Genomic DNA, 113,714 nt, shown 5'->3' on the forward strand with positions numbered 1-113,714 from the left:
AACTATTCCAACCAAATTCACGTGCTGTTAGCTCAATGGACAGTAATATTTCAACTGAAAAAGGGGTGGTGGCGGTATCCCACGCGAGCACGGCCAGAGTCGATGTTTGGGCCGTATTACCCCTCATTTTTCGTGCAGAAAAATCAGGCACATAATTAAGGGCCTCAATAGCCTGCATCACTCGCTGATAAGTTTCTGGGCGCAGTTGTTCTGGGTTATTGATGGCCCGAGAAACTGTCATTAATGAAACTGACGCCAGATTTGCCACTTCTTTCAGCGAAGCCATTACTTTCCTCAATGGATTATGTTGCCGTTCTCAGCGGTTGATTATCGTTTTCTTGCCATTATTGATCAACCGGTGCGGTGGTGTTGACTCTCGCGACCAATAAAAAGCCCTCATGAGTGAGGGCTGGAAACTAGCGGTTGGCTTTATCATCAGCCTCATCAATCAAGCCATTGGCTATTTTGCTTGCATCAAGGTAACGGGAAGAGCTTAAAATTCCATTCAGTGTTTCTCGGATGCTGAACAGAAATTGATCATTATCTGACTCATTAGCACATTCAACCATTAACGCGACAAGCAAAGCTTCATGGGCGATCAAGTGATCTTCACCAGGTAAGTTTGCATCAGTTTCACCTTGTTGGGCGCGAACAGATGTTTGATTAAGTGATGACATAAAACTCCTTATTTAATAATTGAATAACCAGCTACCCACTATAGCGGGGTTTCTGTTTATTGCTATGACAGATGAATAGTCAGTTATAGCATCCATAACAGATAATGCGCGGATTGTGCTTGTTCTCTTGATTTATTCACGCCATTTCAACGAGATATTATTTGAGTCCATCTTAATTTTGCGGACGATAAATCCGAACCGCGGCGGTTAGGCGCAGGGTACGATGCGCTAACTCTTCTGCTGCACCGGCATATTGCTCCACCATGGCCGCATTCTGATGCGTCATTTGATCCAACTGACCAATTGATTGACTAATCTGCCCCAGAGCTTGCGTCTGTTCATGAGTTGAGGTGCTGATTTCACTGATTAAGGTCGAAACTTGGCCCGCTTGTTTGACGATATTATCCATGGTAGCGCCGGCATTTTGGACTAATGCGCTACCATCGCGCACTCGCTCCACACTGGTTTCGATTAAGTGTTTAATCTCTTTCGCCGCAGTGGAAGATCGCTGGGCCAAATGGCGGACTTCACTGGCAACGACGGCAAAACCCCGGCCTTGTTCACCCGCACGTGCGGCTTCAACCGCTGCATTGAGTGCCAAAATATTGGTTTGGAAAGCAATACCCTCAATCACACTGATAATATCGACAATACGATGGCTGGAATCATTAATCGTGCCCATGGTTTTAATCACCTGATGCATTAATTCGCTGCCTTTCTCCGCGGCATGGCTGCTCATGGCTGCGAGTGATGTGGTTTCATTGGCACTATTGGCGCTGTTTTGTACGGTTGCCACTAACTGTTCAGTAGCACTGACGATATGCTGTAAATTGGCAGTGGCTTGTTCAGTTCGTACTTTTAGCTCACGATTACCTGCGGCAATTTCACTGCTGGCGGTGTTAATGCCATCTACTTGGCCGCTGACATCATCGGTTAGTGAGCGAAGATTCAACCCCAACTGATTGACACTCCGCATTAAATAGCCAATTTCATCCACACGATTGAGTTGCACATAATCACCCGCTTGCCCGGAAGAGACATCTTGGGCTTGCTGTAAAATCGCGGCAATTGGGCGGGCGACCTGGCGCTCGAGCCAAAGTGATGTTATCAGGCTACTGACAAGGGTGGTTACCCCTAGCCCGAGTAAGGGTAAGCCGCTAATGCCCATCCCCTTCGCCGCGACAGTCGGTAGCAGTGCAGCCATCAATAATGCACCGCGTAAACGCCAGCGTAATGGCAAAGTTTGCAATAATGACAAGAAAGAGAGCCAGCCGGTGCGGACAATCAAACCTCGGTACAAGGCAATGCGACGATGTTTGGCTTTACCCGAGTTAAAATCACTATATAGCGCTTCGGCCTGCTTAACTTCTTCACGAGTGGGGGCAATGCGCACAGAAATATAGCCGGTTAAACGGCCATTATGACGTAATGGAGTGGCATTGGCGCGAACCCAATAATAGTCGCCATTTTTCCGGCGATTTTTGACCAATGACGACCAGGAGAGGCCGGCATTCAAGGTTTGCCACATATCGGCAAACGCCGCAGGGGGCATATCCGGGTGCCGCACCACATTGTGAGGTTGACCCAGTAAATTTTGATATTCAAAGCCACTGGCACGAACAAAGGCGGCATTGGCATAGGTGATATTACCTTGAGTATCGGTGGTCGATTGCAAGGTGGTATCGGGGCCAATGGGAAACTCCTGCCGACTGACAGGTTTGTTCACTCGCATAATAACCTCAGTAAATGGGGGTTGTTTATCATCGCGGAAGACAATAATTACTGAGGGTAATCGGCAGTCATCAATAAAACTTTATGCTTTTATTTATTAAATTATTAATTCCCCATAAAGGTGCTATTTATTGCTCTTATTGCACTTATTTGGGGCGCTTAAATCATTAATTAATAGATGGTGTCAGCTGAATTCATTATTTATATTTAACTTTTTATTTATTTTTTAAATAATTGAGTTGGCAATAAAATACTTAAAAAACATGCTGTTGTGCTTTTGTTTGTTATTTTCTTTAGTGATTAACTAGTGAGTCTTGCAAAATAGTATTAATTTATTTTCCTATTGGCCTTTTATTGGCTTTAAATATGTGTATTTTTTACTTAAAAGTTACAAAGCGTGATGTTTATTGGGTGATTCATTCATTATATTTGTTAATTATGAATATCATGTTGATTATTTGTTACAGTTGCCTGGTATATCAATGTGAGAAATATTCATTAGCAATAACCAATCCCTGCAAAGACTGGGAGCGCAAAGTTAACAAGGATGCTGAATACTGGATTAGAATCCATTTAACACTAAATGACTTTTCTTCAATCCTTCTATTTTCATCAGGAAGTCATAGATAGGAGAAAGTCGCCTAAAGTCTTTGCTTAAAATATCAACTAGTTGCTCGGAAAACAGGATATCCATGTCATTATGATGGCTGATTAATGCCCACGATTTTTTGTTGTACCATGCTGCCAATTGCGGTGATTGGTCTTTAATCAGTGGCCGCTTATAACTTTCTCCTTCAATTGTGAAATTGGGATGAATGCACTCCGCTATCTTAAGAAAATCTGCTGGAGCACAGGTTAATTGTTGGCGAAAAAGCGCCATCGTGGTGCGGGATGCGCTGTAATAGCCCAGCCCATATCGCCACCAATCTGGGCCAAACTCAAAAAAGTATGTTGGTGCGTCTGTCCAGTTTTTACGCGATCTTTTAAAGGTCAGCCAAATATTGTTGCGATACAGTGACTTGTCATGAGAAAAACGTGTATCCCGGTTCATTCGGGAAATCGTTTTACCAATGGCTGGGCGAACTTCAAACAATTCATCAATAGTTAGCATATCTGAACTTAAGTCACTCACCAGTTTTCGCATGGGTTGCAGTAGATGCTTGTCATAGATATCACGATGTTCCTCAAACCATTCTTTATTGTTGTTTTGACTGATAAGTTGCAAGAAGGTCAGGCCGTCCTGAATAAAGCCGGTAAATTCACTCATAATATTCCTTTCTTTAATACAGTTCAGACTGAGCTTTTGTTGATCCGCCATCAATGCTTCTAATACTTTTTTTTGATAAAACGGCACTCCAGAGTGCATGTCAAGTGATGTTATCTGATGATGGCGATCGGGATATCCGTAACACGGGTAGTATATGCTGGTGATAACATTTCGCGTTTCATCTGCCATTCTGGGTTGATTCCTTGTCCGATGAAGGCAATTTTGCTTTTTCCAGATTGATTAATGCTGTCGATAGTCGCCATTAATTGCTCACTGTTGATACGCGGTTTGCACTCATCAAATAGCCCCAATTGGGCGATCCCGTGACTTGAAAATTCCCCTAATACAATCCCTGCTTTCAGGTAACGATGACCGGGCCGCCAAATTGCCGCTAGGCATTTAAGTGCGGCACTAATAATATCTCGCGAATCCAGCGTCGGCAAAGTGAGGCGGGTGCTGGCAACATTACTGTAGTAGGTCTCGTTGGTCGCAAAGGGGCTGGTTTTGATAAATGTTGATATATAGCGACAGTATTGATGTTCTTTCCGCAGCTTTTCTGCGGCTTTCTCGGCATAACTGCAAACTGCCTCATGCATGCTTTGATATTCAGTGATTCGTTCGCTAAATGAACGTGAGCAGATTATTTGTTGTTTTGTCGGGGCGAATTCAGTAACGGCTAAACACGCTTCACCACATAACTCTCTTACCGTCCGCTCCAACACCACACTAAAATTTTTGCGAATCAAAGAAGGGTTGGCTTCTGCGAGTTGCAGTGCTGTGGTGATCCCCATCATCTCAAGCTTTTTCGCCGTACGGCGGCCCACGCCCCATACCTCCGCGACAGGCATGAGTGCCAGTAACTTACGTTGGCGCTCGGGATTGGATAAATCGACTACCCCCCTGGTTTTATGCCATAACTTGGCGGCGTGGTTTGCCAACTTAGCTAATGTTTTGCTAGGGGCTATGCCTACACCAACATTTAGGCCAGTTAATTTTCGTATATGATCTCGCACAAATTGACCAAATTCTTCCAGCGCAATGGAAGGTTGGACATCTTTTAGGCTGAGAAAGGCTTCATCAATTGAGTAAATTTCAATTCCTGGAGCCAATTGCTCAAGAATAGTCATCACGCGCGCGGACATATCACTGTAGAGCGCATAATTGCTACTGAATGCAATTACACCATGCTGGCGTATAACTTGTTGAATTTTAAAATAGGGCGCGCCCATAGTGATCCCCACGGCTTTAGCCTCGCGGCTGCGGGCTATTACGCAGCCATCATTATTAGAGAGCACCACTACTGGCCGGCCATACAAGTCTGGTCGAAACACGGTTTCGCAACTGGCATAAAAAGAATTGACATCAACTAAAGCAAACATCATTTTAACTTATTGATACTAAATGTAATAACGCCAAAAATGGCCCACTCCTCATCCCCCTCGCACAGTTTTAGTGGCGGGGAGTTGGCATTAAGCGCTTCTAGGCGGAGGGTGGGGCGTAAGTAAAGGCGCTTAATGCTGAATTCCCCCCCAACGGTGACGATGACAATATCCCCATGTCGCGCTTGTAAACTGCGATCTATCACTAACAGCGCACCATGGTGGATACCCGCATTGACCAAAGATTCACCTTCAGCCGTCATAAAAAAAGTGGCGGCCGGATGAGCAATACAGTGCTCATTTAGGTCGATTCTTTTTTCAATATAGTCTTGTGCCGCATGACCAAATGCAACCATAGAGCCTCCAAATGATTGATACAAGGGAGAGCGCGATAACCCAAAGCTGTCAACTGACCGATACTGTTTATTTATACAGTATACATGACAAATAGAAGAGGAGAAAAGCGCTAATGAGGTATTTTTTATAGCGCGTTGATTTGTAAAAATATAAAGCCAGTAAATGGAGTGTGTAGCTCGCCGCTAGTTGTCGCTCTCATCTATCGTGTATAGCGGTCGAGTTAAAATTCAAGTTGCTGAACATGAAATTTTATTTTTTATCTATTTACTCTGCAATTACAGCATGACTTATTATTAATATAATAAATTCGTATATATAATTTATTGTTTATCAATTGGGATTAAGTTTCAAATAGATAGTTATTTAATATATAGATTTTTATCAATGACTTATAACTGTTTTGGTGTGATTTTAGTATCTAATTTTAAATTTGGAGTGATATATTTCAAAGATACTGATTAGCTAATCAATAATAAATTTCATTGACGTCATCATTAATATGAGTGGCCTCTAACATTATCGGCTAATAGATCACGGCCACAGGCGGGCTGAATCTGTGATTGATATCATTTAATTATAATTAATAGCTAAATAATTACTTTGGGAGGTATGTGTCACTCACTAATTCCTCTATTGTAAGTTTCTACGTTGTGTTCGCTGCTCATCAACACAGGCTAGTGTAGCTCGGCTACCTGTACGCTGTGTACTTGCAGCGGGTTGGGTATCGTCATTTTAGAAGGGAAAAAAATGAAGTTAGAAACATTATCTATTCATGCAGGCTATTCTCCGGACCCAACCACCAAGGCCGTTGCAGTACCCATTTATCAGACTTCCTCCTTTGCTTTTGATGATACCCAGCATGGTGCGGATCTGTTTGACTTAAAAGTCGCAGGCAATATTTACTCGCGCATCATGAACCCGACTAATGATGTATTAGAACAACGAGTTGCGGCATTGGAGGGCGGGATCGCGGCACTGGCGGTTGCATCCGGAATGGCAGCGATTACTTATGCAATTCAAACTATTGCAGAAGCCGGAGATAACATTGTGTCGGTGGCTAAGCTGTATGGCGGGACTTACAATCTGCTGGCCCACACGTTACCGCGCTATGGGATTGAAACCCGATTTGCTGATCATGATGATATTGAAACATTAGAGGCCTTGATTGATGAGCGGACAAAAGCTGTTTTTTGTGAATCAATTGGTAACCCTGCGGGCAATATTGTTGATTTGAAAAAGTTGGCTGATGCCGCCCATCGTCATGGCGTACCGCTAATTGTCGATAATACTGTCGCCACACCGATTCTTTGTCGCCCCTTTGAATATGGTGCGGATATTGTGGTGCATTCATTGACTAAATATATCGGCGGTCATGGTTCCAGCATTGGCGGCATTGTGGTGGATTCAGGCAAGTTTCCTTGGGCGCAATATCCTGAGCGCTTTATTCAATTAAATACGCCGGATGCGTCTTATCACGGCGTAACCTACACCGAGCAGTTTGGTGCGGCTGCCTATATTGGCCGTTGTCGGGTAGTACCGCTGAGAAATACCGGTGCGGCGTTGTCGCCATTCAATGCATTTTTGATATTACAGGGGTTAGAGACCCTAGCGTTGCGCATGGAACGCCATACAGAAAATGCATTGAAAGTTGCTTATTATTTACAAAAACATCCACAAGTCAGTTGGGTGAAATATGCCGGTTTACCAGACCATCCTGAGCATGAATTAGCCCTGCGCTATTTCGGTGGCAAACCTGCCGCGATATTATCATTCGGTATTTATGGTGGTCAGGCTGCGGGGGCGAAATTTATTGATGCACTGAATTTGATCGTGCGGTTGGTGAATATTGGTGATGCCAAATCATTAGCGTGCCATCCAGCTTCCACCACCCACCGTCAACTCAATGATGAAGAACTTGTGAAGGCGGGGGTTCCACGGGATATGGTGCGGTTGTCGATTGGCATTGAGCATATTGACGATATCCTCAATGACCTAGCCCAGGCATTGGACGCGGCGAAAGTTTAGATAAGTATGGGGGTTGGCCAGTAACACAAGGGTTACTGGTCAACAAGTCATGACAAAAAAGTTAAAGTGAAGCCAGTGTTGCAGCAATGACTTTGGCATAAGGGGTGGTTGGGCGGCCAATAAGTTTGCTCAAGGTATGGCTATCATCAAATAACCCGCCTTTAGCTGCCCCAGCATCAGAGTCTGCTAGGAGGGCTGCGAAACCATCAGGTAAACCGGCACTGATTAGTGCTTGTCTGAAATCAGCTTCAGACAAGTTTTTATAGACCACGGGCTTGCCTGATTGGCGGGCAATTTCTGCTGAGAACTCAGCCAGGGTATAACTGTCATCACCGGCTAATTCGTACACTTTGCCCGCTTGATTTTCTTGAGTCAGCACGATGGCGGCAGCTTGGGCATAATCTTCTCGGCTGGCAGAGGCTATCTGCCCGTCACCCACAGCCCCAATGAATGCGCCATGAGCTAAAGACGGCGCGATACTTGCTGCATAGTTTTCGGTGTACCAACCATTGCGTAATAGCACCACCGGCAGGCCCGATTCGCGTAAAAGTGCTTCTGTGGCGCGGTGTTCTTCACCTAACCCCAGTGGGCTTTCATCGGCATGTAGCAAGCTGGTATAGGCCAATAATTTGATGTTCGCATGTTTGGCGGCATTGATGACAGCAGCATGTTGAGCAAGGCGCTGTCCTACTTCACTTGATGAGATTAACAGCAGTTTATCAACCCCTTGGAAAGCGGTTGCCAATGTAGCGGGGTGACTATAATCCGCTTTGCGTACCTGAACCCCGAGTGCCGCCAAATCACTGGCTTTTTCAGGGCTGCGAACGGCGGCAATAATTTCACTGGCAGGTACTTTTTTAAGTAATGCGTTAATAACAAGGCGGCCGAGTTGGCCGGTGGCACCGGTTACTGCGATCATTATGACGCTCCAAATATTGTGTTATTCCCATCGAACTTAAAGTCGCAGGAGGCGGTATGCACATGCTTCCGGCCTGCCACGCCAATGATTTTGGGTCTATTGGGAGGGTGACGAACTGTGTTTAAGGCAAAATACATGGAAGTTCACTAAAAACTCACCCTTAAGACAATCATATGCAATATACTAACTTAAAGTAAGTACGTACAAAAAGGTTAGTATGGAAATAATGAAATCGCAAAATTTAGCTGGCACTATCTCATTTCCGGAGCAAGTTCGGCGGGGGGAATTGCTCAATGCAAACTGCCCATCCCGAGAAGTCCTCAAGCGCGTCACCAGCCGCTGGGGAGTCTTGGTGCTCATCGCGTTGAGCAATGAAACGTTGCGCTTTAGTGCATTGAGAAGAAAAATTGGCGGTGTAAGTGAGAAAATGTTGGCGCAAACCCTACAAAATCTTGAAGAAGATGGATTTGTTGACCGTATTGCCTATCCAGTTGTGCCACCGCATGTGGAATACAAATTAACCCCATTGGGAAGAGAGGTTCAGGAGCAGGTTGAGGGATTAGCTCTCTGGCTGGAGGAAAATTTACCTCGCATTATGGAAAAACGGCAGCAACGGGGCGCGTCATAATCTGCCCATTTTGGGAAGCAGCCATGGTATTAATCATGGCTGTCGCTATGACTTATTGCATCTGATAACTATAGGGTTTTTAGTGCTTCGACTGATTCGATAGCCATTGAGGGAATAAACTCAGTCACACTGTAATTAGCCACTGCATTAAATGGGTCCTCTGCCAATATGTTATCTAGCATGGCTCGCTCAATACTTTTTGCCAAAATAATGCCACCGGTGCGCGGTACTTTTCGGCCAGAGGCGATGAACACGCCCTGAGCATAATATTTTTTCAACCACTCTTTATGGCTTTCAGTCAGTGGTTCAACGATGTCGAGAGGCTGGTGGTAAGTCAGGCTGACAACAAACATGCAAAACTCCTTTAGGTGTTATCTATTAAAGATAAATGTGTAATCAATATAACGCCTTGGTGTATGAGTGGCATCTGTAAAATGCAAAATTCGCGAAGTCAGTTGTTTAATTGCGAAACGTCACAGGATATTTTGGTCACTCCGCGCCATGCCTGTGCCCGGTAGTTCCTCAATCTATTAAATGTTCGCTGAGTCCGCATATTAAAGGCTGATAACTATTGGCAATACTTATGAATGAGCGTAATTTACTGTTTATTCAGAATATTGAGAGCAAAGAAGGGCAATGAATCTAGGAAAAAGTTATCTCAATGGTTGGCGTGGTTACGTCGATTTTGATGGACGATCATCGAGAACCGATTTTTGGAGTTTTATCATTATCAATATCGTCGCCAAGATCTTGATAGTTTTGATGTTGGCTTTTATGGGGTATGTCGGCAGTTTATATCTGCTGGATATCTTTTGGCTTGGGATCCTGCTGTTGCCCACCTTAGCTGTGGGGATTCGTAGAATGCATGATATCAATATGTCCGGCTGGTGGTTTGGGATTATTTTTCTATTACCGGGATTAAACCGACTGCTGCAGACTATTTTGCTGGGGATGGCGTCGCCACAAACCTATGCTGTCATGTCATTGATTACCTCAATAATTTTATTCTGGATCCCGCTGGCGATTGTTATCACTTTATGCTGTTTCAAAAGTAAGTTGGCCCTGGACCGTGAAGAAACATCAGTTGCCTGATGGGTTTCAGATAAGATAACGGGCAGAGCGAAACCCTGCCCGTGCGGTGATTGCTACAAAGTAACACCGGTTTTGAAAATAGCGAGTTCGCGGAAATCATTGACTTCATTGCGCGCCGGTTGGCCACTGGCGATGGCCACAATCAGCTCGATAAACTCGCTCAGTAACTCCTCCATATTGGCCCCGTGAATCAGTTTGCCAGCATCAAAATCAATCCAATGGGGCTTCTGCGCCGCCAGTTCACTGTTGGTCGCCAGTTTAACCGTGGGGACAAATCCGCCATAGGGGGTGCCCCGCCCAGTACTGAACAGCACCATATGGCAACCCGCAGCCGCTAAGGCGCTGGTGGCCACTGCATCATTGCCGGGGGCACTGAGCAGATTTAAGCCCGGAGTTTTCAGCCTTTCAGCATATTTCAGTACATCAACAACCTGACTTTGGCCTGCCTTTTGGGTGCATCCCAGAGATTTCTCTTCCAATGTTGTGATTCCACCCGCTTTATTGCCCGGAGAGGGGTTTTCATAAATGGGCTGGTGATGGTCAATAAAATATTGCTTAAATTCATTGACCATACTGACCGTCTTATCAAAGGTGGTGATATCACGGCAACGACTCATCAGTATACGTTCTGCTCCGAACATCTCCGGCACTTCCGTCAGTACCGATGTGCCGCCATGCGCAATAATATAATCAGAGAAACGGCCTAATAATGGGTTGGCAGTAATCCCCGATAGCCCGTCAGAACCACCGCATTCGAGCCCAAATTTCAACTCGCTGATATGCCCATTAACACGTTTATCATGGCGCATGACCTCATATAACTGCTGAAGTTGCGCCAGACCGGCCGCTACCTCATCCCCTTGTTGCTGGCAAATCATAAACTTCACCCGCTGCTCATCAACCGGGCCAAGGGTGTCACGAAAAGCATCGACCTGATTATTTTCACATCCCAAGCCAATCACCAAGACTGCCCCTGCATTTGGGTGTCGCACCATATTTTGCAGCATAGTGCGCGTGTTCTGATGGTCGTCACCCAGTTGCGAACAACCAAATGGATGGCTAAAAAGATAAACACCGTCAATATCTGATGCCCCATTATTTGCCTGCAAGAAACGTTGTTGGATCTGTCGGGCAATACCATTGACGCAACCAACTGTCGGGATAATCCATAATTCATTGCGGATCCCCACTTCATTCTCAGCTCGTCGGTAAATCTGTACTTCGCGTTCGGCCATTTGCGGCGGCAATATGCCCACCTCTGGTTGGTAGCTGTAATGGTCCAAATCGCTCAAATTGGTTTTGGCATTCTGTGAATGTATATGTTCGCCCACCGCGATATCACTGAGCGCATGGCCAATGGGTAGACCATACTTGATGATATTTTGTCCATGAGTCAGAGGCTGTAAGGCAAACTTATGCCCACGACTCACGGCCTGTGGTAGGGTGACGAAATACCCATTTATATCAAGCTGCTCACCGGCTTGCAGTGCATATAGCGCGACGGCGACATTATCCAGTGGATGTATTTTTATTGTTTTTTGCATATGTATTCGCTTCTGTCCGGCAAGCTTTAACAGCATGCGGTTAAGGCTGCCCGCATTCCTGCCCGAAAAATTATCTGCAATTGTTCGGTAATGTGGTCTGTTAGATGAGGGACTTGGTTGAGGTCTTGCCCCCAGTGCGCGCGCTCGGCTAACACCGATTGTACTAGCCCCCGCATTGGCAAAGTGCCAGCATCGACCTCCTGCCAAAGAGTGGCAAAGCGAGTTAGCCAGTGGGCATCATCTTGTAATGGATAGTCTTCAGCGGCACGTTTCCCACGATAAAACATCAGTAGCGCCGCAAAGGCGAAGGTCAGACGGGCAGGTAGCACCTCGTGTTGGCGTTGGCTGGCGAGCAATTGTGGCAAAATTCGTGTGCGGAATTTTGTCATGCCATTGAGGGCGATAGACAGCAACTGGTGCTGAATAAAAGGGTTACGAAACCGGCCTAGTACGGCTTGGGCAAAGCCCTGTAGCTCGTCGGCGGGTAAATCTAAGACCGGGATAATCTCTTCACTGATGAGTTGCGCCACAAATTGGCTGATTTGTGGGTCAGCCATGGCTTCACCGACGGTATTTAACCCCGCCAGATAGGCCACCGGCACCAAAGCGGTGTGCGCACCATTCAAAATGGCCACTTTGCGCTCTTTGTAAGGTTTAATATCATCGACGAGACGAATATTTAGCGGGTATTTATCCAGACGTAATTCCTGCGCCAGAGATTGTGGCCCTTGAATAACAAACAGGTAAAAGTATTCTGCAGTATCGAGAAATGCATCGTAATAACCCAACTCGGCTTCAAGGGTTTGTGCTTCATCACGGGGATAGCCGGTCACGATGCGGTCTACTAATGTTGAGCAAAAAGTATTGTGCTGCACGAGCCATTGGCTGAAATCTTCACCTAATTGCCACTGCTGCGCATAGCGTAAAACCAACTCTTGCAATGCTATGCCATTGTAATCAATCAGTTCGCAGGGTAGCAGCACCCAGCCCTTATCCGCCGCGCCAGAAAAATGTTGGAAGCGCTCATACATTAAGCGGGTCAATTTCGCAGGGTAACTGCTAGGCGGGGTGTCACTGAATGTGTCCTGCGCCACGTAACTGATACCCGCTTCAGTCGTGTTAGAGAAAACCCATCGAATGTTTTCATCACGCGCGAGGGCCAAATAACCCGCGAAATCTTGATAGATATTAATTTCACGATTAATCGTGCGAATGATTCGTGCGTCACTGACTTCTTCACCTTGTTCATTCAGGCCGCGAATAACTGTGGTGTACAAGCCATCCTGAGTATTCAATGATGGGGGGAAGTCACTGTTAATTGGGCGAATTACCACGACTCCGGCATCAAGGTCGGTGTATTCATTTAGCAAGTCCAATTGCCAATCAACAAAAGCCCGTAAAAAATTACCTTCGCCAAATTGAATAACTTTATCCGGGTGTTGGCGAGCGGGAAAATCACGGCGATTTAACGTTAACATAGAGCTACATCCTTTCATTGAGTGATATCAGAACTGAATAACGCCTTTAATTAGGTTCTTATTGTTCACGACCTGTTGCGCATAAATTTCTGCTAATGTGTTGAATTCAAAACGATGAGTAAGGATCATCTCCGCTGATAATTTTCCCGCCGCCATTAATTTTCCGACTTTGGCAAAATCCTCAAAGGTGGCGTTTCGGCTGCCCATCATGGTGGTTTCTTTCTTATGGAAGTCAGGATCTGGGAAACTGAGGTCCCCCTTGAATAAGCCGACAAACACAATGCTGCCACCGTGGCGGATAAAGTTGACGGTGTTATTCATGGCGCGCTGGTTTCCGGTGGCATCAATCACTTTTAATGGCAACATGCCGGAAAACTGCTGGCGCAAATGCTGCTCAAACTGTGCAGCGCTCGGGTCTAATGCACTGATATTCAATGTATTTTTAACATGCTCACGGCGCTGTTCACTGGTGTCCGCCATCACGACATGCGCACCATCAGCTTGTGCAATCGCAGCAACCCCTAAACCAATTGGGCCGGCCCCCACAACCAACACATGTTCATCAGGGTGGACAGCGGCCCGGCGTACCGCGTGGGCACTGATAGCGAAAGGCTCAATGAGGGCTGCAGAAATCGGGTCAACATCGTCAACGACCAATAAATTGCTCACCGGAACAGATAAATACTCACTAAAACCGCCATCTTGATGGACACCAATAACGGAAATATTCTCACAGCAATTTGTTTTGCCGCTCAAACAAGAATTACAGTGATGGCAAGCAACATAGGGAATAACAGCAACTCGTTGTCCGGCATGCATATTATTAACGTCATCTCCCAAACCTATTATTTCTCCACAAATCTCATGACCTAATACCCGGGGGTAACTAAAAAAGGGTTGGTGACCCGCCCATGCATGTATATCTGTACCGCAAATACCAACATTTAAAACCTTTATTAATGCTTCATCAGCTTTAGGTACGGGTAATGCACGTTGTTGATAAACTAACTTGGTTGGCTCTTCACAAAGTAATATTTTCATCGTATTTATATTTTTCATAACGGGGCCTCTTGATAGATGGACTCTTTTATTAAATAAAAAAGCACGGCCCGGATAAATCAATGCTGTTATTTGTGAACTAGTGCTGACTATTCAGCTTTAAATTAGTTTTAAATGAATAAAAAACCATAGGAGTTATGATGAGTAGAACCCAAAATCTCCGCCATAATGTGATCAATCAGGTCATCGATGGGATAAGTAAGGGGCATATTTTGTCACCATTACCCTCCCAAGCTGCACTGGCGGAAATGTATAATATTAGCCGCACGACCGTGAATCACACCCTGAGTTATTTGCATGAACGTGGGGTGCTGGAAAAAGTGAATGGAAATTATCTTATTGTGCGTGACCCGAATGAAATGGATGGCTTTGACAGTGTTAGCCAGCCTATTGAGGAGCAAACTAGAATTTTCGAGCGTGCATTCTTCCATATGATTAATCAGAGAAAATTACGTGCTGGCGATAATTTTTCAGAGCTACAACTGGCGCGTGAAGCTATGGTCAGCCCGATTGTAGTACGCGAATTCTTGTTGCGTTTTTGCCGGTATAATCTGATTGAGAGTATTCGCCGGGGGCAGTGGCGAATGAAAAAATTTGATAAAAACTATGCGGAGAAGCTATTTGAATTGCGAGAAATGTTGGAGACTCATGCACTCAATCGTTTTATGAATCTCCCGGCGGATGATGAGCGTTGGTTAAAAGCTAAAGAGTTATTGGGACGTCATCGCCAATTGCGCGAAACAATAGGTGATAACTACCGAACCTTTTCACAACTCGATCAAGCATTTCATACGCTCATTTTATCTGCGGCGGAAAACCCTTTTTTCAATCAGTCTCTTGAGATTATATCAGTTATATTTCACTTTCATTATCAATGGGATGAGGTGGATTTAAAACAAAGAAATATCATTGCTACTGAGGAGCATATGGCTATTTTAAGTGCTTTGATTTGCCGCAATGATCTCAATGCAATGCGCGAATTACGCCAGCATCTGGATACTGCAAAACAGTCCATGATGCATTCTATCAGCCAATATACAGATTGATTTTACTTTCAAAAGCAGCAAAGGAAGTGAATGCTGACAACTGAAAATTTATAGCAGTTAATTGAAATTAAAGGTTAAATTTTTATTTGTCTTGATTTTTAGTCTACTTTTTAAGAATTAAAAACCAATAAAAAGCAGGTTAAAAGCAGATTAAAAACAGCAAAATAGTAGATACCGCACGAATCTGTCATAAAAAACATGAAGTAGATATTTATCCCACTATCCTCAAAATCAGTTGATGGACATATATATTAGCAAAAGTGAAAAGGGGAATTAATGGCAGCTCAAATTTAGTGACGCACAGGTATTATTAAAAATAAATTTCCACATTGGCTGATGATTAATAACATTAATGTTGCAATGGCCTTTTCCGCGCCACTAGAAAAGTACAGTACAGAATTTATTATGGATTTATCATCAGTTAATTCTAATTAAGCAGTATAGAAGTCCGGTATTCATATCGATAATTTAGCCTGCCAGGGAATGTTTTCGATACAAGTACATCTTTAATGTATTGACAGTATGTAATGACTATTTTTAAACCGAGGAATAAGATGAAAAGCAAAATAATTAATATTGAAGTCAAAGATATTCGCTTTCCTACTTCTAAAAATCTGGATGGCTCAGATGCTATGAATGCCATATCGGATTATTCTGCGACCTATGTCACGCTAAGAACAGATGCCAATGATGATTTAGTGGGGAACGGCCTAACTTTTACTATTGGTCGTGGTAATGAACTCTGCGTACAAGCAGTAAAATCATTATCTGCGTTGTTTGTTCAAGACCGTTATCTGGAAGATATTACCGCCAATTTCGGCAGCTATTGGCATGAATTGGTCGCGGGTGATTGTCAATTACGTTGGGTTGGTCCGGAAAAGGGGGTTATTCACCTGGCGACTGCCGCGATAATTAATGCTATTTGGGATCTGTGGGCGAAAAAAGAAGGTAAACCGGTCTGGAAATTACTGGCAGATATGTCGCCAGAACAATTGGTTAATTGTGTTGATTTCACCTACCTGACAGATGTTCTGACGCCGGAGGAAGCTATTACAATGCTGCGAAAAGTGTCTACCACCAAAGCCGAGCGCGAAGAAGAAATGTTGCGTGATGGCTTCCCCGGTTATACCACCGCAGCCGGTTGGCTCGGCTACTCTGAAGAAAAAATGCGGACATTAGCGCGGCAGGCGGTGGCGGATGGTTGGACGCATTTGAAACAAAAAGTGGGGGCCGATATAGAGCAGGATATTCGCCGAGCTACTATTTTGCGTGAAGAGCTGGGTTGGGATTATAAACTGATGATGGATGCCAACCAAATTTGGGATGTTGATCAGGCGGTTGAAAATATGCGCCGATTAGCGGCATTTGATCCCTGGTGGATTGAAGAACCTACTAGCCCAGATGATATTTTAGGCCATGCAGCCATTCGCCAACGTATTGCACCTATTGGTGTTGCCACCGGAGAACATGCGCATAATCGAGTCATGTTCAAACAGATGTTCCAGGCCGGCAGTCTTGATTTTTGCCAATTAGATCCTGCGCGACTGGGGGGGCTGAATGAAGTTTTGGCGGTATTATTATTGGCTGCCAAATTTAATATTCCTGTTTGTCCTCATGGGGGCGGAGTGGGGTTATGCCAATATTCGCAGAATATTGTGTTATTTGATTATATCGCGGTGTCAGCATCATTAGATAAAAGGGTGCTGGAATATGTTGACCACTTGCATGAGAACTTTGTCGAGCCCATTACGATTAATCGTGGTCGCTATATGCCACCCAAATTACCGGGTTATAGCGTCACAATGAGAGAAGAATCACTGGCCCGATTTGAATACCCCCATGGCGAAGAATGGCATGGCTAAGTCAGTTTCCCTTTTATAACAATATATTATTTTCTATGGAAGGCTGCTTTGCCATCATAAAAATGATTGAGGAGTGGGCAAATGTCACCAAACGATAAAAGCGAATTGCTATCGTTAGCGATAAAAAAATCAGTCAGGAGATTATTACCCTTTCTGGCAATGATGTATATCATGGCCTATCTTGACCGGGCGAATATAGGTTTTGCGAAAGATACTTTTCAGTTGGATACAGGGTTAAGTAATGCAGCATATGCCTTTGGTGCTGGTATATTCTTTATTGGCTATGCCATATTCGAAGTGCCCAGTAATATATTTATGTTTAAATATGGTGCACGTATTTGGCTGGCGCGAATTATGGTTACATGGGGGGCTATTTCATCCCTCATGATGTTTGTTAACTCAGAAATCACCTTCTATGTACTCCGTTTTTTATTAGGTGCATGTGAGGCAGGCTTTATGCCCGGTGTCATGCTGTATCTGACATTTTGGTTCCCAATTAATATACGCGCTAAGGTAGCAGGGTTCTTCTGGTTTGGGCCGCCGCTGGCATTTATTCTTGGCGGGCCTTTATCAGGCGGTTTGTTATCAATGCATGGGGCGTTTGGCCTGCACGGTTGGCAAATTATGTTTCTGATAACCGGTTTGCTGACAATATTGGTTGGGGTTTGGGCTTATTTTTATCTTGATGACCGTCCTTCAGATAAACGCTGTACTTGGCTAACTCCACAGGAGCGGGATGTATTATGTGAAACCATGGCTGCGGAAGAACACGAGAAGTTGAATCATGGGCCTAAAAGTATTTTACAGGCTTTGTTGGACCCGAAAGTTATCTTCCTGTGTCTGATTGCCTTTACCATTCAAGTTGGTTCTTATGGGATTGCATTCTTCCTGCCAACACAAGTGGCGAATATTTTAGGGACAAAAGTGGGATTCTTAGTTGGCGTCGTGACCGGTATTCCATGGTTATGTGCGTTAATTGCCGCTTACTATATTCCACATTTTTCAACAGTTATTCGTGAGCGCCGTTGGGTCGCATCTTTAACCTTATTTGCTGGGGCTGCGGGGGTAGCCGGTTCAGCAGTGTTAGCAGGAACACCATTGCTGGCCTTTATTGCGCTGTGTATTGGATGTGCGGGCTTACTGGCAGTGCAACCGATATTCTGGACTTTCCCAACCGGATATTTAGGAGGTGCCGCCGCCGCATCCGGTATTGCCTTAATTAACTCGCTAGCAAACCTAGGTGGGTTTGTTGCGCCGAATATTCGGGTGTGGGCAGAGAATACATTTAACTCTTCGGTTGCGGGCTTGTATTTATTAGGTGCTATTGCCTTGGTCGGTTCAGTGATGATCTTGGCAGTTTACCGGCTAGGGATTGGTAAGCAGGAAGATCGGCATAATGTGAACTCTTTGAGTCATCGCCAGAAAGCATCACAGTTATAAGCTGATTGTGTAATAAGATAAAATGCACCTCACAATTGGGGTGCATTTTTGCCTATTGATTCAGCGCACACTCAGCGGTCATGGGGATTATTCCAGTGATGGTCGTTTAAACCAGGACCGCACCATGCCAAGTTTGGCGAACATAACCAAATTACCCAGTAAGATAAGTAGTAAACCGATAATAGCATTCAGGTGCCAGTGATAGTCTTCATAGAAAGTTGATATGGTTAGCGCAACCAAAGGAAATAACAAGGTGCTATAAGCTGCACCACTGGCACCAATACGACCAATCAAACTGAAATAAGCGGCAAAGGCAATAACAGAACCGAAAATAGCCAGATACAGTAATGAGCCAAAATAACTGGCTGTCAGTTCAACAGTAAAAGAGTGCTGCTGAATTAAGCTGAATACCCCCATTAGTACCGCGCCATAGGTCATGGCATAAGCATTGGTTGACAGAATATCCAGCCCACGGCGCTGGTGGCGGCTACTTATCATATTACCCAGCGAGAAGCCGTAGGTCCCAAGTAGACTCAGGCCGACCCCTTTCAGTAGTTCGGGCGCTATTTGAGTTGCGGTAAGGTCCTGCCAGAATAAGGCCACAATACCTACCATCCCCAAAATACTGGCGGGCACGAGGTTAGGACTAAGACGTTGGCGAAAGAAAATCATGCCATTGATAGCATTGAATAAAACTGCCATGGAGAAAATAACGGACTCCAGGCCACTGCTGATGTAAGCCGCCGCATGATAAAAACAGTAAAAATTGAAGGCGAAGACGCAGAATCCTTGGATGACACAAAACAGATGGTCACCTAGCGCGAGAGGGCGCAAGCGACGTACTAGCAGCAAAAAAATCATCATGATGCCGGCTGCCAGTGCAAATCGGTAAAGTATAGACACCGTGATAGCCACATCTCCTTGTTGTTGCAGGGTAATCGCAATCCATGTCGTCCCCCAAATCAATACAACCAACAAATAAAGCAGTGTACTCATAGTTATATCTCATCACGTCTAAAAGTATCAGTATCTACCTGATTGGCTGGGACAGATTTCAGTGAGTTGCTATAAATTGCAAAATCTTGCGCATTTTTAAGATAAACAGTGGGAAAATATGGTTTGCTGCATGGCAAGTCATTAAACTGACGACATCAGCTTTATAACAGGAAGTCAGTGTGATGTTGGAACGGTACCAAGCCTTTGAAACCCTTAGAGAACATAAAGCGCGTTTGCATGATTGCGTGCAACTTGGCTCGGGTATTCAACTAGCGGCCTGGTCAAATCGCGATGACTGCATTACGCAAGAAAGCCCGGATCACCACACTCTGAGTTTGTATGTTGCAGATGGCTATGAGTGCTATCACAAAACGCGGGCTGGTTGGAAGAATGGTGGTGGACCTGACCGTTTTTGCATTATGCCAAAGGGCAGTTTATCGAGCTGGGATGTGCGAGATGATTTGTCATTCGTGCATTTGTATTGTACCGATAAACATTTGCGCTTATTGGCAGAGCAAATCTGGGAACGTAGCCCTCAATCTATTCAGGTTGATGAGCGCATTTTTGCTGATGATCCGCAAATAACCCTGTTATATCGCCAGTTTTTATTGAACTGTGACTGGCAAGAGCGTGCAAATCATTTAGCACTCAGCAGTGCGGCAACACTGCTGATGGCCCATTTACTCAAGAATTACACTCAGTTACAGTGGGCAATGCCAACTTTTCGTGGTGGTTTGGCTCCGGTGGTATTAAAGCGGGTAAAGGAGTTTATCGATGCTCATCTTGCACAACCGCTGTTATTGTCAGACCTTGCAGAACAGGCCGGGCTGAGTGAATTCCATTTCGCACGTATGTTCAAACAAAGTACCGGGTTGGCACCTCACCAATTTGTATTGAAAGTTCGCTTGTCGCGTGCGGAACAATTATTAAAACACAGCTTGATGCCACTTATCCATATTGCTTTAGAGTGTGGTTTTAGCTCTGCCAGCCACTTTAGTCATTGTTTTAAAGCAGCGTATGGAGTAACACCCTCGGTGATGCGACAACGTTAATCATCGCGAGCGCATATGATTGAGTGAAATTATAGCGGGCAACTTAAATCCCCCTCAGGGCAGTTTAAGAATGATTTCAACTGTGTTGTGCGCTCTTCGGTTTTATGGGTCAGGCAAGCGGAAATAATCATGGGGTGTACTGAACCGCCCTCGGTGGCTGATGTTTGGAATGTACAATCGGCATCACGATATTTTATCCAGGTCAATTGTGCGCTCTTTAATAATGGCCTTTGGGCGCTAGATGTTTTGTCGAGAACTTCTTTATAAATACGATTGAGTTCGGCATCGGCTTTTTTATAATCAGAATTTGCACATTGATTCATATCCTGCTGTGTTACCGCTTTTTGGCAATCAAGAGCGAATGCTTGGCCGAGCGGTAATGTCAGTAATGATAGCAACAAAATTTTTTGCTTGAGCATGATGACCTCCAATAATAATCAAAAAAATAACAATAGCCCCTCCTAACTGTGGCGGGGCTATGAATAATATTACATTTATTTATTAGCTGGCGTGGAAATATCTTTCTTCACATCAGATACTTTTTTCTCTGGTGACTTTTTACAGATATCAATTATTTTAGGGGTGTATATAGTATCGACCTCCTGAAAATCGACATTGTCGCCTTTTTTATATTGAGTATCTTGATTCAATATCCAGAAGGCGACAGGTGTCATGCTTTTTGGGTTAAGGTCAAGAAATTCCTTGCAGGTCATCTCTGCCGGGGTGGTTGAGGAGGCGAATAATGGGGGGATAGTTGTAAACAATAAGACTGCAATGGAGATATGACCTAATGATTTAGAAAGCATAATTTATTCCTTATCAATCTGTTTTGTTTCATCCAATAAAGCAAGTAAGAAATGAAAATTTCTACCCGATATTTAGCATGAACCATAAGCTTATATTTTTCCAGAATAGAGATAAGTTAAATTACTTTAAAAAATATATTTGCATGTTAAATAAATAGTAATGTCGCAGATGAAATGTCATTTTTTTATCTGCGACAATGTAAATATTCTCAATACTGAAAAAGTGGTTTCTCAGTATTATGGTTTTTTATTATCGTGTGGTGGTGGGCATAGCGGTTCGCCATCATGAGGAGGCTGGCCTTTAGTCGCATGGTTATTATTGTTCTCTTTAGGTGGCGGCAACGGGCGGCCATTTTTATCTTTAGGGGGCTCAGGTGGGCGTTTACAGGTTTCACCTGACGGTTTCTGCATCTCTTTCTCAGCATTTTGTGCTGCATAGCCAGCGGTAGCATTGCAAAGTAATATTGCGGAGATGCATATCATAAATAACGTCTTCATTTTCGCTCCGGTTGTTCAACATAAATCATGATGACTATAACGGATTGATGACTCAGTTTTCTTGGTGAATTTTGTAATGATATTATCAAGTTGAATGTCTGATTTTATCGAGTCCAGTGATGCTGTCAGTGCAAGTCTACACTGACCCCTTGTCATATGTTATAATTCACAATGTGATTGTTGATAATCTAAAATAGGTTGGTTGTATTTTTTTGCTATTGAATAATGGGTGATTTATCTTTATGTCTTTACTTTCTTTTTATCATAATTGCTTGGGTTTTTTCTCCAAGAAAATATTTGGTAAAAGTCAAAAGGGTGGGCCAGTGAAGAGAGAGAACAAGAAAAATAAATTATCTAATCTTCAATTGGATGCACTGTTGAATGCAGAGAAGCAGATTGCAATTATTACAACAGACTTAGATAACTGCATTACAATATATAATGCCGGTGCCGAAAGGATGTTCGGCTATTCTAAGGATGAAGTTCTAGGGAAGCCTATTTCAGAGATATTACATATTCCTGAAAACGGTAATTCCCAAGCCACACTGAATTCTTTATTGCTTAATCGGCGTGAGGTCAGTGAGTGGTGCTACCAACGTAAAGATGGCCAACGTTTTTGGGGTACACTGAGTATCCATGAAATAACATCTGAGGATGCTAATGTTGTGGGTTACATCAGTGTTATCGCTGATGTTTCGGAAAGAAAATACTTACTGATGGAACTGGAAAAAAATCAGCAGATGATGGACAAGTTGACTAAAAACTTGCCAGCGATGATTTATGCTTACTATTTGAATCCTGAAGGGGATTCTTATTTTAGTTATTGCAGTGAGGGAATAAGACCCATATTTGGCCTTTCGCCCGCCGATGTTTTGCAGGTACCGAAAGTGCAGAATCCGCTATTTAACCGTATTCATGCTGACGATATGGAAATGCTGGAACAGGCCGTTGCTACCTCTAAGGAGAATTTATCGGTCTGGAGCTGTAATTTTCGGGTTGTGCTGCCGGGCAAAGGGACACATTGGCTCCATGGCGAATCTTTCCCGACCCGACAAGATGATGGTTCGGTTATCTGGTATGGATCGTTTTTTGATATTACAGAACTTAAGCAGTCAGAATCTATCTTAAAAGCCTTGTCACAAACTGATGTGTTGACGGGAGTGGCGAATCGCCGCCATTTTGATGAGATCTACCAACGCATTTGGCAGAAAAGTTATGCCGAGGGCGGCACCCTATCAGTGTTGATGATTGATTTTGATAACTTTAAAAGTTTTAACGATCTTTATGGGCATGCCATGGGGGACGTCTGCTTGAAATCCATTGTTGAGACATTATCAAAATCTATCCGGGGTGGTTCAGATATTCTGGCTCGCTATGGTGGGGAGGAGTTTATTGTCTTGCTTGCACCAAGCACGTTATCAGATGCCAAAGCTGTTGCCGAGCGCATGCGCAGCTCGATCGAGGAGCTGGATATCCCTCATGGAATGTCACCTCATGGGCGAGTGACCATCAGTATTGGTGTGGCGTCAGTCTCTTATCCGGGTGAACTCCTGTTGGCGACAGATTTGTCAAATGCGGCGGATAAAGCACTATATCGGGCAAAAACCGCAGGGAAAAACCGGGTTGAGGTGGAGTTGCTGAGCTAGTCGGTGGTAAATTGCTGAGGCATTCGCCTGACAAATCACAGTTCATCAATGATGGAACCGCTTGCCGCAGCTTTAATGGCTCGGATAAATAATATGGCCGTACGCTATATGTTGAGATAGCTAACAGTATATTTGGTGGCGCTGAGGGTGAACCAAACCCGGTCGGGTGAAATAACCCCAACCGGTATTTCACCCACCTGCTATTTTTGATGATTTAGCTCTGATCAGTAAGGGTCTTGCGCCTCGCGTAGACGCTCCTGCTCTTCAGCAATGACCGCCTGAATTTCCTCCAGTACACCTTCAACATCAATGGCTTGCGTGCTTTCTGCAAACTCGCCTGTCAATGGGGTCTCAGGATACAACTTGCCATCTTCATAGAGCGCCCACATCTCTTTGGCATATTGACTGCCAAGTAACTCAGGGGCGTATTGACCATAATAATGTGTCATATTTGCCACATCTCTCTCTAGCATGGCTTTAGCATTATTATTCGCCGCAGCATTGACTGCTTGCGGTAGGTCGATAATCACCGGGCCATCTTGGTCAATTAAGACATTGAACTCCGACAAGTCGCCATGAACCAAGCCAGCGCACAGCATCCGAACCACATAGCGGATCATAATGCCATGGTCAATCAGGGCCTGTTCTTTGCTAAAGGGAACATCGCTGAGCCGGGGGGCAGCAAGCCCGTCAGCATCGGTGACCAGCTCCATTAGCAACACACCGTCGAGGCATGCATAAGGTTGTGGCACACGAACATCAGCATTAGCAAGCAAGTACAGGGCATCCACCTCGGCGGTTTGCCAGGTTTCTTCTTGCTGCTTGCGGCCAAATTTAGACCCCTTGGCCATGGCACGCGCATCGCGGCTATTACGTACCTTACGGCCTTCTTGATACTGAACTGCCTGTTTAAAATTGCGGTTCTCGGCTTCTTTATAAACTTTCGCGCAGCGAATGTCCTGCCCACAACGGACAACGTAGACATCAGCTTCTTTGCCACTTTTTAAACGACGGATGACTTCGTCAACCAAGCCGTCATCAACCAGCGGTTGGATTCGTTTTGGAATTTTCATGGCGTCCTTGTACCCTATTTAAGCCCGCGATGGAATGGCTTTGGCGGAATTTTCCTCCAGTTTACCATTCGCGCCCATCTGCGGGTGGGTTTTTACTGTATATCAGGCGGCACTGAACTGAGCATTATGCAATTTGGCATAGGCCCCTTGGCGGGCAAGTAACTCGTGATGGTCACCCTGTTCAACAATGCCCTCTTTATCAACCACAATGATGCGATCAGCATTTTGAATGGTGGCTAAACGGTGAGCAATGACCAGAGTGGTTCGCCCTTGTGATAATTCAGTCAGCGCGAGTTGGATAGCTTGTTCTGTGGCCGTATCCAGCGCCGAGGTTGCTTCATCAAGAATCAAGATTGGCGGATTTTTCAAGAAAATTCGCGCAATGGAAAGGCGCTGTTTCTGGCCACCGGATAATTTCACCCCGCGCTCGCCGACCACGGTATCAAGGCCATCTGGCAAGCTGTCAATGAGCTCGTCTAAACGGGCTTGGCGCGCGGCAGCCATAATTTCGTCATCGCTGGCATCTAACTTGCCATAGGCAATGTTTTCACGGATAGAGCCGCCGAATAGGAAAACATCTTGCTGAACGATACCGATATTATTGCGCAATGATTGTTGCGTCATATCACGGATATTAATCCCATCAATGGTAATTACACCATCATCAAGCTCATAGAAGCGGGGGAGTAATGAGCACAAGGTGGTCTTACCGGCCCCCGATGGCCCGACGAAAGCCACGGTTTCACCGGCACGGATTTGCAAGTTTAAGTCAGTAAAGATTTTGTTTTGTGGTGAATAGCCGAAACTGACATTCTGGTAACAAATATCGCCGCGCAGATGACCCACCGGGCGCGCTTGAGGTTGGTCAACAATATCGGGCAATGTATCAATCAGTTGAGTAAATCGTTTAAATCCCGCGATTCCTTTCGGATAACTTTCCAGTACGGAAGTTATTTTTGCAACTGGGCGGAAAAAAACCTCGACTAACAATAGGAAACCGACAAAACCCCCATAGCTAAGTTGGTCATGAACCACATACCAAGTGCCGACTACCATCACAATCAACTGTACCAGGCGGGTGCTGAGGTAGCTCATGGTCATGCTGGTGGTCATAATGCGGTAGGCCCGCAATTTAGTGGTGCGGTAGTTTTCGTTATCTTTGGCAAATAATTTCTTTTCATGGGATTCGTTGGCGAAGGCTTTTACCACGCGAATGCCACCAATACTTTCTTCAATACGGGCATTAAAATTCCCCACCTGACCAAATAGCCGCCGCCAGGTGTCGGTCATTTGGGCGCCATAGCGACTGACCAAATAGGTCATAAATGGCACAATAATAATAGTGAGCATGGCTAATGGCAGGTGAACGGATGCCATCAGAATAAAAGCACCAATAAATGTCATTACCGCAATGAAAAGGTCTTCAGGCCCGTGATGGGCAATTTCCCCGACTTCCTCCAGATCTTTTGTGACGTGGGTAATAATATGGCCGGTTTTCATATTGTCGTAATAGCTAAATGATAACTTTTGCAGATGACTAAATGCCTGGCGGCGCATATCAGTTTCGATACCAACCCCGAGAGCATGCCCCCAATAGTTCACTATCGCCATGAGCGCGGTATTGAGGAGATAAATCAGTAGCAGGCCCGTCGCCGCCCAGACTATCAACACCCAATCTTGGTTAGGGAGCAGCTTATCAATAAACAATTTTACCGCCATCGGGAAGCTCAGCTCCAGCAGCCCGGCTAAAATAGCACAGCCGAAATCCAGATAGAAAAGCCCTTTGTACGGGGTGTAATAAGAAAAGAAACGGCGGAGCATCAGACATCCTTACAATTACCGAGGGAAATTACGACACAAAATAAGAAAAGCGCTTTGCAGCATCATAAATCTAAATAATTCTTAATAGCGTTTATTTTGCCAGTTATTGACCGATAATAGAATTCTTATCTGTGAGAAAATGCCGGAAGTAAAGGTAAGGCCGAGTGGTGTTAGTGCTTTCATAACGAGGAATAATGGCAATGAAGTTGACGATGACAGATACCCCCGCGGCTGAAGATGTGGCAGAAATTATGGCCGGGTTGAAGGCTTTTAACCGCAATTTTGTTGGAGATAAGGGCCGTAAACCATTAGCCGTGTTTATAACCGGTGAGCATGGTGAAAAGTTAGGGGGAATTACCGCCTATACCTTAGGCAATTATCTGAGTATTGAATTATTGTGGGTATCAGATTCATTACGCCATTCTGGGGCTGGCAGTAAATTGATGCAGGCTGTGGAGCAAGAAGCAATACAACGTGGCTGTAAGTTCGCCCAAGTCGATACATTCAGTTTTCAAGCCCGCCCTTTTTATGAAAAACACGGATACCAATTGAAAATGGCGCTAGAAAATGTCGTAGATGAATATCATCGCTATTATTTGACTAAAGAGTTGGTGAGCTAAACTTTACTGAAAATAAGCTTAGATAGATAAAATCTGGTGGTATCAGCCAGTTATTAATAGCTAGGCGCACCATTGAGTTCAATCACTCAAAAATGCACGGCGCTATTTACGCAATGTGACGTAATGGCTACGTGCATTATTTTATTTGGCTATACTCAGCCATGAGTACTCATCTTTTCATGGAAGCTCACATTTTCACTCAATAGCATCTATAGGACTTAATCTTTTCTTAGGTTAATCTGGTTTACAGGGGATTAACTCATGTAAAAGGATATGAATATGGCGGCCTCATCAAATAAAAAACTGTCATTGTGGTCATTAACTTCGTTGGTTGTCGGTTCAATGATAGGGGCTGGTATTTTTTCTTTACCTGCTACATTTGGCCGGGCAACTGGGGGCTTTGGCGCGCTGATTGCTTGGGGGATTGCAGGTGGCGGGATGCTGACTCTAGCCTTTGTTTTCCAAACTTTGGCACAACGCAAACCCGATCTCGACTCTGGTGTTTATATTTATGCTAAAACCGGATTTGGCGACTATGCCGGTTTTGCATCGGCGATTGGTTTTTGGGCTGGCGCCTGCATCGGCAGTGTCTCTTATTTTGTGTTGATTAAATCCACTTTGGGTGCATTTTTTCCGCTATTTGGCGACGGTAATACTTTATCCGCAGTGTTAATTGCATCATTCATTTTGTGGAGTTTCCACTTTATGGTGTTACGCGGCATTAAAGAGGCGGCGACGATTAATACCATTGCCACTTTTGCCAAGGTGATTCCGATATTTATTTTTATTATTGTTTTGGCCTTTGCCTTTCACGGCGATACTTTCGCGTTAAATTTTTGGGGTACTCAGTCTTTGGGGTCTGTCGGTGACCTCTCCCATCTGGATGATTATGGTTATACCGGCCATGCCGCATTAGAAATAGGCGCGGGCTCTGAGACTTTATTTTCCCAAATTCGTAGCACGATGCTGGTCACGGTATTTGTTTTTGTTGGCATTGAAGGCGCGAGTGTTTATTCCCGCTATGCCAAAGAAAGAAAACACGTTGGTATTGCAACTGTTTTAGGTTTTATTGGCGTTTTATGCCTGCTGGTGTTGGTGACGATGCTCTCTTATGGTGTGCTGCTGCGCCCTGACCTGGCGGCATTACGTCAGCCGTCGATGGCAGGGGTATTGGAGCAGGTAGTGGGCCGCTGGGGAGCCATATTTATCAGTGTCGGGTTGATTATTTCGGTGATGGGGGCCTACCTGTCATGGACTTTACTGGCTGCTGAAGCACTTTATTGCGCAGCCAAAAGCAATATCATGCCCAGCATATTGGCAACGGAGAATAAACACGGGGTACCCTGCGCAGCAGTTTGGATGTCGAATATTTTTATCCAATTATTCTTAATTGTTACGCTTTTCACCGAATATGCTTTCCAGCTTGCACTTGAGTTAACCAGCTCATTGGTTCTGATTCCCTATCTCTTAGTTGCGGCATATGGTTTGAAATTGGCTTGGACTCGAGAGACTTATACTGCAGAGTCGAAAGATCGTAAGAAAGATTTTATTATTGCATTGATAGCCACGTTCTATGCCGTATTGATGGTGTATGCCGGCGGTTTGAAATATATATTACTATCAGCCGTGATATATGGCCCAGGAACCTTGCTGTTTATTGTCGCTAAACGCGAGCAGAAGAAATTAATCTTTTCAGCAATTGAAAAATGTCTTTTTGCTGTGGCACTCATTGCGGCGGTTGCGGCGCTATACAGCCTTTCGACGGGTATCATCACCGTGTGACAAACACTGTATATTGAGTGAGAATAGTCTGAGTCAGGTTCTGGCCTGGCTATGGCGTGCAATACATTATCTATCTTAATGTGTATAGAATATTCCCCTATTTTTACAAGGGATGGGCTTGATCTATAACACAGACTACGACAGGATCGCGTTGGAAAAGCCGGCTATCTGGCGAGTGTTCGTATGGTTTTCGATAAAATACGCCCAAAAAAACGCGGTTTTTCTTATGTGGGATCATGGCTGGCGTGTTTCTGCCAGTAGGTATGATTGTGAAAAAAAGACAAAATATTACCCAGAATAGCGACTATTCAACGGGAATTGGCGATGTGCAATTTGCACTCGTAGTTTTACTGACAACATCATTTTTGCTGATTGCAATAACGTTGATTGTCATTCTATGGTTAATTTGATACGCCGTAGACATTAGGGAGATTATATGGACAAGAGTTTGTTTGATGACAATAAAGTTATCGCATTGATTGGTTTACTATTGGCTGCACTTATTGTGGTTAGCACCATGTTCGTGATGACTTACATGGCAGACCGGCAACGCAACGAAATACCAACCATTGATGTGCAGAATTGCTACAAGAAAGACTGAGATTATATTCGCCGAATAGCGCTGATAGGCATCCAGGCGAATAGTGATATTGCGGGGATTATGCCAATTTCTGGTGAATAGCATGCAGGGGCAAGGCGATATTGAGGTCAATATCGGTATTTTGCCGAAAGTCATACGGGGTTATCCCGTAACGTTTTCTGAACATGTAAGTAAAGTGCGACTGTGAACCAAAGCCAAAATCCAAAGCAATATCAAAAATAGTGCTATCACTGCTTCTCAGTTGGTAGACAGCACCCGCTAAACGTCTTTCACGAATGTATTTACCTAACGATACCCCGGTCACTTCTTTAAATATTTTCTGCATATGCCAAAGCGAATAGCCTGAGTACGCGGCGAGCTCTTCGAGGTAGATGACCCGCCCCAGGTGGGTTTCGACCCATTTACTGAGGGCGCAGACTAACGCGAGATGATTTTCTTGTGACATTATTTAGTCTGTTTTTTCTGGTTAGGAGTAGTGCAGTATACACAAGTTGAATCTAACAACACAAAACACCAAATTACCCGCGATTGGCGGAAATGAATCGTGAAGACTTTTCAGCGCATATTTGCAAAAGAACTTTCTGGTGCCATAGTAAGAGAGTAGTGTCATCTGAGAGGGGAGTGTACCCCGAGGATAAAGGGCTGAGTTTGGAAAAATAGAAAGTGAAAATGATGAGGTGATCGCATGTTGATAACAGTGATTATGACTCTAATAGCGGTTGTGGGTGTAACCGTTTTTCTAAAAATGCCAGTAATGGTTCTGCACAAAGGTAAAGGCGCAGGAGGTGATGAACTGTGAGACTAGGAATATTGTGACCAGTATAGACTCAATAACTTCTTCTCTGAACCAGGTGATTGATAACCATCATACCTGGTTTTTTTATGTCCAATTTTTGCCTCTGAAGTCATTGTACGGAACTCCTCCGGCACCGGTCTTTTCCGGTGATAAACTCTTTGGATGTTGATTCAATGAGCTGAGTTATCTCTGTAAATCATTCATTAATCACAGATAACGTTAATTGATGAAATTGTGAACATGACACTGTCGGCTAAAGAAATATATCAGTTGGCGTGATATCCTTGACAGATATTATTGTGAAGGAATTATTTATGTCTGAAATGTTCACTAATGACCAAGAACTGGTCTCTGATCTGGTCGCCTGCCAATTGGTTATCAAACAAATTCTCGATGTGATTGACATCATTGCGCCAGCAGAAGTGCGGGATAAAATGTCTCACCAACTTAAATCCATTGATTTTTCCTCGCATCCTGCGGGGGCAGACCCAGTGACTAAACGCGCAATTGAGAAAGCCATTGCTTTGATTGATATGAAGTTTACGCAAAAATAACCGAGCAGCGGTTGAGTTTGGGTCTGTACATTTACCACAGACCCAGCGCAGGGGGAACAACGCCGATGCCGGCGAGTTCATTCTCACTGTGGGTTAGTCAAATACATTATTACCCATTTTTTTGACTAACGGGCAGTTGCTGACGCCGATAATGCCATTTTCTCCGTTTATAAATTGAGCGGTTGATATGCTTCTGGCTGTTAAATATTTGCATTGCAAACCGAGGCCCGCGGCGTTCTTTCCACTGCCAATCAGGACACCATAGCCTGAAAAAAGCAGGGCTAAGTATATAATTGCTGCTACCAAGAAAAGTCTAAATAAGCTCATATGGTTACTCCTTGTAATTAGTTTTACTTATTATATGGTGGGTATATTTAACAGTTTAGCTTGTAATAATGAGTGAGTTAATAGTAAAAATCCCAAACCCTACTGGTTTATAGAGTTAAATCGTAAAATAACCTATAAAGTGGCGTACTAATGCGATAACAAACATTAGTAATGCTATCTTGGCTATAACTGGTTGATGTTTAGTAAAGTATAATTTAAAAAAATGTTGAATAAGGTGCCTGATTTGAACATTAAGAAACTTGTTGCAGCGGTAGTGATCATCGCCGTTTGTTGCTTGTTTTATCTGTTAGCCCTTGATAGTTATTGTGACCAAGGGGGAACTTTTTCTATGGGTATCTGTACCATCACGTCAATTATTCCATGGTAACAATAAGCTATTATTCGCATTTATAATAACCAATGAAAACTATTACTCAATGTTATTGTTATTGAGTGTTAATTATCTGCGCCGATTGACCTTTGTCATGATGAGAGTGATAAGATAGTGTCTTCGCCACGAAGGTAATAGTAGGGTAGTCAATGTTAGAGACAAATATGGGCGCAATGGGTATTTTCCCCATTGCTTTATCGCTGTTTACCGTCATTTTTTTCTTGATAGTTTGGTTCTTTTTGAGCCGTGCCAGCGTACGAGCAAATGAACAAGTCCGCTTGTTGCAAGACCTGCTTGAGCAGCAGAAACAGCAAACAGAATTACTGAAAGCATTACTGGCAAATGCAACGGGTGTCAGTGATTTTGAAAGTGACAGTGATAGTGTTTCTCCCCTCGATTTCAAAGGTGTTATTCCGGAGAGATAAACTCATTCGGCTCTGGCGCTGCTACTTAGCAGTGTCAGAGTGATACTCACCTCGACAGATATAATCCCTTCTTTCTCTTTCCTTTTATATTCCTGTATATGCTTGCTTTTCTTCTGATGCTATAGGGTAGCGCGGGATATCGGGCTAAATATAAGCCGGATTGGTTGTCATAAATTTGTCTTAATTTCGCCGTAATGTAGCCTGAACTTTTCAGAACAACGGTGATTCGGATGATTAAATGGTATGAAGAAAGTGACAGCGAAGTGAATAGAAGTATTGCATTACTGGCCGGTGAAGATCCCGATAAATGGTATCCGTATGGTGGTATTAAAGGTAAGGATTATTGCAAAAACCCTTCCGATGCTTGGCCTATCATTTATGCCAATAAAATTGGCCTCTACTCACCCGAAGTTAATGATGACAATCAGTGGAATGCCAGAATAATTAACTCTCGAGGAGAGTGGCAAGCTTATAGCCAAAGCCCGCTGCGAGCGGCGATGATCTGTTATTTACTCAGTCGAGAAGTTTGATAACTCATCACGAGAATTTTCAGCAAAAGTGGATATCCCGCTTTATTTAACGAGCGGGAATGGCAAACGGCAAAAGTTTTTTGACTGTTTTCGTGGGGCTGATGATGAAACGTATTATTAAAGGTGACTCAAATTTATCCCACCTGGTTATTGCCCATGCAGCAATTGACCACCATCAAAAATCTTATGGCGAGCGGCGTCAGGGTTGGCCTTCAACTTATCTTATTCGTTACAAAAATAATCGTGTCGCGGTTGAAGTCGTCACCCGGCGTCAGTCTTATGTGGCGACATTAATGATTGGTGCCCGAAATTTAAGTAAGTTATGTGGTATTTCAGCGTTACATCTCTGAGCTTTATTGATGGGGCAGATCAATAAAAAAGTTAGGCATATATAATGTGGGGTGATTGATTTCTGTCCAGTGGCTCACTAATGGCCTTAATCCTTGCTGCAATCAGGTTTAAGTGTTAAAAAACCGCCGTAGATTCATTTACCAGGGGCGCTTTTTACCTCGTCAGTGTATAAGAGTGCGGCAGAGGATAGGATGGAACAGCAGTTACAGGATTCAACACTAAAACGTGGTTTAAAAAACCGACATATTCAGTTGATTGCTCTGGGGGGAGCTATCGGCACTGGGCTATTTCTGGGGATAGCACAGACCATCAAGATGGCTGGCCCATCGGTGATATTGGGCTATGCCATTGGCGGATTTATTGCATTCCTGATTATGCGCCAGTTAGGTGAAATGGTGGTCGAGGAGCCTGTAGCTGGCTCATTCAGTCATTTTGCCTACAAATATTGGGGCGATTTCGCGGGGTTCTTGTCGGGTTGGAACTACTGGGCGATGTTTATCTTGGTCGGGATGGCCGAATTAACTGCGGTAGGTATTTATATTCAATATTGGTGGCCAGAAATTCCAACATGGGTTTCAGCCGCAATATTCTTTGTTCTAATCAATGCCATCAATCTTGTTAACGTCCGTATGTATGGTGAAACTGAGTTTTGGTTCGCTATCATCAAGGTTGCCGCCATCATTGGTATGATAGTGTTTGGCGCATATCTGTTGGCATCAGGTTCGGGTGGGCCAAATGCTTCCGTCACCAATCTCTGGGCGCAGGGGGGCTTTATGCCTCATGGCTTTAGTGGGCTGGTGATGGCTATGGCTGTGATTATGTTTTCTTTCGGTGGCTTGGAAATGGTCGGTATCACTGCCGCAGAAGCTGAAGATCCACATCATAGTATTCCTAAAGCGACTAATCAGGTTGTCTACCGTATTCTTATCTTTTATATCGGCTCATTAGCGGTGCTTTTATCCCTTTATCCATGGGGCAAAGTCGTGGAGGGCGGTAGCCCTTTTGTGATGATTTTCCATGCGCTGGACAGTAATTTGGTGGCGACAATTCTCAACGTGGTGGTGTTGACCGCAGCATTATCAGTCTACAACAGTGGGGTTTATTGCAATAGCCGCATGTTGTTTGGCCTGGCATCACAGGGAAATGCGCCCAAGTTATTGACCAAAGTTAATAAGCGCGGGGTACCCATTCTGTCAATTGCGCTTTCTGCTTTGGCGACTTCTGCTGGCGTAGTCATTAACTATATTATGCCCGGTAAGGCATTTGAATTACTGATGGCGCTGGTGGTATCAACATTAGTCATCAATTGGGTCATGATTTGCCTAGCCCACCTGAAATTCCGTGCAGCAAAAGAACGAGAGGGGGTGGTACCGCGTTTCAAAGCATTATGGTACCCCTATGGTAATTATCTGTGTTTGCTCTTCCTAATGCTGATTCTGGTCATTATGTATCTTACTGATGGAATTCAGATTTCGGTGCTGATGATTCCAGCATGGATTGCACTATTATGGTGCGGATTTATATTGACTCGGCGCAAAGGTAAAAATAGCCAATCGAAAGTGGAAGGTTCAAGCACAGTCTAATTAGCTGGTGATACAGCAATAAAAATAGCCGGACTATCGCAGTGAAGTCCGGCTATTTTTTTCTATTGTATTACTCATAAAGAGTTATATATTGTTTACATTATCGGCAATAAATAAGACAGACAATAGCAGTATTATAATAGGTGAAGGCTATCACCTATTTTGGCATGAGTGCGGTTAATTGAGATTGATTCTTAATAACGCAATATAACCACTTTGATTGCATGGTTAAATGAATTGAATAGTATATTCAATTAGAATTGCCAGCGCATCCAAGTAAACAATACATTACCATTATTATAAGTACCGGGAATATAGGTAGTTTGTAGAGCAAACTTATTATACTCAATAGACAGCAGCGGCAAAGGTAATGGAATTGGAATGTAATGATATTCATGGCGAGCGGTAATACTGGCGGTAAAACCGACCCCAAAACGCCAGCCATCCATTTCCCCCGGAATCCACATTTTTTGATAGCCATAACCTATAATTGGTTCGACTTTATTATGTGAGTCCATAAATGCCATCGCATAGACCGCATGCCAGTTGTTATCCTCATCATAGCGATACTTACCGTAACCGATACCCCAAGGGCGCTCATTGTATGACTCTATCTTGTCATCATCATAGGTCCAGCGGTTGTGCCACGTATTCAGCGGGATATACAGTTCTTGATTGGGGGAATCCCACGCGAGTGAGATATTGTGCATCAGGCGGTGCCACAGATTGCCATTATCTGCTGATGGCGCATCTGTTTGATCGGGTGAAGTATTGGCGGGGGGGGATTTACCCTCGGCCAGAACCGCGTCAGTCTGGCCGAGCCAAAGGCTACAGAACAGACACGCGGTAACAATATGTTTATAATTCATGGTATAGCTCTCTGATGCTGATAAGGTGAAATAAGATTTCCTTGCACCAGATAATCTTTATACCTATCAAAAGTAATGACTAATAATACATTATTTAAATGAGCTAAAGGTTATAGCCTCAAACCTAAACGATTCTATAACGAGGAGGTAATATAGAATTTTAAACTGCGCGCCAGAGTAGTGAAAATTCAATTTTTGAGCATCAAGAAATATCTTAATTTATTTTTTATAGCACAATTTGCCAGCAGATTTAGAAGCATTTTATTGAGGAAAACTGACTAAGATGATGCGATTTTCAGTATATTTATACACACTAAATTAAAGAATGACCGCACCTCAACGGTGCATTTGATTGTCGATTGATAATTTATTGCCCCTATATGACGCTATGCACTCCGGTTAATATGATTACTTTTTAATCCTTAAGTACGATATTCTGAATTGGCCTCTTTACAAAAAAAATGGTTTTTTCGGCTTGCCCAGCGTCGCTTATGTTCGCACTTGATTAGAGCGCAAAATAAACTATTTATGTATTTCTCTCTGGAGTAATTCTCTGAACATAATCTGATATTAAGTAAGGAGTTAGTTTCACCGCAGGGTAGGTGTACACACCACGGCGAAGGGGAAAACGGCAGAAAACCATAGGATGTTATATATTCAATTATTATATATTTAATGCTAATAAATTTTATACTAATACTGCGGCTGCCCCCCAGTTAAAGATGGAAACCAAGCAGAATTGACGTAAGAAATTTTATAAAAAGAGTTGGCTTAAATGTTAAAAACCAGTAAAAAAACGGGATAAGACAGTATAAAAAATAAAGCAGAAAATACGTAGACCTTCAACAAATTTTAGCATAATTACGCATTCTTTATGAACAACCGTTTCAAATATGTGCGACAGGTTCACCCTTCATTAAAAATGGCTTGCCATCGAATACAGAGTATGTGATAACGCATATGGGTAAAACGAGGTACAGTTCTGTATATGTGTGGCATTTTCAGTAAAGAAGTTCTGAGTAAAGACGTTAGCGTTGAATACCGCTTCTCTGCCGATCCTTATCTTAGTGCCTCAAGCAGTAACGACTCTAGTTTGTCTATGTAAACGCCTACGGGCGAGTTAAACAATCCAAAGGAAATACTCAAGATGGCAAAGATCAAAGGTCAAGTTAAGTGGTTCAACGAGTCTAAAGGTTTCGGTTTCATCACTCCAGCTGACGGCAGCAAAGATGTGTTCGTACACTTCTCTGCAATCCAGGGTAATGGCTTCAAAACCCTGGCTGAAGGCCAGAACGTAGAGTTCGAAATCCAAGACGGTCAGAAAGGTCCGTCTGCAGTAAACGTTACTGCAATCTAATCAGCTCTTTTGCTGTTAAAAACCCGCCTTTGTGCGGGTTTTTTCGTTTCAGGGGCGGAGCCAACGCCCGCCGCAAGCTAAGGTAAAATAATTAATCCCGAATATTGATTGCGGCCTTTAATGCCAGGGTGGCTAGGGTCAATGACCTGCTGCTGGCTGGTTCTGCGAAAACTGGTGTATTTGAAATGCGGTTTACCATCGCGCCCATCATGCGCGGCTTTGGTACATATTGTACAACTGCCGACTCTATCAATTTGATGAATTCCCGCGCCGCGCAACTGGTGCTCAGCAATGGCCGCTAAGTTTAGATGGCGAAAACGGGGCGAAATGATATTCCCGGCCAACGGTAATTCGTTAATAAACCGCTCCACCAGTTCTTCATTGACTTCATAACAGCAGGAGCGGGCAGCTGGGCCAATGGCGGCGACCCAATTGGCGGGATCATCATCGCGACCAATGCGCTCAACCATCTTTAAAATAATGCCGTCTAATAGGCCGCGCCAGCCAGCATGAACCACCGCAATGCCTTTTCCTTGCCGTTGACTGAAAATCACCGGTAGGCAATCCGCCGTCAGGACAGTTAACAGGATGCCAGATTGCTTGGTATAGAGGCCATCAGCATCCCCGCACTCTTGCCCAGGCTGTGTCACATCAATAATTGTGGTGCCATGAACCTGTTTTTTATTGGCTTGTAAGGCTTGATAAGGTTGGAGGCAGTCAGGTAAGAGCGCAGATTTATTGCCAAAACCATGACAGATAGAGGTGATTCGGCTGAGTTGCGGTGAAAAATCAGTCATTGAGCTTACCTAATAAAGAAAAAGAATGCCGTCCAGTGTAAGCCGTTTTTTAACTTATTGACCAGTCACCTTTTCTTTTAAATTTCCGTTAGTGAATTGTTGCAAAATAACGCATCTTGTATCACTGTTTTGGCCCCTTAGAGGCAGGGGATAAGGTTTAATGGCTGCTATAAATCAAGTGACCATTCAGGATTGATTTCCGTGATATCTAAATCAAAGAATGATTCTGCCAGCTTTATTCGTTGGCGCTTTAGCTTGCTATGTGGCTGCATTTTACTGTCATTTTTTGGTCTGATAGCCAGGGTGGCATGGCTGCAAATTGTTGAGCCTGACCCGTTGGTAAAAGAAGAAGACATGCGCTCAGTGCGGGTGGTGGCAACACCCAATACGCGCGGTATGATTACCGATAGAAATGGCCACCCTTTGGCAGTCAGTGTGCCGGTTGAAGCTATCTGGGCTGATCCCACAACCGTGTTGGCGAAAGGTGGCGTCAGTGTATCTGAACGTTGGCAGGCATTAGCGCAGGAACTCCATATGCCAATCGACCAACTCAGCCATCGTATCCAACAAAATCCACAGGCCCGTTTTATCTATCTTGCCCGGCAAGTAGAGCCGGATGTTGCTGAATATATTCAACGGCTGAAATTGCCCGGTATCGCGATAAAAGAGGAATCACGGCGTTTTTATCCCTCAGGTGATGTTGCTGCGAATCTGGTGGGGTTTACGAATATCGATGACCAAGGTATTGAAGGGGTTGAAAAAAGCTTTAATTCCTTACTCAGTGGCACGGCGGGTAGTCGAGTGGTCCGAAAAGACCGATTTGGTCGCGTGGTTGAGGATATCTCTTCGACCGACAGTCATCCGGGGCAGAATGTTCAACTCAGTATTGATGAGCGGCTTCAGGCGGAGGCCTCGCATGCATTGAGCAATGCTGTGGTGTTCAACAAAGCGGATTCCGGCTCAGCGGTAGTTATTGATGTTAACACCGGCGAGGTGTTGGCAATGGCCAACTATCCGACCTTTAATCCTAATAATCGGGCTGATACCCCGGAGGAGAATTTTCGTAATCGGGCCATCAGCGATATTTTTGAACCGGGCTCTACGGTTAAACCGATGGTTGTTATGACGGCCCTACAACGTCAGTTGGTGAAGCCGGATGCGGTGCTGGACACTCATCCCTACATATTAAGTGGCCACCTAATTAAAGACGTGGCACTTTACTCGGCACTGTCATTGACCGGTGTGTTGCAGAAGTCCAGTGATGTGGGGGTGTCGCGATTAGCACTGGCGATGCCGGCCTCTGCGCTGATACAGACCTACACAGCATTTGGCTTGGGCCAGCCGACTCAGCTAGCACTGACCGGTGAAAGCCGCGGGCTGATGCCGCATCGGCAGCGCTGGAGTGACCTAGACCGCGCGACTTTCTCGTTCGGCTATGGTTTGATGGTGACGCCGCTACAATTGGCCCGCGTGTATGCCACTATTGGCAGCTTCGGTATTTATCGCCCATTGTCAATTACCAAGGTTGACCCTCCGGTGCTGGGCCAGCGGGTATTCCCCGAAGGATTGGTGCGCCAGGTTGAGCATATGATGGAAAGTGTGGCATTACCCGGTGGTGGTGGGGTGAAAGCCGCGGTACGGGGTTATCGGGTGGCGGTTAAAACCGGAACCGCCAAGAAAATTGGGCCCAATGGCCAATATATTGATAAATATGTGGCTTATACCGCCGGTGTTGCTCCGGCCAGCCAACCCCGCTTTGCTTTAGTGGTGGTCATTAACAACCCACAGGGCGGGAAATATTATGGTGGCGCAGTATCAGCACCGGTATTTAGCGATATTATGGGGCAAATATTGCGCACCATGAATGTGGAGCCAGATGCTATTCCTGGCAATGGGATTCGGCATAGCTAACCCCTGGTTGATTCAGCGCTAAACCGCGGCTTGCAACCGCACATGGCCTTCTTTAGACTAATGCCGCGTCTGCCGGCATTTCTGGCGGTTATTAATCAGTTATCTGGGATTCAACCATGTCTTATCAGTGCCCCCTTTGCCATCAGGCCATGCAGCAAAGCCGACAACAGTGGCGTTGTAGCAATAACCACCAGTTTGATTGCGCCAAAGAGGGTTACGTCAATTTAATGCCGGTGCAGCATAAAGGTTCGAAACAACCCGGTGATAGCCCGGAAATGATGCAGGCGCGGCGCGCATTTCTGGATGCCGGCTATTATCAACCTTTGCAGCAGCGGATTGCTGAGATGCTGGATAAAGCACTCCCCCAAGATGCCGCTATGTTGCTGGATATCGGCTGCGGGGAGGGCTATTACACTGCGGCGGTAGCTGACCGGTTAAATCGGCAGCGCCAGATGTCTATTTTCGGATTAGATGTTGCCAAAGTGGCGGTAAGATACGGCGCAAAACGCTACCCCCAAGTGAGTTTTTGTGTGGCATCCAGCCACCGATTACCTTTCGCCAATCAGTCTCTGGACGCGGTATTACGCATTTATGCCCCCTGCAAGGCAACAGAGTTGGCGCGAACAGTGAAACCCGGTGGGATTGTTGTCACCGTGGCACCTGGCCCCCGCCATCTTTATCAATTAAAAGCGCTCATTTATGCCCAGGTACAACTGCACGACGATACGCCAGAGCATTTGGCCGGGTTTGAGCTGCTCAGCAGTGAAAAATTGGCTTACGAAATGAAGTTAACGGGCAAACAGAGCTTTAATTTATTGCAAATGACGCCTTTTGCGTGGCGCGCATCGATTGACGTCGGGCAAGAACTGGCCGCTCGGTCATCTTTTACCTGTGAGACAGATTTTGTTATTGCAGTACATCGCCGTAAAGAAAGTCTCGAGGATGATGCTGAGCTAAAGAGTGCTGCACCAGAAATATAAGAGGCTGCTCGTGATTTAATAATGTTTAAATAAATGACGAGCGGATAATTCCCTTTAGAGGGAATATTATTATTTTAATTGGGGTGTATTAATCCCTGGTGCAAGATTGATAATCAACTTAAGTTAAATTTTTGCAATATTATATTTATAATAAACTGAATTAGTTTAGATCTAAGTTGCGCCAAGTTCGCCCACCAGATTCAGTCACCAAAATAGAGGGGATAAACCGTATCTGCTCAGCAACTTTTAGTGCTAAATCAGCAACTTCTTGTTTGTTTAATGTGCCACTGCCGTAATTAAATTCTCCTTCGGGTAATTTATAAACTTTCTCCCTGCCGATAAGACGAGTAAATCCAGCATCGACCATTTTTTTATTCAGGGTTTGGTAGTCGCCATCCACCGCATTATGCAAAACGACACTGACCGTAAAGTATGGCATAGCTCTTTTCCAATCAATTAGATGATAATATTTATATATCATACTGCCGGAATCGATATTTTGACCGGAGTCTAATTGCTGCACATGTCGTCAAAATAACCTTGCGAAAAATATGTGATTAAAGGGCAGGTGACAGCAATTGCCACCTGCAACATGGGAAAAGACGATTATAGGGCGAGGGATAAGCGGTTGCGGCCAGCATGTTTTGCGGCATAACAGGCAATATCGGCCTGGCGCATGGCTTGTGCCGCGTTTTCAGTTTGCTGGGTCAATGATACTGCCCCGAGGCTGGCGGTAAATGAATAGGATTGACCGTGCCAATGGAATTGAATTGCCGCTATGTCGGTGACCACTCTTTCCAACACTTCAGCGGCCGGTTTGTTCTGGCAATTAAACAGCACAATAGCAAATTCATCGCCGCCTAAACGGGCCACAATATCATTGTCACGGACGGCTTGCTGCATGGTTTGAGCCACCATTCTGAGCACCATATCGCCCGCTTCGTGACCGGCACTGTCATTGACATCCTTGAAGTAATCTAAATCGACATAGCAGAGAATATGCTGTTCATCTTTACCCAATTGGCTGATTGACTGATTGAGCCGCTCCTCCAATCTCCGTCGATTAATTAAACCGGTCAACATATCGTGATTGGCTTGATATTGCAGCTCTCGCTGTTCATGACGAGCTCGAGTCACGTCTTGGAATACCACCACTGCCCCCGTGAGCTGATTATCACGATCGCGAATAGGTGAGGCGGAGCAGCGAATTTCCTGGCGCTCCCCTTGGCTCGATAACAGTTGGCTGCCTTCTGGCAATAGAGTATGACGCCCTTCGGATAGGCACTGATTGATAGCAACTAATTGATTTTTATCCTGTAGTGGCGACCATAAAATAAATATTTCCTCTATGGGCAGGCCACAGGCTTCATTCTGGCTGCGTCCGGTCATTTCTTCAGCTTTGGGATTCATTAATACCACGCGGCCTTCAGTATCAAGCGAGATAATTCCTTCCTGAATGGATGACAATACCCGATGCAGTTGCTCCCGCTCCTCATAGCGCGTAATTTCGCTGGCACGCAGTGCATCTTCGCGCTGTTTTCGCTCGCTCATATCCCGGATTATTTTGGCATATCCCAGCAGTTTGCCACTGTTATCATGAACTACGCTGATAATGGTGACGGCCCAATAGCGAGTCATGTCTTTGCGCACCAGCCAACCCTCACGTTCTACCCGGCTGGCGGACGCTGAGGTTTTCAGTAATTTCTCCGGTAAGCCGGCGGCGATATCCTCAGGCAGAAAGAAACAACCGAAATGCTGGCCGATGATTTCATTGCTGGCATAACCAATATTACGTTCTGCCCCGTGGTTCCAAGTCGTGACCCGGCCCCATGGGTCAAGCATCAAAATGGCATAATCTTCAACGGTATCAACCATCAGGCGAAAGCGCTCTTCACTGATGCGTAATGCTTCTTCGCGCTGGCGTCGCTCCGTCAGGTCACGGACAATTTTGGTAAACCCCAAGAGCTTGCCACTGTCATCATGCATCGGATTAATTGCAACACTGGCCCAATAGCGAATGCCATTTTTACGGACATGCCAGCCTTCAGTTTGGAAATTACCCTCGGCAACCGCTTTTGCCAGTGATTTCTCTGGCAGGCCAGCAGAGATATCCTCTGGTGTGAATAGCAGGGCAAAATGTTCGCCAATGATTTCATCACTGGTATAGCCCTCATTGCGCTCGCCGCCTTTGTTCCAAGTTAAAATGCGGCCGTGAGTGTCTATCATGTAGATGGCGTAATCTTCGACTTCACTGATCAGATGACGAAATTGTTCTTCACTTTTGCGCAATGCATTTTCGCGCTGCCATTTATCCGTCAGATCACGGGTAACATGCACAAAACCTTGCAAATTACTGTCTGAGTCGTGCAATGCGCTGAGAGTGAGGTTGCCCCAAAAACGTTTGCCATTCTTACGAACTCGCCAGCCTTGATTCTCATAATGACCGAACTGATTCGCGTGGCGTAGACCTTTGGCTGGTAACTCGGTGGCCAAGTCTTCTGGGGTATAAAACAGCTCGAAAGATTGGCCAATCACCTCTTCGGCGCTATACCCCGTGTTGCGTTCGGCACCATTATTCCAGGTAAGAATATGTCCTTGGGCATCAATGATATATATGGCGTAGTCATCAACGGCATCAATTAATAGCCGAAAGATGTGGTCGTCAAATGATGCCGGATGCAAAGCCATTCCTGTATTCCTTGAATTTTTATTCAGTAATCTGTCGCGGATAGATTTAAATCCCGAGGATTTAATTGTTATCGCGATATAGGTGATGTTCAGTTTATCGCTAACCGGTAAAACTAGGTAATAAGATTTTTCTTGGTGACAATAGAGAATAAAGAAAAGATAAGCCAACAACATCTTATTGCCGGTGTTTATATTCTGACAGGCCCCTGTTTACAGGGGAATGGCGCTTTTTGATTGCGTTGTTGTGGGAAGGATAGATAATAATTTACCTTATTCATAATAAGGGTAAACTCACATGGAAATGTAGAAAAATAATGACTTAAGTTGGGAGAATTAATTAGTTTTAGTTCAGACAAAATCAATTTACAGAATAATGCCCCGTTAAATTTATTTTTCTCAGACCAGCAAGCCATGTCACCAGCAGAGATCAGGTTTATTACATAACCTAGCTAATTCTTTTACGACTGCAAAAATAATCCCCCAGAAGTGCAGAAATGCTTGCATCAATAGGTGTTATCCGGATAATCCTGAATCCTTATAATAAGCATTCTCATTAGTGGTAGACTTGCAAAATTCAGGGGCATCAACACGATGAATAAAAATATCTCTATCCGGGCGGATCACAAACGGCTGGCACCGCGTCTTTTGTGCGTGATGATCGGCGCTGCGCTCGGTACTTTATCCGCATCTTCATGGGCGGCCACAGCACCCAATGCCGCGGTGGATAGCGCGAAAGCGGATGAAGCCAAAAAAACTGACACCATCACCGTGGTCGGGACACAAGATACTTTCCGTGCCGGTGGCAATGATTTAATTCCAACTTATTTGGATGGTCAGGTGGCTAATGGCGGGCGTATCGGCTTCCTTGGTCAGCAAGATGCGCGTAACGTACCATTTAACGTGATTGGCTATACCTCTAAGCTGGTTGAAGATAAGCAAGCGCGGACACTGGCCGATGTGGTCAGAAATGATGCCTCAGTGCAGAATGTGCGCGGCTATGGTAATGCTTCACAGAACTTCCGCATCCGAGGTTTTAACCTTGATGGCGATGATATTTCATTCGGCGGTTTGTTCGGTGTCCTGCCGCGCCAAGTTATTGATACCAGTATGGTTGAGCGGGTTGAAGTATTTAAAGGCCCGAACGTATTTGTGAACGGTATCTCACCAAGCGGCAGCGGTGTCGGCGGGATGATTAACCTGGAGCCCAAACGCGCGGGCGATACTCCGTTGACCCGAGTCAGTCTGGATTACACTTCAGCTGCTAAAGTGGGGGGCGCGCTGGATGTTGGCCGCCGCTTTGGCGACAATGACCAATTTGGTGTGCGGGTGAACGCACTGCATCGGGAGGGTGAAACTGCCATTCATGACCAGAAAGAGCGCACAACCGCATTCTCTACGGGGTTAGATTATCGTGGCGAACGTGCCCGTACCTCTTTAGATGTCGGTTACCAAAAACAAACTGTGCATGGTATGCGGACTGATGTTGGTATTGGTAGCGCGACAATAATTCCAGAACCGCCAGCTGCGACCTTAAATTATGGTCAGCAGTGGGTGTATACCGATATGGCAACCACCTACGGTATGTTACGCAGCGAGTATGATTTAAGCCAGAACTGGACCGTCTACGGCACAATTGGTGCTAGCCACAATGATGAAACCGGACAATATGGATCGCCGATCCTGACCAGCGCTAATAATGGGGATGCCAAAATAGATCGTCTTTATGTGCCTTATGTTTCTGACTCTATTGCCGGTTTAGGCGGTGTTCGTGGTCATTTCGAAACCGGCCCAGTCACACATAAGATGAATATCGGCTATGCCGCTAACTATCGCACAGCTAAATCGGCTTTCAATATGTCTGAACGGGTAGATACCAATATCTATAATCCGGGTGTTATTCCTTTCCCACCCACATCGACTCTACCTGGCTATACCAGCCCTAGCCAAGATCCTCAGCTCAACAGTCAAGTCCGCGCCAGCAGTATTTCTGTCTCTGATACCTTATCGGCAATGGATGATAAGGTGCAGCTGATGTTGGGGCTACGCCGTCAGGAAGTGGTTATCCGCAACTTTGACAGTGGTGTACCGGACAGTAAAAATGTACAAGATGCAATGAAAGTGACCCCGGTCTATGGCGTGTTGGTTAAGCCATGGGAAAATGTGTCTCTGTATGCTAACCACATTGAAGCGCTGTCTCCGGGTAAAGTTGCCCCTTGGTATACTGCTAATGCCGGGAATGTTACTGGCATTATTCATGCCAAACAGAATGAAGTGGGGGTGAAATTTGATAATAAACGCTATGGTGGCACATTAGCGCTATTTGAAATCACCCGACCTGCCGGGGCGATTGATGCCAAAACCAATATTTATAGTTTGAGCGGCGAACAGCGTAACCGTGGGGTTGAATTAAACGTATTTGGTGAGCCGGTGTTTGGTACGCGCCTGTTAGGGAGTGCCGTGTGGTTAGACCCGATACTGACCGAAGCGCAAAATAGCCAAAATAATGGTAACTATGCCGTCGGGGTTGCCCGCTATCAGTTAGTGTTTGGCGGTGAGTATGATATTAAGGCGGTCGAGGGGTTAACTGCGACCGGAACCGTCACTCGTTCTGGCTCTCAGTATGCTAACCAAGAAAATACCTTAAAACTTAAACCGTGGACGCGTCTGGATCTGGGGATGCGCTATACCATGCCGCTGAAAGAAACCAACCTTATCTGGCGCGCTAACCTGGAGAACGTGACCAACGAACGTTACTGGGAATCAGTTGAAGATACCGGAACTTATATGTACCAAGGTAATCCGCGTGAGCTAAAACTGTCGGTCTCAATGGACTTCTAATACAGTCGCAGTAACATGTGAGTCATAAAAAACCCCGCGATTCTTCTCGAATGCGGGGTTTATTTTTGGATTCGGATAATAGTAATGATTAGCGCGAGCTTTATTTCACGACGAGAATAAAAGGGTTAATATTAGGCTGCAACACGATAAATATGCTCATAGAGAATATTAAAGCCTATAGCTATCAATACGATACCGCCGATAATCTCAGCCCGTTTACCGAGCAACGGGCCAATATAACGGCCAATCAACATACCCAGCGTCGCCATTATCATGGTGGCCATCCCAATGGCCATGGCGGTATGCACTATATTCACTTGCAAGAACGCCAAGCCAACGCCAATGGCCATGGCATCAAGGCTGGTGGCGATGGCTGTCATCACTAAAACCCAAAAACTGTGGCTGCGCATTCTTTCTGTTTCTTCGACGTGCTGTTTTGCACCTTCAAAAATCATCCGGCAACCCAGAATAAACAGTAGGCTAAAGGCAATCCAGTGGTCCCATTCCAAGACATATTGACTAGCAAATAGGCCAATGCACCATCCAATCAACGGGGTAATAGCTTCTATCACACCAAAGATAAGACCGGTGCGCAGAGCTTCTTTAAAATGGGGCTTATGTAGACTGGCGCCTTTACCAATAGATGCTGCAAAGGCATCCATAGACATCGCAAAAGCAAGAACGAGTGTTGCAGATAGATTCATAGAAATAGTCTCGGCCGGGCGGCTCCATATACACGTAACCCACCCCCAACCTAACGACGGAGCTACGTGTCTATGGTCTCGCCAACCTTACCTGGCTGCCCGCACCACGTTTCTAACAGCGAAACGAGTATGTTGATACGAGCGTTTCTATATATCGATATATCAATTCAATATAACGAATAGAAACCGGCTACTCCCCATGAACGGCGCAACCTTAACATATAAATTCCAACACAGACAACCCCAAAAATAATATGGCGAACCAATGATGTTGATAATGATTTTCATTATCGAAATTTTGATAAGAAATAGCTGTTATAAGCATCAGTAATGGTGTGGAAATAAGCAGGATAGGGGCTTGATAAAGTGTCGGGAAATTAATCAGTCGACTGATTAATCAATAGATTTATTTCCCTAAATTATTTATTTATGCTTGATTTTCAATGAAAAAATTATAAATTTTTTCTAAATCATCTAATTGTCTGACCTGGATAAGTAATCGGCGCTGCTCTAACTCAATCACCAGAATTCCATCTTCAGATAAATTCATAGTTTTTATTCGGCGATACTCAATAAAAGCATTAGCGTAGAAGAAACCGGTATTTTTAAACAATAATTTCGGCCAGCGAATATAAGAGATATAAAACGCAATTAAGGCTAAACCCACCAATAAATAAGTGGTTAAAGGATTACCATTCGCCATCACATTATTGTAAACAAGAATGGCGATCAGCCCGACAAAAATGGCGCAGTCGATTTTGTTTTTACGTTTTAGCTGAATTTGTAGCCGGGTTTTGCCTTTCATCATATTCATGATGAATTCATCATAAATGGCATAAGCGAGTAGTAGGGCAATAAAAACAATCAAAACGAGATCAGTAACCGACATGCAAACTCTCCTGAAATACCTTTCATTTTTCAAATGGTAGGAGCTGCTCGAACCACCGACCGATATTGGTCCTTCGGGATGCACGGGTTCGCCGCTGGCCTACACATCGAAATTTATTGGTTATTGGTCTATATCCGAAATAAAAAACCGGAGGTGCTTCCCCCGGTTTTACTCAACTCAATAGTAGAATTATGGTGCCAGGAAGCCAACCCAGTAGCCGAAGATACCGATAGCGAAGAAGCCCATAATAATCCACAGCGCGTTAACTTTGCGACGTAACAGCCACATACAGCCGAAAGTTAGCAACAGTGGCACCAAGCCTGGCATCAACTGATCCAGAATGGTTTGCACTGTCGTTACCGTGGTTTGACCATTCTGGTTGGTTATTTTGGACACCACCACCGGGATGTTGACGTGCGTCCATTTGTTAACCAAGGCCCCCATCACAAACAGGCCGAGGATAGACGCCCCTTCCGTCAGTTTTTGCAGCAGGCCACCGTCCATATCGCTAACGATATTGACGCCTTTTGAATAGCCGTAAGCCACACCGTAGTAACGGGTCAACAAACGCACCAGGTTAAACAGCACAAAGAACAGCAATGGGCCGAGCAAGCTACCGCTCATCGCGATACCCGCACCGAGTGCAGCCAATACCGGGCGCACCGTACCCCAGAATATCGGGTCACCTACCCCAGCCAGTGGCCCCATCAGGCCGACTTTGATGCCGTTAATTGCCGCATCGTCAATCTCAGCACCATTGGCTTTCTGCTCTTCCATCGCCAGCGTTACACCCAGAATCGGGGCGGCCACGAAGGGTTGAGTGTTGAAGAATTCCAAATGGCGTTTGATTGCCTGCTTACGCTCTTCCGAGTTCTCTGGATAAAGGCGACGAATTGCCGGTACCATCGAGAAGCAGAAACCCAGCGCCTGCATACGTTCGAAGTTCCATGACCCTTGGAAGAGGTTAGAGCGGATAAACACCCCGCGGATATCGGCGGGCGTGAGTTTCTTTTCACCAGTAGTTGTTTTATCAACAGTCGTTGTATCAACCATTTCTCTCACCTTTTCCTAGTCTAATTCGTTATCAAGATCGTTATTGGACGGGCCAGACTGTACAACCTGAGATTTGTTGTATTTCGGGCTGAGCTGGATATACAGCAGAGCCATAACTACGCCAATAACACCCAAGGCCACCAGGTTGAAGTTGGTGAATGCGGCGGTCACGAAACCTAAATAGAAGAATGGCATCAGGTAGCCAGCACGCATCATGTTGATAACCATGGCGTAACCAACTACGACTATCATACCACCGGCGATATTCAAGCCACTGGTAACCACATCAGGAATCGAGTTGAGCAGCATCTGAACTTCAGAAGTCCCAACAGACAGGGCAACGATCAGGGCAGGGATAGCAATACGCATCGCCTGCAAGAACAGGGCAGAAATGTGGATCCAGGTAATCGCTCGTAGGCTGCCACGTTCGGCAGCACCATCAGCGGCGTGCTGGAAGGCCACGGTAATGGTACGCACAATAATGGTTAATACCTGACCGGCTGCTGCCAACGGGATAGCCAGTGCGATACCGGCACCGATATCCTGACCGCCAGCAATGACCAGAATGGTCGAAATAATTGACGCCAGCGCGGCATCAGGTGCGACTGCCGCGCCGATGTTCATCCAGCCGAGCGCGATCATTTCTAAAGTACCACCGATAATAATACCGGTTTTCATATCACCTAAAACCAGACCTACCAGGGTACAGGCGACGAGAGGGCGGTGAAATTGGAACTCATCCAGAATGGAACCCATCCCGGCGATACATGCAACTATGAAAATCAGCACAATCTGAAGAGTTGTGATCTCCATTGTACTTCTCCTATGACCAAAAAAGCTGAGTAAAAATAACCGAGTCCCGAAACAGAACAGGGCATAACCTTTCTACGTAGTTTTCAGTAAAGCTATTTATTAAGTTTGCTAATTAAGTCCATCATTTTGAGCCGGCTATCCGAAGATACTTTCCGGACTTCCAATTCAATACCGCGAGCATTTAATTTATTAAAGGCTTCAATATCTTTTTCATCAACGGAGACGGCATTATTCACCTGGGTTTTCCCCTGACGGAATGCCATACCACCGATATTGACTGACTTAATATCGACGCCACCCTCAACCAGACGCACAACGTCAGTGGGGTTAGTAAATAGCAGCATAACCCTGTCTTTGGCATATTTTGGGTTGTTGTAAACGCGGATAGCTTTCTCAACATCAACTACGTGCGCGGTGACACCCGGAGGTGCAACTTGTTTGAGCAAGGTGCTACGCATTTTGTCAGCAGCGACTTCATCACTGACAACAATAATGCGGCTTACGTTAGTTTCTTTGGTCCAGCGAGTTGCGACCTGACCATGAATTAAGCGGTCATCGATACGCGCCAGTCCTATCTTCATGTGATCATTCGGGCCTAAAGCGACGGCCGGGGCCTTGGCTTTGGGTGCTGGAGTTGCTTGTTGCGTCTCGGGCTTATCACTCTTAACTTCAGGCGCTTTCAGTGCTTTTACGCCCTCACGACCAGTTTCTACCGCGACTGCAACCAGTTCAGCAAATGATGGGTTATCATCACGGGCCATAAAGGTTTCAGCCAGCATCGGAATGTTAACCCCGGTGACGACCTCATAGTTCTCTTTATCAATAGCAATTCGACTGGCGGCGTTAAACGGGCTACCACCCCAGGTATCAACCAGGAATAAAACACCTTTGCTGGTATCTAGACCGGTCAATTTACCGTTGTATTTCTCAATCAACGTTTCGGCATTCTCACCTGGGACGAAATCAATATAAGCGACATTACCTTGCTCGCCTAAAATCATTTCAGCTGTTTTCAGCAGTTGTTCCGCCGCAGCCCCATGTGTGCCGATGATAATAGCTATACTCACTCGCTACCCCCTCTGTTAACTCAGAATTGAGTTCTCGCACGTAACAGAAAAACCAGTAATCACCAACAACACTTCAGTACACATTGAATCTATTATGATAGTCACAATATCAGCGTACTGCTGATGATTTATTGGTAACCACAATGAATCGATTCAGGTACATATCGAAATGTGCTGGATGTGATTTATTTTAGTCAGTGAAAAAATAAATTATGTGACATTGCTCATTTATTGGGACATGTTATGAATGATTTCGCTTACTTGGATAATAAATCATCACTTATATGAGTAATATTGATGAATTTATCCCCTAATTCACTCATTACAGTATGATTCCTGTGTTTAATATTTGTGCGATTGATGTGAAGGTGGCGAAAATCCCATTCTGGCGTGGCAAGAAATTTTAGTCATGAAAAAAAGTGCTATCTGCTGGCCCCGGCAAATTTCACGATATTGGGGTTTATAGCGGCTCAGGTTATAAATCTGACTATGCGGGTAAAAAAATTCCTGATAAAGTTAACGTCTCTATTAATTGTCAGGAGTTAAGGGCCTCAGCTCTCCCTATGGACTGTCACCGAAGTTACTGTTTCTCTAGTGTTAATGCCCAACCAGCGGGCTTAAATCTGGTTATCCAATCGCGCACATTTACTGCGCATAATTTCACCCGATCTTTCTGCGTATCTATACTAACAACCGCACCGCGGCGTTTTGTTGCATCTGTTGTAGGTCGCACCTCATTTGAATCGTGTTCTTATTATCGGAGTCTGACATGGAATTGCTAATGGACCCCTCAATCTGGGCAGGGTTACTTACGCTGGTGGTACTGGAAATTATTCTGGGTATCGATAACTTGGTATTTATTGCCATTCTGGCCGATAAACTGCCGCCTAAACAAAGAGATAAAGCACGAATTATCGGATTGTCTCTAGCATTAATTATGCGTTTGGGCTTGCTATCGGTTATTTCCTGGATGGTCACGCTGACAACGCCGCTATTTAGTGTTGGCAGCTTTAATTTCTCTGGACGAGACCTGATTTTGCTGGTGGGGGGGCTGTTCTTGCTATTTAAAGCCACCACCGAGCTACATGAACGGCTTGAGGGAAACCAGCACGATGACAGTGCTGGCCGAGGTTATGCCAGTTTCTGGGCGGTAGTGGCACAGATTGTGGTGTTGGATGCCGTATTCTCCCTCGATGCCGTTATTACCGCCGTGGGGATGGTCAATGACCTGACCATCATGATGACGGCGGTTGTGATAGCCATGGGCGTGATGCTGCTGGCATCGAAAACATTAACTAATTTCGTGAACGCACATCCGACGGTGGTGGTGCTGTGTCTCAGCTTCTTGTTAATGATTGGTTTGAGCTTAATTGCGGAAGGTTTCGGTTTCCATATTCCGAAAGGTTACCTGTACGCCGCTATCGGATTCTCTATCCTGATTGAGCTGTTTAACCAGATTGCGCGCCGCAACTTTATGAAGCAGGAATCTCGCTTGCCACGACGCCAGCGTACTGCGGAAGCTATCATCCGCTTAATGGGCGGTCGCCAGCAGCAGGAGCCACAAAATGGTTCACCGCAGTTGGCAGTACCGGCCGAGGCTTTTGCTGAAGAAGAGCGCTATATGATAAGCGGCGTGCTGACATTAGCCTCCCGCTCATTGCGCAGCGTGATGACTCCACGCACAGAAATCTCTTGGGTAGATTGTCATCGCTCACTAGAGGAAATCCGTGAACAACTGTTGGATACACCGCACAGCCTGTTCCCGGTTTGTCGTGACTCACTGGATCAGATTATCGGTGTGGTTCGCGCGAAAGATCTGCTGGTCGCGATTGAACGTGGCGAGCCAATCTGTGAATTTGCTGCGGCGACACCACCCATAGTCGTGCCGGATACCATGGACGTGATTAATTTGCTGGGCGTATTACGTAAAGCGAAAGGCCGTTTAGTGGTGGTTAATGACGAATTTGGTGTGGTGCAAGGCCTGGTAACGCCGCTGGACGTGCTGGAAGCTATTGCTGGTGAATTCCCGGATGAAGATGAGACACCCGATATTATTGCCGATGGTGATGGTTGGTTAGTGAAGGGTGGGGCTGACTTGCATTCTTTGGAGCAAGCACTGGATTGCCAAGAATTAGTGAGCCCAACGGCTGATTATGCTTCACTCGCCGGGATGCTGCTGTCTCATTCAGGCCATATGCCAACGGCAGGTGATGTGATTGAACTGCATAATTTGCGCTTTGAAGTCATCGAAGCTTCAGATTATCGTATTGAGTTAGTGCGCATTACCAAATTGAGTCACCAATTGGCAGAGTAACAATCTGGCAATTAAATGTGCTTAGACTAATGCGGGTCATCATTAAAATGACCCGCATTTTTTTATGGCTATTGCTGAACTTTTTAATCTGTTGAGTTTTACTCACAATAATCACTGTTAAATTATCAGGCTGACAAATGAAATGAGCATAATAATTATTATATTTACTGATAGGCAGATAATTATACTTAACTATGCGGGCTATTATTGAATGTCTGACTCTGATTGTTTCATGGGCAAAATTCGCGATTTAATTAATTTACAATATATAATCGTAAAAATAATAACTTTAATAAGTAGCCAGGTTTCATAGAGTGAGGTTATTTATAAAACACAATAAAATCAATTAATTAAAAATATTCATGATATCAATAAAAATAAAAGATAATTATTTAAAATAATATCACTGAATGGATAGATATAAGCTATGCTTAAATTCACTTGAACAACGGAATGTCTAATACAGTTCTGGGGTATTTAAACGGAATTGAGCAGCGCTTAAACACAGTTTTAAATATTATCTTTTCTATTTTGCAACACCAAAGTGTTTTTTACTTTGGGGGCACTGTGCAGCCTATATTCTTATATCACTCTACCCGCTCATGCTGGAGTTTCTATGAAAAAGATAGTTTTTGGTCTGGTATTCATGTTGTATTCATTGAGTACATTCGGCCAGGAGGCGGCTTCAAAGCTGCCTGGCGATGTATTACCGGCAGCTCTCGCCATTGAGGTAAACAAACAAGTGTACGATATACCATTCCCGCCATATCGAGGAGGTTGTTATGATTGGTGCTGTGAGGTGTGCTGCAATCCGGCGTGCGCTGGTTGCTAGCCACAAAAGACATTATTAATCTGACTCTGCATCAAGGGGAGCACCAACTCCCCTTGATGAATATGATTTTTAATACAATAAATTAATTACACTGAACTTTAATGGCCAACCCACCACGGGAGGTTTCGCGGTACTTGGCATTCATATCTTTACCGGTTTCAAACATGGTTTCGATAACTTTATCCAGAGAAACGCGGGGTTCACTGGTGCGGCGCATGGCCATACGTGCTGAGTTAATCGCTTTCACCGAGGCAATCGCATTGCGCTCAATGCAAGGAACTTGAACTTGACCTGCCACCGGGTCACAAGTCAGCCCCAGATTATGTTCCATACCAATTTCTGCGGCGATACACACTTGAACCGGGCTGGCGCCCAGTAACTCTGCCAGACCAGCCGCGGCCATTGAGCAGGCAACACCAACTTCACCCTGACAACCCACTTCAGCACCTGAAATAGATGCATTCATCTTATACAGAATCCCGATAGCGCCTGATGCCAAGAAATAGCGGATAAAGATTTCAGGGGTAACCGGTTCAATAAAGTGGTCGTAATAAGCCAGTACCGCCGGAACAATACCACAGGCCCCGTTAGTTGGCGCGGTAACCACACGGCCACCGGCCGCATTTTCTTCGTTAACCGCCAGCGCGAACATATTGACCCAGTCAATAACATTCATGGGGTCACTGGAGAGTTTATCTGATGAAACCAGTAAGCGGCGTAAAGCCGCGGCACGGCGCGGGACACGTAATGGCCCGGGCAGCACACCTTCGGTGTTTAGGCCGCGATCAATACAGGCGCGCATGGTCTGCCAAATTGCCGTAAAGTAGGCGTCAATCTCTTCTTTACTGTGCATTGCCAGCTCATTTTGCATCACCATACCGGAGATAGACAGGCCGGTTTGTTCGCAGTTTGCCAGGATTTCCGCAGCAGAATTAAATGGATAAGGCACACTAACGGCATTGACCGCCGCTTTGCCGAAATGCTCCTCATCGACGATAAAACCCCCGCCGATGGAATAATAGGTTTTGCTCAATACCTTTTCATCACCCGCAAAGGCGTGAATTTGCATACCGTTTTCATGCAGTGGCAGGTTATCGCTGCGAAATACCATTCCGCCTTCACGTGGGAAGTCCACTTCATGTAACCCATTGGCCAGCATCAGTTTCTGCCGTAATTCGACATCACGAATAAACGCGGGGATGCTGTCGATATCCACGGTGTCGGGCATATTGCCAGCCAACCCCATAATAATCGCGATGTCGGTGTGGTGGCCTTTGCCGGTCAGGGACAGGGAGCCATAAACATCGACGGCCACCCGTGTAACCGATGGCATTAATCCTTGTGTGACCAACAAGTCAGCAAATTCTTTGCCTGCTTTCATCGGCCCAACAGTGTGGGAGCTGGACGGGCCAATACCAATTTTGAACATATCAAAAACGCTAATCACGCTGAAACTCCTTAACAAAACCTTTTGTTATTCCCAGTGCATATAAATTCTGATGAGAATATCTGTATTAAGTATATAAGAGCTCTGTGGATAACAGCAGGTAACTGTTATTCAGTATTGCTATCACAGGGCCCTGCTAAGTCGGGTGCTACTGGTGCTCGCGGTATCAAAGTGATACCGCAACTATGATTTCTCGCAACTAATTAGTCATTATCACTATCACTCATCGTTATCACCATCCGTTTTTAACCCTACATTTTTAGTGGTTTATAGTGATGAAAGATATTTTACAGATATTTCATAACGCTGACAGGCTAGTTTACAGTTTTTTTAAAATGGTTGTGCAGAGAAAATAGAGTAAAAGTCGATGTGATGAGGTGATGGGGATCGCTTTATGCTGTAATTCAGTTTTTTTCGCCGTCATGCTGTGAAGTTTGTCACTCATTACCCGCACTGTTCGCCAGCTTATTAAGTCAAACACTGACCTGCTGCGCCAGGCGGCGAATAATCGCTGCGGTCAGGCCCCAGATAAATTGGCTTTCATACCATGACAAATAGACCCGGTGATTGACTCCTCCACGATGAATATCGAGTGGATAGTAGCGCGACAGTCTGAGGGCTTCATATAAGGGGATTTCAAATAGCCCGGCGACCTCCTCTTCATTACCCTGAAAAGCAATATTCGCGGGAACCAAGCCGACAATAGGGGTGACCTGATAACCACTGACGCTATCAAGAGGTGCCAGTTGCCCCAATACATGCACAGCAGACATGGGGATAGCCACTTCCTCTTCAGCTTCCCGTAGCGCGGTGTCAATCAGTGAACCATCTTGTGGGTCGGCTTTGCCGCCGGGGAAGGCGACCTGACCGGCATGTTTGCGTAAATGATCAGCGCGCCGGGTCAACAGCAAGGTGGGGTCGGGCCGACAAATAATAGGAATTAAGACGGCGGCATGGTGGCTATTGGCCGAAAAATTGCCCGGTTGGGGCTGTTGTAGCTGGAATCGGCTAATAAATTCAGACAAAGCCCGGCTAGATTGATGCACAAACTCAGGGCTCACAGCATCCACTCGCTCATTAATTAACTCTTCTCCAGTAGCGGTAATATTCGGGCAATTTTATCCAATGTTTCCTGATATTCCGCCTGTTCCTGACTGTCAGCCACAATGCCGCCGCCGGCAGAGCAGTATATTTTACCGTTTTCCGTCAGCAGGGTGCGGATGGTGATGTTGCTGTCCATCGTGCCACAGCAACTAATATAGCCAATGTTACCGCAATAGGCATTGCGCCGTTGTGGCTCTAATTGCTCAATTATCTCCATGGCGCGAATTTTCGGCGCTCCGGTTATCGACCCCCCAGGGAAACAGGCGCGCAACAATGCGGTAGGTGGCGATGTTTCAGGCAGCATTGCGCTAATGGTGCTGACCAAGTGATGCACGGCCGGGAAGGGCTCGACGACAAATAACTCGGGTACCCGCACGGTTCCGGGCTGTGCTACCCGGCCAATATCATTGCGCAGCAGGTCAACAATCATCAGATTTTCGGCACGATCTTTAGCCGAATGGGCTAGCCGCTCCGCTTGCTGGCGGTCCAGCTCAGGATCATCAAGCCGTGGCAACGTACCTTTAATCGGGCGCGTTTGTATTTGGTGGTTGACTAACCCTAAAAAGCGCTCCGGCGAGACACTCAGGATAGTGTTTTGCGCTAAGCGAATAAAAGCGGAAAAGGGTGCTCGATTACTGCGGCTGAGTGACAGAAAAGCTTGCCATTCATCGCCCTGATATTCAGCACTGAATCTCTGGGCTAAATTAATTTGATAACAGTCACCGCTGTGCAGATATTGCTGAATTTGACGGAATTTTTCACCATATTGCGCGCGTGACATATTAGCTTGCCACGGGCTGGTCAATTTGAATGGTGCGACGGGGGCAGGGTTTTTCTGCTGTTGTAACCACAGCAGACGTTGCTCAGCATCACCGTGACAGACCAAGGTCAGTTTCTGCAAGTGATGGTCGGCAATTAGCGCCCAGTCATACAAGCCGACCGCCATATCCGGCAAGGCGATATCTTGCTCGGCCAGTTGTGGTAATTTCTCAACTCGGCGCCCCAAATCGTAGCCAAATAACCCTAATGCGCCGCCGAGAAATGGCAGGTCGGGCTGAGGGGGGATTGACGGGGCGAATTTATCCAACTGTTGCTGTAACAAACCGAAGGGATCGTCACATGATAGTGACTCTCCTTGCGCACTGATAATCTCCGTTTGCTCGCCGCACGTGGTGAGTGTGACCTGCGGGTCGGCAACCAGAATATCAAAACGGCTATGGCTGTGTTCAGCAAATCCGGAATGCAACAGCATGGCCCAAGCTTGATGAGCGAGTGGAGCAAAGTGCTGGAGCAGGGCATCGGGTTGATAAGGTAAGGTTTTGAAAGTCAGGGATTTCACACTCATGAGTCACGATTCTTTTCTTTCGGCTGGCCATAGTAGACGGCGTAATGGTATTTTCGCCAACAACGGGGGGAGATTAGCACAAATTACCGCGATTGGGGGGCATTGGTGCCGAGCAGTCATTTATCGTAGACAGCAATTTACTTTAAATAATAAGAAACAGGTATACTGAATCAATTATATGTAGGAGATAAATTAATGTTAGCGGGTATGCCCTCACTCTCTCATGAAGAACAGCAACAAGCTGTGGAACGTATTCATCAATTCATGTCGGAAGGCATGAGCAGTGGCGAGGCGATTGCTTTGGTGGCGGCGGAGATTCGCGAGCGCCATCAAAATGATCCACAAGCTATGGCTATCTTTGAAGAGACTGATTTTGATGAACATGACGAATCTGATTATCGGCGCGATAATGAACCGGACGCGGACGAAATAGAAGACCCCTATGAGGGGTAAGTTTCCCAGTGTTGCTGATTAATGCCAATAAACCCGCGGTGATGGCGGGTTTATTATCGGCGGCGGGTTTACTGACCGGTCACGACAACCGCACTCGCGGCACGTTTTGCCACTTCAATGGCGGTGTCAATATCATCAGCTACTGCCAGTGCCACACCTAAACGCCGTTTACCGGCAATCTCGGGTTTACCAAATAAACGAATCTGTGTGTCACCCTGCAACGCGGCTTCCAATCCATGGTAAGCAATGTTGTGGCTAGTTAATTCGGGCAGGATAACCGCCGATGCGGCCGCACCATATTGACGGATAGTGCCAATCGGCAAAGCCAAAAATGCCCGCACATGCAACGCGAACTCAGACATATTCTGCGAAATTAATGTCACCATCCCGGTATCGTGTGGGCGCGGTGACACTTCGCTAAAAATAACTTCGTCACCGCACACAAACAATTCCACGCCAAACAATCCATAGCCGCCCAGTGCTGTTACCACTTGGGAAGCCATCTGTTTAGCGCGCGCCAGCGCAATATCACTCATCATTTGTGGTTGCCAGGATTCTCGGTAATCGCCATCTTCCTGACGATGACCAATCGGGGCACAGAAGTGAACGCCATCGACGGCACTGATGGTCAGCAAAGTAATTTCAAAATCAAAGCGCACCAGCCCCTCGACAATCACTTTACCGCCGCCAGCACGGCCACCTTGCTGCGCGTAATCCCACGCGGCCTGCAGTTGTTCTTCATGGCGGATCAGGCTCTGGCCTTTACCGGAAGAGCTCATCACCGGTTTGACAATACACGGGTAGCCAATTTCACTCACCGCCTGGCGAAATTCGTGCTCGGTGTGGGCAAAACGATAGCTGGAAGTCGGTAATTGCAGGGTTTCGGCCGCCAAACGGCGGATACCTTCGCGGTTCATGGTCAAGCGAGTGGCTTGTGCGCAGGGCACCACTTTCTGGCCTATATTCTCTAACTCAACCAGCATATCAGTGGCGATAGCTTCAATTTCTGGCACGATATAATGCGGTTTTTCCTGTTCGACTAACTGCTTAAGTGCTGTGCCATCCAGCATGTTAATAACATGGCTACGATGAGCAACATGCATCGCGGGTGCATCGGCGTAGCGGTCAACGGCAATCACTTCCAGCCCCAGCCTCTGGCATTCAATCGCCACTTCTTTACCCAGCTCTCCAGAGCCAAGCAACATGACACGGGTGGCATTGGGGCGCAGGGCGGTTCCAATAGTCAGCATAGTTAGGTACCTACATCAGTGGAAAAGTTACACAGTCATTTGACGCGAGATGAATTTTACGGGCCTGAGTATACGGCAAAATGGCGACGAAAACGATTGCGTGGCGACACCAAAGCCGAGAATCACGCCATTTTCGCGGTATTGATGCGGTATAGTTCCGGGAATGGCGCTATCTCTGGTATTATCGCGCCAAAATCTTGCGCTCGCCGTCAGGCCATCGCTGTCATTCCATCCAGTTATAAGAGTTACTGCCGTGAGCACAACGTCCTTTTCTTCCCTGACACTGCCTGCTGAGCAGCTGTCCAATCTTAATGAACTTGGCTATACCGAGATGACTCCGGTACAGGCCGCAGCACTGCCGGCCATCCTCAACGGGCAGGATGTCCGGGCAAAAGCTAAAACCGGCAGTGGCAAAACAGCGGCATTCGGCATTGGCTTGCTGGACAAAATTGCGGTGGGTGAGTTTGTGACCCAAGCTTTGGTGCTGTGCCCCACCCGAGAGTTGGCCGATCAGGTCAGCAAAGAGTTGCGCCGATTGGCGCGTTTTACTCAAAACATTAAAATCCTGACCTTGTGCGGCGGCCAACCTATGGGCCACCAGTTGGACTCTCTGGTGCATGCGCCCCACATTGTCGTTGGCACGCCGGGGCGTATTCAGGAGCATTTACGTAAGAAAACGTTGGCGCTGGATGAACTCAAAATTCTGGTGCTGGACGAAGCCGATCGCATGTTGGACATGGGCTTTACCGATGCTATTGATGATGTGATTGCCTACACCCCGCCACAACGCCAGACATTGCTGTTCTCCGCCACCTATCCGGCCGGTATTGAGCAAATTAGTGCGCGGGTTCAGCGCCAGCCAATAAATGTTGAAGTTGATGATGGTGATGAAGCCCCGGCGATTGAACAAGTCTTTATCGAAACCACCCGCGAAAAACGGTTACCCCTGTTGACCTCGGTGCTCAGTCACTATCAGCCCGCATCTTGTGTGGTGTTCTGTAACACTAAGAAAGATTGTCAGAGTGTTTATGAAACACTGGAATCCCGTGGCATTAGCGTGTTGGCCTTGCACGGGGACTTAGAGCAGCGTGACCGTGATCAGGTGCTGGTTCGTTTTGCCAATCGCAGCTGCCGGGTATTAGTCGCCACTGATGTTGCCGCCCGTGGTTTGGATATTAAAGATCTGGAATTGGTGGTCAATTTCGAATTGGCTTTTGACCCCGAAGTTCATGTGCACCGCATTGGCCGCACTGGGCGGGCAGGGATGAGCGGCCTTGCCGTGAGCCTGTGTACCCCGCAGGAAATGACCCGCGCTCATGCTATTGAAGATTATCTGCAAATCAAACTGAAATGGACGCCAGCCGAGCAGGTAAGCCGCAGTGCCAATGCATTGCTAGAACCCGAAATGGTGACGTTGTGCATTGATGGTGGGCGTAAAGCTAAAATCCGTCCCGGCGATATACTTGGCGCTTTAACCGGGGATGCCGGCCTGACTGCCGCGGATGTGGGTAAGATAGATATGTTTCCGGTCCATGCTTATGTCGCTATCCGCAAAGCGAGTGCAAAACGAGCACTGCAACAGTTACAGCAAGGCAAGCTCAAAGGCAAAAACTGCAAAGCCCGTTTATTAAAATAATCACAGTGAAGGGCGATGGCGGTTGCATCGCCCCAACACATCACATTATACTGTGTTTATGTACAGTTATCGGTAAGTGAAGAGGACGCGTAGCAATGGCCGTTGAAATAAAATTCGTCGTGGTAAGACAGGGTGAGGAAAAAATGACTTTCACAACCAAAAAAGAAGCCGATGCCTACGATAAAATGCTGGATTTGGCGGACAACTTGTCGGAGTGGTTGTCACAGTCACCTTTAACACTTGAAGAAGATCAACGCGAGGCCCTGAGTTTCTTCCTGGCAGAGAACAAAGATGCATTAGGGCAAATTTTGCGTGGCGCTAACCCGGCGGCATCCGCCGATGGGCAGCCCAAAGCAAAAGTAGAAAAAATTGCGCCAGAGAAAAAAGCCAAACTTGAAGAGAATCAAGCTGCTTAATCGGTCTGATTGCGGCAGAAAGTGAAAAAGGATCTAAAATGAATCGTGAAATCACCTTCTTTCGCCGGTTTGAGGCGGATATTCTGGCCTATCGTAAGACGATAACCATCCGCGATAGCCGCGAATCCGACTTTCGCCCAGGGGAAATCCTGCGCGTATGCCGTTATGAAGATGGCGTATTTTTCTGCAATATTTTGGTCAAATCCGTCACCCCAGTCACATTGCCTACACTGACGGAGCGCCACGCTGAGCAAGAAAATATGTCGTTGGATGAACTGAAAAAAGTGATTAAGGACATCTATCCGGGGCTGGAACAGTTCTACGTGATTGAATTTACTCGGTGTTAATTAAGTAGCATTAACACTTTAATGCTATGGCGCGACTCACTCTGTAACCTACCTTTCAATCATTGTTCCGGCCTAAGATAGAAATAATAATATCTGGAGGAATGATGAGAAAAACTGGACTCGCCTTGATAGTATTCACCGCATTGGCTGGTGTCATCAGTAGTGTACAGGCTGAGGAGCCGCGGGTCGCAAAAGTCCCGACTTGTACTGGGCTAAATCAATCTCAAGTCGCGACTCAAGTTAAACGGGATTTTCTACAAAACCGTATAACGCGGTGGGAAACGGATAAAAAACTGTTGGGCACAGACAGCCCAGTGGTGTGGATTAGTGCGGCAGACATTACCGGCAAGGATGATGTCTGGCAGGTTCCTTTGACCGCTCGTGGCGGTAAAGGCGATAAAACGTATCAGGTTGTACTCGACTGCAAAGCTGGCACTATCACCTACACGCTGCGCACCTAAAGCTGGCCGCTGGAATTAACGTCGTCATGCCCAAACAGGTGCTGGTGCGAACATAGCCCGCATCTGTTTATTATCTTTTTTATCATTGAATTAGCCCCCACAGACTAAATTACAGATATGTGCTGCTGCTTGGCATCTAGCGGTAATCGTGTCACTCTCGCGGTAACGAACATAGATGGATACTTCAACTAATGACCATACCTCCCAAGGCAGCTAAACGCCCTTATCCGATGACGATGCACGGCGATGTTCGTACCGATGATTATTATTGGCTACGTGATGATGAGCGTACTGACGCTGATGTGCTGAACTACTTGCAAGCTGAGAATGATTTCACCGAAACGGTATTGAAACCACAGCAGTCACTACGTGAAACTTTGTATCAGGAGATGGTTTCCCGCATTCCGCCGCAAGAAGAATCGGTTCCCTATACCCGCAATGGCTACCGCTATCAAACACGTTTTGAGCCGGGCAATGAGTATGCCATTTATGTGCGCCAGCCAGTTTGGGCGGATAGCAGTTGGGAAACATTATTGGATGGTAATCAACGTGCGGTGGACAGTGAGTTTTATACTTTGGGGGACTTGGATGTTAGCCCTGATAATCAATTGTTGGCGGTGGCTGAAGATTTTTTATCACGGCGTCAATATGACATTCGCATCAAGCAGTTACACAATGATACTTGGCACCAGGAAGTCATCAGCAACACGTCGGGTAGCTTTGAGTGGTCTAATGATTCAAAAACGCTATATTATGTGCGTAAGCATGAAAAAACCTTATTGCCATATCAGGTTTATCGCCATGTAGTGGGCACTGACCCGGCATCAGACCAACTGATTTATCAGGAAACCGATGACACTTTCTATGTCGGTTTGGAAAAAACCACGTCTGAGCACTTTATTGTTATCCATTTGAGCAGCACCACAACATCTGAAATTTTACTGTTGGATGCTGACCAACTCGAACCGGCCCCACAAAGGTTTGCGCCGCGCCGCAAAGACCATGAATACGGTTTGGATCACTATAAACAGCATTTTTATTTACGTTCAAATAAAGATGGGAAGAATTTTGGTCTGTACAAAATCGCTGAATTAGGTAAAGCGCCAACTGATTTCGCTGATGAATCGCAGTGGCAATCATTAATAGCGCCAAGAACGGATGTGATGTTGGAAGGGTTCAGCTTATTCCGTGACTGGTTGGTGGTGGAAGAACGCAGTGAAGGACTGACGCATTTACGGCAGATTCACTGGGCAAATGGTGAAGAGAAATCGATTACTTTTGATGACCCTACCTATGTCACTTGGCTGGCATACAATCCGGAGCCGGAAACTGAATTACTGCGTTATGGTTATTCATCAATGACCACGCCAAGTTCTATGTATGAACTGAATATGGATACCGGGGTTCGTCAGTTGCTCAAGCAGCAGGAAGTGAAGAATTTCACGCCAGAAAATTATCGCAGTGAGCGGATTTGGGTTACAGCATCGGACGGTGTCAAAGTACCGGTTTCATTGGTTTATCACCGCGAGCATTTTGTCTCTGGCAGCAACCCGCTGTTGGTCTACGGCTACGGCTCTTATGGCAGCAGTATGGACCCGGCATTCAGTGGTAGCCGCTTAAGTCTGCTGGATCGTGGCTTTGTTTTTGCCCTGGCGCACATTCGTGGTGGTGGGGAGTTAGGGCAACAATGGTATGAAGATGGCAAGTTGCTCAATAAGTTAAATACATTTAATGACTTTATTGATGTTACCAAAGCATTAATCACCAAGGGTTATGGTGATGCTAATCGCGTTTTTGCTATGGGTGGGAGTGCCGGCGGCTTGCTGGTGGGGGCCGTGATCAATCAAGCTCCTGAATTATACAAAGGCGTTGTGGCGCAGGTGCCATTTGTTGATGTGGTCACTACTATGCTGGATGAGTCCATCCCTCTGACGACGGGCGAGTATGATGAATGGGGCAATCCGAATGATAAAACCTATTATGATTACATCAAGCAATACAGCCCATACGATCAGGTCAAAGCTCAGGATTACCCGCATATGCTGGTGACCACCGGTTTACACGACTCTCAGGTTCAATATTGGGAACCGGCAAAGTGGGTCGCCAAACTGCGGGAGATGAAAACTGATGACCACCAACTATTGCTTTATACCGATATGGATTCGGGCCATGGCGGCAAATCAGGGCGCTTTAAAGCTTATGAAGATATCGCCTTAGAATATGCTTTTATTCTCTCTTTGGCGTGATTCAACAAAACAAATTACGCCAGATAATAAGTCAGGGTATGGCGCATGTCTGGCGTAAGGTCAGTGATTGAGGATAGCATCCAACGCAGGTAGTCTGGGTCTTGTCGGGCTATCTGTTCAATACTTTTCCCCCGATATTTTCCGAACTTAAATGTCTGCAATAGCAATGGTTGCTGCGTTATTTCCACCATTTGTTCAGCACTCCAACCTGAGTCGCCTATGATGCGTTGCAACAGCGCTGCGGTGACATAGCAATCATATAAAGCACGATGTGGATAAAGCCCCGCTGGCACTGAAACATTCAGGCGTAAAGCGTAACGCAGATATTGATTACTGTGCTTTATATCGGGATACAGCAGGCGGGCGAGTTTTAATGTACAAATCCATTGGCCGCCCATCTCGGGTAATACGCCGCGGTCAAAGGGGGCATTATGGGCCACATAATAAGGGCTATCCTGATATTTTCTTACTGCGACGGCAATTCGCGGTTTACCTTCCACCATTTCTTCAGTGATATGGTGAATCACCATCGCATCAATACTGATAGGCCGGTCCGGGCTAACCAGGTCACTCATAGGGTTGCTCAATACTCCGTCAACTATATCGACGGAGGCTATCTCGACTATGCCACCCTCTAAGCCACAAGTTTCAGTATCGATGACACGAAAATACATTCTCTCCCCCTGTAATGCTTAAATATTAGCCACAAAAAACCCGCCTATCGTGGCGGGTTGGCTGACGAGACGAAAAAACCGTTATTCTGCGCTAGAAGAAGATGACTTTTTAGCGCGTTTCTCAGCTTTTTTCTCAGCTGGTGTTTTTAGTGGCTTTTTCTTCGCGTTCTTTTTGCTGTCCATTCCCTTACTCATGGCTTGCCTCTCTTTACCTTCGGTTAGGTTGGTACGCCCACCTATTAACCACCTAATCAAGGTGAGTTGCAAGAGAAGAAAGCAGCGATATAATTAATCCATTGTTTAGTAAGAATATTATTAAATATCTGTTTCTCTTGTTACTGTCTGTCGTTAGTTATATTGTGCTATAACACCTGAAATATAATTAAGTTATGCTGTATTTATCACCTATTGGTGGAATTAATGGGCTGATTGGCGTAAATGTAATGTTTTATCGTTGACCCTGCGGGCGGTATAGGCTTTGATAACTCAAGTGTCTTAACAAACATGGAAAAATAATGGAACAATTACGTGGGCTTTATCCAGCGTATGAACCTTACGACAGTGGTTTATTAGACACGGGTGATGGTCATCAAATTTACTGGGAACTCTGTGGTAATCCTGAGGGTAAACCCGCGGTATTTATCCATGGTGGCCCTGGGGGCGGGATCGCGCCTTATCACCGGCAGCTTTTCAATCCAACGAAATACAAAGTATTACTGTTTGATCAACGTGGGTGCGGGCGCTCAAAGCCCCATGCCAGCCTAGATAATAATACCACCTGGCATTTAGTCGAGGATATCGAACGGCTGCGTAAGATGGCAGGGATCGATAAGTGGTTGATATTTGGTGGCTCATGGGGCTCGACACTGGCACTGGCTTATGGCGAAACCCATCCCGAACGGGTTAGTGAGATGGTTTTGCGCGGCATATTCACGCTGCGCAAAAAAGAGTTGGATTGGTATTATCAGGACGGTGCTTCGCGTTTCTTCCCGGATAAATGGCAGCGCGTGTTATCCATTTTGTCGCCAGAGGAGCAAAGTGATGTCACCGCGGCATACCGCAAGCGGCTGACCTCACCTGATAAGGCCGTTCAATTGGCTGCCGCTAAAATTTGGAGCCTGTGGGAGGGTGAAACTGTCACTCTGTTACCCACCAAGAGTGCGGCCTCTTTTGGTGAAGATGACTTCGCTCTGGCATTCGCCCGCATTGAAAATCACTATTTTACCCACTTAGGTTTTTTGGATAGTGATAACCAACTGCTCGATAACGTCACACGAATCCGCCATATTCCGGCGGTAATTATTCATGGCCGATATGACATGGCTTGTCAGCCACAGAATGCTTGGGATTTGGCCAAAGCATGGCCGAAAGCCGAGTTACATATTGTCGAAGGTGCTGGGCATTCATTTGATGAGCCCGGAATTTTGCACCAGTTGATTCTTGCGACTGATAAATTTGCCCGCAAGGCCTAGTCGTTGTCGCGGATAAACTCCCGCAGATCTGTTGCGGGAGTCTTTTGTTTAAGACTTCATTTTGGGCTCATACGGCAAGCGTGAGAATTTATTCGATTCACTACGATAGTGTGCCAGCCGCTGTAAAAAGTACTCACGTAGCTCATCCGGTTGTTCTCGTGCAACCATTTCAGGGATCACCGGCATATTGTAGCGCTCCTTAAATGCCACACCTGAGGCGGCCAGATCAACATTCATTTTTGCTGTTTCTTCGTCAGAAAGCTCAGTCAGGTTATATCCCACAGTCTTCTCCTTCGTGGCGTGTGGCGGTTATGGCGCAAAAGGTAATGTAGACGGCTGCGATTGGCAAGCAGTAGGCAGGGATTGTCAACCATGGCTATGTCTAAATTATGACACAGAAATAATATTCATCTTCAGGTGAAGTATGTATTTTAATTAAATTAATCCTCAAATAAGAATCATTCTTTTTAGTATTTGCTCGGTAATGATAATGATTATTATAATAATTAAAAAATAAGATAAAATTTATTTTATCGTTTAATATCAATGCATTAAATTATTTATCTTCTTTTGTGGAATATTAATGTGAATAGGGTGTTCTTATTTTGTTTTTATCTTGGCATAATACAAAAAGTTAATTGTTGCTTACCTGCATTATAAAAATTAGGGAGTTATTATGTTGAAAACAGAAATGGCACAGAAGCTCAATGAGCAGCTGAATTTGGAATTTTACTCTGCCAATCTTTATCTGCAGATGAGTGCTTGGTGCAGCGATAAAGGTTTTGAAGGGGCCGCGGCATTTTTAAAAGAGCATTCTCAAGAAGAGATGCAACATATGCAGCGTTTGTTTGAATATCTCAGTGGCACAGGTTCTATGCCGGTATTGGGTACTATTAGTGCGCCACCGGTCGATTTTGCCTCACTGGCTGATGTATTTAAACTAACCTATGAGCATGAGCAACTCATCACGACTCAAATTAATGAACTGGCCCATGTTGCAATCACCACGCACGATTATTCGACATTCAATTTCTTGCAATGGTATGTAGCTGAGCAGCACGAAGAAGAAAAACTGTTCAAATCTATTCTGGATAAACTGGCGCTGGTCGGTAACAGTGGCAATTCATTGTTCTTCGTCGATAAAGATTTGAAAACAATGGCAGCGCAAAGTCACGTCCAGGGTTAATTTTGGCTTTGATTTATCATCGCCGCAGTTGCTAGCCACCACTGAGTGGAACCAGGAACTGCGGCTTTTTACTGTATCTCCGCCATGCTTACCCGAACAATCTCCCTTAATTTTATTGTTTTTGTGCTAACTGCATATTGTTTAGCTATCGTTGCTAGACTTGCTATATTCAAATCGTTATCATTTGCAATTACGAATAGAAGAGTAGGCTAAGCTGAATTACTGCTCAGCTATTGGTTGTATTTCAATCGCCACTCATAATTTGGCGTTTTATTTTGTGTCCTATCTCGCAGGTAGTGCAATTGACTGGAAGTGATAGGGGTTCGCGCTGCCAATATAGGATATGGTTGGCAGTAGATTGATTCTTCTCCCCCATCGATTAAGGGATATTATGTTTATTCGCAAAGTACGTTCTTCTTGCCGCATGCTCTCAGCACTTATTGTGCTGTTTGTTGGATTATCCAGCCAGCAAGCCTTGGCTCATGCTCATTTGAAAATCGAATCACCGGCTGCTGACACCACCATCGGTTCCGCACCAGAAGCTCTGACACTGGGTTTCTCCGAAGGAATTGAATTGAATTTCAGTGGGGTGAAAGTGATAGGGCCAGATAATAATGTAGTGAAAACGGGCCTGCTTAAATTGGACCCGGTCAATAATACGCAATTGATTCTGCCAATTGATCATGCACTAGAAGCGGGCAAATATAATGTTTCATGGCATGTTGTGTCTGTTGATGGTCATAAAACCAAAGGCACCTACAGCTTCACAGTGAAATAATATGTCTCTGGCGACACTATTTGTTCTATGTCGCTTTCTGCATTTTTTGGCGGTGATGCTGATGTTTGGCATCAGTATCTTCACCGCCTTGCTAGCTCCAGTTCGTTTTTCTGCAATACTTAAAAATCGTTTATCACCCTTACTTATCCTTAGCACCTTTTTGGCGCTCGCCTCTGCTATCGGACTTCTCGCCATTCAGGCGGGGATGATGGGCGATGGTTGGTCTGATACCTATAGATTGAGTGTCTGGTGGGCGGTATTTAATACCCGTTTTGGTCAGGTATGGCAATGGCATCTCGGTCTATCAATTTTGAGCACATGGCTGGTTTTACTCACCTCCAGCCGCGTTTATTCGTGCTTAATGGCTGGATTATCAACACTATTACTGGCCAGCTTGGCTTTTACCGGCCATGCGGCGATGCATGATGGTGCACTGGGATGGATTCATAAAATAAATCAAATCATACACTTGCTCAGTTCTGGCTATTGGGTGGGATGTCTGGCTCCACTTTTAATTTGTCTGGCATATACCCGGAATAGTGATGTCAAACGCGAAGCTATCACTACGCTGATTCGTTTTTCAACCTGGGGGCATTTGGCGGTAGCTTTAGTGTTAGCAACCGGTGTTATCAACAGTATCATTATGCTACGTGAGACCCCGCTGGTGCTGACTTCTGCTTATCAGATACTCTTACTGAGCAAAGTTATCCTAGTGTTATTAATGATCTTTGTGGCACTGATTAACCGCTACCTCATTGTGCCAATGCTGCGGCAATTGCCGACGAAGGCCCACGACTGGCTAGTGATAAACAGCTGTGCCGAAATTATCCTTGGCGCGGGGGTACTACTGTTGGTGAGTGTTTTTGCAACTATGGCCCCAGTATAGCGCGAAATTAGACTTAACAGAGAGTGCCAGAGCGCTTGCATCAGCGCCTCAGTATGAGAGAAAATCAAAATAATCAGTTAATTAAAGGTAATTATGATGAAGGGTTTTGTGCTGACATTATCGCTATTTATGTTATCAGTTAACGCTATTGCTGCCGGTCAGATTATTACGGTCAGTAAGTTTGAATTTGGTAAGCAATGGGCATTTAATCGCGAAGAAGTGATGCTGGAATGCCGTACAGGTGGTGCTTTATTTGTGATAAATCCGAGTACATTGGTGCAATACCCGCTAAATGACACGGCAACAGAACAGATGAAATCTGGTCATGTTCTGGCAAAACCGTTAGATGTTTTGTTATTGGATGATAAGGATAGAGCGGGCCAAAAGATGAGTCTGGAACCTTTCCAACAACGTGCCATGACATTGTGCCAAAAATAGTTGATGTCCTGGCACTTATGAGTATTAGTCTATATTTAACAAATAATTACCATGGTAAAAGTGAAAACTGATTTTCTATCATCCAAATTAGTTTGCAACCGTTACTAATTACTTATATTGCTAAGTTGGCGAAACACATGTACTCGACTACGCTTAAGGAGTACGGCTGAATAAGCCTACGTTAATGCCAACTTTTAGCGCACGGCTCTCTCCCAAGAGCCATTTCCCTAGACCGAATATAGGAATCGTATTCGGTCTTTTTTTAACTTATTGATTTTAAAGGTGAATCTTGTGGTTTATCGAAATTTATCGAAATTTTATCGAAATCTGATATTCGGTCTTTTATAGCATCACGTATTCTTTCCCTCTCGTATCAAGATACTTGTTCGTCATCTTCTCCGATTTATGCCCCAGCAGTTTCATCGCAAATTCCTTACCTTTTTCCTTTTCATATAATCGTCCGGCTAGACTTCTGATCTCATGAAAAGTTGGCGGACTCTCATCAAAACAAAAATCTGTTCCTTTTCTCGCCGTTACGAATTTCTTTGTCAGGCTGTCTGGATGTAGTGATCCATCAGGGCTATTTTTTCTGATGCCAGCACTTATCATAAAGTCTGTTTTACTGGCTAATTTACATTGTTCAATCACGGTGCTAAGGCGTAGGCCAACGGCTTTAAGTTCAAGATCTAAGGGCAGGGAGATCATGGCTCCTGTTTTGCCTTGGTCTATCTGTAATCTGCCATCAACAATCTGGTCAAAGCGCATCAGTGATAAATCTTCACGTCGTTGGCCCGTCACCAGTGCCAGATCCATTGATAGCCCAAACCACGCCGGTAATGTGTCAGCGACCTCACGAATAGCGAGATACTGATCCAGTTCCAGGCGCTCACGTTTCACCACCGGTTTAGCTGAGCGTGTCGGTGTCACTGGATTATTATCTATATGGCCCTCGACAATCGCCTCTCGGAAAATATCAGACAACACTGACCGCATAGTAGCGGCCATAGTTTTTTTGTCCTGTGCCACCCAAAACTCTAAAAACTCGGCAATATGGCGCGTGCTGATTTTAGCTAACACCCTGTTGCCCATTTTTTCGCTGATCATGGCTATTTGTCCCTTGCGAACTTTATAGGTGTTTTCGGCCAATTCCCGGCGCTTATAGATGACGTCATATCGTTTTAGCCATGCTGCCAGTGTGAACTCCTGCGTGCCTTTGAGCTTTTCTAGTATCGCGACAGGAGTGTAGTTTTGTTCAATGAAATTATTGGCTTCAATGGCTTGGGATATGGCGTCTCGCCGGGCAATTTTGCCGAGAGATAACTCCTTTCCAGTTAGCGGGTTGCGCCAATAGAAAGTTAGTTGAACACGCCTAAAGGTGAGGTTTTTGGGCAAATTAGCGTCATACTTTCCCGGCCTTTTTGCCATAACCCATCTTCTCCAATATTGGCGGTATCGTAGAATGTGAAATGTTCAGCGCTTTCGCCATTCTGTAGCTTTTGGGCTGTATATAAATGGCACCGGGCCGCACGCGATATTGTCTGCCGTGTTTTTCTGCTGCAGGGTAAAAGTTACCGTTTCTGGCCCAGCGTTGGAGTGTTTGAATCGTCGGCTTGTCAGTCGTATACGTTTCATCACACCATTCGGTTAATGTCATTAATTTAGCCATTGGTCATACCTCGATATGACCGGCCAGCATAGTAACGTGCTGACCGGTTCAGTTTTGATTTTTAAAAATCAGTTAGCGGACGGCTAACGAACGTTCGCCAGTTTCAAACTTGGCACCGGCAATCAATAGGCCCTCATTTAAGGCAGCTTTGATTTCATCGGCTTTTGGGGTGGTGATAATTTGCACCTGAGAAACGGAGTCGACATATTCATCAGGCAACAAATTCACATCGGTGATGACGAGTTTTTTTGTCCCTTTTCGGGCAGTGAAGGTATTGGACGCCGTTTTGATCGAGTCTTTACCGGCCTGAATCATGCATTCCAATATATATTTACGGTAGATTTCAGCCTGATTATCAAAACTTTTCTTGCGTGCACTCATCCGTTTGGCTTCGTTGGCACATATTTCTGCCTGACCCAGCGTGTTACGTACCAGTGCCATCAAGGCATCGAACTTATCTTCCAGCATGCCCTCAATGCCAGAGAGAGTGTCAGCGACCATTTCGGGGGTGAGTTCATCACCGCTATCGGCCATTTCCTGCAATTTTCGGTAATCAGTGGCTAATGATATGGCGCTTGTGCTCATGCTTTTTCTCCCTCAGTGACAAATTTTGCCAGGCACTCATCTTTGATTTGATTCAAACGGGTTAGACGGCCGGTGAGATATTTGACGTGTTCATCATCATGGGATGATTCGGCATTTTTGAGATGAACCCCGATGGTGCGTGTTAGTGAGGTGCTGATTTTTGTCACTTCATTCGCCGTGACTGCTGTTTTCATCGTCTCGGTATTGGCTTTGAATTTGTCGTCTAACTCTTTACGCAGACGAACCACATCATCAGCTTTAGTGCTGGCATTTTTAATACCAAACTCAATATTATTGTCGGCGGTGTATTCAGCATCATCAAACAGCCCCATAAATACATCAGCGCTGAAACCAAGCTGTGCTAATGCTTTGGTCGTGGCGTCCGTTAGGCTTTTTTTGCTGACTTCATCGTCACAAATGAAACCATTTGTACTCTGATAAATATGTTTGGTATGACCAAAAGCAGGGAAGCGGCCCCGACCTCCTGCGTATTGGTACCACAGTTCAATCCGCATAGTGTGGTTGGAGGTCCGTAGAATGGTGCCATCCCCATCACGCATGGGTTTACGCCCGATCTCTCGATTGTTGCTATCCAGAATCGACTCCATAAATGGGATGCCGGGTATAAATTCCTCACTGATAATATCCACGCCCCAGCCGCTACCAAAGGGGCCAAAGATTTCCGTGGCTCTCATTGTCTGATAGGTAGGATTGATGCTGGTCACAGAGCGAATGACTTTGCCATTTTTGGTCGTATCTTTGCGCTTGGTACGCGCGGGATCGGTGCGCTGTACTGATTTCCAGATACTTAAATTATCCTGAGACTCTTTTGGTAACTTAGAGATATCCTGATCGATCTGTGATGCCCGTTGTTGGAACTCATCTGCGGTAGGAGGCGGTGATTCTGGCTCTAGCTGCTCATTGGTATGGGTCTCGGCGTTAATGGTCGCCGTTTCATCATTAATGGCGCTATTGGCAGTGTCAGATGCATGATTTAGCTGTTCTGTTGCATCTTTTGGTACTTTTGTATCAGTTTTTGGTTTTTCGATTGTGCTGGTATTCGCCGCTGAATCGTTGGCTGCGCCGGTCAAGCCATCAACGCTGAATTTGCCATCGCCAAGGTTTGCTACTTTCACATCATCGGCTTTTATTACATCAAGCTGTAAACACTGATTGATATAGGCTTTCAGCTTGGCTGGGTCTTTATGAATATCTAATTCAGCACTGCGGATCATTGCAAACAGATCATCACGGGAAACCGCTAAAATGGCAGGGATAATCCGTAAAGCTGTTGACCAGCGCCGCCAAGCCTCATCACCTTTCTCTACTTTTTCTTTAGCGCCACGATAAATGGATGATGGCACTTCCCAAACATCATAATCACTGGGGAACAGGGCGCAGGCGACTTCAAGATCGAGAGAGGCGTAATCATGCTTATAATCGCGTTCACGATGACCCGCTGGCGTTGGCGATGAATTGGCTTGTTCATTAGCTTGACTGCCAGGGTGTTCCCGCTCATCCGGACGGGAGTTGATCCACTTTTCAGCAAACTTGTTAACGTCCGGCCATGATTTAAATACCGGAGTGTGGGCCTGAACATCATCAATGAGTTGTGCCAATGTAGTGATGTACATGTGCTTAACTTGTGGTAAGCGTGGCAAGCCATCAATAACTGCACGATATAACGGCTCTGATTCATCATCATTAATTAAATCGTATGCATTAGATAATAGATGGCTATCAACAATTTCAGGCTCTACGCCATATAATAAAACATATGCAATTCTTACGTTAATTGGTAAATCGAAGATGTTTTTAACATTGTCAATTTCATCAGTATTATCAACGACGATAGGTTCAAATTCTTTAGTTTCATCATTCCATTGATTATGTTCCATCCATTCAGTGCTGAATATGGCATTATCTTCAGCATCATCATGTACCGGAGGTCGAGGGGAACCCACACGATCAGCACAAACTTTAGGGGCAAAGAAATTACTACTTGATCCGGGGAATTCCCCTTCTAATAACATGGTGGATTTCATTGTTGCCATTTTTTGATTTTTGGCATCAACAGTAATCGCCATGGCTACAGCACCATTTGCCATAGCTGATTTTTTGGGTAGAAACCCACATACAAATAAGCTCATTGGTCATTCCTCGCTAATTATTTTTAATCTGATAATAACAATCGGTCAGTGCTATTAATTCATCTGTGGGTAATACATGATCTAACGACGTAGCGTCACATTTTTTAATTTTTTCTAAAGCCAGAGAAATTAAATCACGTACATCTACAATGCCGGATTCTATTAGATCTGAAACAGTGCCCATTATTGCGTCTGGACTCGCTCCAACTTCGACTAATGCGGGGGATTTAGCAGCATTAGCGATGACGATAGAATCAGCCAGGATTCTAAGTGTTGTCTTTTGCATAGAGATCTCGCTATAATTTCGGCGTCCAGTGGTGGAAGCCATTGGTCATACCTCGCTAGAGTCGGTTTGGTCGCTGACTCTGCCGTCACCGGGACGTTAAGCCGGTAAGATTGCCCACCTTGAGTGGGCTTTTTTACGTCTGTTTTAATGCCGGTTACGTTTTCGGCGTCGATATATCCACTTTAATGAGCTGAGTTTTACGACCGTTTCACTGGTGTTGGCTGCAATTATTAATGTCTGGATTGAGTGGTTAAATCATCAACAACACTTGATAACAAAGCAGCTAATAATAAGTTACGGACGTTGTTATTACCGAAGCTGAAATTGGCCTCAATGACTTCATCTTCGCCAATACCAATATAATGCTGAGCGGCGGCTTTAATTGCACAGCCCATACAGTGATAATCCCCTAAAGTTTCACCACTAGGCAAAACAATAGAAGCCAGCGGTAAATTAGCCTCTTTATTTTTAACGGCATAGCCGATTGCTTCATTTTCTGCGGATAACTGAGCAACGTCATTATGAAGTGGTTTAATAGATAATTTAATTTCTTTAAATTTCATTGGTCATACCTCGTTATTGTTGATGAATAATGGCATCGACTGGGTAGCAGTTGCCGTTGAATAACCTATTTTCGAAAATGACTTTTTCACATTCTTGTTGGGTGTCATAAACTTCATAGACAATATCTCTACAAATTTCATGAGCAGGGCATACCGATACAACTAAAGCGAATAATAGTTGCTCCATAAATTTCCTGAATATTAAAAATTGAAAATGAACATATGATTGCCTCGTTATTAACCCCGCTATAATTTCACGAATCTTTTCTAATAACTCTTTTATATTAACTATGTTGTTCCTATTCAGTTAACAATTCTAAAATCTTTATTGCCTTAACTGGATTATCTGAACATGTTTCACGAATAATTTTTTTCAGGGATCTTGCTCTTACACCACGTTTTTTCGCCTCTGCTTTTAACAGTGTATCGCTGATACGATTGAAGGCTTCAAGTGCAGCAGCTTTGTTAGCGTTAAAGTTTGAAGCGGCTACGAAGCGTTTATCTGCCGCAATACGTTTTTCACTTTTCAGGTGAGCATCAAGCTCTTTGTGAAAATCGCTATTCCCACGTTTAGTGAGGGGTAGGTTTAATATTCCGTGATCTAATGCCATCGCCTTATCCCTTTTTATCTGCTTTCAGATTGTCAGAACTTGCTTACCTAAGCGGCTGTTGTGCCGTTGATGGGCTAAAGTTAATTTAAACTAACAATAAATTCAATCGTAAATTTAAATAAACTTAACAATAAGGGCGAAATTATCGGTAAGAATTTGAAAAGTATGAATATTTATTTGGCGAGTTTTTTTCTGGTTTGTAACAGCTCTTCAAAAAGTCGGTTTAACTCATCAACTTTAAGCCGAAGGTCTGTTAAGTGCCGCTCTTTTTCTGATTCAGGAAGAGACGCAAACAATTGAATTAGTTCAGCTTCTCTCTCATCAAGTTCAGGTGGGATCTTTACTGCGGGTGAGGGGGATTGATCTGTATCCCCGTATAAAATCCACGTTGGTGAGCACTGTAATGCGGTACTCAGGGCAAATAGATTTTTGCCAGAAGGTGAACTGTCGTTGCTTTCCCATTGTGAAATGGTGACATGGGACACTTTCACCGCCTTTGCAAGGCTGCGTTGGGTTAGTTGCAGCTCATTTCGCCGCTCTCTGATGCGTTCACCGGGATTTTTCATAGTTAGGTAATTCTAAATTCTCTTGACTTAAATTTCCTGAACAAATAACTTGTTAACTAAATCTAACAACAGGAGAGGCGACGTGTTAAAAAAAGATGCCATTCAATATTTCGGAACCAAGAGTGCTCTGGCAAAAGCTGCGGGGGTTAAGCCGCCATCAGTTTCTGCTTGGGGTGATTTAGTCCCAGAGAAAAGGGCCGTTCGATTAGAGAAAGCCTCTAATGGCGAATTGCATTACGACCCTATTGATTATGACAAGCCTATAACACCAGCACAGTAAACGCTGATTTTTAAAAATCAGCTTTCATAAGGAGGTCGCTGTGAAATTAAAACATGATGCCATCTGCGCAGAATTGCGGAGTTGGGCAGCAGAAACCAAACAAGAAATTGTCGCGGCAGAAGTGGCACAGGCTTATTTCGATCTCGGTGGTGATGAGCTTCCACTCACGCCCATTGAGGATGAACACGCTACATACAACAACAAACAGCGCTTGTTCCGCTGGGTTGATAGTGACACTGACAAGGCCAGAGAAAAAATTGCCGAACTTACTCCAGCCATTCTTCAGGCATTGCCAGGAGAGCGACGCGCCAGATTGGAAAACCCCAATTCAGTGAATTATTTGGCGGCACAAGCATTGCGCGATTTCTCGCTGGCGATGAGCGCGGTGTTGTTGGGCTGCTCTGATATGTCACAGAAATTAATTAAAGCAACTGAGGCGATACATGCACTTATTCCGGTGACACAGCAGTTGATTGCATAACGAGGTATGACCAATGGCTAAATTTTCCAGAGAACAAGTCGAGCAACAATTACGAGATGAACTGCAACGTGTCGGTTTTAGCGAGACAGTCGCCAGATCTGCTGCTATTCAAGGCGGCAAGCATTATACCGACACGCCTAATTCCACATTTTCCAGCGCGTTAGTTTGGGCTAAGACATATGCCAAACCCTATAAGCGGATGCGGGATAAGCCAGCACAGAAAGCGGCCAAAGCTAAAAAGCCGTGGAGATAACCGCATGTCTAAAAAGCTGACATACCGAAATGGTTACCGCTACGGGAATATGCCAATCACTTCAAACATGGCGCGGGTGGTTTTACGGCAATTTGCCCGTGAGGCTATGCAAGGCCAGCGTAGAGCTTTCAATGCTCTTTTTAATATTAGTAACGCCAAATGTAACGTTAATAGCGTTACAGAAAAGCACTGAATCGGGGTATGTATGGCATCAAGTTGGATAAAAGTCGAAGTTATTACTCCAGACAAACCGGAGATATTCCAACTGGCTGAAATCCTGAATATCGACCCAGATACAGTGCTTGGGAAATTAATTCGTGTTTGGGTCTGGGCTGACCAACAGACTATCGACGGTAACGCAGATGGTAACGCCGTCAGCGTTACAAGAATTGGCATTGACCGTATCACTTTTATGTCTGGCTTTGCTGATGCACTGATAACAGTTGGATGGTTAAAACATGACGGCGGGAAAATGTACTTCCCTCACTTTGACCGCCATAACGGAAAAGGTTCTAAAAAACGGGCGGTTACAAGTAGGCGCGTTACAGAATTCAGAGATTCCAAGCCAAAAAGTAACGCTAATAGTAACGCTGGCAGCGTTACACCACCGGATAAAAAAGCGTTACCAGAGGAAGAGTTAGAGGAAGAGAAAGATCTAAAAGATAAACCCCTATTGTCCCATGGCGAAAAAAACGCCACAGGACCGAACGAGGATTATCCGCCTTCGAATCCCGAACCAGAACCCCAACAGGCTGGGAGCAAAAACAAGCGGCATGAGTACCCGCCAGAATTCGAAGCAGCTTGGCTGGAATACCCACGCAGACCGGGAAGCCCTGACAAGTACGGTGCTCTCAAGGCTTGGAATGCCCGACTACGGGACGGCGTAACGGTTGATGCGATGTTGGAGGGGGTGAAACGCTATGCAGCGTTCGTCAAGGCGACGGGCAAGGCTGGCACGGAATTTATCAAACAGGCTAAAACATTTTTTGGACCGTCAAAACATTTTGACGATGAATGGCAAGTGAGCACAGGAGAAAACCATGTGGAATTCAGATTCAACCAGAGCGACCCAAGGCCGTACTCTGAGCAATATCTCAGTTGGGAACAGCAACAGCAAGGAGTCACCGGCATGGCGCCTATGGGATCTCATGATCAAAATCTACGGGAACCGCTGGACTGCGAAGAATGGCAATCGACCATCGGACCTGTGGGAGTGCCAGATTGGGGCAATGACCAGTGACCAACTCCAGCGGGTTTGCACCGCATGCATGAAACGCTGTGAATCTGGTAACTCTTGGCCGCCAGATTTTGCCGAGTTTGTTTCTCTTGTGGCGGAGCATGGTGGTGGTCATTTGGGTTTAACTGTGGTGGATGTTCTCGCCGAGCTTAAGCGCTACCGGAATGAATTTTATAAATACAGTTGTGCTGAGGAATTCAACTGGCGCCACCCGGTTTTATATCAGATTTGCGTAGACCTTAAGCGCCTTGGAATCGAAAAAAGGCTCACTGATACCGGACTAGAAACACAGGCAGGTATCGAGTTAGCCAAGTGGGAAAAACGTGCCGCCAGTGGTGTACCAATTCCCCCAATTCGCCGCCAATTGAAAACACCTGACCGACCATCAGGATTAACCCCGGCACAGCAACTAGCCGCAGGAAACCGATACGTTAAATAAGCGAGGTATGACCAATGGAAATTAATAACTGTAATAATTTTATCAATGATAATCGGCCAGTGATTGACGACAAATGTGATCATTCATCCTGCATCATTGATGCCTGGGGAATGGCGGCTCGCGCCAGATGCCGAGCGCCTTACACGCCACCGGTCAAGCCGAAAAAAGTGGTAATTCCTACATCGAAAGCAACGAAATCAGAGAAGCTTAAAGCGGCCAAAAAATCTAACACATCATCAGCACTGCGGCTAAAAGCCAGTGAGCTGGTGGCGGTGATGTTGGGCAAAACATTGACCTATACCGGCATTCTTGCCGCGCTTGATAAATCCTATCCGGATCACGGCATTACGCTGCGCATGTTGCAGATGCGTATGATTGGCTTGATGAAATCGCCACATGTTGACATTACTCGTCATGAAAAACCGGTAGCGGAATTTACCTTGCACAGTGTCAGTGAGCGTTTTTATGCGGATTCGATACTCAGGGCCAAAACAAAAGGTGGGGGGGCTCAATGATCTGGCCTACGGAAGTAAATCAATGTGCCTCATCGGTTATACCGGTACATGCTTTGAGTCCCGACCACCAGCAACAGCTTTTGCTCCAAATGAATCAGATGTTTTTAAATCGAGATAATCCGCAGCATATCCAACAGACAGCCCATGCATGGGCGCGGCGTAAAGAAATCACGGTAGCGCGGCCTGATTTACAGGATGGTCTGGTGGTTGTGGGGTTCGCTGGTGGCGGTGGCAGCTGTGAGGGCATCAAGCAAGCATTAGGCTATGAGCCACACATCGCGATGAACCATAACCCTGTGGCGATGGCGATGCATGCCATCAATCACCCACGTACGTTGCATTACCCTGAGGATATTTTCAGTGTTGACCCGCTCATCTCAACGGGCGGTTTGCCGGTATTGCTGGGTTGGTTCAGTCCTGATTGCCGTCACTTCTCCAAAGCCAAGGGCGGCACGCCAGTTAAGAAAGAAATTCGTGGTTTAGCCTGGGTGGTGTTGCGCTGGGCGCTGGCAGTACGTCCACGCTTTCTGATGTTGGAGAACGTCGAAGAGTTTCGCGGCTGGGGGCCATTATTGACGGATAGCGAAGGCAATCACCGTCCTGATCCCGCGCGTAAAGGTGAAACGTTCAAGGCATTTATTGGCATGCTGGGTACCGGTATTGATGCGAATCATCCAGCGCTGGCCGAAGTGTGTAAGTTTTTGAAGATAGATATCAATGGCTCCGAGGCAGAGAGGCTAACTTCAGGTTTAGGTTATAACGTGGATCATCGGGAGCTTAAAGCCTGTGATTACGGAACCCCCACTATCAGAAAGCGGTTGTTTGTGGTTGGGCGTTGTGACGGTGAGCCGGTTGTATGGCCAGAGCCAAGCCACGGCGCACCAAACTCTGCAGATGTGCTTTCTGGCATGTTGCAACCTTGGCGAACGGCGGCGGAGTGTATCGATTGGAGCCAGCCAACACGCTCTATTTTCGGTCGCAAGAAAGATTTGGCTGATAATACCTTGCGGCGCATCGTCAAAGGGCTGCAACGCTTTGTTATCGATAACCCTGATCCGTTTATTGTGCGATTGGGCCAAACCGGTTTCGGTGGCGATCGTCTGCAGTATCCAATAGACCAACCGCTAACCACCATCACCAGCAAGGCCGAGCATTTATTGCTGGAGCCGTATGCGGTGAAGTGCAACCACACCAGCACCAAAACCAAATATGATTGCTTCCGTGGGCAGTCATTACGTGATCCGTTACAGACCATCACCAGAACTCACGGTTTTGCTGTCGCTGCGCCGGTAGTTGTGCGTCAGTTCGGTAACAGTACGGCAAATGATATCAATATGCCGTTGGGTACCGTGACGGCGGGTGGGGGCGGTAAAAGCCAGTTAACCTGCGCTCATCTTGCCAAGCATTATGGCGGCAATTATACCGGTGCAGGCATCAATATTAACCAGCCATTGCACACCATCACCACGGTTGATCACCACGCGCTTTGTACATCTCACCTGGTGCAATTGCGCGGCACATGCCGCGATGGTAAACCGATCAATGAACCGGTACCGACCTTAACCGCCGGCGGTAATCATGTCGGGATAATAAACGCCTTTCTGACCAAGTATTACGGTACCGGTGGCTCAGTAGATCTCTCAGAACCAATACACGCGGTGACGACCAAAGAGCGCTTTGGTTTGGTGGAAAACAATTTTGATGTTGAACCTCTGACCGACGAGCAACGCTATAACGCCTGGAACTGTGCGCGACTGGTGGATCATTTCAGCGATTTACCGGACGACTGGCATTTATTCCCTGCACCACGACCACAATATCTATCGATGGGCGAATACATCATCGTAGATATTTGCATGCGCATGTTGATTGCCCGTGAACTCTACAACGCCAGCGGGTTCCCGCCAGATTACATTATTGACCGGGATATTGATGGCACCCTCTGGCCCAAATCTGAACAGGTGGCAAGATGTGGTAACGCGGTGCCGCCACCCTTTGCCGAGGCATTGGTAAGGGCCAATATGCCAGAGCTGTGTATCTGGAGGATGGCGGCATAATCAACAAGAAATTGCTGATATTCATACTTTTTATGTGGTTATATCCGCTATTTAGAATATGAAACTTTACTTAACTGACATTCACATGAAATCGGTTGAACCAGGTCCCCTGTATGGGGTTATTGAGATCATAAAGGTGTTAGCTTAATGATTACTATAGAAAACTTGATTCAACATTTACCAACGGATGGCCGAACTGTAATTCATTGTGAAAAGGGTAAGATAATAAGTATTGCACAATTAAGACCGGATCAGTTTATAGCAACGCTGCCAGCCTTTATCGAGATGGCAGAAAGAGCGGGGTATATCATTACAATCCCTGATATTTAACGGTATAATAACCAAGTCAGCCTGAACAACTGACAACCTAAGTTGTTGTTGTGTCATCACCCTTGGGGGCAAGATGGCACAACTTTCATTTATCAAATCTGGCAATGAGACACTGACACCGGCCACGCCCGATGTTAGGGATTTTCTGCATTACAAAGTCAAGCTGGGGGCTATTCTCACCGCTGATTTTAAGCAGGTTCGAAACCCGAAGTTTCACCGCAAATATTTTTCCTTACTGAATCTGGGTTTTGATTACTGGACACCCTCCGGTGGCACCATATCGCCTGAAGAAAAGAAGCTGGTGCGTGGTTATGTAAACTATTTGGCAGAATATGCCGGTCATAGCGATACGCTGGAAGAATTAGCCCGTCAGTACCTCGATACCCTGGCAGAACAGCGGGCCGACCGTGTAACCCTGCTTAAATCCTTTGATGCTTTTCGCCGCTGGACAACCATTCAAGCTGGTTATTACGCCATTATTCAAATGCCGGATGGCTCGCAATTTAAAGAGCCTAAATCGATCTCTTTTGCCTCGATGGACGATACCGAATTCTCCGAACTCTACAAAGCCACTCTTGATGTTCTCTGGCAATTCATTTTAAACAAAACCTTTAGTACACCAGCAGCTGCAGAAAATGCTGCCAGCCAGTTGTTAAGTTATGCGTAGGGGGATTTATGGCTAATTTACGCAAAGAGGCAAGGGGCCGTGAGTGTCAAATAAGAATCCCCGGCATATGCAATGGCAATTCCGAAACTGTGGTTCTGGCTCATTACCGATTGGCGGGTACCTGTGGCACCGCCATTAAACCACCTGATGAGCAGGGGGCTTGGGGATGCGGTGCATGTCACGACGAGTGTGACCGGCGCACCCGCTTAATTGATAGTGACACTGCCCGTCTGTATCACGCCGAGGGCGTTATGCGCACCCAGTATATTTTACGAAAGGAAGGGAAGTTATGAGAGCCGCACCGCAAAGCCTGCCGTCAGAGCAGGAAAAACCAATGCTGGATATTCAATATCTATTGGAGCTTTGGGGAGCATGGGCCGCCAATGATAATAGCCAGGTAGATTGGCAACCTATTGCAGCAGGCTTTAAGGGACTGCTCCCCTATACCAATAAATCACGGCCACAGTGCTGTGATGATGACGGCATTATGATTGATCGCTGTGTGGCACGATTGAAAAAGTATAAACCAGAAGAGTATGAACTGGTGATTTTGCACTATGTATACGGTGTTTCGCTGCGAATGATAGCTAAAAGGCGCAAGTGCTCAGATGGGACAATCAGGAAAGAGATGCAAACGGCGATTGGTTTCATCTATGGGGTTTTAGCAATGATATTGAATGGACTAAAATAATTTAACTATAACTCCGATGGTGCCTATACAAACGGGCACCCAAGCTATTGATATTAAAAAGTCCAAAACTCGCCTGCAAAAAACCACATTTTTAATTAATTCTGATTTAGCTTCGATTAATCTTATTTTAAGATCTGATTTTTCATCTTGTATTTTATTTTCAATTGATAAAAAAACAATATCTTTTGCGTGAGAAATTCTATCTAATTGCTTCTTCTGTGAAATAAGAACAAGAGAGATTATAATGCTTGTTAAAATCAATCCAGAGAAAGTAATAAATGTCTCTATTTTCCCACTAAACTGATAAATAGCAATTGAACCTACCAAAGAAATAGGAATAGCTAAAGCCTTATTAGCGATTTCCGCAGTGATTTTGGATATTTTATCAGCATATTCGATCTCCGTTTCAGCAATTTCTTTTCTGGCTTTTTGAAACGAAAATGCTGACATATATACAGCGAGATTATTACTATATAAGTTACTGATTAACTCCCAGTTTTTAACAATTCCTTTGAAATTGGTTTCAGATGAGTTGATATATTCTATGAGCGTATTTCTAAACGTATTTATTTTTTCATCATAATGAAGATCATTACCTGGACTAATATTAATCAATGAATTGATTAGTGTTATATTTATCTCATTATAACCCAACATTTCCTCACTCAATAATGTTTCAATGATCGCCGACGATGACTTAGACTCAGAGTGGAGAACAAATACAAGTCTATAAAAGTTAGAGCGACCACTGTTTTTCATATCATGAAAATGTGATAACTTTGAAAGAGCTATAATTAGCCCACATATAGCCTCAATTTTTTTTACTGATTGTGGCTTGTTGGGGTCTTTTGAAAAATAGTTCAAATCTACAATGTAATACTGTTCTGGAACTTCTCCCCGCATTAAACTATTTATTTTTATGAAATCTTTCATTGATGGGTAAAAACGTTCAGCACTGGACTGGCTAACTAAAAAATCAAAATTTAATAATTCCCCATTATCAGGAATATCTTCAATATCGTTAATTGTCTCCCCATCAATTTCTAATTCTGTAAAGCTTCCGTAAGAAAAATTAGTACAATGAATGGACTTAACTAAAACCTGTAGCTCTGGAGTATATTTTATAGATGCAGAAAAAACTTCCCCGTCAAATTCCGGAAAGTTGGCTAGTCTATATAATTCAACTACACTGCTTAAATTATTCACTGTCTTTCTCATTGTTACTGATTATTTTTTTTCTTTCTTTCAGAGCTGACCTTATTTTTGTTTTTGCCTCTTCAGGGAGATTATTAAAACTAAGGTTTCCCGTTTCATCATTATAATATATTTTTGCATCTGCATTATCTCCTAGGAGCTCTTTGTCAAAATTGAAACTATATAGTGGAGTCTTATATATTACCTTTCTAAGTTTATCTAGAGAAGCCCTGTTTACAATAAAATCTGTTGGTATGCCAACACCTTCGCTATTGAGATAATGCATCATATCTTTCAATAGTTCATCTCTTTTATCATCATCCAGAATTGACATTTGTTCAAAGGCAATAGCTTCTACATCTGGTAAACTTGCAGGGGATTCGGAGTCGAATTGTTTTTCTAGATATTTTATTATTTTATTTCTGAATTCATCAGCATGGGGAAGCAATTCTGCATGTTTCTTGAAAAACCTCCTTACTTCATTGGGAAGCTTTCTTGTTGCTCCAGCAGAAGCTATTCCTTTGTCACAACCAAGTGCAGCTATAAAATATGCAGATGCAGATTGCCCATTCGTTTTACTTATAAAACTTAAATAGTTTAATTCATTGCGCTTAACTTCATCAGCATTAAAGTGTTCATAATAAAGATGAAAATTAATTCTCGCTGCTTGATTTATGTAGTTCAGCTCTAGATGCATCATTTCTTCAGGATTAAGATTTTCACTAATAGTCACACCATTTTTTTTCTTAATCATGGTGACTAAAAGATACCTAAGATTTAGATATATATAATCAGTAAAAACAACATAACCACCAGAGGACCAAATTTGGGATTTAGCCTCATGGTACATCTGTTTCATGATCTGTTTTGACAGATTAATGAAATCTACTGTGCTGGATGGTGTGACAGAGTAGTAGGCATTAAAAAGATCTGGAACTGGTCCTCTTTCAGTAGGTTCGGTCTTAAAGACTCCATGATGTGCTAAGTTACCACGCGAACCATACAGTTCAACAACTCCATCGACTAGTTGTTGAACAATTATATTGGATTTGTCTAATTCAGTATCTCGAAGATTATAACGCTTTGAGTGATCGAATTCTTTTTGCGCTTCCTTGATTAACTCATGAACAATGACGTGTTTGATAGATATTTTGCTCATTTTTTATACTATCCATTGTTTGCAAACGGCTGAATATTACAGAGAGTAATAAAATATTAACGCGTACGCAAAAATGATTGTACTGTGATAAGAGTGGTTACTTAGTCACGTAGCTTACACAATCAAAAAAACCTCGCTTTTAGCGGGGTTTTGTCGTTTTTGCGCCCAAATAATCTGCAATAACTATGATTATCATTTGATTGTGGCGTGTTTTCTTTTCGCTTCACACCCAACCCAACCCAACCCAACCCAACCCAACCCAACCCAACCCAACACATCAGGGAGGGGAGACTATGAAAATGAGCAATATAACAACAGCGGTCTCCTATACCGTGTCAGGTGGTAGCTTCATTTTTTGGGTTAAAGAGCTGATAGCTGGATTCACACCTGATGAGTGGACGGTTATCGGCGTACTTGGGTCTTTGTTTTTTATGGCCCTGACATTTTTGCTCAATGCAGGCGTGAAAATTTGGGATAGGCGGCATGGTTATAAACCGGATGGTGAGTGATGGCCTCGACAAAAAGCAAATTAAGCGCGGCTGTTCTGGCTCTGGTTATGGTTGCAGCACCGGCCACAATAATTCTGGATCAGTTATTGGATGAGAAAGAGGGTAATCGGCTTTCATCTTATCCAGATGGAAAGGGGATTTGGACTGTTTGCCGTGGTGCCACAATGGTTGATGACAAACCGGTAGTGAAAGGGATGAAGCTGTCAGCGGATAAGTGTGCTGCGGTTAATCAGCTGGAGGCTGACAAGGCCATCAGCTGGGTAAAGAAAAATATCCGGGTACCGCTGACTGAACCACAGATTGCCGGTATCGCTTCGTTTTGCCCCTATAACATTGGCCCGAGTAAATGTTTCACTTCTACGTTCTATCGAAAACTCAATGCTGGCGACCGTAGAGGCGCATGTGCTGAAATCAAACGCTGGGTATATGACGGCGGTAAGGATTGCAATATTCGCTCAAATAACTGTTACGGGCAGATAGAACGCCGCGCTCAAGAAAGCGAGCTTACATGCTGGGGGCTGGATGAATAAGGCCATTGGATTAGTCATTGTTGTGCTGGTGGTTATTGTGTCAGCTCTATTATTTAACAGTTACCGTCTCTCAAATAAGGTCGAAAAAACGGAAGCGGAGCTGGTAGCCGAGAAAAACACAAACACGGTTCTGGGAAACATTATTGATGCATATCAGGTGAATGATTCTGCAAATAGAGCTGCGACAATCAGACAACTCGAAAACGAGAGGAAGTTACGTAATGAAAGTGAAGATCGGCTCAAGCGGTTTCTGGTGGCGTCGTCAGATGATAAGTGTGCTATTCAGCGCATGCCTGACGCTAGCATTAACATCATGCGCGAATAAAGCGGCTTCACGTCCGCCAGCTAGTTGCCCCGTATTGTTACCGCCAGAATCAGCATTAACTGAATGCGAAGTGCCGGAGTTCGTCGGGACTACTTGGGGCGATAGTGGTCTGTATGCATTGGCTTTGAAACGCGAGCTGCGGATCTGTAAAGCGCGGCTTGATGAAGTAATCGAGTGGAAAGGAAATGTAATTATAAAAAAACATTATGGCTAGTTGGACGAATCTACAAGTAAAGTTAATAAAAAAATTTAAGTGATTAATTCATTAATATGCATAAAATGATGGGTAATTAGCTGTTGGGATGGTGTAAGTCTGAACTAACATACATTATGGTATTTTTATGGGGAAATCATGACAACTAGTGAATGGATAGCCTTGGCTGGTACGGTTGGAACTTGGGGCGCTGCTGCAGCTACTTTATTTGCTGCTTTGATGGCTATGAGAGCATTAAATGCATGGAAAAATCAGGAAATATATAGTCTAGTAAAATCATATAAAACAGCAGTTATAAGATATAGAAATACCCTTAAAAATATGCCACTTCAGTTTGAAGGATATGTAATTCATGATGAAAAATTCATCAATTTTGAATTGGCTTTTGATCATGTTTATGAATGTTTCGCATTAATTAATGAAGGTGATTTGAAAATTGAAATTCAAAAGAAATTTCTACCTTTTTACGAAACACATCTAAATTATATAAAAAGATCAAAATCAAGAGATGATGTATTCCTTTCAATAAAAGATATATTAATTATGAATGTTGATTAATGGAGTTTAATCTTTGCAGTGTAATGTTAATAACAATGACATGAGCAAAGCGATTCAGTGTTTGCCATAACTTGTTTATATATAAATGTCATCACATAGCAGCTTTACGAGGCTGTTATGTAATGCGCAAGCAAAGCCATCAGTAACACCTTCCGCTCACCCTGAGCATGGTTGCTGGTGGTTTTTTTATTTAGGAAGGTGGGCGACCGCTGGTAGTTGGAGCTACTAACGGCCATTCATACCCACAGGATCGGTCATGAGTACGAACCAAGGCCCACTTGCTCTCGAGAGCAGGGTCATAATAGTTGGAACATGCAAAATGACCATAGTAAAAAATCAGAATAAATTGGAAATAGTCTACAAATTGCCCAATTCGTTGATTGTTTACGCAAAAAATGCCAGAACCCACTCAGCAGAGCAGGTAGATGAAGTTGCAGCGAGTATTAAACAGTTCGGTTGGACAAACCCGATCCTTATTGATGAACGGGGTGAGGTAATTGCGGGTCATGGTCGTTTATTGGCAGCGGAACAGTTGGGTATTGAACAAGTTCCTACCATCACATTATCTGGGTTAACGGAGTCTGAGAAAAAAGCCTATCGCCTTGCTGACAATAAATTGCCGCTGAATGCCGGATGGGATCAGGATCTCTTAACTTTGGAATTAAGTGATTTATTGGCAGAAAATTTTGACCTTGGTCTAACCGGATTTTCGTCTGATGAAATCGATCAAATGTTGAATGTCGATTTTCTGCCTGGTAACGAAGATGATCAGGGAAAGCTCGATCACCTAGACGCCAAACTCTGCCCACACTGCGGGGGTGTTTTATGACAACACTCACGGTGGATTGGGCGACTCATCAGGCGGCCAGCTTTGCCTGCCTTAACTGGCATTATGCTAAAGCGGTTCCGGTCGGAAAATTAGTAAAAGTGGGTGCGTGGGAAGATGGGAAATTTATTGGCGTCGTTATTTTTAGCCGCGGCGCTAATAACCATATTGGGCAGCCTTACAGTTTGCAGCAGGATCAAGTTTGCGAACTGACCCGCGTAGCATTACGTCAGCATATATCCCCAGTTAGTCAGATATTGGCGAAAGCGATTAAATTTCTTGCTGATGTTTGCCCTGGTCTGCGGCTAATCGTCTCCTATGCAGATAAAGACCAAAATCATCATGGCGGGATTTATCAGGCCACCAATTGGATATATGAAGGGTTATTTGGGGTCGGAACGGTGGGTGCATTCATCATCAAGGGTAAGAAAACCCACCCGCGCAGTGTTTCTGCCAAGGGGGTAAAGCAAAACCTTGAATCAATCCGCCAACATTTAGATCCCAACGCCCAAGAGTTCAAAACGTCAGGAAAGCATAAATACCTGATGCCACTTGACAAGAAAATGAAAAAAATCCTGATTTCACGTCATAAACCCTATCCCAAGAGGGCATGACGATGGATAAGCCGACGCTAGATAAGGTGGAGGCATTGGCAGGGCGTGGATTAACCGAACAGCAGATAGCCGACACACTGGAAATCGACATTGATAATTTAAGAAGAGATAAATCAGCAATCTCACTTTACCGGCTGGCTGTTCGCCGGGGAAAAGCCAAAGGGATAGCGGATATATCCAATTCTCTGTTTATCAAAGCCAAGAAAGGCGACACGCGAGCCATGATTTTCTTGCTGGAGCATTTAAAACCCAAATGTGAGTAAAAAATGAAAAAGCCGGATTGGGAGGCGATAAAGCGCGAATACTGTGCCGGACAACTTTCAATTCGCGCATTAGCTGAAAAGTACGGTGTAAGTGATACCGCAGTACGGAAGAGGGCTAAAGCTGATACTTGGCCTAAGCCCGAAAAGGTTCGCAAAACAGGTTCGCATCATTCCGGTGCGAACCTGCGAACCAAAGATAAAAAATCAATTTCGAAAATTGAAAATATCGAATTGCCTGAAATTGAAAATCAAATTGAAGAAAGCCGCTCTATCTCCAGTAGATACGGGCTTAACGATATGCAGGCAAAATTCGTCAGTGAGTATTTAATTGATTTGGATAAGACGGCGGCTTATAAACGGGCCGGATATAAATGCGAGGGATTAACCGGTGCTGCTGCTGCCCGTCGGTTGTATCGCCATGTATCGGTAAACAGAGCCATACGCGATGCAATGGAAGCCAGAGAGAAACGGACGCATATCACGCAGGATGCTGTTTTAAATTGGTGGTGGGATATTGCTACGGCCAACGCCAACGAAATATCGGAGTTTCGCCGTTTATGTTGCCGTCACTGCTGGGGGATTGAAAATAAATACCAGTGGATTAACGAGCAGGAATATCAGGAAGAGTCAGAGAAAAGAACCAATAACGGTAAACCTGCGCCACTGGATGATGGCGGTTACGGTTTTGACAGTACGCTCGATCCTAATCCAGATTGCCCACGTTGTAATGGTGAGGGGCAAGGCAGGGCGCATTTTCATGATTCGCGGGATTTATCGATTTCGGCACGCCGCCTTTATGCTGGTGTTAAGCAAGGCAAGTTTGGCTTAGAAGTCATTACCCGTAATCAGGATGACGCACTAAAAATGGTCGGGCAGCATTTGGGTATGCTGAAAAATAAAACTGAAATCAGCGGGCCTGATGGTGGTGCCATTAACCAGGTGAATTACACGCCAGAAGATTATTCGAAAGCCCAGCAGATGTTGGAGGGTAAATTGCCGGGGTTGGACTAAGTGCTAAAAACTAGAAGGGATGCATAGTCAATGCAGTTAGAAGATCACGCCTATTGGCTCTAAGTAGTTGCGCCCAACAAACTACTGAAGCGTTTGGCGAAGCATTGGGCCGCGATGCTGTTCTAAAAGATGCAGGCTGGGCACATAAAATGTCGGAACATAGCCCTTTCCCAGATGAACGGCGTATTAACGTGTCTAAATTATCAATTGCTTCCAAAGAACTTAAATTCCGAAAATTGGACGATGATAAAGCCTGCGCTTGGAATATGGAGAAGGGTGCAACAGATACTATGTATTTGAACACCGAACGGAAGCAAGAAAATCAGACACCAGCAGAACAAAATGTTAGAGAAGCTAGAGCAGCATCTTATTGATAAAGTAGTTAAATGCTATGTATTAAAAGTGTCAAAAGTGACACTTTTAATTTTAAGCATGTTTCAAATTAAAATAATATATTTTGTGTGAGTGTGTTATTTTTTTGAAGTGACTTTGATTTTTTTCCAGTTCTCTTTAATATATCTTGATGCAAATTCAACCTCAGGAAACATTGTTCTAGAGTTAATATTGAGTGTGTCCAGTTGTTTGATAATCAGTGCCTTTGCGGAAGCGGGAATTGTGATTTTTTCTATTGTGAATCCGGCTGATTGATCAGGGGCGGTATACATTAAAAGTCCTGAAGTGATAAAAGCCCCTGATTGAGCAATTACTCGACGATTATTTTTTGCAGGATAAACGAAGAAATATTTAAAAAGATCTCTTGGTTCAGCACCATCTAGAAAATATGGTTTTTCAACTCGGACAAATTGTGTCAATCTCATCATTGCAGGAATACTTCGAAAAGAGTCCTTTGTTGTAACATTCCATTTTTCTGTGTTTTTGTACTTTTGTGTTATTTCTTCACGCTCTTTATCTGAAAGTCGAGCTAAGTTACAAATTAAGCTGATTGTATCACTATCAGCATACTTAACACGTATGCTGGAAAAATCAAATACTTGTACTACCGCGTCTTTGTCGTGAAATTCTTTTTCGTTACAAGCAAAATACAAACCTACAAGTGGGTTAAGTGAAACATCAAGTAAACGAGTAGGAAGAGCATAGTGCTGCGCCCTTACCAGTTTGTCGAACATAGATTTATCAGTACCGAATTCATTTGGAGCTTCAAGCATTAACTCACTAAATATTTTGTTTTCAGCATCAGGTTTCATATCACGCATTACGGATGGCTTTAGTTTCCACTTTGCATCAGATTGGCCTCGATAACATCGCACTTCGGATTCTTTTGTGAGGCTAAAGATTTTTTCTAGGTAAGATGTAACATTTTCTGCAATCAAGTTTTTGTGTGTTGTAGGCATGAACTAATGCTCCATTTTAATGAAGTAAATAAAATCTAAGTTTTAGTAGACCTAAATTGAACATGGATATTAAAAAATAGATATCAATATACAGCGAAATACCTGTCACTGGTGAACTTTTGAATAAAATCCGCAGTTAGGTCAGATAGAAGCACCTCATCAAATATTCAAAAGTAGGACTGTGCTATGAGCGATATTCTCGAATGGGAAAATCTGGATTTCCCGTCGCGTGTCGCCCTGAAATCCCGATCGGAAAAATCATTTCTCAATTTTACCCGCATTTGGTTTGAGCTGCTGCAAAGTGACCGGTTACTGGTGAACTGGCATCATAAAATGATGGCCGCAAAGCTGGATGATTTGGTCAATAACCGACTGCAACCGCGCAACCTGATTGTGAACGTGCCGCCAGGTGGCACTAAAACCGAGTTTATTTCAGTTCATCTGCCGGCCTATATCAATATGTTGGTGCAGACTGGTCAGTTACGGCGCTTTCGTAATCTCAATGTGTCGTTTGCTGACACATTGGTAAAACGCAATAGCCGCCGCACCCGCGATATTATTGCCAGTCTTGAGTATCAATCACTGTGGCCTTGTCGCTTTGGTATTAATCAGGCGGAAGAGTGGGAAATCGTTAATAGTCGGGGCCGGATGGTGGGGCAGACGGTTTCACGCTCCAGCGGTGGGCAATTAACCGGTGGTCGTGCGGGTTTCCCCGGCCCTGATTTTTCCGGTTTTGTTGGGTTGGATGATTACAACAAACCCGAAGATATGTTTTCGGCCACCAAACGGGCCAGTGCGAACCGTATCTTAGTGAACACCATCCGCTCACGGCGCGGTGATAAGAGCAAAGAGCATCCAACCCCGTTTGTTTCTATCCAGCAGCGACTTCATACCGATGACGCTACCGGATTTATGCTGTCCGGCAAGATGGGAGTGGATTTTCACCACATCACCATTCCGGCGCTGGTCAGTGAAGAATACATTGATGCGTTGCCGGAGCCGTGGCGCTCGCAATGCTGGTTCTCGGTAAAAAATAGTGAAAGTGTGGTGGTCGGCGGGGTGCGTTATTGGTCTTACTGGCCGGTAAACGAATATGTCGGTGATTTGCTGCGGTTGTGGGAAAGCGACGAATACACTTTCATGTCGCAATATATGCAGCGCCCACGGGCATTGACTGGCGGGTTAATTGATACCGACTGGTTTAAACGCTACACCCACTTACCCCCGCTGACTCACCGCGCCGTTTATGTCGATACCAACTCCGGCAAAATTGAAGATTACAACGATTACACCGTCTTTACCCTGGTGGGGATGGGGGTTGATGGCAATCTCTACATTATTGACAGTGTGCGTGGCCGCTGGGATCCGGAGGACTTACTGACCACCGCGCAAGACTTATGGGAGAAATGGCGGCCGTATAATCCGAAACGCCCCGCGCCATTACGCCATATGGGGATTGAGGATAAGCAAGCCGGGCAAGGTCTGATTACCACGCTGGTAAAACGTAAAAGTATTCCCATTCTGACCATCCCGCGCGGCTCAGGCCAAAATAAGCTGATCCGTTGCCTGAATACCATTCCGCAGATGAAAACCGGTTGTGTCTATCTTCCGGCACTGATGACTGACGACGGTCAAAAAATCCCGCAGGTGTATTACTGGGATGGCGCGGTGGCTGCCTCGACGGATTGGGTGCTGCCTGCACTGACGGAATGCGCTGATTTCTCAGCGGATGACAGCCATAAAAACGACGACATCCTCGATACAATCATGGATTCGATAGAGATCGAATTAATTGCTGGTGGCAGCATCAGTTATGACAAGTGGGTTTAACGATGAGTGAAAAACTGGATTTTGGCGGTAAACCCCGCATTCGCCTGACTGCTGATGGTTTGTCGAATGTGATGACTGGCATGGGTACCGACCGTGACCGGCGTATGTATAGCCGCTTCATGTATGGCGCGATGCAAGATTTTGCTGAGCTAGAGGCCGCTTATACCGAAAACTGGATCGCCCGTTCGATTATTGATATTCCGGTTGATGACGCCACCCGCGAATGGCGCTCATTTCCGTCAGATGATGCTACCGCACTACGCAATGCTGAAAACCAGTTCAATATTCAGGGGGTCACCCAAGAGTCCTTTAAATGGGCCGGATTGTATGGCGGGGCGGGGGTATTGATGCTGACCGACCAAGACCTGTCTCATGAATTGGAATTAAAGAATATTAAAAAAGGCTCACTTAAGCGTTTGTTGGTGTTGGATCGCATGTTGATCAATGGGCAGCAATACAACGTTTCTAACCCGCTAGCCGAAAACTTTATGCAGCCGGATTACTACCTGGTAAACGGCGGCCAGCAGAAAATCCATTTCAGCCATTTTGTGCGCGCACCGGGTGCGGCCTTGCCGATGCGCTTACGCATGATTAACGGTGGATGGGATGATAGCCGCTTGAGGCGCTGTCTTGAGGATGTGAAAGATGCCGTCGCCGCCAAAGGGGGGATTTCTTCGCTAATTCTGGAAGCCAATATCGACATCATCAGCAAAGAAAATTTAGCCACTGACTTAGCATCTGGCGATATGGATGAAGCCATAGCCAAACGCTACAACACTTTTGGCATGATGAAATCGCTATTTCGGCTGGCATTGCTGGATTCCAAAGAAACCCTTGATCGCAAACAAATCTCTTTCGGTGGCTTGGGTGAGGTGTTGGCGGTGCTGATGGAGTGGACGGCGGGCGCATCTGGTATACCAATGACGCGCATATTCGGCGTACAGGCCAAAGGTATGGGGGATTCCGGTCAAGGAGACCAGAACAATTATTTCAGCACCATCAAAGGGGATCAGGAAGCGAAATACCGGCCGTTTTTGAAAAAATTGGATGAGGTATTGGTACGCTCGACCCTTGGCACCATGCCAAATGGTTTGGATTTTACCTTTGCGCCACTGTCGCAACCGACCGATAGCGAGATATCTGCCCAACGACTGGCTGATGCACAGGCTGATGATATTCGCCTCCAGCAAAAAGTAGTGTTGCCGTCGCAAGTGGCCCGTAAGCTGATGGAGCAAGGGGTTTATGGTATTCAAGAAAATGACATCACCCGACTTGAAGATGATGAGTCAGCCGAGCGACAAGGTGATTATCAATTCCGGCTTGGCAACACTGCAGGCGATGATAAAAACCCAGCCGACGCGCCGGAGGGCACAACTCAGGCCAGTTAAACCGACGGACGAAACCGAACGTTATTATCGTGCTCAGTTACGTGAAATGGTTCGGTTGATGGCCCAGTCGGTAGATGAAGTATTAACACCGGTTCTGCGCCGTAATTACACCGCTGACAGCTATCTGGTCGATATCATCAAACAGTCAATCAGGCAGGCCGCTGACAAATTCAATAGCTCGGTGATGGGCCGTCAGGCTGACCGATTAGCCCAACGAGTGGTGAGCCGCGCAGAGTCTGAAAGTTCTGCGGCATTTGTTGAGCAAATTAATCGCGCTATCGGTATTGATATGACCTCACTAATGGTTAATGAGTCATTAGTGGATTATTTCGATGCCTCGGTCGAAAGTAATGTCGCTCTGATTAAGTCACTGTCGGCTGATTATTTCGATGATATTCAGCGGGAAGTGATGGACAGCATCATGCGCGGTGACTCGCTCAGCACCATGGTCAAAAATCTCCAGCAAGTGACTGGTGCCAGCTATCAGCGTGCGCATCTTATTTCCCGTGACCAAACTGCCAAAATCCGCAGTGATATTACTCACACTCGGCAGGTCGGCGCGGGAATTAACCGTTTCCGCTGGTCTACCTCGCAAGATGTACGTGTGTCCGGTAATCCCGCCGGTAAATACCCACGGGCCAAAATCAAATGCTTTGAAATTTCCCGCAGCAATGTGGGTTATGGCGCGGGTATTTATCTTTGGTCGCAGGGTGCGGCTTATCACGGTGAAAGCGGATTATTCCCCGGCAGAGCCCATATTGGCTGCCGCTGCCATGCTATTCCCCAAATCAAGGGGCTTGATTACTAACAGGATATATTATGCGGTTCACCGTTCGTGACCGCGTGTCCTTTCCGATTAATTCCCAACGAGAAATGACCCCTGAGGGCTATTTAAAAGTCCCCGGGCGGGTTGCGCGCGTCGGTGTGCAGCAATATCTCGCCTCTGAATTGGGATTAAAAGACAGGCCACCCGGTCAAATCGTCAATGTGTACCGGCCACCGGCGGAGGTATTTGATCCAGTTAGTCTGGCCAGTTATGACAATAAAGACGTCACCATTGATCACCCTGATGATTTGGTGAATGCCCAAACCTTTAAGCAAGTCACCGCAGGCCATGCTATTTCGCCAGGGCGACAGGATAGCGATGACCCTGATTATGTGGTGGTCGATCTGCTGATTAAAGATCAGTACGCCATTGATGCCATCAACCAAAATAAAGAGGAATTATCCGCCGGTTACACCTCTGAATACCGTTATGCCCCCGGTATCGCGCCCTGCGGTACTGCCTACGAATTTATTCAATGCACCATCACCATCAACCATATCGCACTGTGTGATCAGGCCAGAGCCGGACACCTGGCGCGGTTATTTGACCGTAAACCCAAGGGAGTAACCCCCATGTATAAAGTTGTTCTGGATTCCGGCGTGCGCGTAGAGGTGGCTGACGAAGCGACCCAGCAGCTGATCCAATCATCGATGGATGCGCTAAAAAAACGTGTTAGCGACGCAGAGGAAGGGCAGGAAAAAGCCGAAGCCGCCAAGGATGAAGCTGAACAGAAAAAAGAGGAGGCCGAAGCCAAAGCCGATGCCAAAGATGAGGAAATCGAGGCATTAAAAGAAAAATCGTCTGAGGATGCGATTTCGAAGCGGCTGGCCGATGTGGTGGCAGCGCGTGACTCTGCTATCAAAATTGCCGGTGCAGAATTTAGCTGTGATGCGGTAGACCCGCTGAAAATCAAACGAGCCGCGCTGGACAGTGCCGGGATCAAATGCCGCAAATACCCCTCATGGGATAAAGCGCCGGATGCTTACCTGGCAGCTTATTTCGACGCCGAAGAAGAGCGGCGCGAAAACGAGGATGACGATGATCCTGATGATAAAAATGAGATTAATGACTCCATCATCAATTTGGGCCGCGATATGAAGAAAGTCAAAACCGGCGATGCACAGACGACTCGTGACAGTGTGCGCCAAAGCTGGCTGGACAAACGTTATGGCAAACAAGCGGAGAATAAATAATGGCGATTGCTCAGAGTGAATTCACCAAATGGCGCGGTAAGGCTTACGAGGGCCAAATTTCAACCACGGATGTCTGTGAAGTGGTCTCACGTCGAGTGGAAACCAAAATGGTGTCCTTTGGTCGGGCAGTGATCCGTGGGGTGGGCGCGCGTTCTTGTGCACCTGTCACGCAGACCACTACCGCCGCACAGATTATCGGTTTTACCGTGCGTTCGATGGCGGTATTCAGCAATAGCGTGCCCACTAATCCCCCAGATTATGAAGTGGGTTATGAGGTCGATCATGTGGCGTCGTTACTGCGTCGTGGGCCGATGTTTGCCTTGTGTGTCGATGGTGCCAGCGCAGGCGAAACCGTAACAGTCATTACAGCCGTAGGGGTGAATCAGGGCCGGTTAACCGCAGGCGGTACCGGAGTTGAATTAGATTTTGTCCGCTGGGTTGATGATGTAGTGGCCGGTGAAGTGGGTGAAATTCGCGTTGATGGCATTCTGGCATCTACACCTGCAGCTGCTGGCGGCGAGTAAAATTAAAGGAACATATTCATGAAACGAAGTGTATTTGACGTCAGCCCAGTATCGGCGCTCTCTTTTCTGGTGCAACAAGCTGCGCATATTGAATCGGAAATTTACCGACTGGAATATCCGCAGTTTAAGTACAGCACATTGCTACCACTGGATAACAGTGCGCCAGACTGGGTAAAAGTGGTGGCGTTCCGCTCGATTGATGCCCGTGGTGAGTTACAGATATTTGGCCCGAACTCGACTGACGTGCCGACGGTGGATATCGCCATGAATCAGGGCTTCCATGAGATCAAAACCGCCGCACTGGGTTACACCTATTCCATTGAGGAAATCGGTTTTGCCATGCTCAATAACGTCAATTTGGATGCGGAGCGCGGTCAGGCGGTACGAGATGTGGTTGAACAAGGTCTGAATAAGATTTACTTGCTCGGTCACAGTGATATTGGTGAGGGGCTATATACCAGTTCCAATGTGGGTGTTGAGGCGGCTCCGGCGACCTTGGCCGATTTGGTGGCTGCTATCCCTACCAAGGGCACCCAACCGATCATTGATTTCTTTGGTGCCGCTTATAACCAGGTGTACCTGAAGAATACCGTCACGGTTCACCGCCCTAATGGTTTCGTTCTGCCCTCGGAACAACATCAATTATTGATGCGCACCCTGTTATCAACCCATAACGCTTCAAATGTCACCTTGCTGGAATTCCTGCGCACCAACTTCAAAGATATGGATTTTGATGATGATGTCTTGCTGGCCGGAGCCGGGGCAGCGAAGAAAGATCGTCTAGTGGTGTACAAAAAAGATATGCGAGTAGTGAAAGGCCACGATGTGATGCCGCTGCGCTTCCTCGCACCAGCTACACCAGACAACGTTAATTTCAAAGTGCCAGCCGTTTTACGTACCGGTGGCACGGAATGGCGTATTCCTAAAGCCGCTCACTATGTCGATGGGGTTTAATCATGTTTGAACTCACTAACTTGCACACATCACCGCTGACGGTGACCGATGAGGAAAACGGCCAGCGCATCACTATTGCTGTTGGACATTCAGCGGCGGTGAATGGCAACTTTACTCGCCACTTATTTACTCAGGCAGGCATGATGCGCGCCGAACAATTCGATGCTCCACTTAATGAGCATGCAGATGATAGTGGGCTGGATATCACTGCGGTACGTGATGAATATGAAGCCTTATTTGGTAAAAAAGCACCCTCGGCGGCTAAAGCGTTAACCTTGCAAAAGGCGATTGATAGCAAAAAAGCCGAGCTGGCGCAGAATGATGTCACGGAGCCAGAAACCCCAGCGGATGAAACCGATAACATTGATAACCCGTCCACGTGACGGGTTTTTACTTTAGGGGGAGATGTGGATATTACTGCACAAATTGTGGCTGACTTTCGCGAGTATTACCCGGAGTTCAGCGATACCACCTTATGGGCTGAGCGCGAAGTGATACAGGCATTGGAGGAGGGCGATTCGGAAACCGGCCAACGTTGGCTGAAATATCATGCCCGCCCGGCATCAATCAAAAAACGTGGCCTGTTTGCCTTTGCTGCCCACCGGTTGGTGATGCGTAAAAGGGCTATCAGTGGTGATGTTGGGGCGGCTTATGCCATCTCATCAAAATCGGTCGGTGATGAATCCACCTCTTTTGCGGTTCCGGCGGTGACTGCTGACGATCTCAATATCAATGGTGATTTACCACTGACCACCTACGGGGTGGAGTTCCTGCGCTTGCGCCGCCGAGCCGGTACCGGGGCCATGATGGTATGAAACTTCGGGCCGAAGTACGGGGCGGGACAAAACTGGCGCAGAAATTGCGCCAGATCCATCAGCGGGCAACGGCAAAACGTCGAGTGCTGGTGGGGCTGCCGGAGGGGACAGGGGTGTATGAAGATGGTGCTCCCATTGTGGTGATTGGTGCGGTACAGGAATTTGGCTCAGCTGACGGGCGTATCCCTGAGCGCTCATTTCTGCGCGTTCCACTGCGACAAAATCAGGACAACATCAAAAAAGCCTTTCGTGTGCTGACGGCGCAGGTCACTCGCGGCGAAATCACGGCATTCCAAATGCTGGATCAGATTGGTCTGCGTGCGGTGGGTTATTGCCAAGAGGCGATAGAAGCCGGTATTCAGCCCAAAAATGCTGACGCCACCGTAGCAGCTAAAGGCTCGGCAACACCGCTTATCAGGCATGGCGATTTAAAAGGCGCACTTACTCATATCGTGGAGGATTAATCATGTTCGGTAATGGTCTGGATATGCACGGGCATATTGATACCACCTTTAATTCGCCTATTGAAGGCGGTATTCGGTTGATTCGACCGACTGCCGGTGACTATAGCGGCCGCGGTGGTATTTGGCAGCAAGGAGAACCGCAGGTTACCGAATTGCAAAAGGTGAATGTGCAGTCAGCAAAATGGAAAGATATTCAAATGCTGATCGGCATGGGCGGCACGGCTAACCCGCAGGATCTGCGAGTGGTACACATCAACGATGGTGTGCATTATCTTTGGCCCGATGATGAGGGGAAATTTAGCGATTTACTGGAATTCAGCGACGGGCTGGCAATGCGGCAATGGCGGGTGGTGGCTTGCGATAACCGGCCTTGGCGTAGCTTTTGCCGTGCCTTGGTTGAACGTTATCGAGGTGCGGGCTGATGGAAACCATTGAAGAGATGTATCCGGTATTTCAGCAACTCATTTCACTCGCCGCTGCAGTCCCCCTCGAACGTGTTGTATTAGCCGATCAAGGCCGTAACCCACCAATCGGTAATAGCTTATATGCCACTTATAACCCGGTGCCGATTCGGGCCTATGGGCAAACGCGGCGCAAGCGCGAATTTATCCCGGCCATTGCTGAAACTGATCCGGCGCTAGGGGAGGAGTGGCAAGACTTGCAAGAAACAGCCTGTACATCAATGGAGTTTTTGCTGTCGGTGAATTTGCTCAATAGCGGGGCGGCAACCGCCGCTATGCATTTAGCTAACGCCAATTTCGTGACGCCAATCAGTGACTATCTGTTCCGCCATAAAATCGCCTGGCGTTTCTCCAGCAATTTCCGAAATCTCACCGGATTGTTACAAGCAGGACTACAGCCGCGCTATCAGGCTGACATCCATCTATTCATCGAAAAAACCGCATCCTACGCGCTATTACGTGCCGCAGGGTTTGACATTCAAATTAGAGAAAGAGACTGCTCTTATGGCTTATCCGGTTGATAATATTATCCCCGTCAATCTTATTCTGACGGCGGCAGGGTTGGGCTACGGTGATTTTTCCAGTGCACTCACTTTTGCTGATCCGTCAGATTTAGTTGATGGGGGCGAGTTTGCTGCAGATTCATTCCGTGACTATGCATCATTGCCAGAACTTGGCGCTGATTTCCAAACTGACAGTTCGATTTATTACATTGCCACCCGCTACTTTGCGCAAATTCCCAAGCCGCCACAAATTACCGTCTGGATGAAAAACGAAGAAAATTCACTGCTGGAAATTGTGAATAGTGCCACTGACCGTATTTGGCGCTATCACTACTTCTTTAAAGCCAGCGACTTAACCAGCAATGACATTATTCTCCAGTTGGCCGACTGGTCTGATGCCAATAGTCATCCGGTCTGGTGGACATTTAGCGCTAACGACATTGCTGATCAGAACAAGGTGAATGATGTGGTCTCACTGCTGAAAAGCAAAGGTAACCGCCATGTGTTTGCAGGCTATAAAACCGCTGGATCCGTCACTACTGACCCGACCCAAGCCTATGCCATGGTGCAATTGGCCGCCGCATTCCATAAGTTCAGGCCAACAGGGCTAAACACCGCCATTACCGGCGAGTATCAGGTGTTACCAGGAGTCATAGGCGATGATATGGCGACCAGTGCTTACAATGCCTTAAAAGCCAAGAGCGCAGTGTTTTTTACCAAAATTGAACTGGCCGGGCAAATTGATAATAGCCGGGTGATCAACAGTAAATCGATGTCGTCCTATGGCGAATTTATTGATGATGTGATCAATCTGGATGTGTTGAAAAACCATATTCAGGTGGACGGCTACAACTACATTGCTAATGTCGGCACCAAGCGCGCACTGACACCACGCGACTATGACGGGTTATTGTCTACGATTGCCACCACTTGCAAACGCTTTTTCAATAATGGTGTGCTCGGTACTGGCTCTTATGTTGATCCGGACGATGGCGTGACGAAAGTGGCTGATTTTGGTTTTGTTATCCGTTCGCGCCCTGAGGATGTCCTTTCGCTGACCTCCGACCAACGCAAAAAACGTGTTTACCCGTTAACCACCCTGTTAGTGATTTTAGGCCGTGCCGGTCATATCGCTGAAATCAATGCCACCGTGGAGTAATCCCTTATGACCATGCACAGATACGGCGCTGATGGCTCTAACCTCACCGTCTTTGGTATCCCGATTGATGATTTTGGTGATACCGACCCACCGATCACCATTGAAGATTTAGAACCCCGCGCCGCGCTAAAGCGCGGTATCGGCGGCACGTCAGTACGGCTGGACAATAAAACCCGCGCCAAACGGTTGACCATCAACCTGATCCCCGGCTCGGTGCAGGCGCGTCAGTTATTGGCGGTGGAGAAATCCGGTATTGATGCCACCTTTACCTTTTCACAGACCGGCACTGATGAACGTTTTGCCGGATTCGACGGCATCATGACTAACCGTGGCTCAGCCACCCGCGCCGGGAAAAGCGGTGTATCGGATGAACAATTTATTTTTGAATTTGCTGACTCAGAGGAAACCTAATTATGGGGCGTCAAATTGATGTAGTTATCGGTGACACCCTTTTTCGCGGGGCAACATCACCGGCCAGAGATCAAGTGGAAATGCTGCAAATTGCCGCTAAGTCTGGTTTGTTACCAGCGATCAATCCCAATGTTACGGCAATGGGTATGGCAGCTAGTTTGGCCTCTGTCGATACGATGAGCTTAAACCGCTTGAAAGAGCTGTGTTTTAACAGCGGTAGCATCGTTCGCCAATCCGATAACATCCCGGTGGGCGAAAACCTGTTTCAAGATGAAGCCCATAATTATCTGGTATTGCTTGGGCAGGTATTGCGGGAAAATATCGGCCCTTTTTGGCAACTCAAAAAAGAGGAGGGAAGAAACGCGGAAAACAATCCGCAGAATCCTCCCGCGTAGACTGGTTTTTATGGCGACCTTGCGCCGGTGCCGGGCAACACTGCCCGCCGCTGGCAAGGTGGGCAGATATGCTTGATGGCACTTACACTATTGATGATGTGCAACTGATGCATGATGTGTTGGATGAGATTGTGGCTGTAGTGGAAAGGGGGCGGGGTTAGTAATAGGCTGTTATTCTGTATCGTCTATAATGTAAATGAATTGCAAATTTAAAGAGTAAAACATACTATATTTATGGATATTAAATATAAGGATATTATGAGTGAAAGAGATCAGTGGAGAAAAATGGGTTTCTCGTTTTCAGGGAAGTGCTTCAACCCAATCATTAAGCCCGTCATTTAAAATAAGTGTTGACAATTTCATATCTGAATTAACAAAGTCGGGTGCGACAGTCATTATATCAGCAACATTAAGACCACCTGAAAGAGCTTATTTGATGCATTGGTCTTGGAAAATATCAAGAAACCTTGCCAAGCCTGAAGATGTACCGGAAAAAACCGGTATCAGCATTCAATGGGCACATAAAAAGAGCGATGGCAGTATAGACACTGCGAAAAGCATTAAAGCCGCACAGGATATGGTCAGAGCGTACGGGATGACAGGACTTAATGTTGCTCCATCATTAAAAAGCAGACATACCGAAGGCAATGCTATAGATATGAATATCTCATGGATGGGTGATTTAAAAATAAAAAATAAAAAAGGGGAAGATGTCTTAATTAAGAGTTTTCCCAAAGATGGGATGAATACAGAACTCCATGCCGTAGGGAAAAGTTTTGGTATTATAAAATACCATGGTGGTTCCAAAGATAGACCTCATTGGTCAACAGATGGTAGATAATATGAAGAAAATGATTGTTTTTATTTTGCCATTTATTCTTTTACTTGGATGCTCCCATGCTGCTGAAAAATACCCGGCTGATATTAGCGAGTTTTTAAAAATAGCAGATGAATGCCAATATCTTGCTGGCGAATGGGACTCATCAATCCCCAAAGAACGGCAAATTGCCATAGCGAAAGAAGTCAATGTTACTTGCCCTAAAGCAACTGAATTGCAAAAAAAATTAAGCACCAAATACCAAGAGAATAAGCAATTGCTAGAAGTCATTAATGATTATGACTTCTAATAGCGTCATGGTGACTGTGCCGAACTGATTGTTACAGTAAACACAATTATAAGTACCCATACGAGTATCAAACCCGCCACTGCGCGGGTTTTTTTATACCTAAAAGATGAGGTTTCCATGTCAGAGACGATTGATTCTCTATTGGTTTCCCTTGGCCTGGAAACAGATGCAAAGAGCTTTCAAACCGCCAATGATGCCGTTAAAGGGATTAAAGACGGCATATTGCAACTGGCCGCCGCAGCCGGTACCGGTGTTGGGTTAAAAGCCCTGACTGCGGATTTATCTGCCTCAGTATTAGAAATGGACAGGCTGAGTAAGATTACCAACTTTACCGTTAAACAGATCGATGGTCTGCGCTACGCGATGCGTAGCCTTGGTCTTAGCCCGGATGCGGCTAATCAGATTGTGCAGAAAATCCCTGACCTGCAACAGCGTGCCAGACAAGGGGAGTTAGGCGATAAAGCCTATTGGAATGGTGCATTTAACCCTACGGAATTTGCCAATAAAACCGGCATGGACTCGCTCAAGTATCTTATAGATGCTTACGGCAAAATGGATAATGACCAGCGGAGAAATCTGCGCAGTGGAATTGGCAGCGGTGATAATGATCCTTTTACCCGCTTACTGGAAGGCGGTAGCAAGGGGCTTAATGCCTCATTGAAAAATTTTGAAGAGTTATATAAACCGCTCGATCCCAAGCTTATTGATTCTGCCAACGAGTTTAATAAAGAGATGGCGGATTTGGCGACTAACTTTGACAATCTGGCCCGTTCGATGGGGGGCGACTTACTGCCAATCATCAATGCGTTATTAGAAAGTATTAATCAGTTTATTAAAGAAAACCCCGAAGTCTCAAAAGCGATTCTAACTGCTGCCGGTCTGGCCGGTACCGCTGGTGCAGTAAAGTTTGTCGGCGGCATGCTACCTGGCGGCGGTAAGCCACCCGCAGGTGCTGCTGGTGGGCGCGGCTGGTTGTCACGCTTGTTGGTCAATCCGGTCACCATCGGCGCGGCGGCGACATTAACGCCCGGTAATATTTTTACCAGTGCCGACGATGCCAAAGCTATGAGTAATCCCGAAGCGCTTAAACGCCAGAACTGGGCTAAAAATAACCCCGGCGTGCCTTACCCCAGTGATACCAGTGACCTTAATAATCTGGTTGATGATCCTAACGTTCGCCAGTATCTGGAGGTGCTATCCAAAGCTGAGGGAACCGCCAGTTATGCCAATTCTGGCTATAACACGATGTTTGGCGGCGACCAATTCTATGACAACAGTGACCACCCACGGCAATTAAAAGATTTCACGCAAACAGACGGCACTAAAAATAAAACCTCGGCTGCCGGGCGCTATCAGTTCACCAGCAGCTCTTGGGATGATGCCGCCAAAGCGCTTAATCTGACCGACTTTTCACCACGCAGTCAGGATCTCGCCGCACTGTTTCTGATTCAACGTGCCGGTCAGTTAGAAAATGTGACGAACGGGAATTTTGCTGATGCCACCAGCGGGCTTGGCGGTGTGTGGGCCTCGCTCCCTTCATCAAATTACGCCCAGCCTAAACGTTCATGGGAAGAGATTCAGGGCTACAGCGACCGCCAGAATACCCCTATGCAAGCAGTCGCCGCATCCGCACCCCGTGGTGATGTCAGGCTGGAGCAACACAATATTATTAATGTGGGTACCGTGGGCGGTGATAGCGAATCCATCCGTGACGGGGTGTTACAGGCCACTACTCAACTGGCCCAGCAAGCACGGGACATGATGCATACGGAGCACTACTGATGGCTATTACCGGACTATTTACCCGTAACCGACCGAAAATCGGCAATCTCTATTTTGATGCATTACTGGAAGAATCGAGCGAACTGCGTACTGATGTCAGTGAGTTTCCGCTGGAAGACGCCAATACCGCCCACGATAACGCGGTTACCCGCGCGCTGGCGCTAACCATGATTATCGGTGTATCCGATAACTGGTTTCGTGAACTGCTGGCCCAGCAAGATAGCAGCATTGCAGGACTACTGGGGGCCGGAGCCAGTATCACTACTGGTATGGCGGCCAGTTTGCTTTCTGGCCGGGCGGCGGCGCTGGCAGGGGTGGCTGCTTCGGTTGGCACCAGTCTGTATTCCGGCAGTTTGGGATCACAATCGCGCTCAACCCGTTCGCAAAATTTACTCGAGCAATTGCGTGAATTACAGCGTTCACATACGCCGTTCGAATTAGTGGCCAGTCGGGGGGCCGCCTATAAAAACTGTCTGATCATCAACACCCGCACCCAATTGAAAAAAGAGAATGAGGGCGGGTTGGAGATTGTGGTTGAACTGTTGCAACTCAATATTATTTACGACACCGTTGCTGAAACCAATGACAATTTGCCCTATGGCGATAGTGCTGCCACTCAGGGGCAACGTGAATACTCATTTGGAGAAGTTTTTGTCGAGGCCACGTAATGAAAGTTATCCCATTAAATAATGGTTACGCGGTGCAGCGTTTCCGAGTGCAATTAAATAATCACTATCTGGTATTTCGTTTGCACTGGCTCACCCGTTTTAATTATTTCTGTGTCGATATTTATGAACAGGATGAGCCGGTAGTTTTGGGGCGTGCTTTGCATATTGGCGTTAATTTATTGGCTGGACTCAATACCGATATTGGTGTGCTGATATTAGTCGGGGAGACTCCGACTATCGCCAACCTTGGCATTAATAATCGCCTGACATGGTACCCCGATAATGAGTAGCTATTTTGGCCGTAATTACTTACTGACCATTACCCCGGTGAGTGGTGATGAACTTACCTATCAGCCGCCATTAGAGATCCGTTTTGCTGTCGATAATACCCCGCAGAATGTTGATGCCACCGCCAGAATTACCCTTTACGGTATTTCGGCCCGCACCCGCGCCTTGATCCAGCGCTATGACGACAAAGAAAAGCGTTATGGCAACCTGGTATTAAAAGCCGGTTATGGCGACAACATCGGCACGATATTCAGCGGACGCATTCACAATGTCGAAGTGGTCAAAGAGGGGGTAAATACCTGCCTGCGGCTATATTGCCGCACGATTGGGCTGGCATGGAATACCACGATATTTAAAACCTGGGGCGCGAATACGCCTGCCATTGAAATGCTCAAAGATGTCGCAGCGGCTTTTGGGCTTGATGTTGAAGTGATTGGTGACTTTTCCGACTTACCGCGTTTTGCCACTTCCTATAATTCCGGTGGCCGCTTGTGTCGCGATATTCTCGATAGCGTAAAAGATGACTGGAAATATTACTGGATGATCACGCCATCACGAGTGTTATTAGCCAGAGAGGGTGCTGCCAGAAAATGGGCGACTCATGAGATCACCGCTAAAAATGGTATGGAAAGTGTCCCGCGTTGGTATCTCAGCACTATGGAAATTGACGTCAAAATGAATCATCAAATTCAGCCGGCTGATGTGATTAATGTCACCTCAAGTTTTTGGACGATCAATTTCAGCGGCATGTATAACTCCGACCTCAATAATCTGGCGAATATTCAGCAGCAGACCGGCCAGTTTAATGTGCTGCGTACCTACCACGAAGGTACTTTATGGGGTGATACGTGGAAAACCACGCTGATCAGTCAATGGCGTATGCCCTGAGGTAATGATGATTGAGAGCAACCCGCTGTATACCACCATGATGCTGCTCAAGCGCGATATGGTGCGTGACCTGATGATCGGCATGCCCGGCAAAGTCATTAGCTATAACGCCGATCAGCAACGCGCAGTGGTGGAGTGTGGCATTCAGCGTCATATCGGTGACGGTCAATTTAAGACACTCCCCGTTATCGAACATGTGCCGGTGCAATTTTCTGGCAGTGCAGAATGGACGGTTTTTCATGAATTACCCGCGGGTACCGAGGGTTATATTCATTTCAGCCAACGTTCTATCGACAATTGGCTCAGTCAGGGGGGGCCGGTAGCACCACTGGATGCACGGATGTTTAATCCGTCCGATGCTTTCTTTGCCCCCGGTTACCGCTCACAGCAAACCGCGATTGCGGGCTTGCCGACCGAGGGGATTGGTTTAACTAACAAAAGTGGCGGGGTGCGCATTCACCTCACTGATAGTGGAATGACTTTGACGGCTGGCGGTACCTCATTGGCGCTTACCGAATCTGGCATGAGTTATAGCGGCCCTGAATTTACCAATAATGGGCAAACCACCCTTAATGGTCGTACTGAGGTCACTCAAGGTGGCTTGGCGGTTGGCGAACTGGAAGTTGGCGACCACGACCACGGCGGCGTGCAACACGGCAATGATCGCACTGATGGGCCGCAATAGCTCATTACCCTGATTGAATCCTACCTATTATCGCCCTGGCTTATGCCGGGGCTTTTTGTTTCCGGAGGCATTGTGATCCGCAATTTCCAAGATGGTGACATTGTTACCCACGGCAGCCAGTTTGCTAACGGTAAAGAAGAAACCCGGCAAGCCATGATCTGCTGCCTGCGGTTATTTCTTGGCGAGTATTTTCTTGATGCCACCGAGGGAACGCCGTGGTTCCAAAGCATATTGGGCAAAACCTCACGCGATATTGCCGAAGCCAATATTAAACAGCGCTTATTGGCGGCCAAAGGCGTGCTGACCATTAACCGCTTTGAAATGGATCTCGATATGAAGAATCGCAAAATAACGATATTTGCCGCGGTGATTGATATTAATAACGACGCATTTGATTTCCTGTTCACGGAGGATCTTATCTAATGGCAACCATTAATCGTGACGGGGCCAGCGGCACCACGCTGAGTGAATATCTGGATACTATGCGCCAGCGTTATCTTGCTATTGATGATGGCTGGAATATTAACCCGGAATCACCAGATGGTATGGCAATAGCGGTCTGGTGTGAGGCATTAGCTAATTTGGATGAAGCGGTAATTAATGCCTATCATGCAGCCGATCCCAATTCAGCGATTGACCAACAATTAGACCGCATTGCTGCGTTCGCTGGAATCAAACGCAAAAGTGCGACCTATTCAACTGCCACCGTTAATTTTAGCGGTATCGCTTTTACGCCGATCAATGCCGGGACATTAATCAGAAATAGGGCGACTAATACCTTATGGGCGACCGATGGTGATGTTGTTACTGACGCGGCAGGGAATGCGACGGTGAATGTTACTTGTACGCTGGCAGGGGCGCAGGGGGCCAATAGTCATAATCTGACCATTATTGCCACACCGATCGGCGGCATTACGGTGGTGACAAATAACACTGCAGCGTCAATGGGATTGGATAAAGAAACCAATAACGCATTTCGCATCCGGCGCAATGAATCAGTGGCGTTACCTGGCTCCAATCAGATTGATAATATTTATGCGGCGCTGGTGAATATTGATGATGTTAAACGGGCGCGGATTTATGAAAATTTTGAGGATCAAGCCGACGAGAATGGGGTGCTCGGTCACTCAATGGCGATATTTGTTGATGGTGGCAGCATCGAGGATGTTATTAACAGTATTGCCATCAATAAAAGCCCCGGTTGTGGGTTAAACCGTTATAACACTTTCCCCAATAAAATCTCGTTGGATACTGTTACCCCAAAAGGTAACCCGATCACCGTAACCTTTTTTCGCCCCCAACTAATACCGGTTTATGTACGGGTAGAGATCGCCAGTAATAGCGAATTTATTGACGAAGAGATAAAACAGGCGATTGTCGATTACAGCATTACCGGTTTTGATCAGACCAATGGCTTTTCTAAGTTGGGCTTTAAAATTGGTGAAAGTATTGGTGCGGGCCGTTTATTTACCCCAGTCAATTATCTGGTGGCCGGTAATGGTTTTGTGAATGTGATTACCGTCGGTACAGCAGCGGAGCAGGTTAATGAGAATGCAGTAAGAATAGCCTTTAATCAGCTCGGGGTGTTCAGTACTGAGAATATCGAGGTGGTCTATGTATAACCACCGTAAAAAAGCGCTGTCACGGATTTACCTGCAATATAAAAACGCGCCGAAACTGCTTGAATGGATCAGTATTTTACCGGACATCAGCCAATCTGCACTGGAAGAGCAGATCACTAAAATCAATAACCTGTTGGATATTGATAATGCCGAGGGCGATCAACTGGATATCTGTGGCCGCATTGCCGGATTTACTGAGCGGCCACTCATCCGCAGCGATTACTTATCGATATTTGCTTATAACGGTACCGGCGGTGCACAGCCCTATAATGTTGCGCCGTATAAAGCGCCGCATGAACAAATCGGCAAAGTTCCGGTGTCGGATTATCTCTATCGCGTATTAATCAAAGCCAAGATCCAGAAAAACAACACCAACGCCACCTTGGATGAAATCAAAACTGCCGTTGATTACATTCTGGATGTTAATTCCGCCATCATCGATGGGCAGGATATGACCATGAAAACTATCTGGGTCGATAAACCGATCCCCGCTAATGTCTTAGTGCTTATTCAGCTGTTTGATTTAATCCCCCGACCGCAAGGCGTCAAAGCCAGCCTGATCCGCGTTAACCATCATCCCTTTGCCTATAAAGGCACCTTCGACGCTCAGCCATACGGCATGGGTGCTTATATCTAATTGGAGCCAATATATGGCCAGAAATGACAGCTTTAATCAGCCGTGGGCCAGTGTGCCTGCACAATTTGAACGCCCCGGCGATGGACTGATTGCGCGTGGTTGGGCAGGGGGTGCATCAGAGGATCCGCCCGAGGCCAAGTGGGAAAACTGGTGGCATAATCGGGTGGATTTAGCCTTGCAGGAATTGCAAAACCTTGGGCAGCTAATTTGGTTTACTGATGCCCCCTACCAGGCAGGGGCGAGAGTGAGTCACGGTGGCAATAGCTATATTGCATTGTCAGAAAACACCGGCGTAGAACCCACTGGCGCATTAGATATTGGTGTGTGGCGTAAAGAGGGGGACAGCACCTATTTGCAAACGGCTAATAACCTCGCTGAAATCGCCGCGGCAGGGCCGGAGGCAATAGCTGCCGCCATTGCTAACCTTGGCTTAACGGATACCGCAGCCATTGCCACCAATGCATTACAGAAAAACCAAAATCTCAACGATGTAGCAGATAAAACCGCCGCACGAACCAATTTAGGGCTTAAAGGGGCGGCAGTGCTGGATGTAGGGACTATCGCTAACACTGTAGCTGCGGGCAATGACTCACGTATTGTTAATGCAGTTCAATCCACAAATACCGCCATCACATTACCCGGTAGTCTGACTACGGCAGGCACTGTAACAGGAGGTGGCATTTCATCTATTGGGGCGGTTTATGCAGGCAATACGGCGGCATGGTTAGCTGCGGATGGGAATGTCTACGGTTCAGTATGGGGCGGTTATTTAAGCACTTATATTGCCAATGTAATAGCGCAAGCCAGAGTTCCAGACACTTACGGTATTGGCTCCTATGCTTTCGCGATCAATTCTACCAATGTCGGAAATGCCGTTAATCCGGGGGATGTGAAAGCGGGCAGTGAACTAAAGTGGAATAACGTTGCAAACTACAATAACGGACAAACACTATTAACCGGGACATGGCGTTGCCAAGGTTTTGCGGCGGTTAATGATGGTCTTACCCGAAACACATTATGGATGCGTATCTCATGATTAATGATATAGATAAAATTACTGCCACCGCGCCCCGCTCACGGAATATCGAGCACTATATTGATGTTACGATCACTGACAATATCGCCGGTGGAACCTTTAATTTCAGTGCCGCGCCAGTAGATTCTATGGCGTATTGTGTTGAGATCTACCAGCGAGCTTTAGCCGGGGATTATGGTGTTGTATCAGTCTGTCCCGATGATGGCAATTATTATGAATGGGATGGCTCCGGCTGGGTGCTGGCAAGAACCCATGCAGAACTAGAGCAAGAGGCAGATGAACACAAGAAAGCCAATTTATTAACGTTAGCCGCAGAGGCTATTGCACCGCTTCAGGACGCAGTTGATCTGGCAATGGCAACGGAGCGCGAAAAAGAATTGATTACCGCATGGAAGAAATATCGGGTTCTCTTAATGAGAATTGATATAGCGCAATCGCCTGATATTATCTGGCCGGTGGTACCAGAGTAACCAATGCCGGGCGCTATCGCCCGGCTAATTGTATATTTACTTTACATCTGAAAAGTATTTTTTATAGACACCAGTTTCAATAAATCGTTTGGCAGCCATCAATGAACTGTCAATTGAGATATGAGCACCGTCAAGAGAGTAGGGGATCTCTATTCCATTGTAATGGTATGAGTCACTTTCATCAAATATGTCATCTTTTTTGATGAATTTTATATACCCATCTTTTTCTAATTGCGAGAAGATAATATCCATCTTTTGGGTATCATCATCTTTTTTATTGGAATTACCTTTTAATCTAAACGGTAAATCATTGACTCCCGCAGCGATAAAATTAGCAAAAACATTGATGTCGTATTGTGTTGGGGATGCCATTACATACACTTTCACCCCTTTAGATTTGGCATATTTAATTACATCAACAATTTCATTTTGATAACCTTTGCGATATAAATCAAACCAGATGCCAGAAAATATAACGAAATCATATTTTGAAATATTATCTTTTAGATATTCTCTATTTAACAGGCACTGTTTATAGGCCACTCGTGTTTTAGTGCCATTGGTTGAATCCGTTAAACTCGGGAAACACCAGTTAGTGGTGACGGAATCTACTGATATACCGAGTTTCTTCGCGACTTCATCGACGAAGGGTTCATAATGCCCGGCAAAAGAGTCACCAAAAAGCAGACCTTTTGGCTTCAATGACTTAATCCCCAGTTTGCACACTGATTTTTCCATTGAGATGATGGGGTCGGACTCACCGTCAACATTATAAAAACAATAACCATTATCTCGGTTTGGCATTACATGAAATGATTGTATTTTTGCATAAAGTTCAACGGTTTCTTTATCTGCCATAATGCCGCGATCGAGCGTACTGTGCCTAACTGTCAGTGCCAGCACACCAACGACCAGTGTACACAGTGATATATAGACCAGGTTAGAGGTAGTGGATAATTTGGCGAAAACTTTCCGTGATGGATTTTCCACCAACTTAAGAGATAATTCACCTAATATCACGGTAGCAACTAAAGCCAGCAGCACCCATTTATAGTTACTGAGTAAACTTAAATAAGTTAATGCGACGACAATAGGCCAATGCCATAAATAGATAGAATAGGAACTGGCCCCCAACTTTTGAGCGATAATGTTAGCGGTGAAAATTGATTTTTGCCGCGCAGAAATCAGTACCAGCACCGCGCCGGCTACCGGTAATAGCGCATTTGAGCCGGGCCAAACAATTGATGAGTTAAATAGCACAATTGACGCAGAGATAAATACTATGCCGATAACTTCTGTACATCTCGCCAGAGTCTCCGGCATGGCCTTTCTACGCGTTACCCACCAAGCCATCCCCCCAGCCAGCATTTCCCACATTCTGGTTGGCAGAAGGTAAAACGCCGCTGACGGCCAGCGTTGTGAAGCATAGATAGAAAGGCACAGTGATAGGAATCCTAGTGCGAATAAGGCAAATTTAACGGCCTTGTAATTGATGAACTTCCACAGCACAAAAATGATAATAGGCAGAATAATATAAAACTGCCACTCCACAGAAAGTGACCAGGTATGTAACAACCACTTTTCATGTGAGGACGCATCGAAATAACCCGATTCACGCCAAAATTTAATATTCGATATAAAAAAGAGTGTATTTACCACATGGGTTGCTAGCAATTTATAATTCTGTTCAGGCAGCCAGAACCAACCAAAAATTAATAGCGCAAAACATAGCACCAAAAGCATGGGAATAATTCTTCGCGCTCTGGCCAGATAAAACTGTAAGAATGAAAAATTGCCAGACTCCATGCCAGAAACGATGATCCGGGTCATTAAAAAGCCGGAGATGACAAAGAAAACATCCACACCGACAAACCCACCCGAGAACCCTGGTACACCAAAATGGTACAGAACAACGGCAATAACCGCCCATGCTCTAAGACCATTGATATCATTACGAAATTTATTAGATGCTGTTTTTTGTGTTGGAGTTGTTGCTAACATTAAGATGACTGCCTGCTGTTAAATTTTTCAAAAAACATCCATGTTTGA

The 113,714-nt window shown here is 45.6% G+C and carries 130 protein-coding genes and 1 riboswitch (1 of these 131 running past the window's edge); of the genes, 83 read left to right on the forward strand and 47 right to left on the reverse strand.

Translation table 11 applies throughout. The features are described from left to right. The 6 genes from D5F51_RS06670 to umuD form a co-directional block, all read right to left on the reverse strand. Positions 1-286: the 5' end (the start) of a LacI family DNA-binding transcriptional regulator gene (locus D5F51_RS06670; RefSeq protein ID WP_025378585.1), read on the reverse strand. Its footprint begins 719 nt before the window's first position; only the first 286 of its 1,005 coding nucleotides appear in the window; the start codon lies at positions 284-286; its stop codon lies beyond the left edge, outside the window. 130 nt (positions 287-416) lie between these two features. Then, the gene (locus tag D5F51_RS06675; RefSeq protein ID WP_025378584.1) at positions 417-677 is read right to left on the reverse strand and encodes a hypothetical protein; all 261 of its coding nucleotides are present in this window, start codon (positions 675-677) and stop codon (positions 417-419) included. Between the two features lie 172 nt (positions 678-849). Continuing rightward, positions 850-2,409 (reverse strand): methyl-accepting chemotaxis protein, encoded by a 1,560-nt coding sequence (locus D5F51_RS06680; protein WP_129195951.1) that lies wholly within the window; start codon positions 2,407-2,409, stop codon positions 850-852. Between the two features lie 561 nt (positions 2,410-2,970). Next, positions 2,971-3,678 (reverse strand): DUF2461 domain-containing protein, encoded by a 708-nt coding sequence (locus tag D5F51_RS06685; protein ID WP_129199234.1) that lies wholly within the window; start codon positions 3,676-3,678, stop codon positions 2,971-2,973. 107 nt (positions 3,679-3,785) lie between these two features. Then, positions 3,786-5,054 carry a translesion error-prone DNA polymerase V subunit UmuC gene (umuC, locus tag D5F51_RS06690; RefSeq protein ID WP_129199235.1) on the reverse strand — a complete coding sequence of 423 codons (1,269 nt, stop codon included), beginning with the start codon at positions 5,052-5,054 and terminating at the stop codon, positions 3,786-3,788. Further along, entirely contained in the window at positions 5,054-5,410 is a 357-nt protein-coding gene (gene umuD, locus D5F51_RS06695; protein ID WP_025378581.1) for a translesion error-prone DNA polymerase V autoproteolytic subunit, read from the reverse strand. Before umuD ends, umuC begins: the two co-directional genes overlap by 1 nt. Positions 5,411-6,158: 748 nt before the next feature. Between umuD and D5F51_RS06700 the strand changes: the two genes are divergently transcribed. Continuing rightward, positions 6,159-7,436 carry a bifunctional O-acetylhomoserine aminocarboxypropyltransferase/cysteine synthase gene (locus D5F51_RS06700; protein ID WP_129195952.1) on the forward strand — a complete coding sequence of 426 codons (1,278 nt, stop codon included), beginning with the start codon at positions 6,159-6,161 and terminating at the stop codon, positions 7,434-7,436. Between the two features lie 61 nt (positions 7,437-7,497). Here D5F51_RS06700 and D5F51_RS06705 read toward each other — a convergent pair whose 3' ends face one another. Continuing rightward, positions 7,498-8,355 carry an SDR family oxidoreductase gene (locus tag D5F51_RS06705; protein ID WP_129195953.1) on the reverse strand — a complete coding sequence of 286 codons (858 nt, stop codon included), beginning with the start codon at positions 8,353-8,355 and terminating at the stop codon, positions 7,498-7,500. A gap of 217 nt (positions 8,356-8,572) precedes the next feature. Here D5F51_RS06705 and D5F51_RS06710 point away from each other — a divergent pair, with 217 nt between their 5' ends. Continuing rightward, positions 8,573-8,983, forward strand: a complete 411-nt coding sequence (locus D5F51_RS06710; protein WP_186368156.1) for a winged helix-turn-helix transcriptional regulator — start codon at positions 8,573-8,575, stop codon at positions 8,981-8,983. Positions 8,984-9,051: 68 nt separating this feature from the next. On the opposite strand, the gene D5F51_RS06715 is transcribed toward D5F51_RS06710, so the two are convergent. Then, positions 9,052-9,336: a YciI family protein gene (locus D5F51_RS06715; protein WP_129195954.1), complete on the reverse strand. Its 285-nt coding sequence runs from the start codon at positions 9,334-9,336 to the stop codon at positions 9,052-9,054. 283 nt (positions 9,337-9,619) lie between these two features. Between D5F51_RS06715 and D5F51_RS06720 the strand changes: the two genes are divergently transcribed. Further along, positions 9,620-10,075: a DUF805 domain-containing protein gene (locus tag D5F51_RS06720; RefSeq protein WP_129195955.1), complete on the forward strand. Its 456-nt coding sequence runs from the start codon at positions 9,620-9,622 to the stop codon at positions 10,073-10,075. 53 nt (positions 10,076-10,128) lie between these two features. On the opposite strand, the gene D5F51_RS06725 is transcribed toward D5F51_RS06720, so the two are convergent. The 3 genes from D5F51_RS06725 to D5F51_RS06735 are packed head-to-tail and all read right to left on the reverse strand — an operon-like array spanning position 10,129 to position 14,147. Continuing rightward, entirely contained in the window at positions 10,129-11,619 is a 1,491-nt protein-coding gene (locus tag D5F51_RS06725; protein WP_129195956.1) for a UxaA family hydrolase, read from the reverse strand. Positions 11,620-11,645: 26 nt separating this feature from the next. Then, positions 11,646-13,097, reverse strand: a complete 1,452-nt coding sequence (locus D5F51_RS06730) for a tagaturonate reductase (protein WP_129195957.1) — start codon at positions 13,095-13,097, stop codon at positions 11,646-11,648. A 27-nt stretch (positions 13,098-13,124) separates the two neighbouring features. Next, positions 13,125-14,147 carry a zinc-binding alcohol dehydrogenase family protein gene (locus tag D5F51_RS06735; RefSeq protein WP_167480537.1) on the reverse strand — a complete coding sequence of 341 codons (1,023 nt, stop codon included), beginning with the start codon at positions 14,145-14,147 and terminating at the stop codon, positions 13,125-13,127. Positions 14,148-14,296: 149 nt separating this feature from the next. Between D5F51_RS06735 and D5F51_RS06740 the strand changes: the two genes are divergently transcribed. The 3 genes from D5F51_RS06740 (at position 14,297) to D5F51_RS06750 (ending at position 18,504) form a co-directional block, all read left to right on the forward strand. Next, positions 14,297-15,202: a GntR family transcriptional regulator gene (locus D5F51_RS06740; RefSeq protein WP_025378572.1), complete on the forward strand. Its 906-nt coding sequence runs from the start codon at positions 14,297-14,299 to the stop codon at positions 15,200-15,202. A gap of 554 nt (positions 15,203-15,756) precedes the next feature. Further along, entirely contained in the window at positions 15,757-17,064 is a 1,308-nt protein-coding gene (locus D5F51_RS06745) for an enolase C-terminal domain-like protein (RefSeq protein ID WP_129195959.1), read from the forward strand. An 81-nt stretch (positions 17,065-17,145) separates the two neighbouring features. Next, positions 17,146-18,504 carry an MFS transporter gene (locus D5F51_RS06750; RefSeq protein WP_025378570.1) on the forward strand — a complete coding sequence of 453 codons (1,359 nt, stop codon included), beginning with the start codon at positions 17,146-17,148 and terminating at the stop codon, positions 18,502-18,504. A gap of 87 nt (positions 18,505-18,591) precedes the next feature. Here the strand turns inward: D5F51_RS06750 and D5F51_RS06755 are convergent, their stop codons facing one another. Then, entirely contained in the window at positions 18,592-19,500 is a 909-nt protein-coding gene (locus tag D5F51_RS06755; protein ID WP_129195960.1) for a DMT family transporter, read from the reverse strand. Positions 19,501-19,682: 182 nt separating this feature from the next. Between D5F51_RS06755 and D5F51_RS06760 the strand changes: the two genes are divergently transcribed. Further along, entirely contained in the window at positions 19,683-20,552 is an 870-nt protein-coding gene (locus D5F51_RS06760; RefSeq protein ID WP_129199237.1) for a helix-turn-helix domain-containing protein, read from the forward strand. A 29-nt stretch (positions 20,553-20,581) separates the two neighbouring features. Here D5F51_RS06760 and D5F51_RS06765 read toward each other — a convergent pair whose 3' ends face one another. From D5F51_RS06765 to D5F51_RS06775, 3 genes are all read right to left on the reverse strand, one after another. Next, entirely contained in the window at positions 20,582-20,971 is a 390-nt protein-coding gene (locus D5F51_RS06765; RefSeq protein ID WP_129195961.1) for a lysozyme inhibitor LprI family protein, read from the reverse strand. Between the two features lie 75 nt (positions 20,972-21,046). Continuing rightward, positions 21,047-21,358: an acid-activated periplasmic chaperone HdeB gene (gene hdeB, locus D5F51_RS06770; RefSeq protein WP_025378566.1), complete on the reverse strand. Its 312-nt coding sequence runs from the start codon at positions 21,356-21,358 to the stop codon at positions 21,047-21,049. A 237-nt stretch (positions 21,359-21,595) separates the two neighbouring features. Beyond that, positions 21,596-21,856 carry a hypothetical protein gene (locus tag D5F51_RS06775; RefSeq protein ID WP_129195962.1) on the reverse strand — a complete coding sequence of 87 codons (261 nt, stop codon included), beginning with the start codon at positions 21,854-21,856 and terminating at the stop codon, positions 21,596-21,598. A 242-nt stretch (positions 21,857-22,098) separates the two neighbouring features. On the opposite strand from D5F51_RS06775, the gene D5F51_RS06780 reads away from it, so the two are divergent. After that, complete coding sequence (locus tag D5F51_RS06780) at positions 22,099-23,502, forward strand: sensor domain-containing diguanylate cyclase (protein ID WP_162301705.1); 1,404 nt, start codon at positions 22,099-22,101, stop codon at positions 23,500-23,502. 224 nt (positions 23,503-23,726) lie between these two features. On the opposite strand, the gene D5F51_RS06785 is transcribed toward D5F51_RS06780, so the two are convergent. Further along, positions 23,727-24,575: a PA4780 family RIO1-like protein kinase gene (locus D5F51_RS06785; protein WP_025378563.1), complete on the reverse strand. Its 849-nt coding sequence runs from the start codon at positions 24,573-24,575 to the stop codon at positions 23,727-23,729. A gap of 102 nt (positions 24,576-24,677) precedes the next feature. Continuing rightward, positions 24,678-26,396, reverse strand: a complete 1,719-nt coding sequence (locus D5F51_RS06790) for an ABC transporter ATP-binding protein (RefSeq protein ID WP_129195964.1) — start codon at positions 26,394-26,396, stop codon at positions 24,678-24,680. Positions 26,397-26,596: 200 nt separating this feature from the next. Here D5F51_RS06790 and D5F51_RS06795 point away from each other — a divergent pair, with 200 nt between their 5' ends. The 3 genes from D5F51_RS06795 (at position 26,597) to D5F51_RS22590 (ending at position 29,399) form a co-directional block, all read left to right on the forward strand. Continuing rightward, on the forward strand, positions 26,597-27,016 hold the full coding sequence (locus D5F51_RS06795; protein ID WP_025378561.1) for a GNAT family N-acetyltransferase: 420 nt from the start codon (positions 26,597-26,599) through the stop codon (positions 27,014-27,016). Between the two features lie 279 nt (positions 27,017-27,295). After that, the gene (locus D5F51_RS06800) at positions 27,296-28,798 is read left to right on the forward strand and encodes an amino acid permease (RefSeq protein ID WP_129195965.1); all 1,503 of its coding nucleotides are present in this window, start codon (positions 27,296-27,298) and stop codon (positions 28,796-28,798) included. Positions 28,799-29,234: 436 nt separating this feature from the next. Then, positions 29,235-29,399: a hypothetical protein gene (locus D5F51_RS22590; RefSeq protein WP_025378559.1), complete on the forward strand. Its 165-nt coding sequence runs from the start codon at positions 29,235-29,237 to the stop codon at positions 29,397-29,399. A 58-nt stretch (positions 29,400-29,457) separates the two neighbouring features. Here the strand turns inward: D5F51_RS22590 and D5F51_RS06810 are convergent, their stop codons facing one another. After that, positions 29,458-29,844, reverse strand: a complete 387-nt coding sequence (locus tag D5F51_RS06810) for a helix-turn-helix domain-containing protein (RefSeq protein WP_025378558.1) — start codon at positions 29,842-29,844, stop codon at positions 29,458-29,460. 665 nt (positions 29,845-30,509) lie between these two features. Between D5F51_RS06810 and D5F51_RS06815 the strand changes: the two genes are divergently transcribed. Next, positions 30,510-30,749, forward strand: coding sequence for a DUF2766 family protein (locus D5F51_RS06815; protein ID WP_025378557.1), 240 nt, complete (start codon positions 30,510-30,512; stop codon positions 30,747-30,749). 93 nt (positions 30,750-30,842) lie between these two features. Here the strand turns inward: D5F51_RS06815 and D5F51_RS06820 are convergent, their stop codons facing one another. Next, positions 30,843-31,076, reverse strand: coding sequence for a YobH family protein (locus D5F51_RS06820; RefSeq protein ID WP_025378556.1), 234 nt, complete (start codon positions 31,074-31,076; stop codon positions 30,843-30,845). Positions 31,077-31,320: 244 nt separating this feature from the next. Here D5F51_RS06820 and mgrB point away from each other — a divergent pair, with 244 nt between their 5' ends. From mgrB to D5F51_RS06845, 5 genes are all read left to right on the forward strand, one after another. Next, on the forward strand, positions 31,321-31,464 hold the full coding sequence (gene mgrB, locus D5F51_RS06825) for a PhoP/PhoQ regulatory lipoprotein MgrB (protein WP_087769020.1): 144 nt from the start codon (positions 31,321-31,323) through the stop codon (positions 31,462-31,464). Positions 31,465-31,616: 152 nt separating this feature from the next. After that, positions 31,617-31,892 carry a YebO family protein gene (locus D5F51_RS06830; RefSeq protein WP_129195966.1) on the forward strand — a complete coding sequence of 92 codons (276 nt, stop codon included), beginning with the start codon at positions 31,617-31,619 and terminating at the stop codon, positions 31,890-31,892. A 230-nt stretch (positions 31,893-32,122) separates the two neighbouring features. After that, positions 32,123-32,422 (forward strand): phage protein NinX family protein, encoded by a 300-nt coding sequence (locus tag D5F51_RS06835; RefSeq protein ID WP_025378554.1) that lies wholly within the window; start codon positions 32,123-32,125, stop codon positions 32,420-32,422. 104 nt (positions 32,423-32,526) lie between these two features. Next, positions 32,527-32,772: a DUF4060 family protein gene (locus D5F51_RS06840; protein ID WP_005163674.1), complete on the forward strand. Its 246-nt coding sequence runs from the start codon at positions 32,527-32,529 to the stop codon at positions 32,770-32,772. Between the two features lie 192 nt (positions 32,773-32,964). Next, positions 32,965-34,356: an amino acid permease gene (locus tag D5F51_RS06845; protein ID WP_129195967.1), complete on the forward strand. Its 1,392-nt coding sequence runs from the start codon at positions 32,965-32,967 to the stop codon at positions 34,354-34,356. Positions 34,357-34,610: 254 nt separating this feature from the next. Here D5F51_RS06845 and pagP read toward each other — a convergent pair whose 3' ends face one another. Beyond that, entirely contained in the window at positions 34,611-35,225 is a 615-nt protein-coding gene (pagP, locus tag D5F51_RS06850; protein ID WP_129195968.1) for a lipid IV(A) palmitoyltransferase PagP, read from the reverse strand. A gap of 988 nt (positions 35,226-36,213) precedes the next feature. Here pagP and D5F51_RS06855 point away from each other — a divergent pair. Then, complete coding sequence (locus D5F51_RS06855) at positions 36,214-36,330, forward strand: DUF2627 domain-containing protein (protein ID WP_002211058.1); 117 nt, start codon at positions 36,214-36,216, stop codon at positions 36,328-36,330. Positions 36,331-36,372: 42 nt separating this feature from the next. Beyond that, positions 36,373-36,582 (forward strand): transcription antiterminator/RNA stability regulator CspE, encoded by a 210-nt coding sequence (gene cspE, locus D5F51_RS06860; protein ID WP_002221949.1) that lies wholly within the window; start codon positions 36,373-36,375, stop codon positions 36,580-36,582. Between the two features lie 77 nt (positions 36,583-36,659). Here cspE and pgeF read toward each other — a convergent pair whose 3' ends face one another. Continuing rightward, a complete protein-coding gene (gene pgeF, locus D5F51_RS06865; RefSeq protein ID WP_129195969.1) occupies positions 36,660-37,379 on the reverse strand; it encodes a peptidoglycan editing factor PgeF in 720 nt (239 codons plus the stop codon). Positions 37,380-37,580: 201 nt separating this feature from the next. Between pgeF and ftsI the strand changes: the two genes are divergently transcribed. Both ftsI and rlmA read left to right on the forward strand, forming a co-directional pair. After that, positions 37,581-39,290, forward strand: coding sequence for a peptidoglycan glycosyltransferase FtsI (gene ftsI / locus D5F51_RS06870; RefSeq protein ID WP_129195970.1), 1,710 nt, complete (start codon positions 37,581-37,583; stop codon positions 39,288-39,290). A 116-nt stretch (positions 39,291-39,406) separates the two neighbouring features. Further along, on the forward strand, positions 39,407-40,270 hold the full coding sequence (rlmA, locus tag D5F51_RS06875) for a 23S rRNA (guanine(745)-N(1))-methyltransferase (protein ID WP_025378549.1): 864 nt from the start codon (positions 39,407-39,409) through the stop codon (positions 40,268-40,270). 160 nt (positions 40,271-40,430) lie between these two features. Here rlmA and D5F51_RS06880 read toward each other — a convergent pair whose 3' ends face one another. Together D5F51_RS06880 and D5F51_RS06885 are read right to left on the reverse strand one after the other, a co-directional pair. After that, complete coding sequence (locus tag D5F51_RS06880; RefSeq protein WP_025378548.1) at positions 40,431-40,709, reverse strand: hypothetical protein; 279 nt, start codon at positions 40,707-40,709, stop codon at positions 40,431-40,433. A 167-nt stretch (positions 40,710-40,876) separates the two neighbouring features. Further along, positions 40,877-42,958: a PAS domain S-box protein gene (locus D5F51_RS06885; RefSeq protein WP_025378547.1), complete on the reverse strand. Its 2,082-nt coding sequence runs from the start codon at positions 42,956-42,958 to the stop codon at positions 40,877-40,879. A 591-nt stretch (positions 42,959-43,549) separates the two neighbouring features. Between D5F51_RS06885 and D5F51_RS06890 the strand changes: the two genes are divergently transcribed. Further along, complete coding sequence (locus D5F51_RS06890) at positions 43,550-45,796, forward strand: TonB-dependent receptor (RefSeq protein WP_162301706.1); 2,247 nt, start codon at positions 43,550-43,552, stop codon at positions 45,794-45,796. Positions 45,797-45,927: 131 nt separating this feature from the next. Here D5F51_RS06890 and mntP read toward each other — a convergent pair whose 3' ends face one another. From mntP to manX, 5 genes are all read right to left on the reverse strand, one after another. After that, entirely contained in the window at positions 45,928-46,500 is a 573-nt protein-coding gene (gene mntP / locus D5F51_RS06895; protein WP_025378546.1) for a manganese efflux pump MntP, read from the reverse strand. A gap of 10 nt (positions 46,501-46,510) precedes the next feature. Beyond that, positions 46,511-46,711: riboswitch (yybP-ykoY riboswitch) on the reverse strand. A gap of 216 nt (positions 46,712-46,927) precedes the next feature. Then, positions 46,928-47,389, reverse strand: coding sequence for a DUF986 family protein (locus tag D5F51_RS06900; RefSeq protein ID WP_129195971.1), 462 nt, complete (start codon positions 47,387-47,389; stop codon positions 46,928-46,930). 189 nt (positions 47,390-47,578) lie between these two features. Next, a complete protein-coding gene (locus tag D5F51_RS06905; RefSeq protein ID WP_129195972.1) occupies positions 47,579-48,442 on the reverse strand; it encodes a PTS mannose transporter subunit IID in 864 nt (287 codons plus the stop codon). A gap of 15 nt (positions 48,443-48,457) precedes the next feature. After that, complete coding sequence (locus D5F51_RS06910) at positions 48,458-49,255, reverse strand: PTS mannose/fructose/sorbose transporter subunit IIC (RefSeq protein WP_025378543.1); 798 nt, start codon at positions 49,253-49,255, stop codon at positions 48,458-48,460. A 92-nt stretch (positions 49,256-49,347) separates the two neighbouring features. Further along, positions 49,348-50,322: a PTS mannose transporter subunit IIAB gene (gene manX, locus D5F51_RS06915; RefSeq protein ID WP_025378542.1), complete on the reverse strand. Its 975-nt coding sequence runs from the start codon at positions 50,320-50,322 to the stop codon at positions 49,348-49,350. A 769-nt stretch (positions 50,323-51,091) separates the two neighbouring features. Between manX and D5F51_RS06920 the strand changes: the two genes are divergently transcribed. Together D5F51_RS06920 and D5F51_RS06925 are read left to right on the forward strand one after the other, a co-directional pair. Beyond that, the gene (locus D5F51_RS06920) at positions 51,092-52,636 is read left to right on the forward strand and encodes a TerC family protein (protein WP_129195973.1); all 1,545 of its coding nucleotides are present in this window, start codon (positions 51,092-51,094) and stop codon (positions 52,634-52,636) included. A gap of 646 nt (positions 52,637-53,282) precedes the next feature. Then, positions 53,283-53,468 (forward strand): ST-I family heat-stable enterotoxin, encoded by a 186-nt coding sequence (locus D5F51_RS06925; RefSeq protein WP_281279627.1) that lies wholly within the window; start codon positions 53,283-53,285, stop codon positions 53,466-53,468. Between the two features lie 82 nt (positions 53,469-53,550). Here the strand turns inward: D5F51_RS06925 and D5F51_RS06930 are convergent, their stop codons facing one another. The 3 genes from D5F51_RS06930 to pabB form a co-directional block, all read right to left on the reverse strand. Next, positions 53,551-54,915 (reverse strand): L-serine ammonia-lyase, encoded by a 1,365-nt coding sequence (locus D5F51_RS06930; protein ID WP_025378539.1) that lies wholly within the window; start codon positions 54,913-54,915, stop codon positions 53,551-53,553. Positions 54,916-55,388: 473 nt separating this feature from the next. Next, positions 55,389-55,976, reverse strand: a complete 588-nt coding sequence (locus D5F51_RS06935; protein ID WP_129195975.1) for a CoA pyrophosphatase — start codon at positions 55,974-55,976, stop codon at positions 55,389-55,391. A 20-nt stretch (positions 55,977-55,996) separates the two neighbouring features. Further along, on the reverse strand, positions 55,997-57,364 hold the full coding sequence (gene pabB / locus D5F51_RS06940; RefSeq protein ID WP_129195976.1) for an aminodeoxychorismate synthase component 1: 1,368 nt from the start codon (positions 57,362-57,364) through the stop codon (positions 55,997-55,999). 195 nt (positions 57,365-57,559) lie between these two features. Here pabB and D5F51_RS06945 point away from each other — a divergent pair, with 195 nt between their 5' ends. Then, on the forward strand, positions 57,560-57,817 hold the full coding sequence (locus D5F51_RS06945) for a YoaH family protein (RefSeq protein ID WP_025378536.1): 258 nt from the start codon (positions 57,560-57,562) through the stop codon (positions 57,815-57,817). A gap of 68 nt (positions 57,818-57,885) precedes the next feature. Here the strand turns inward: D5F51_RS06945 and purT are convergent, their stop codons facing one another. Then, positions 57,886-59,067 (reverse strand): formate-dependent phosphoribosylglycinamide formyltransferase, encoded by a 1,182-nt coding sequence (gene purT / locus D5F51_RS06950; RefSeq protein WP_129195977.1) that lies wholly within the window; start codon positions 59,065-59,067, stop codon positions 57,886-57,888. Positions 59,068-59,320: 253 nt separating this feature from the next. Here purT and dbpA point away from each other — a divergent pair, with 253 nt between their 5' ends. The 5 genes from dbpA to D5F51_RS06975 all read left to right on the forward strand — a co-directional run bounded on the left by dbpA (position 59,321) and on the right by D5F51_RS06975 (position 64,173). Further along, positions 59,321-60,703, forward strand: coding sequence for an ATP-dependent RNA helicase DbpA (gene dbpA, locus D5F51_RS06955; protein WP_129195978.1), 1,383 nt, complete (start codon positions 59,321-59,323; stop codon positions 60,701-60,703). Positions 60,704-60,798: 95 nt separating this feature from the next. Next, a complete protein-coding gene (locus D5F51_RS06960) occupies positions 60,799-61,119 on the forward strand; it encodes a YebG family protein (protein ID WP_129195979.1) in 321 nt (106 codons plus the stop codon). A 38-nt stretch (positions 61,120-61,157) separates the two neighbouring features. Continuing rightward, a complete protein-coding gene (gene yqfB / locus D5F51_RS06965) occupies positions 61,158-61,466 on the forward strand; it encodes a N(4)-acetylcytidine aminohydrolase (protein ID WP_025378532.1) in 309 nt (102 codons plus the stop codon). 104 nt (positions 61,467-61,570) lie between these two features. Next, complete coding sequence (gene yebF, locus D5F51_RS06970) at positions 61,571-61,927, forward strand: protein YebF (protein ID WP_162301830.1); 357 nt, start codon at positions 61,571-61,573, stop codon at positions 61,925-61,927. 191 nt (positions 61,928-62,118) lie between these two features. After that, a complete protein-coding gene (locus D5F51_RS06975; protein ID WP_129195981.1) occupies positions 62,119-64,173 on the forward strand; it encodes a S9 family peptidase in 2,055 nt (684 codons plus the stop codon). A gap of 14 nt (positions 64,174-64,187) precedes the next feature. Here the strand turns inward: D5F51_RS06975 and exoX are convergent, their stop codons facing one another. After that, a complete protein-coding gene (gene exoX, locus D5F51_RS06980; protein ID WP_025378529.1) occupies positions 64,188-64,847 on the reverse strand; it encodes an exodeoxyribonuclease X in 660 nt (219 codons plus the stop codon). A 515-nt stretch (positions 64,848-65,362) separates the two neighbouring features. Between exoX and pip the strand changes: the two genes are divergently transcribed. After that, on the forward strand, positions 65,363-66,319 hold the full coding sequence (gene pip / locus D5F51_RS06985; protein ID WP_129195982.1) for a prolyl aminopeptidase: 957 nt from the start codon (positions 65,363-65,365) through the stop codon (positions 66,317-66,319). Positions 66,320-66,367: 48 nt separating this feature from the next. On the opposite strand, the gene D5F51_RS06990 is transcribed toward pip, so the two are convergent. Continuing rightward, on the reverse strand, positions 66,368-66,601 hold the full coding sequence (locus tag D5F51_RS06990) for a DNA polymerase III subunit theta (RefSeq protein ID WP_025378527.1): 234 nt from the start codon (positions 66,599-66,601) through the stop codon (positions 66,368-66,370). 394 nt (positions 66,602-66,995) lie between these two features. On the opposite strand from D5F51_RS06990, the gene ftnA reads away from it, so the two are divergent. The 4 genes from ftnA (at position 66,996) to D5F51_RS07010 (ending at position 69,607) form a co-directional block, all read left to right on the forward strand. Further along, the gene (gene ftnA / locus D5F51_RS06995; protein ID WP_025378526.1) at positions 66,996-67,505 is read left to right on the forward strand and encodes a non-heme ferritin; all 510 of its coding nucleotides are present in this window, start codon (positions 66,996-66,998) and stop codon (positions 67,503-67,505) included. A 391-nt stretch (positions 67,506-67,896) separates the two neighbouring features. After that, a complete protein-coding gene (gene yobA / locus D5F51_RS07000) occupies positions 67,897-68,283 on the forward strand; it encodes a CopC domain-containing protein YobA (protein WP_129195983.1) in 387 nt (128 codons plus the stop codon). Between the two features lies 1 nt (position 68,284). Next, positions 68,285-69,169, forward strand: coding sequence for a copper homeostasis membrane protein CopD (gene copD / locus D5F51_RS07005; protein ID WP_129195984.1), 885 nt, complete (start codon positions 68,285-68,287; stop codon positions 69,167-69,169). Positions 69,170-69,265: 96 nt separating this feature from the next. Next, entirely contained in the window at positions 69,266-69,607 is a 342-nt protein-coding gene (locus D5F51_RS07010) for a YebY family protein (protein WP_129199241.1), read from the forward strand. A gap of 342 nt (positions 69,608-69,949) precedes the next feature. Here the strand turns inward: D5F51_RS07010 and D5F51_RS07015 are convergent, their stop codons facing one another. The 9 genes from D5F51_RS07015 to D5F51_RS07055 form a co-directional block, all read right to left on the reverse strand. Beyond that, positions 69,950-71,032 carry a tyrosine-type recombinase/integrase gene (locus tag D5F51_RS07015; RefSeq protein WP_129195985.1) on the reverse strand — a complete coding sequence of 361 codons (1,083 nt, stop codon included), beginning with the start codon at positions 71,030-71,032 and terminating at the stop codon, positions 69,950-69,952. After that, entirely contained in the window at positions 71,007-71,273 is a 267-nt protein-coding gene (locus D5F51_RS07020; RefSeq protein ID WP_025378521.1) for an excisionase, read from the reverse strand. The genes D5F51_RS07015 and D5F51_RS07020 overlap by 26 nt, the downstream gene beginning before the upstream one ends. Positions 71,274-71,345: 72 nt before the next feature. After that, positions 71,346-71,858, reverse strand: a complete 513-nt coding sequence (locus D5F51_RS07025; RefSeq protein WP_025378520.1) for a siphovirus Gp157 family protein — start codon at positions 71,856-71,858, stop codon at positions 71,346-71,348. Further along, a complete protein-coding gene (locus tag D5F51_RS07030) occupies positions 71,855-74,008 on the reverse strand; it encodes an exonuclease family protein (RefSeq protein WP_129195986.1) in 2,154 nt (717 codons plus the stop codon). Before D5F51_RS07030 ends, D5F51_RS07025 begins: the two co-directional genes overlap by 4 nt. A 13-nt stretch (positions 74,009-74,021) precedes the next feature. Continuing rightward, positions 74,022-74,336 (reverse strand): hypothetical protein, encoded by a 315-nt coding sequence (locus tag D5F51_RS07035; protein WP_042546155.1) that lies wholly within the window; start codon positions 74,334-74,336, stop codon positions 74,022-74,024. A gap of 188 nt (positions 74,337-74,524) precedes the next feature. Beyond that, entirely contained in the window at positions 74,525-74,857 is a 333-nt protein-coding gene (locus tag D5F51_RS07040) for a hypothetical protein (RefSeq protein ID WP_061111990.1), read from the reverse strand. 13 nt (positions 74,858-74,870) lie between these two features. Then, positions 74,871-75,044, reverse strand: coding sequence for a DUF1482 family protein (locus tag D5F51_RS07045; RefSeq protein ID WP_100273932.1), 174 nt, complete (start codon positions 75,042-75,044; stop codon positions 74,871-74,873). Between the two features lie 112 nt (positions 75,045-75,156). Continuing rightward, complete coding sequence (locus D5F51_RS07050) at positions 75,157-75,468, reverse strand: hypothetical protein (RefSeq protein ID WP_057627727.1); 312 nt, start codon at positions 75,466-75,468, stop codon at positions 75,157-75,159. 173 nt (positions 75,469-75,641) lie between these two features. Further along, positions 75,642-76,034, reverse strand: coding sequence for a helix-turn-helix domain-containing protein (locus tag D5F51_RS07055; protein ID WP_042546154.1), 393 nt, complete (start codon positions 76,032-76,034; stop codon positions 75,642-75,644). 82 nt (positions 76,035-76,116) lie between these two features. Here D5F51_RS07055 and D5F51_RS07060 point away from each other — a divergent pair, with 82 nt between their 5' ends. The 12 genes from D5F51_RS07060 (at position 76,117) to D5F51_RS07120 (ending at position 82,984) form a co-directional block, all read left to right on the forward strand. Beyond that, on the forward strand, positions 76,117-76,314 hold the full coding sequence (locus tag D5F51_RS07060) for a Cro/CI family transcriptional regulator (RefSeq protein WP_057627725.1): 198 nt from the start codon (positions 76,117-76,119) through the stop codon (positions 76,312-76,314). Positions 76,315-76,354: 40 nt separating this feature from the next. Next, entirely contained in the window at positions 76,355-76,795 is a 441-nt protein-coding gene (locus D5F51_RS07065; RefSeq protein ID WP_129195987.1) for a toxin YdaT family protein, read from the forward strand. Between the two features lie 13 nt (positions 76,796-76,808). Then, on the forward strand, positions 76,809-77,048 hold the full coding sequence (locus D5F51_RS07070; RefSeq protein WP_129195988.1) for a cell envelope biogenesis protein OmpA: 240 nt from the start codon (positions 76,809-76,811) through the stop codon (positions 77,046-77,048). Between the two features lie 4 nt (positions 77,049-77,052). Beyond that, entirely contained in the window at positions 77,053-77,241 is a 189-nt protein-coding gene (locus D5F51_RS07075; protein WP_129195989.1) for a hypothetical protein, read from the forward strand. Between the two features lie 12 nt (positions 77,242-77,253). Further along, on the forward strand, positions 77,254-78,288 hold the full coding sequence (locus tag D5F51_RS07080; protein WP_129195990.1) for a hypothetical protein: 1,035 nt from the start codon (positions 77,254-77,256) through the stop codon (positions 78,286-78,288). Positions 78,289-78,316: 28 nt separating this feature from the next. Further along, complete coding sequence (locus tag D5F51_RS07085) at positions 78,317-78,724, forward strand: replication protein P (RefSeq protein WP_025378510.1); 408 nt, start codon at positions 78,317-78,319, stop codon at positions 78,722-78,724. Between the two features lie 14 nt (positions 78,725-78,738). Next, entirely contained in the window at positions 78,739-79,239 is a 501-nt protein-coding gene (locus D5F51_RS07090) for a hypothetical protein (RefSeq protein ID WP_050127470.1), read from the forward strand. Beyond that, positions 79,236-81,296, forward strand: coding sequence for a DNA cytosine methyltransferase (locus tag D5F51_RS07095; protein ID WP_129195991.1), 2,061 nt, complete (start codon positions 79,236-79,238; stop codon positions 81,294-81,296). The genes D5F51_RS07090 and D5F51_RS07095 overlap by 4 nt, the downstream gene beginning before the upstream one ends. 147 nt (positions 81,297-81,443) lie before the next feature. Beyond that, complete coding sequence (locus D5F51_RS07100; protein WP_098057202.1) at positions 81,444-81,626, forward strand: hypothetical protein; 183 nt, start codon at positions 81,444-81,446, stop codon at positions 81,624-81,626. 73 nt (positions 81,627-81,699) lie between these two features. Beyond that, positions 81,700-82,293: a DUF1367 family protein gene (locus D5F51_RS07110; protein WP_048615665.1), complete on the forward strand. Its 594-nt coding sequence runs from the start codon at positions 81,700-81,702 to the stop codon at positions 82,291-82,293. 8 nt (positions 82,294-82,301) lie between these two features. Continuing rightward, positions 82,302-82,586, forward strand: a complete 285-nt coding sequence (locus D5F51_RS07115; RefSeq protein ID WP_048615663.1) for a DUF1364 domain-containing protein — start codon at positions 82,302-82,304, stop codon at positions 82,584-82,586. A gap of 41 nt (positions 82,587-82,627) precedes the next feature. Next, positions 82,628-82,984 carry an antiterminator Q family protein gene (locus D5F51_RS07120; protein WP_129199244.1) on the forward strand — a complete coding sequence of 119 codons (357 nt, stop codon included), beginning with the start codon at positions 82,628-82,630 and terminating at the stop codon, positions 82,982-82,984. Here the strand turns inward: D5F51_RS07120 and D5F51_RS07125 are convergent. Both D5F51_RS07125 and D5F51_RS07130 read right to left on the reverse strand, forming a co-directional pair. Further along, positions 82,976-84,190 (reverse strand): hypothetical protein, encoded by a 1,215-nt coding sequence (locus D5F51_RS07125; protein ID WP_129195992.1) that lies wholly within the window; start codon positions 84,188-84,190, stop codon positions 82,976-82,978. The genes D5F51_RS07120 and D5F51_RS07125 overlap by 9 nt on opposite strands. After that, on the reverse strand, positions 84,183-85,337 hold the full coding sequence (locus D5F51_RS07130; RefSeq protein WP_129195993.1) for a nucleoid-associated protein: 1,155 nt from the start codon (positions 85,335-85,337) through the stop codon (positions 84,183-84,185). Before D5F51_RS07130 ends, D5F51_RS07125 begins: the two co-directional genes overlap by 8 nt. 293 nt (positions 85,338-85,630) lie before the next feature. On the opposite strand from D5F51_RS07130, the gene D5F51_RS07135 reads away from it, so the two are divergent. The 10 genes from D5F51_RS07135 to D5F51_RS07180 all read left to right on the forward strand — a co-directional run bounded on the left by D5F51_RS07135 (position 85,631) and on the right by D5F51_RS07180 (position 90,561). After that, positions 85,631-85,846, forward strand: a complete 216-nt coding sequence (locus tag D5F51_RS07135; protein WP_019082932.1) for a phage holin — start codon at positions 85,631-85,633, stop codon at positions 85,844-85,846. Further along, positions 85,846-86,376 carry a lysozyme gene (locus tag D5F51_RS07140; RefSeq protein ID WP_129195994.1) on the forward strand — a complete coding sequence of 177 codons (531 nt, stop codon included), beginning with the start codon at positions 85,846-85,848 and terminating at the stop codon, positions 86,374-86,376. Before D5F51_RS07135 ends, D5F51_RS07140 begins: the two co-directional genes overlap by 1 nt. Continuing rightward, the gene (locus D5F51_RS07145) at positions 86,369-86,701 is read left to right on the forward strand and encodes a DUF2570 domain-containing protein (RefSeq protein WP_129195995.1); all 333 of its coding nucleotides are present in this window, start codon (positions 86,369-86,371) and stop codon (positions 86,699-86,701) included. The genes D5F51_RS07140 and D5F51_RS07145 overlap by 8 nt, the downstream gene beginning before the upstream one ends. Continuing rightward, positions 86,643-86,915: an Rz1-like lysis system protein LysC gene (gene lysC / locus D5F51_RS22970; protein WP_425471861.1), complete on the forward strand. Its 273-nt coding sequence runs from the start codon at positions 86,643-86,645 to the stop codon at positions 86,913-86,915. Before D5F51_RS07145 ends, lysC begins: the two co-directional genes overlap by 59 nt. A gap of 138 nt (positions 86,916-87,053) precedes the next feature. Further along, entirely contained in the window at positions 87,054-87,473 is a 420-nt protein-coding gene (locus tag D5F51_RS07155) for a hypothetical protein (protein WP_050328218.1), read from the forward strand. Between the two features lie 319 nt (positions 87,474-87,792). Beyond that, positions 87,793-88,302: a ParB/Srx family N-terminal domain-containing protein gene (locus D5F51_RS07160; RefSeq protein WP_129195997.1), complete on the forward strand. Its 510-nt coding sequence runs from the start codon at positions 87,793-87,795 to the stop codon at positions 88,300-88,302. Beyond that, entirely contained in the window at positions 88,299-88,913 is a 615-nt protein-coding gene (locus D5F51_RS07165) for a Mom family adenine methylcarbamoylation protein (RefSeq protein WP_050291230.1), read from the forward strand. Before D5F51_RS07160 ends, D5F51_RS07165 begins: the two co-directional genes overlap by 4 nt. A gap of 2 nt (positions 88,914-88,915) precedes the next feature. Beyond that, positions 88,916-89,176 (forward strand): hypothetical protein, encoded by a 261-nt coding sequence (locus tag D5F51_RS07170; protein ID WP_050127482.1) that lies wholly within the window; start codon positions 88,916-88,918, stop codon positions 89,174-89,176. Between the two features lie 3 nt (positions 89,177-89,179). Further along, on the forward strand, positions 89,180-90,187 hold the full coding sequence (locus tag D5F51_RS07175; protein ID WP_129195998.1) for a terminase small subunit: 1,008 nt from the start codon (positions 89,180-89,182) through the stop codon (positions 90,185-90,187). A gap of 53 nt (positions 90,188-90,240) precedes the next feature. Continuing rightward, the gene (locus D5F51_RS07180; protein ID WP_050916801.1) at positions 90,241-90,561 is read left to right on the forward strand and encodes a hypothetical protein; all 321 of its coding nucleotides are present in this window, start codon (positions 90,241-90,243) and stop codon (positions 90,559-90,561) included. A gap of 96 nt (positions 90,562-90,657) precedes the next feature. Here D5F51_RS07180 and D5F51_RS07185 read toward each other — a convergent pair whose 3' ends face one another. Continuing rightward, complete coding sequence (locus D5F51_RS07185; protein ID WP_050916802.1) at positions 90,658-91,539, reverse strand: FRG domain-containing protein; 882 nt, start codon at positions 91,537-91,539, stop codon at positions 90,658-90,660. 186 nt (positions 91,540-91,725) lie between these two features. Here D5F51_RS07185 and terL point away from each other — a divergent pair, with 186 nt between their 5' ends. The 26 genes from terL to D5F51_RS07315 all read left to right on the forward strand — a co-directional run bounded on the left by terL (position 91,726) and on the right by D5F51_RS07315 (position 111,665). Beyond that, positions 91,726-93,369: a phage terminase large subunit gene (terL, locus tag D5F51_RS07190; RefSeq protein ID WP_129195999.1), complete on the forward strand. Its 1,644-nt coding sequence runs from the start codon at positions 91,726-91,728 to the stop codon at positions 93,367-93,369. Positions 93,370-93,371: 2 nt separating this feature from the next. Next, positions 93,372-94,757 carry a DUF1073 domain-containing protein gene (locus tag D5F51_RS07195; protein WP_129196000.1) on the forward strand — a complete coding sequence of 462 codons (1,386 nt, stop codon included), beginning with the start codon at positions 93,372-93,374 and terminating at the stop codon, positions 94,755-94,757. Next, entirely contained in the window at positions 94,708-95,565 is an 858-nt protein-coding gene (locus tag D5F51_RS07200; RefSeq protein ID WP_245994896.1) for a phage minor head protein, read from the forward strand. Before D5F51_RS07195 ends, D5F51_RS07200 begins: the two co-directional genes overlap by 50 nt. Before the next feature lie 11 nt (positions 95,566-95,576). Further along, positions 95,577-96,776: a DUF2213 domain-containing protein gene (locus D5F51_RS07205; protein WP_129196001.1), complete on the forward strand. Its 1,200-nt coding sequence runs from the start codon at positions 95,577-95,579 to the stop codon at positions 96,774-96,776. Continuing rightward, positions 96,776-97,300, forward strand: coding sequence for a structural cement protein Gp24 (locus D5F51_RS07210; protein WP_025378623.1), 525 nt, complete (start codon positions 96,776-96,778; stop codon positions 97,298-97,300). Before D5F51_RS07205 ends, D5F51_RS07210 begins: the two co-directional genes overlap by 1 nt. 18 nt (positions 97,301-97,318) lie before the next feature. Then, on the forward strand, positions 97,319-98,254 hold the full coding sequence (locus D5F51_RS07215) for a DUF2184 domain-containing protein (RefSeq protein ID WP_025378622.1): 936 nt from the start codon (positions 97,319-97,321) through the stop codon (positions 98,252-98,254). 2 nt (positions 98,255-98,256) lie between these two features. Then, complete coding sequence (locus D5F51_RS07220) at positions 98,257-98,637, forward strand: hypothetical protein (RefSeq protein WP_025378621.1); 381 nt, start codon at positions 98,257-98,259, stop codon at positions 98,635-98,637. Between the two features lie 24 nt (positions 98,638-98,661). Next, complete coding sequence (locus tag D5F51_RS07225) at positions 98,662-99,069, forward strand: DUF4054 domain-containing protein (protein ID WP_025378620.1); 408 nt, start codon at positions 98,662-98,664, stop codon at positions 99,067-99,069. Beyond that, positions 99,066-99,533 carry a hypothetical protein gene (locus D5F51_RS07230; RefSeq protein ID WP_025378619.1) on the forward strand — a complete coding sequence of 156 codons (468 nt, stop codon included), beginning with the start codon at positions 99,066-99,068 and terminating at the stop codon, positions 99,531-99,533. Before D5F51_RS07225 ends, D5F51_RS07230 begins: the two co-directional genes overlap by 4 nt. Positions 99,534-99,535: 2 nt before the next feature. Continuing rightward, positions 99,536-99,955, forward strand: coding sequence for a hypothetical protein (locus D5F51_RS07235; protein WP_025378482.1), 420 nt, complete (start codon positions 99,536-99,538; stop codon positions 99,953-99,955). Beyond that, a complete protein-coding gene (locus D5F51_RS07240) occupies positions 99,955-100,515 on the forward strand; it encodes a phage neck terminator protein (RefSeq protein WP_129196002.1) in 561 nt (186 codons plus the stop codon). Before D5F51_RS07235 ends, D5F51_RS07240 begins: the two co-directional genes overlap by 1 nt. Beyond that, complete coding sequence (locus tag D5F51_RS07245) at positions 100,499-101,656, forward strand: DUF3383 family protein (RefSeq protein ID WP_129196003.1); 1,158 nt, start codon at positions 100,499-100,501, stop codon at positions 101,654-101,656. The genes D5F51_RS07240 and D5F51_RS07245 overlap by 17 nt, the downstream gene beginning before the upstream one ends. Before the next feature lie 6 nt (positions 101,657-101,662). Next, positions 101,663-102,067: a hypothetical protein gene (locus D5F51_RS07250; RefSeq protein WP_025378479.1), complete on the forward strand. Its 405-nt coding sequence runs from the start codon at positions 101,663-101,665 to the stop codon at positions 102,065-102,067. Positions 102,068-102,069: 2 nt separating this feature from the next. Then, positions 102,070-102,462, forward strand: a complete 393-nt coding sequence (locus D5F51_RS07255) for a phage tail assembly chaperone (protein ID WP_129196004.1) — start codon at positions 102,070-102,072, stop codon at positions 102,460-102,462. Between the two features lie 262 nt (positions 102,463-102,724). Continuing rightward, positions 102,725-103,303: a hypothetical protein gene (locus tag D5F51_RS07260; protein WP_050329331.1), complete on the forward strand. Its 579-nt coding sequence runs from the start codon at positions 102,725-102,727 to the stop codon at positions 103,301-103,303. Next, complete coding sequence (locus D5F51_RS07265; protein WP_050329329.1) at positions 103,257-103,589, forward strand: hypothetical protein; 333 nt, start codon at positions 103,257-103,259, stop codon at positions 103,587-103,589. The genes D5F51_RS07260 and D5F51_RS07265 overlap by 47 nt, the downstream gene beginning before the upstream one ends. A 117-nt stretch (positions 103,590-103,706) precedes the next feature. Beyond that, on the forward strand, positions 103,707-105,371 hold the full coding sequence (locus tag D5F51_RS07270; RefSeq protein ID WP_129196005.1) for a glycoside hydrolase family 24 protein: 1,665 nt from the start codon (positions 103,707-103,709) through the stop codon (positions 105,369-105,371). Continuing rightward, positions 105,371-106,039 (forward strand): phage baseplate protein, encoded by a 669-nt coding sequence (locus D5F51_RS07275; RefSeq protein WP_129196006.1) that lies wholly within the window; start codon positions 105,371-105,373, stop codon positions 106,037-106,039. Before D5F51_RS07270 ends, D5F51_RS07275 begins: the two co-directional genes overlap by 1 nt. After that, positions 106,039-106,329 (forward strand): phage baseplate plug family protein, encoded by a 291-nt coding sequence (locus D5F51_RS07280; RefSeq protein ID WP_129196007.1) that lies wholly within the window; start codon positions 106,039-106,041, stop codon positions 106,327-106,329. Before D5F51_RS07275 ends, D5F51_RS07280 begins: the two co-directional genes overlap by 1 nt. Continuing rightward, positions 106,322-107,215 (forward strand): baseplate hub protein, encoded by an 894-nt coding sequence (locus D5F51_RS07285; protein ID WP_129196008.1) that lies wholly within the window; start codon positions 106,322-106,324, stop codon positions 107,213-107,215. Before D5F51_RS07280 ends, D5F51_RS07285 begins: the two co-directional genes overlap by 8 nt. 4 nt (positions 107,216-107,219) lie before the next feature. Further along, the gene (locus tag D5F51_RS07290) at positions 107,220-107,900 is read left to right on the forward strand and encodes a Gp138 family membrane-puncturing spike protein (RefSeq protein ID WP_245994898.1); all 681 of its coding nucleotides are present in this window, start codon (positions 107,220-107,222) and stop codon (positions 107,898-107,900) included. Positions 107,901-107,972: 72 nt separating this feature from the next. After that, positions 107,973-108,323, forward strand: coding sequence for a contractile injection system sheath initiator (locus D5F51_RS07295; protein ID WP_025378609.1), 351 nt, complete (start codon positions 107,973-107,975; stop codon positions 108,321-108,323). Next, positions 108,323-109,522 carry a baseplate J/gp47 family protein gene (locus D5F51_RS07300; RefSeq protein WP_129196009.1) on the forward strand — a complete coding sequence of 400 codons (1,200 nt, stop codon included), beginning with the start codon at positions 108,323-108,325 and terminating at the stop codon, positions 109,520-109,522. The genes D5F51_RS07295 and D5F51_RS07300 overlap by 1 nt, the downstream gene beginning before the upstream one ends. Next, the gene (locus D5F51_RS07305; RefSeq protein WP_019079691.1) at positions 109,515-110,159 is read left to right on the forward strand and encodes a baseplate wedge 1 family protein; all 645 of its coding nucleotides are present in this window, start codon (positions 109,515-109,517) and stop codon (positions 110,157-110,159) included. The genes D5F51_RS07300 and D5F51_RS07305 overlap by 8 nt, the downstream gene beginning before the upstream one ends. A 13-nt stretch (positions 110,160-110,172) precedes the next feature. Next, on the forward strand, positions 110,173-111,195 hold the full coding sequence (locus D5F51_RS07310; RefSeq protein WP_245994901.1) for a hypothetical protein: 1,023 nt from the start codon (positions 110,173-110,175) through the stop codon (positions 111,193-111,195). Then, a complete protein-coding gene (locus D5F51_RS07315) occupies positions 111,192-111,665 on the forward strand; it encodes a tail fiber assembly protein (protein ID WP_245994904.1) in 474 nt (157 codons plus the stop codon). The genes D5F51_RS07310 and D5F51_RS07315 overlap by 4 nt, the downstream gene beginning before the upstream one ends. A gap of 36 nt (positions 111,666-111,701) precedes the next feature. Here D5F51_RS07315 and D5F51_RS07320 read toward each other — a convergent pair whose 3' ends face one another. Beyond that, positions 111,702-113,666 carry an acyltransferase family protein gene (locus D5F51_RS07320; protein WP_129196011.1) on the reverse strand — a complete coding sequence of 655 codons (1,965 nt, stop codon included), beginning with the start codon at positions 113,664-113,666 and terminating at the stop codon, positions 111,702-111,704. Positions 113,667-113,714 lie beyond the last annotated feature (48 nt).

It is taken from the genome of Yersinia hibernica, assembly GCF_004124235.1.
GTDB lineage: Bacteria > Pseudomonadota > Gammaproteobacteria > Enterobacterales > Enterobacteriaceae > Yersinia > Yersinia hibernica.

Coding starts and splice junctions, on each gene's coding strand:
- pabB (WP_129195976.1), bottom strand. CDS start 57,364: ATGAGTGTGAAATCCCTGACTTTCAAAACCTTACCTTATCAACCCGAT.
- lysC (WP_425471861.1), top strand. CDS start 86,643: ATGATAAGTGTGCTATTCAGCGCATGCCTGACGCTAGCATTAACATCA.
- D5F51_RS06680 (WP_129195951.1), bottom strand. CDS start 2,409: ATGCGAGTGAACAAACCTGTCAGTCGGCAGGAGTTTCCCATTGGCCCC.
- D5F51_RS07010 (WP_129199241.1), top strand. CDS start 69,266: ATGAAGGGTTTTGTGCTGACATTATCGCTATTTATGTTATCAGTTAAC.
- pagP (WP_129195968.1), bottom strand. CDS start 35,225: ATGAATTATAAACATATTGTTACCGCGTGTCTGTTCTGTAGCCTTTGG.
- D5F51_RS07025 (WP_025378520.1), bottom strand. CDS start 71,858: ATGAGCACAAGCGCCATATCATTAGCCACTGATTACCGAAAATTGCAG.
- D5F51_RS06910 (WP_025378543.1), bottom strand. CDS start 49,255: ATGGAGATCACAACTCTTCAGATTGTGCTGATTTTCATAGTTGCATGT.
- D5F51_RS06905 (WP_129195972.1), bottom strand. CDS start 48,442: ATGGTTGATACAACGACTGTTGATAAAACAACTACTGGTGAAAAGAAA.
- D5F51_RS07195 (WP_129196000.1), top strand. CDS start 93,372: ATGAGTGAAAAACTGGATTTTGGCGGTAAACCCCGCATTCGCCTGACT.
- rlmA (WP_025378549.1), top strand. CDS start 39,407: ATGTCTTATCAGTGCCCCCTTTGCCATCAGGCCATGCAGCAAAGCCGA.
- D5F51_RS07255 (WP_129196004.1), top strand. CDS start 102,070: ATGGGGCGTCAAATTGATGTAGTTATCGGTGACACCCTTTTTCGCGGG.
- D5F51_RS07185 (WP_050916802.1), bottom strand. CDS start 91,539: ATGCCTACAACACACAAAAACTTGATTGCAGAAAATGTTACATCTTAC.
- D5F51_RS07175 (WP_129195998.1), top strand. CDS start 89,180: ATGAAAAAGCCGGATTGGGAGGCGATAAAGCGCGAATACTGTGCCGGA.
- umuD (WP_025378581.1), bottom strand. CDS start 5,410: ATGGTTGCATTTGGTCATGCGGCACAAGACTATATTGAAAAAAGAATC.
- D5F51_RS06815 (WP_025378557.1), top strand. CDS start 30,510: ATGTCTGAAATGTTCACTAATGACCAAGAACTGGTCTCTGATCTGGTC.
- D5F51_RS07165 (WP_050291230.1), top strand. CDS start 88,299: ATGACAACACTCACGGTGGATTGGGCGACTCATCAGGCGGCCAGCTTT.
- D5F51_RS07310 (WP_245994901.1), top strand. CDS start 110,173: ATGGCCAGAAATGACAGCTTTAATCAGCCGTGGGCCAGTGTGCCTGCA.
- D5F51_RS07020 (WP_025378521.1), bottom strand. CDS start 71,273: ATGGCTAAATTAATGACATTAACCGAATGGTGTGATGAAACGTATACG.
- D5F51_RS06800 (WP_129195965.1), top strand. CDS start 27,296: ATGGCGGCCTCATCAAATAAAAAACTGTCATTGTGGTCATTAACTTCG.
- mntP (WP_025378546.1), bottom strand. CDS start 46,500: ATGAATCTATCTGCAACACTCGTTCTTGCTTTTGCGATGTCTATGGAT.
- umuC (WP_129199235.1), bottom strand. CDS start 5,054: ATGTTTGCTTTAGTTGATGTCAATTCTTTTTATGCCAGTTGCGAAACC.
- D5F51_RS06750 (WP_025378570.1), top strand. CDS start 17,146: ATGTCACCAAACGATAAAAGCGAATTGCTATCGTTAGCGATAAAAAAA.
- D5F51_RS06890 (WP_162301706.1), top strand. CDS start 43,550: ATGAATAAAAATATCTCTATCCGGGCGGATCACAAACGGCTGGCACCG.
- D5F51_RS07070 (WP_129195988.1), top strand. CDS start 76,809: ATGGCTAAATTTTCCAGAGAACAAGTCGAGCAACAATTACGAGATGAA.
- D5F51_RS06725 (WP_129195956.1), bottom strand. CDS start 11,619: ATGCAAAAAACAATAAAAATACATCCACTGGATAATGTCGCCGTCGCG.
- D5F51_RS06920 (WP_129195973.1), top strand. CDS start 51,092: ATGGAATTGCTAATGGACCCCTCAATCTGGGCAGGGTTACTTACGCTG.
- D5F51_RS06720 (WP_129195955.1), top strand. CDS start 9,620: ATGAATCTAGGAAAAAGTTATCTCAATGGTTGGCGTGGTTACGTCGAT.
- D5F51_RS07245 (WP_129196003.1), top strand. CDS start 100,499: ATGGCTTATCCGGTTGATAATATTATCCCCGTCAATCTTATTCTGACG.
- purT (WP_129195977.1), bottom strand. CDS start 59,067: ATGCTGACTATTGGAACCGCCCTGCGCCCCAATGCCACCCGTGTCATG.
- D5F51_RS06755 (WP_129195960.1), bottom strand. CDS start 19,500: ATGAGTACACTGCTTTATTTGTTGGTTGTATTGATTTGGGGGACGACA.
- D5F51_RS07030 (WP_129195986.1), bottom strand. CDS start 74,008: ATGAGCTTATTTGTATGTGGGTTTCTACCCAAAAAATCAGCTATGGCA.
- D5F51_RS07285 (WP_129196008.1), top strand. CDS start 106,322: ATGAGTAGCTATTTTGGCCGTAATTACTTACTGACCATTACCCCGGTG.
- D5F51_RS06855 (WP_002211058.1), top strand. CDS start 36,214: ATGTGTGGCATTTTCAGTAAAGAAGTTCTGAGTAAAGACGTTAGCGTT.
- D5F51_RS07320 (WP_129196011.1), bottom strand. CDS start 113,666: ATGTTAGCAACAACTCCAACACAAAAAACAGCATCTAATAAATTTCGT.
- terL (WP_129195999.1), top strand. CDS start 91,726: ATGAGCGATATTCTCGAATGGGAAAATCTGGATTTCCCGTCGCGTGTC.
- D5F51_RS07305 (WP_019079691.1), top strand. CDS start 109,515: ATGTATAACCACCGTAAAAAAGCGCTGTCACGGATTTACCTGCAATAT.
- exoX (WP_025378529.1), bottom strand. CDS start 64,847: ATGTATTTTCGTGTCATCGATACTGAAACTTGTGGCTTAGAGGGTGGC.
- D5F51_RS07270 (WP_129196005.1), top strand. CDS start 103,707: ATGTCAGAGACGATTGATTCTCTATTGGTTTCCCTTGGCCTGGAAACA.
- D5F51_RS06760 (WP_129199237.1), top strand. CDS start 19,683: ATGTTGGAACGGTACCAAGCCTTTGAAACCCTTAGAGAACATAAAGCG.
- D5F51_RS07290 (WP_245994898.1), top strand. CDS start 107,220: ATGATGATTGAGAGCAACCCGCTGTATACCACCATGATGCTGCTCAAG.
- yobA (WP_129195983.1), top strand. CDS start 67,897: ATGTTTATTCGCAAAGTACGTTCTTCTTGCCGCATGCTCTCAGCACTT.
- D5F51_RS07315 (WP_245994904.1), top strand. CDS start 111,192: ATGATTAATGATATAGATAAAATTACTGCCACCGCGCCCCGCTCACGG.
- D5F51_RS07130 (WP_129195993.1), bottom strand. CDS start 85,337: ATGAGCAAAATATCTATCAAACACGTCATTGTTCATGAGTTAATCAAG.
- D5F51_RS06775 (WP_129195962.1), bottom strand. CDS start 21,856: ATGAAGACGTTATTTATGATATGCATCTCCGCAATATTACTTTGCAAT.
- D5F51_RS07220 (WP_025378621.1), top strand. CDS start 98,257: ATGTTTGAACTCACTAACTTGCACACATCACCGCTGACGGTGACCGAT.
- D5F51_RS07045 (WP_100273932.1), bottom strand. CDS start 75,044: ATGGAGCAACTATTATTCGCTTTAGTTGTATCGGTATGCCCTGCTCAT.
- D5F51_RS06900 (WP_129195971.1), bottom strand. CDS start 47,389: ATGTCGGTTACTGATCTCGTTTTGATTGTTTTTATTGCCCTACTACTC.
- D5F51_RS22590 (WP_025378559.1), top strand. CDS start 29,235: ATGGACAAGAGTTTGTTTGATGACAATAAAGTTATCGCATTGATTGGT.
- D5F51_RS07230 (WP_025378619.1), top strand. CDS start 99,066: ATGAAACTTCGGGCCGAAGTACGGGGCGGGACAAAACTGGCGCAGAAA.
- D5F51_RS07280 (WP_129196007.1), top strand. CDS start 106,039: ATGAAAGTTATCCCATTAAATAATGGTTACGCGGTGCAGCGTTTCCGA.
- D5F51_RS07040 (WP_061111990.1), bottom strand. CDS start 74,857: ATGAAATTTAAAGAAATTAAATTATCTATTAAACCACTTCATAATGAC.
- D5F51_RS07120 (WP_129199244.1), top strand. CDS start 82,628: ATGCTGGATATTCAATATCTATTGGAGCTTTGGGGAGCATGGGCCGCC.
- D5F51_RS07035 (WP_042546155.1), bottom strand. CDS start 74,336: ATGGCTTCCACCACTGGACGCCGAAATTATAGCGAGATCTCTATGCAA.
- D5F51_RS06835 (WP_025378554.1), top strand. CDS start 32,123: ATGATTAAATGGTATGAAGAAAGTGACAGCGAAGTGAATAGAAGTATT.
- D5F51_RS07085 (WP_025378510.1), top strand. CDS start 78,317: ATGAAACGCTGTGAATCTGGTAACTCTTGGCCGCCAGATTTTGCCGAG.
- D5F51_RS06740 (WP_025378572.1), top strand. CDS start 14,297: ATGAGTAGAACCCAAAATCTCCGCCATAATGTGATCAATCAGGTCATC.
- ftnA (WP_025378526.1), top strand. CDS start 66,996: ATGTTGAAAACAGAAATGGCACAGAAGCTCAATGAGCAGCTGAATTTG.
- D5F51_RS07095 (WP_129195991.1), top strand. CDS start 79,236: ATGATCTGGCCTACGGAAGTAAATCAATGTGCCTCATCGGTTATACCG.
- D5F51_RS06960 (WP_129195979.1), top strand. CDS start 60,799: ATGGCCGTTGAAATAAAATTCGTCGTGGTAAGACAGGGTGAGGAAAAA.
- hdeB (WP_025378566.1), bottom strand. CDS start 21,358: ATGCTTTCTAAATCATTAGGTCATATCTCCATTGCAGTCTTATTGTTT.
- D5F51_RS06820 (WP_025378556.1), bottom strand. CDS start 31,076: ATGAGCTTATTTAGACTTTTCTTGGTAGCAGCAATTATATACTTAGCC.
- D5F51_RS07100 (WP_098057202.1), top strand. CDS start 81,444: ATGATTACTATAGAAAACTTGATTCAACATTTACCAACGGATGGCCGA.
- D5F51_RS06880 (WP_025378548.1), bottom strand. CDS start 40,709: ATGCCATACTTTACGGTCAGTGTCGTTTTGCATAATGCGGTGGATGGC.
- D5F51_RS06715 (WP_129195954.1), bottom strand. CDS start 9,336: ATGTTTGTTGTCAGCCTGACTTACCACCAGCCTCTCGACATCGTTGAA.
- D5F51_RS06845 (WP_129195967.1), top strand. CDS start 32,965: ATGGAACAGCAGTTACAGGATTCAACACTAAAACGTGGTTTAAAAAAC.
- D5F51_RS07140 (WP_129195994.1), top strand. CDS start 85,846: ATGGCCTCGACAAAAAGCAAATTAAGCGCGGCTGTTCTGGCTCTGGTT.
- D5F51_RS07265 (WP_050329329.1), top strand. CDS start 103,257: ATGGTGGTTCCAAAGATAGACCTCATTGGTCAACAGATGGTAGATAAT.
- D5F51_RS07050 (WP_057627727.1), bottom strand. CDS start 75,468: ATGGCATTAGATCACGGAATATTAAACCTACCCCTCACTAAACGTGGG.
- cspE (WP_002221949.1), top strand. CDS start 36,373: ATGGCAAAGATCAAAGGTCAAGTTAAGTGGTTCAACGAGTCTAAAGGT.
- D5F51_RS06785 (WP_025378563.1), bottom strand. CDS start 24,575: ATGAAAATTCCAAAACGAATCCAACCGCTGGTTGATGACGGCTTGGTT.
- D5F51_RS06675 (WP_025378584.1), bottom strand. CDS start 677: ATGTCATCACTTAATCAAACATCTGTTCGCGCCCAACAAGGTGAAACT.
- D5F51_RS06925 (WP_281279627.1), top strand. CDS start 53,283: ATGTTGTATTCATTGAGTACATTCGGCCAGGAGGCGGCTTCAAAGCTG.
- D5F51_RS07155 (WP_050328218.1), top strand. CDS start 87,054: ATGACAACTAGTGAATGGATAGCCTTGGCTGGTACGGTTGGAACTTGG.
- D5F51_RS07015 (WP_129195985.1), bottom strand. CDS start 71,032: ATGGCAAAAAGGCCGGGAAAGTATGACGCTAATTTGCCCAAAAACCTC.
- D5F51_RS06745 (WP_129195959.1), top strand. CDS start 15,757: ATGAAAAGCAAAATAATTAATATTGAAGTCAAAGATATTCGCTTTCCT.
- D5F51_RS07080 (WP_129195990.1), top strand. CDS start 77,254: ATGGCATCAAGTTGGATAAAAGTCGAAGTTATTACTCCAGACAAACCG.
- D5F51_RS07075 (WP_129195989.1), top strand. CDS start 77,053: ATGTCTAAAAAGCTGACATACCGAAATGGTTACCGCTACGGGAATATG.
- D5F51_RS07200 (WP_245994896.1), top strand. CDS start 94,708: ATGATAAAAACCCAGCCGACGCGCCGGAGGGCACAACTCAGGCCAGTT.
- D5F51_RS07135 (WP_019082932.1), top strand. CDS start 85,631: ATGAAAATGAGCAATATAACAACAGCGGTCTCCTATACCGTGTCAGGT.
- D5F51_RS06780 (WP_162301705.1), top strand. CDS start 22,099: ATGTCTTTACTTTCTTTTTATCATAATTGCTTGGGTTTTTTCTCCAAG.
- D5F51_RS06710 (WP_186368156.1), top strand. CDS start 8,573: ATGGAAATAATGAAATCGCAAAATTTAGCTGGCACTATCTCATTTCCG.
- D5F51_RS06975 (WP_129195981.1), top strand. CDS start 62,119: ATGACCATACCTCCCAAGGCAGCTAAACGCCCTTATCCGATGACGATG.
- D5F51_RS07170 (WP_050127482.1), top strand. CDS start 88,916: ATGGATAAGCCGACGCTAGATAAGGTGGAGGCATTGGCAGGGCGTGGA.
- D5F51_RS07205 (WP_129196001.1), top strand. CDS start 95,577: ATGCGGTTCACCGTTCGTGACCGCGTGTCCTTTCCGATTAATTCCCAA.
- D5F51_RS07210 (WP_025378623.1), top strand. CDS start 96,776: ATGGCGATTGCTCAGAGTGAATTCACCAAATGGCGCGGTAAGGCTTAC.
- D5F51_RS07300 (WP_129196009.1), top strand. CDS start 108,323: ATGGCAACCATTAATCGTGACGGGGCCAGCGGCACCACGCTGAGTGAA.
- D5F51_RS06700 (WP_129195952.1), top strand. CDS start 6,159: ATGAAGTTAGAAACATTATCTATTCATGCAGGCTATTCTCCGGACCCA.
- D5F51_RS07090 (WP_050127470.1), top strand. CDS start 78,739: ATGGAAATTAATAACTGTAATAATTTTATCAATGATAATCGGCCAGTG.
- D5F51_RS06795 (WP_025378561.1), top strand. CDS start 26,597: ATGAAGTTGACGATGACAGATACCCCCGCGGCTGAAGATGTGGCAGAA.
- pip (WP_129195982.1), top strand. CDS start 65,363: ATGGAACAATTACGTGGGCTTTATCCAGCGTATGAACCTTACGACAGT.
- D5F51_RS07115 (WP_048615663.1), top strand. CDS start 82,302: ATGGCTAATTTACGCAAAGAGGCAAGGGGCCGTGAGTGTCAAATAAGA.
- D5F51_RS06810 (WP_025378558.1), bottom strand. CDS start 29,844: ATGTCACAAGAAAATCATCTCGCGTTAGTCTGCGCCCTCAGTAAATGG.
- D5F51_RS07240 (WP_129196002.1), top strand. CDS start 99,955: ATGGAAACCATTGAAGAGATGTATCCGGTATTTCAGCAACTCATTTCA.
- D5F51_RS06705 (WP_129195953.1), bottom strand. CDS start 8,355: ATGATCGCAGTAACCGGTGCCACCGGCCAACTCGGCCGCCTTGTTATT.
- D5F51_RS06945 (WP_025378536.1), top strand. CDS start 57,560: ATGTTAGCGGGTATGCCCTCACTCTCTCATGAAGAACAGCAACAAGCT.
- D5F51_RS07145 (WP_129195995.1), top strand. CDS start 86,369: ATGAATAAGGCCATTGGATTAGTCATTGTTGTGCTGGTGGTTATTGTG.
- yebF (WP_162301830.1), top strand. CDS start 61,571: ATGAGAAAAACTGGACTCGCCTTGATAGTATTCACCGCATTGGCTGGT.
- D5F51_RS07160 (WP_129195997.1), top strand. CDS start 87,793: ATGACCATAGTAAAAAATCAGAATAAATTGGAAATAGTCTACAAATTG.
- copD (WP_129195984.1), top strand. CDS start 68,285: ATGTCTCTGGCGACACTATTTGTTCTATGTCGCTTTCTGCATTTTTTG.
- pgeF (WP_129195969.1), bottom strand. CDS start 37,379: ATGACTGATTTTTCACCGCAACTCAGCCGAATCACCTCTATCTGTCAT.
- D5F51_RS07235 (WP_025378482.1), top strand. CDS start 99,536: ATGTTCGGTAATGGTCTGGATATGCACGGGCATATTGATACCACCTTT.
- D5F51_RS06765 (WP_129195961.1), bottom strand. CDS start 20,971: ATGCTCAAGCAAAAAATTTTGTTGCTATCATTACTGACATTACCGCTC.
- D5F51_RS06840 (WP_005163674.1), top strand. CDS start 32,527: ATGAAACGTATTATTAAAGGTGACTCAAATTTATCCCACCTGGTTATT.
- D5F51_RS06730 (WP_129195957.1), bottom strand. CDS start 13,097: ATGTTAACGTTAAATCGCCGTGATTTTCCCGCTCGCCAACACCCGGAT.
- D5F51_RS06830 (WP_129195966.1), top strand. CDS start 31,617: ATGTTAGAGACAAATATGGGCGCAATGGGTATTTTCCCCATTGCTTTA.
- D5F51_RS07110 (WP_048615665.1), top strand. CDS start 81,700: ATGGCACAACTTTCATTTATCAAATCTGGCAATGAGACACTGACACCG.
- D5F51_RS07055 (WP_042546154.1), bottom strand. CDS start 76,034: ATGAAAAATCCCGGTGAACGCATCAGAGAGCGGCGAAATGAGCTGCAA.
- D5F51_RS07250 (WP_025378479.1), top strand. CDS start 101,663: ATGACCATGCACAGATACGGCGCTGATGGCTCTAACCTCACCGTCTTT.
- D5F51_RS06885 (WP_025378547.1), bottom strand. CDS start 42,958: ATGGCTTTGCATCCGGCATCATTTGACGACCACATCTTTCGGCTATTA.
- D5F51_RS07215 (WP_025378622.1), top strand. CDS start 97,319: ATGAAACGAAGTGTATTTGACGTCAGCCCAGTATCGGCGCTCTCTTTT.
- D5F51_RS07275 (WP_129196006.1), top strand. CDS start 105,371: ATGGCTATTACCGGACTATTTACCCGTAACCGACCGAAAATCGGCAAT.
- D5F51_RS06790 (WP_129195964.1), bottom strand. CDS start 26,396: ATGCTCCGCCGTTTCTTTTCTTATTACACCCCGTACAAAGGGCTTTTC.
- yqfB (WP_025378532.1), top strand. CDS start 61,158: ATGAATCGTGAAATCACCTTCTTTCGCCGGTTTGAGGCGGATATTCTG.